Raw genomic sequence first — 115,343 nt, 5'->3', positions numbered from 1 at the left:
AGTAAAGAAAACCACAGACTTCTTAGACAAAAGTACTTGGGCATTAGCCACTTTATTATTAGCACTTATTCTATTATCTAACGTAGATTTAATGGGTGGTAATGTTGGTCAAGATCCAACGGTTGACACTAATGATGTAGAAGTGATTCAGGATACACCTGACACACCAGTGATAGATGACACACCAGAAGACTAATATAGTCAATGAACTTACAATAAAATGCCGACTTGTCAGACAGTCGGCATTTTTTGTTTCAATTTGTCAGTATCAAGCTGCTGGCATAATTTCTGAAATAAATAGCATCGAATAATTTCGTTTTAATTTTAAAATATAAAACTAATCATAATGGGAGTAAATATTAAACCTCTTTCAGATCGTGTGGTAATTGAGCCACTTCCAGCGGAAACGCAAACGGCATCAGGATTATACATCCCTGATTCAGCACAAGAAAAGCAACAAAAAGGTAAAGTAGCTGCTGTGGGTAGCGGTAAAAAAGATCACGAAATGACTGTGAAAGTTGGTGATACTGTACTTTATGGAAAGTATTCAGGTACTGAATTAAAATTAGATGGTAAAGACTATTTAATTATGCGTGAGGACGATATCCTTGCAATCGTTTAACAAATCAATCAAAACACAAATCAAACTTTCAATATCCTTATCCAAATACTTTGGATAAGATGAAGTTTAAAATTTAAAATATTATGGCAAAAGACATAAAATTTGACATAGAAGCACGTGACGGTATTAAACGTGGTGTGGATGCATTAGCCAATGCAGTAAAAGTAACTTTAGGACCTAAAGGTCGTAATGTAATTATCAGCAAATCTTTTGGAGCACCAACGGTAACTAAAGATGGTGTTTCTGTAGCAAAAGAAGTAGAGTTAGAAGATGCTCTTGAAAATATGGGAGCACAAATGGTAAAAGAAGTTGCTTCTAAAACAAACGATCTTGCTGGTGACGGTACTACTACTGCAACTGTTTTAGCACAAGCAATCGTAAAAGAAGGATTGAAAAATGTAGCTGCAGGTGCAAATCCAATGGATCTTAAAAGAGGAATTGACAAAGCTGTAGAAGCGATCACTAAAGATCTTGAAAAGCAGATGAAAGAAGTAGGAAGCTCTTCTGATAAAATCAAGCAAGTTGCTGCTATATCTGCTAATAATGACGAAACAATAGGTGATCTTATCGCTCAAGCTTTTGGTAAAGTTGGAAAAGAAGGAGTAATTACCGTAGAAGAAGCTAAAGGTACTGATACATATGTTGATGTAGTGGAAGGAATGCAGTTTGATAGAGGATATCTTTCTCCATATTTCGTTACTAATAGCGAAAAAATGACTACTGAGTTAGAAAGCCCATATATCTTATTATTTGATAAGAAAATTTCTGCAATGAAAGATTTATTACCAATTCTTGAGCCAGTAGCTCAAACAGGTAAGCCTCTTTTAATTATTGCTGAAGATGTAGACGGAGAAGCGCTTGCTACATTAGTTGTAAACAAACTTCGTGGTGCTTTAAAAATTGCTGCTGTAAAAGCTCCAGGATTTGGAGATAGACGTAAAGCAATGCTAGAAGATATTGCAATCTTAACAGGAGGAACTGTGATTTCTGAAGAGCGTGGATTTACTTTGGAAAATACTACAATTGAGCATTTAGGTACTGCTGAAAAAGTAGCAATTGATAAAGATAACACTACTGTTGTAAATGGTGCTGGTGCAGAAGATTTAATTAAGAACAGAGTAAATCAGATCAAATCACAGATCGAAACTACTACTTCTGATTATGATAGAGAAAAATTACAGGAACGTCTAGCTAAATTAGCTGGTGGTGTTGCTGTATTATATGTTGGTGCTGCTTCTGAAGTAGAAATGAAAGAGAAGAAAGATCGTGTAGACGATGCACTTCACGCTACTCGTGCAGCTGTAGAAGAAGGTATTGTTGCTGGTGGTGGTGTTGCATTAGTAAGAGCTAAATCAGTTCTTGATGGTGTAAAAACTGAAAACGCTGACGAAGCAACCGGAGTACAAATCGTAAACCGTGCTATCGAAGCGCCATTAAGAACAATCGTAGAAAATGCTGGTGGAGAAGGTTCTGTTGTGATTTCTAAAGTTCTTGAAGGAAAAGATGATTTCGGATACGATGCGAAATCTGAGGAATATGTAGACATGCTAAAAGCTGGAATTATCGATCCTAAAAAAGTAACTCGTGTTGCTTTAGAAAATGCAGCTTCTGTTTCTGGAATGATCCTTACTACTGAATGTGCATTAACAGACATTAAAGAAGATGCTCCTGCTGCTGGAGGAATGCCTCCAATGGGTGGTGGTATGCCAGGAATGATGTAGCGGCGAGCCACCGCAGGCTAAATTTAGTTAGCTTGTGAATTGGCACAACGATAGCGAAAATAATTTAGTGATTTTGGTATATAAATTACCAGTTACTAAAAAATATACAATCCCTGTTTCAAAAGTATTTGAAACAGGGATTGTTTTTTATAAAACAGTATCTTTGGGTATTTACAACAGTAATTAACCAATAGTAACTTTCAAAACTATATGTCGAGCTTATATGATGATTTGTTTGAAGAAGACGGAAAGGACAACAAACCCAAACCTAAAAGTCCTAAACCTTCTTATTTAGACGATGATCGTTTCCAGGCATCTACCACAGAATCTCTGGATGAAATTTTGGCATTAACCAAACGATTTAATCTTAAAGCAGAACCCTTTTCTCAATTACTTACCAAAACAAGAGCAATAGATCATGAAGTTGAGAAAGGAGTATTGGACTTTTTCTTAGTAGCAAAAGATCCATATGATCAAGGAAGTTTAGCTAGAGAACGAAAATATTATGCACTTCTTCAATCAAAATTTGAAGCAGTAATTGTTCCCATGCGAGAATTAGCAAGTATTCACTTAGAAACAATCAAACAATTTAACAGCGATATAGACAAGGATTATTATTCGGTAGAAAAAACAGATAAACAGGTAAAATCTGATAAAGAAATTGCAATTGATCAGATAAATACGCAACGAAAAATTCTTGCCGATGCTGCCACCAGTTTATCTATACTAGAAGACGCTTTAATCGCTACGGAAAAAAGACTACGTAATTATATTGATGCTGGAGGAATCAACAATATTTCACGTTCTGAATGCGAAATATTAGCTCAAAAACGTGAGAATTTAACTAGCGGAACATCTCATAATTTTGATTATACATTTTTCAAAATGAATATAGTAGATAAAGCTGCAATTGCAATGGGTATTTATTTGAAAGAAACTACTGCTCAATATTTGGACAAATTAAATAACGTATTTATCAAATAATACATTAAAAACCTACTGTTTAACAAACTCCTGTAGTTTCTCAACTATGGTTTCAGAGCAATCTTCTTGTAAAAAATGAGATCCCTTAGTTTGTGTGACTTTTTCAATCCCAAGAGCATCTTTAATCGGAACACCATATTTTTCGTAGGTAAGTCCTTTATCATTCATCCCCCAAATGAGTTGTTTAGGAACATCAAGATTTTTTAAGGATGATATATACAAGTTCTCCTTTTCCGCAGTAGGTTCAAAACCTCTCATTATTTTTAGAAAAGATCTAGCTTTATCTTTCCCTTTTAAAAATTGTAGGTATGCTTTAGCTACTTCAATTCCAAAAACTTCTTTTTCATGAATCCCTCTAAGATGCATCAACTTTTGTAATAAGAAAGGAGTTGTTGTTGCAACAAATAACTCACCAATCCCTCGTAAGGGAAAGAATCCCATTGGGAAAGGCTTCCTAAATTGAGGTAAGTTCACCAGAAGTGTATTCAAGATAGTTACTGATAAAATTCGGTCTTGCATTTTAGAGATCACTTCGCAGCCAACAGGACCACCAATATCATGAAGCACTACATGAAATTTCTTTAAATCTAGCTTTTCAATAACTTCTACCGACCAATTACCGAGACCGGTCCAACTGTAATCATAATCAGTTGGTCTTTCAGACAAACCCATTCCTATTAGATCAAAACAAATGCCTCTTACTCCTCTTGTCGAGATAGTATTGATAATTTTTCTATACAAAAAAGATGAAGCAGGAACTCCATGAAAGAAAACAATGGGAACACCTTCTCCTTTGTCAAAAACAAAAGCTTTTGTATCGGATAGTTGTATGTATCTACCTTGTTTCTTATGTTGTTCAAAGAGAGAATTACTCATATTCTGTTAATGATAAGATTAAGAATACTCTTTAACAATATCCGCTACTAATTGAGAAGTTCTTCTAAATCTTTCTTTTGACAACAAGCGTTTTGGAGGTGCTTTTCTTACTTCACAATCGGCAATAGAACAGGATTCGCAAGTAACTCCTACTTTTACTTTTGGTATTTTAGAATCATTTACAAAACTGATCTTCTTTTCTAAAGCATTAGAGATTAAAAATCCTATTCCTATACTACGATAGTAGTCTTGTCTAAACGGATCTTTGGTAGCCGAAGTAAACACTAAGTATTGTTGATCTGTATCAGCATAATCCGAGATTTGTATATCAAAAGAATATGCTAAATCATTAGTAGCAGTTCGTTGTAGTGTTTTAATTGCCATCCATCTCCGACAATAATGCTCATTAATCTCATTAGCGTGTGGTTGCTGTTGATGGGTAATATGTAGTTCTTTTACCAAATTAAATCGTTCGACACCTTTTTTATGCGTAAATCTTAAAAAGAACACGTTTTGCATCCCAAAATCCTTTGGCAAAACATTGGTTAAACGTTGATAAAAAGATTCTGGAGAAGCATTATACAACTTCATTATTTTATGAAAAGCCTTTTCAGAAAATTGCTTTTTACTAAACAATTCTTTTAAATGATCTTTTAAATGATTTCTAGGAATAATAAGAGCTCCTGCAAAATATGATGCATAAAAATTATGTAATACCTCTTCAAAATTATCATACCGTATCCATGAAAATGTATAAGGTCTTTCAGTAATATTCATATACTGATAGCCTAATTCTTTTGCATAGATAAATGTTTTTTGAGGCTCATCTACTCTATCTGATAACAACAAGGTTTTTGTAGAAGGAACAAACACAGATCGCAAGTTATCCAACTCTTCTTGCTTTGGTATTCCTTTGGTATTGATAGTATATCCATATTCTTCTATCAATATCTCTTCCAATTCTGCTGCGCTAATTTTACCRGATAAATCTAATTGATAAGAGTTTGCAAAACGTACTGCCGAATCTTCGAGATCTTTGAAAAAGTTATTATGCGCTTCTTGATAAGAGCGTAGAGAAGCCAAATAAAAACCTTCTCTACTCATGTTATAGTGCTGCGCTATTTCTATAATGGTACTGATAAATGCATTTACTTTAGAAGGTGCATTTGCTATAATATCAATCAGGTCACTTTGCTGAATTCCAAATAACTCTAATGGAATCTCATCCAGAATTCCTGATTGTAAAATTTCACCAATAGGCGCAAGATTTTTATCTAATTTAAGAGAAACCAAACTATCATAAGGAACCTCTAAGGTTTCTGCCAACTTAATGATTTTATCCGTTTTTGGATATTTTTTTCCTTTTTCAATTTCATTCAAATACGACTTAGATAATCCACTTAGTTTAGATAACCCAAAAAGAGATAAGTCTTTATCAGTTCGTATCTGCTTGATTTTCAGACCAAAAATAAGTCTGATGTATTCTTCTGCTATTGCCATAAATTCAAAAGTAGGGATTTCTGCGAAAATTTTCAAAAACAAAAAATTCACATTTAGCGAACGTTCGCTTGTTTTATAAAAAACTTTTTTTTAATATTGTTCACTCAAACGATATAGTATGGAAACTCAAACAAACCTAAGTCAGAAAATAAGCTTTACGAAAGAGGTAAAAAATTATCATCCAGAGATTCTTACGGATGGAGCTTTAGCTTTTCTAGAAGCTTTGCACAATCGTTTTGACGAAAGACGATTAGAACTTTTAAGAAACAGAGAACAGCAACAACAGTTGTTTGATTTGGAAACCTATCCAGCTTTTCCGGAAAACACGAAAGAGATTCGTAATAGTGAGTGGTGTGCTGCTCCTATTCCCGCAGATCTTCTGGATCGTAGGGTCGAAATTACTGGTCCAGTGGATAGAAAAATGGTCATTAATGCTTTAAATTCTGGTGCCAAAACATTCATGGCAGATTTTGAAGATAGTAATGCTCCATTATGGGAGAACTGTTTGCAAGGTCAAAAAAACCTTATGGACGCCGTCAATAAAACTATTTCGTTTTACAATCCTAAAAAGGACAAAACCTATCAACTTAATGAAGAAGTTGCTACATTAATTGTACGCCCTAGAGGTTTACATCTTAATGAAAAGCACTTATTAATTGAAGGTAAAGAAATTAGTGGATCTATTTTTGATTTCGCATTATATGCATTCCACAATAACGAACAATTAAAAGAAAATGGAACCGCACCATATTATTACATTCCGAAATTGGAGCATTTTACAGAAGCAATTTGGTGGAATGATGTGATTGATTTTACAGAAGAATACTTAGGACTAGAGCACGCAACCATTAAGGTAACAGTGTTAGTAGAAACTATTACTGCTAGTTTTCAATTAGATGAAATCATCTATGCCTTAAAAGAACATATTGTAGGGCTTAACTGTGGTAGATGGGATTATATATTTAGTTATATTAAAAAACTAAGAAACCATAAAGGTTTTGTAGTACCAGATAGAGCTCAGGTTACTATGACCAGCCCATTTATGGATGCCTACAGTAAAAGAGTGATCCAAAGATGTCATAAAAGAAATATCCTTGCTATTGGTGGTATGGCAGCTCAAATCCCAATTAAAAATGATGAGGAACGAAATAAGCAAGCTTTCGCGAAGGTAAAAGCTGATAAAGAGCGTGAAGTAAAGAATGGTCATGATGGAACATGGGTAGCACATCCAGGATTAGTACCATTAGCAATGCAAGTTTTTGATATGCATATGCAAGAAGCTAACCAATTGGATGTAAAAAGAAATGATGTCGTAGTAACCGAAGAAGATCTTTTGGAAATTCCTCAAGGTACTATTACCGAAAAAGGAATTCGGGAAAACATCAATGTTGGAATTCATTATATCGCTACCTGGCTAGGCGGAAATGGAGCCGTAGCACTTTATGACCTAATGGAAGATGCTGCAACTGCTGAAATCAGTAGAACTCAAATCTGGCAATGGCTTAAAAATGAAGTTAAATTAGATAATGGTTTACGATTAAACTCAAATATGTTTCATATGCTTTTTGAGGATGAATTAAAAACTGTAGAGAAACAAGCAGGAACAAATTTGTTTAATAGCAAAAATTATCAAAATGCTGTTCAGATTTTTCATAAACTAGTTACATCTGATAGATTTGAAGAATTTTTAACAACACAAGCTTACAAATACTTGTAGATAGATATGTTTCTGATTGTAAAATTAATTCTAAATGTTATTTAGACAAAAGTTAGCTAACAAATACAGAAACTAAGCAATTTTAATTTTTTCCGATTTTATAATTGTGCTCTTGCGACATCCGCTTCTGGCGGATGTTGTTTTTCTAGAAACATCAGTCTTTAGCTACATTTCCATTTAAAATCAGCAATTTTAAACTTTTTACTTTTAAAGTTATAATGCCACCATTCAGTTCTTATGGTAGAAAAACCATTTTTTTCCATAATTTCTCTGAGCAATTTGCGATTGGCCAATATCTCATCAGAAAAAGCTCTATAAGAATGATGTGCTTCTTTACCAAAATGATCAAATTTAGTTCCCATATCCACTTGATTACCTTGTAAATCCGTTAAGGTAATATCCACAGCAGCACCTTTATTATGAATAGATCCACCTTTAGGGTCTGCTACATAACCAGGATTTGGAAATATTTTCCACATTTTTTTCTGAACACTATGAGGGCGATAGCAATCGAACAATTTGATTCTATACCCTTTTTCCATAAAATCTTTATTTGCTTTGATCAAGGCTTTTGCCACTACGCCTCTTATATAACATTTTGCACAAGAATATACCGCCTCTTTAAGGAAGTTATGCTTAGTAGCATATTTCATATCTAACACAAAATAGTTGGAAAGCTCTTCAATATTTACAAATTCATCATCCTTGAATGTTTTTTTCGTTTGTTCCTGCTGGTCATAACGATCTAGAGAGTCTTGCCAAACTTTCATATGCTGTTCGACTTTCTCTGCACGTAACTGAATCGCTTTTGATTTTTCTAACAACGCTAGTGTACTTGCACTCGTAGTGGTTGTTATCGGAGTTTCCTTACAAGAAAAAAGTAAGGTTATAGATGTAACAAAAAGTAGTTTTTTTATCATATTCCCAATCTTTTTTGATCACATTTATTCATATAAATGACATGCAACAATCACGGTATGTTATGTATATTTTTTTGAAAAAAACATAACATACAGCAACCATAACTGTAATCTTCTAAAAAACGTAATCCAATATTTCCCTGAAATAAAGATACGTTGTTTTGTTTTACCAGTAAAATAATTTATTAGTAATTTACAAATCACAGCGTTAAATAGAGCAATTATAGGTAGCTTATAATTTCTCTAAAGTACTAATTACACTGCCACAAGCAAGCATTTCATCTCCAAAATAAGGGTTTTTGATTTCTTTTTCCTTACTTAACCAAATAGCTCCATTATTATCATCTGCCATAGGGCATTTCTGTATATAGATAGTTTCAGAGGCATTACCTATCTCTCTTATAATTGCCTCTAAATTTTCATTTAGACTTTTAAAATGTATTCGCTGATTGATCAAATCTTCTCTACTAGAAATTCCCTCTAAATTTTGAATAGTTTTTTGAACATATGCTATCTCTCTTTCTTGCAATTCTTTTGCATTATAAGTTTGTAAATATGTCAACATTTTTTTTGATGAGACCACTGCCAATTTAGAATCACTTGCCACTAAGGCATCTTTTAAATCAAAATATACTGGTAGAATATCATTAAAAACACGTTTAAAATCGATTGACGCTTTTGTGTTTTTAAATTGTTGATTGTTTGGAGAAGAGCTCTGATGGTTAGCTAATTTCATCATGGATTTCTTTCCTTGTAATTGAGCCGCTGCATCAACCGTAAAAGTTCCATTAGTTACAATTTCCTCACCAGCGTTTAATCCAGACAAGATTTCATAGGAGTTATTATTTGAATTTCCTAAAGTAACTTCTCTCATCTCAAAAATTGGTGTTGACGCTTTTTCTTTTACATACACAACTGAGCGTTTACCTGTCCAAAGTACAGCACTCTTAGGCACCATAATTGTTTTCTTTTCTGGATCCTTATCCGCAATTGAAATTGTACCTTCTACAAACATTCCAGGTTTAAACAATGAACCCTTATTCATTAATTCAGCTCTTGCTCTAGCAATTCTTGAAGTAGCATTAAGAATAGGGTCTACAAATGAAATTTTTGCTGCTATCTTATTATCAGGATACGCATTGGTTACTATACTAATTTCCTGCCCTTTACGAATTGACGAAATTTGATTTTCATATACATCAAATTGAGCCCAAACTGTTTTCAAATCTGATATTTTATATAAAATCTGTCCTCTTTCTATATGATTTCCTTCTTCTACCATTTTTTCAGAAACTATTCCCGAAACATGTGAGTGTATTGGAAAAGTTTCCATTATCGTACCAGAAGACTCTATTTGATTGATTTGATTTTCTGATAATTTCCTGATTTTTAATTTATTTCTAACAGCGTTATATAGATCTGGTTGCTGTTTTTTAACTTTTGAAGCTGTTAATAGTTCTTGCTGTGCAGCAACTAATTCTGGTGAGTAAATTAGTGCTATTGTTTGACCTTTAGAGATTTTCTCTCCTACCGAATTTACCAAAAGTCTTTCGATTCTACCCTTAAAATGTGTTACTTGAACAGTTGTAGTCTCTTCGTTTTCTTCAATTTTACCAGTAAGTTTTATTTCCTCAGTATCAAAACCTATATCACCAACTATTGATGTCTGAACATTAGCTAATGCCATGGCATTTTCTGTCATTTTGAATTGATCTGTTTCCAAATCATTTGTAAGATCTGTTGAAGCAATTAAGTCCATTCCGCAAATAGGACAATCACCAGGTTCTGAAAGCCTAATATGAGGATGCATAGAGCAGGTCCAAACTTCTTCGGATTGTTCAAGATCTTTTACATGGGAATGATCAGACTCTTTACGAATTGTTTCTCCAAATAGAAAATATCCAATTCCAATTCCAGCGAGCAAAGCTATTACTATATAGGCTGCACTTTTCTTCTTCATGATTATTTTTTTATAATTTTCCTTACCGTTGCAGAAGAAATGTACCACAATACAAATCCACTTAATACGGTTATCAATCCAAGTAAAGAGAATACTCTTAGTACCATTGTATTAAAATCATCTCTCCCTTCATAATCCATTGTATGCGTCATCCATAAAAAATCAAACCATCTCCAAGATCGATGTCTTACCCTTTGAAAAGTTCCATCAAAAGCAGTAATATATGCCTTTACATTTTCTGGATGATCATAATGAATCACATATGCTGGTAGTGGTCTTCCTCTATATTCGTGGTGTTTATCTACTTCGGTGATAAAATCAACTGATTTTACCTCTAAATCTTCGCTCATGTAATCTTCAGCTACTTTCAACGCTTCTTCTTTAGAAATTTTGGATTTTATCAGTCCAGATTCGGCATTCATTAACACATTCTCATTTATCCAATAGTAGGGTTGATTCGCTATTGTTTTTAATTCCAAAGATGAAATCTCCATTTCAGAATCAATATTAGACAACCCTTTTAAATTCTTATGCGCTATGGGTATTCTTTCTTTTTTGAATTGATCTCCATGTATTTCATCAATATCTGTCCAGCTAAAATACAGTCCGCTTATCGTCCACATCAGAAATTGAATTCCAAGGAACAACCCTAAATAGCGATGTGCTTTTCTAATCCAAATTGCCGTTTTTCTTTTAACCATTTATATACATTTTTAAAAGCATCAAAATTGCCATTCCAAGCATTATTGCATTTTCTATAAAAGTAGCCTTCGTCATTGGAAGTTTTAATGCTGTTCCTAAACATGCACATTGAATACTTCTTTTATCTAGTAATACTTTTGTGACTCCAAATGTGGTGATATTCAAAACCACTATGGTAACTATTAGTGCAATATGGATATTAAACCTCATCAAAAACATAAGCCCTAGTATTATTTCGATAAAAGGATATATTCTGGCATAAAATGAGATCTTGCTCGCAAGTGGATCATACATAGCAAAGGATTTAGAAAATCCTGATATATCTAAGAGCTTAAAAAAGCTAAATACTATGTAGAATAATCCCATAAAATCCATCATAAAACTTTCTCCATTCCATGGATTATAATTCAATAAAACAGCTGCAATAGTTATATATCCCAAAATCAAAAAAAGAGGAAATAGTTGCTGAACCTTTTTTTTCTCTTTTGTAGAATGATTAATGCTATTCTGAGTATTAAACTGTTTTTCTGTTATTATATATTTCTGAGGAATTTCTTTTCTAAGCTTATCTAAATCTAAAGGCTGTTCTACTATTAGAGATGCTTCTTTATTTTCAAGATTCACTTCTGCTTGCTTTACCTCTGGTATAGCATTAAGTATTTGCTCTACTTGTGTTCTACAACCGTTACAAGTCATTCCTTCTATGTGATACTTCGCTTTCATTTGATTGTTTCATTCACACTACCACATTTTAGCATTTGGTTACCATAATAAGGGTTTCGTATTTCTTTAGAATTAGATAACCAATATCCTCCGTTGCCATCAAAAGCCATTGGACAAAACTGCTTATAAACTTCTCCAGATGTAATAGCGCTCTTATTTATCAATTTTTCAGTTTCAGAAGTGAGTGTCACAAAAAAATCTCTCTGCTTTTTAATCTCTTTAGTTAGTGAAATAAGTTTAACCGTTGCATTTAGTTGTTTATTCTCTTCAGAATCTCCTAACAACTCCTCCATTTTTTTAGCTTCTTGTTGTACCAATTTGGCATTAGAATTCACTAATCCTTTTTTGATCATCAAATATTGAGCATATACTTTATCAACTACCTCATTATCAAAGATCACTTCACTTTTTGATTCAGTAATATCTAAATCCTTATCTCCATCAATATGTACTTCTTCCGTTGCTGGTAGATTTTTTCTTGATTCTTGCTTTTCTTTCTTTTCTTTTGCGCAGGAAGCTACAAGAACAGCTGCAATAATGACTAATGTTCTTAATAAAATTCTTTTCATCCTTATATTTTTATTAATTATACTTCTTAATTATCTCAGGTAATTTAAAATTGCGGTTTGTTTAAAATATTGAGCAATTGCTTCAATTTTTTTGTTTTCGAAACGCAGCAACATCTGTTGTATATCTAATACTTCTTCAAAATCTAATTGCGTATTTTGATATGCGGACATCACGATCTGTTCGGCTTGTTTTGTTTGTTCAATATTTTTTTGTTGGGTATCATAATTAATACGAGCTGTAATTCTATTATTAATTGCCTTTTCCATCATATTTTCCAAACTATTTTGCGAAGCTTCTCTTTTTTGATATACTTCTTCTTTTTGCAGTTCATATTGTTTAGCTCTAGATGAATGTTTCTTAGAAAAAATAGGTATTGACAATGATAATGAAGGCATTACGATATCTTTACCATTATCAGAAAAGTCGATGTTTGGACGTTCTTCGACGATCACATAATCCAAACCAACACCAATTGAAGGCAATGCTTCTTTGGTATTGACATTCTCCTTTTTCTCCAACAAATCATTAAGGTGATCGTATGTAATTAATTCTGGGTGATATGTAATATCATCTAACATCATTGTGGGTTCTTCTTCTGGAATAAATAAATTATCAGGAACCACAAGTGGATCGAAACCGTCTCTATGCAACAATTGGTTCATTGCTGTTTCAGAAGTAAGTATTTCTCCCTTCAAAATTTCCTTTTCATTCTGAAGATTATTTTTGGCAATATTTAATTTCAGAACATCCACAGCAGAAGCTCTATTGTTTTCAACCTCTTTCAAAGCTATTTCTATATAGGTGTCTAGTAGCTTTTCTTGTTTGTCTAATATTCTTTGCCTTGCTTTTAGCTCGTACAGATGATAATAGGTTTGTTCTACTTGTAGTGTAACCTTTCTAATTGCGATCTCTAATTCGTTCTTAGAAACTTCAGTCTCGATCGTAGCTGTTTCTTTTCTTGCTTTGTTCGTACCAAACCAAGGAATCTGTTGCTGAGCGCTAAATCTAGCTTTTTGAGCTCCAGTTCTGGTTTCGGGTTCGTTAACAAAATACCCAGTTCCAATAGTTGTATTTGGCAATCCTCCTACTTCATTTACTCTTTCTTCTGTAACTTCTAGCGCATTCTGAAAAGCTTTTAATTCAGGATTATTCTCCTTCGCTTCCTTTATATATTCTTGCAAGGTTTGTCCACTTATTAAGTGAAAAGTAAAAAGTGAAAAGGTACACCAAATTAGAGTCTTCAAACTAAAATCGGAATTCCATCCTATATCTATTCTATTCTTTTTATACATTTTTCTTACTTCTATAATCTTTTTTTAATAAAAACTCTTGTTTCCAACTATATAATATTGGTACCACAAATAACGTAATTAAAGCTATAATCATACCTCCAAAACTTGGAATTGCCATAGGTATCATAATATCACTTCCTCTACCTGTTGATGTAAGTATGGGAAGTAATGCTAAAATGGTAGTTGCAGTGGTCATTAAGCAAGGGCGTATTCGTTTTTCACCTGCCTGTATTACGGCTTCCTGTATTGCACTAATTGTAGTTGGTTTATTCTTCTTAAAAGTTTGATTTAAATAGGTTGCCATAATCACTCCATCATCAGTAGCAATTCCAAATAAAGCAATAAAACCAACCCACACCGCTACACTTAGATTAATTTTATGTACTTGCAATAAGTCTCTTAAATTTTCACCAAACAAATTAATATCTAAAAACCAACCTTGACCATATAACCAAATCATTAAAAAACCTCCAGCAAACGATACTATAACACCTACAAAAACCATTAGAGAAGTGGCTATAGATTTAAATTGAAAATATAATATCAAAAAGATACTAAGCAAAGTCAACGGAACAATTATAGAAAGTGATTTTTCTGAACGTAATTGGTTTTCATAAGTTCCAGCAAACTGATAGTTAACTCCTTTTGGTTTTTCTAGTTCTCCTTTCTCTATTTTTTGATCAAGTAGTTCTTTCGCATTTCGTACAACATCTACCTCAGCGTATTCATCTGTTTTGTCAAATAAAACATAACTCACTAAAAAAGAATCTTCACTTTTTATTGTTTGCGGACCTTGTTCATATCTGATACTTACCAATTCACTTAATGGAATCTGATTTCCGTTCTCTATTGGAATATATATGTTCTTAATATCATCAGGATTTGATCGCAATTCTCTAGGATACCGAACTCTGATATCATACCGTTCTCTACCCTCAACAGTTTGAGTGATTTTCTTGCCTCCTAAAGCCACTTCTAATTCTCTAAGAACTTTTTCTATAGTAATTCCATATCGTGCAATTCGATCCCTATCCAAATCAATTAACAGATAGGGTTTCCCCACTACCCTTTCTGAAAAAACAGTTTCTTTTTTAACTCCTTCAACTTGTTTTAACATACTCTCTAATTGTAATCCAAACGCTTCAATTGATTTTTGATCTTGTCCTTTTACTTTTATACCCATCGTAGCTCTCATTCCTGTTTGTAGCATGACCAACCTAGTTTCTATAGGTTGTAATTTGGGGGCTGATGTAACACCAGGTAATGTAGTTGCTTTTACAATCTCTTGCCATATATCATCAGAAGACTTAATATACGGCCTCCAGTTTCGAAAATATTCTCCATTCTCATCAATGATCAATTGTTTTTTAATTGCATTTGGACTAGATACAAAACTCCCATTTTTTAGCTCAAATAGCCCTTGATCGTCTACCTTAAAACGCTGAGGTTTACCTTCATTATCTAAAATGTATTCAGGCTTATATGTGATAATATTTTCATACATTGATAAAGGAGCTGGATCTAGTGCAGAGGCTGCTCTTCCCGCTTTGCCAACTACCGTTTCTATTTCAGGAATATTAGCCACTGCCATATCTAATTGTTGAAGTACTCTTTTGTTTTCTTCTGCCCCAGCATGTGGTAATGATGTTGGCATCAGCAGAAAAGTACCTTCATCAAGAGAAGGCATAAACTCTCTTCCTAAAGATTTAAAAATCATGACTCCGAAAATCACAATGATTATTGGTAGAGACATAAACAACAGCTTATTTTGAAGAGTCCATTTTAATATTCGAACATAATACTTTTGAAACAGGAAAAAACTTCCAAGCAATCCACCACATATCAACCCTACAAAAATTATATTCCAAAAAATATTTTTATTTAATCCCAAAGGTTTCCAATACTCTGTTAAAAAGAACATAACTGAAAGAATGGAAACAATAATATAGCTAATACCTTTTTGCTTTTTAGTGATTTTATTGCCTATATATAAAATTTGAATTACACCAAAAGCAATAAGGGTTATCCCTAAGTATAAACTATCAAAAACACCAACTAAACCTATTATAATCAAAGCGAACTGTATTATGTAGTCCACAATCTTTTTGATTGAACGCTTTTTAAATAAAAAAGCCGCAAAAGGAGGTATTAAAAACAATGCAATAATGATGGAGGCAATCAGTGCCATAGTTTTTGTAAAAGCTAAAGGTCTAAAAAGTTTTCCTTCTGCTCCTATCATCATGAAAACAGGTATAAAACTTATAACAGTTGTTAATATAGCAGTTAGAATAGCTCCTGAAACTTCTGAAGTTGCATTATAAACTACTGTATTGATTGGTAAGTTATTTTCATTTTCATCTAAATGTTTAATAATATTTTCCGAAAGAATAACTCCTACATCAACTATAGTTCCTATGGCGATAGCAATTCCAGACAAAGCAACAATATTAGCATCTATATTGAATATTTTCATCAATATAAACACCATTAAAACTGCAACCGGTAATAATGTTGAAATTAAAACAGAAGCGCGAATATTAAACAGCATAATAAGAACTACTAGTATAGTAATTAATACTTCTAGCATTAACGCTTCCTGAAGTGTTCCTAAGGTTTCTTTGATTAATATTGAACGGTCATAAAACGGTACAATTGTTAATTGAGATGTTCTCCCATCTTTTAATGTTTTTGAAGGAAGCCCAGCACTTAATTCTTTTATCTTGTCTTTTGCATTATTTATTACTTCCATTGGATTGGCACCATACCTTGCTATAACAACACCTCCTACCACTTCAGCACCTTCTTTATCCAAAATCCCACGTCTTGAAGCGGGTCCTAGCGAAACTTTTGCAACATCTTTAACCCGAATCGGAACATAATTTGTAGAATGGACGACCGCATTTTCCAAATCGGATATTGATTTTATATATCCCAATCCACGAACAAAATATTCAGCTTGATTGATCTCTAAGGTTTGTGCTCCGATATCTCGATTACTTTCTTTAACCGCATTTACAATGTCTTGTAACCCGACTTTATATTGTTTCAATAATTCAGGATCTACATCTACCTGATATTCCTGCACATGACCACCAATAGATGCTACCTCAGCAACTCCTGAAGATGAAGATAGCGCATACTTGACATAATAATCCTGTATGCTCCTCAATTCTTGCAAATCCCAACCGCCAGTTACGTTTCCATCTTTATCTCTACCTTCTAATGTATACCAAAAAATCTGCCCTAAACCTGTCGCGTCAGGTCCTAAAGAAGGTTGTACTCCAAAGGGTAATAGTCCATTAGGAAGAGAATTTAATTTTTCTAAAATTCTACTTCGACTCCAATAAAATTCAATATCGTCTTCAAATATGATGTATATGTAAGAAATCCCGAACATAGAAGAACTACGTATGGTTTTCACACCAGAAATCCCTTGCAATGAAGTTGTTAAAGGATATGTTATTTGATCCTCAATATCTTGAGGAGATCTTCCTTGCCATTCTGTAAAAACAATTTGTTGATTCTCTCCAATATCAGGAATAGCGTCAACTGGAATCGGGTTATTTGGTAAAATCTCAACACCTGACGTAAACGGTGAGTAAACAAACCCAAACCCTATAAATACTAGTAACAGTAATACCGCTATAAATTTGTTTTGTATAAAAAACTTAATGCATTTGTTAAGCATAGATAAACTATTTAGTCCATTATCAATGTTGTTTCTTGCTTAGTAGCAAAAAACTTAATCATCAGACAAAAAGAAATATGTCTGACGGTATTAATAATAGTCTAAATCAAATCAAAAAAGTCTCATACAAGATTTGTATATCTTGCACTCTTTCCGGTGGAGAATACTCTTTAGGGATAAGTTTCCTTTCCTCATCTAAAGAAAAAAGACTGCTTAACGAGTATAAATAGGAAACTAGAAATAACTGATTTGTATATTCGATAGGATCTAATGAATTTTTTAGTTCATTCTGACCTTCCACAACGATAATTTCATCTTTACAACATGACTTTTGAATTATCTCGCCTACCTGTTTTTCAGAATGGTTTAACATATCCATTCCACATTTTTTAGGTTTAGCATATACTGATACATCCACTAAAAAACGTCCGCAATAATGCTTTCCTACAGTAAAAGATAAAGTAGACATTAGCACTAGACAGGCTAATAAAAGAGATGATATTTTTTTAAAAATCTGTTTCACTTCTCAAACAAAAATACATAATATTTAAAGAATTCCTGTTTTTTTACATTTCGCTTAGAAACTTTTAACAAAACAATACCATCCTAAAAATCCGTCAATCTTATTTTTTTTAAATATTTTAGCCACAAAAATTGTAAGGAATGCCATTTGAAAAATTAAAACCAACAGTTACTGATATACTGAATAATTCTGAAAAAAATGTAACTGATAGACTTCATGAAGTTTGCCAACTATTGAGCGATAACATTGATTATTATGATTGGGTTGGATTTTATTTCAGAAATGGTGATAAGGAGGAATTAAAACTTCGCACTTATGTTGGTGAAGAAACAGATCATGAAATTATACCTTTTGGAAAAGGAATCTGTGGTCAGGTAGCTGTTTCTAATGAAAATTTTGTGGTTCCTGATGTGCAAGCTCAGGATAATTACATCGCTTGTAGTTTTACTGTGAAATCAGAAATCGTAATTCCACTATTTAAAGACGGAGAAAACATTGGCCAGATTGATATTGATTCTGAAACTCCTGATCCATTTACCGAAAAAGATGAAAGGTTTCTTGAATTTGTCAACCAAGAAGTAGCTAAAATCTTGTAAGAAAGACCTGCACAGCTTTTAGAAAAAACACATATTATCTTTTGGTTTTAGATTATGTTTATGTATTCAAAAGATGCTTTCTTAAAACCATGTTTGCAAACAAGATTTTGAATTCTACGAATTAATTTTAACTTTATAGGTATCAGATGATTTCCTAACTATGTCACCTTTACTTCAAAAAATATACGATCTACAGGACATCAATAGCTTATCAAAACATGAGCAGATCGTAAACGGAATTATTGATGCAATTGATTCCGGTATTTTAAAGGTAGGAGACAAACTTCCTTCCATTAATGAAATGGTAGCCGAAGTTGGATATGCAAGAAAGACATTTGTTAAGGCCTATACAGAATTGAAAGAACGTGGGCTCGTAGAATCAAAAAATCTAAAAGGATATTACATTATTAGTGAAGAAACTAATGTAACTTTAAAAGTTGCGTTGATTCTATTTGCTTTCCACAGTTTTCAAGAAGATTTTTATAATACATTTCGAAAAGAACTAGGTACAAAATATCATATTGATGTTTTCTTTCATCATAACAATCTAAGTTTATTCAAAACGATCTTGGATAATATATCTCGTAAATATGGAATGTATGTTATTGCTCCAATCCAGGAACAAGAAATCCCAAAGATGTTAAAACAAATTCCTTCGGATCGATTACTAATTGTGGATCGTTATTTAAAAATGCCCAAAGACTATTCCTATGTTTCTCAAGAATTCGAAGAAATTACATATCAAAAACTGGTGGAACTCACTCCTCAAATAAAAAAATACAATAGATTTATATTGTTCTTTAAGAAAAATTCGGATTTCCCACCAGAGATTTTATCAGCTTTTAACAAGTACATAGCAGATTATCAAATCAATGGAATTGTACTGGATAGTTATGAACCAAATACACTCAAAAAAAGTACTGCTTACTTTTCTATTAGTGATACTCAACTCTGGAAAGTCTTAAAGGATGCCCGAAAAATGGAATATAGAATTGGATCTGATATTGGTATCCTAGCGCATGATGATAATATTGTGAAGGAAATTGCTTTTGGAGGAATCACAACTATTTCAACAGACTTTACACAAATGGCTAAAAAAGCTGCTCTTTTTGTTAAAGAAGGGAATCCAATTCAAGAAATAATTACAACCTATCTAAGACAAAGAAACTCTTTGTAAGAAACTATCTTTTTACCATTATTTGTATTGGCAACATCTGCGTATTATACCATAAAAGCTATTGATTACAGTTGTTATCAATTTAACAAAAGACAAATCAACAATATCATATATTCTTAATTATTTAAACAATTAATTACATATAATTCAAAAAATTACATTACAAATTTTTGATATAAGAATAATTATTCTAATTTTGTATAGTAGCATAGAGTATCATAGCATAATATATTCTTTGCTTATCTCTTTCTAGGAGGAAAGAAAATAATTAACAAACACACAAATCATATGAGGCAAAAAATATGCAATCGTATTCTACTGTTGCTTATTGGATTAAGCACTACCCTAATCCATGCGCAGCAAACTGTTTCTGGAACAGTACGAGAACCTAATGGTCCTTTACCTGGAGCTAATATTTTGGTGAAAGGAACTACTAACGGAACCACAACAGATTTTGATGGGAAATACACTTTAGATAACGTAGCAGATGATGCGATATTGATATTCAGTTACGTAGGTTTTATAGCTCAAGAAATTCCTGTAAACGGTCAGATAACGGTGGATGCTTTACTACAAGAAGATGCTGCAGCATTAGACGAAGTAGTGATCGTGGGTTATGGATCACAATCCAAAAGAGACGTCACAGGCGCCATCTCTCAGATCAAATCCGAAGATATTAATCAAGTGGTTACAGCCAATCCAACCTCTGCTTTGCAAGGGAAACTTGCAGGTGTACAAGTAGAAACCGCAGGTGGTGCTCCCGGTAGCCCAGCTAACGTTTTTGTGCGTGGGGTAAGTTCTCTGACGAATTCTTTCCCTTTATATGTTGTGGATGGTACTATTACGGACAATATCAACTATTTGAATTCTAAAGACATTGTAAATCTTCAAGTATTAAAGGATGCCACCTCAGCAGCAATCTATGGTTCTAGAGCCGCAAATGGAGTTATCATTGTTACTACTAATCGAGGAAAACAAAATGCTACTCCTACTGTAAATATTGATGTAAGAAGTGGAATTAATACACAGTCCAAAAAATTAGATTTACTAAACGGTCCTGAATATATTGCTTTTTTGAATCAAAGAAGAATCAATGATGGGCTTCCAGGAGATATTCCTGATCCAGGAATAAATACGGATTTTCAGGATTTAACAATCAACACAGGAACCATTCAGGATTTTGGGTTTAATGTTTCAGGAGGAGGCGAGAACTCAAAATACTTTTTTAGTGCTAACTATTATGACGAAGAAGGGTTACTCATAAGCGAAGAATTCAATCGTAAAAATGTTCGTTTAAACAGTGAATTTAAGCTAGGAAAGCTAAAAATTGAAGAGTCTTTCGGGTTTTCAGAAAACCGTTTTACTCGAAATAATGCTTTTGGTAACCAAGGTGGTACCGTTCCTATTATCCGTCCTTTTGCTCCGGAAAATGATGGAGGTTTCGAAGCAATTAGCGATCCTATATTTGGTATTGGAGGAACGAATAAATTCGCAAACGCCCAATTGGTCAATGATCAAAATGTAGAACGTAATTTTTTAGGTAACATAAATATTTCTTACGAAATAATTGAAGGGCTTACCGCTAAGCTTAACTTCGGAACAGAGTATACAAGTTTTTACCGAAATACGTTTCAGCCCACTTTTTTTCAGAGTAATATAGATAGTGAAGTAAATGACAATCCACTTAATGATCTTACGGAAGTACGAGGAGAACGATATGCAACTAATGTTGAACCGACACTGAACTACAAAAAAAGTTTTGGAGATCACAACTTTGATCTTTTGGCTGGAGGCGCACGTCAGGATATCACAACGAATACCTTAGCCATTTATGCAGAAGGACTTCCTAGTAATAACATTACAAACATCGCTCAATTTACTGATAACATTATAAATTCAGGTGGTGGACGTTTTGACAATAAGTTATTCTCTGTTTTTGGACGTGTTAACTACAACTACAAGCAGAAGTACTTATTTACCGCAATAGTGCGTAGAGATGAAACTTCTTTATTCGCGGATGGTTTTAATACAGGTACATTCCCTTCTTTCTCAGCTGGATGGGTAGTTAGCGATGAAAATTTCTTTAATCAAGATGGACTTTTTAATTATTTAAAAGTTAGAGCTGGATATGGAGAGCTAGGATCTCAAAATGTAGATCCTTTTTCAAATCAATCGGTTGTAGAGCCTAATTCCCCAATAACCGTTGGTGGTGCTTCCGGACAAATACCTGGATTTGCAATTACCAGTTTGGTAGATCCAACTTTAAGTTTTGAAACGTCTACAACTATCAATTTTGGTGTAGACACGTCATTATTAGATAATTCGTTAAAATTAAGTCTAGATTACTTCAATAGAGATAATGAAGATGTTATACAGGCTGTTGCCATTCCAGATTCTAATGGATCTGTAAACCCAGTTTTTCAAAATGCTTCTTCCATCAACAATAAAGGTTTTGAATTTGAAGCCGCTTACAACTATGATACTGGAGGTGATCTTACCTTTAATGTTGGTTTTAATGTTTCTGCAATTCAAAATGAATTAACCGACTCTCCCAATCCTATTGTAGGCCCATCTTATAATGAAGAAGGATTACGAGCTAATCGTTTTGAGGTAGGACAACCTTTAGGATTTTTCTTCGGATTTAGAACCGATGGTATCTATAACAATCAGGCAGAAATTGACAACGATCCTTTTTTAGCTAACGATCCAGATCGAAGAGCTCTCCTTCAACCAGGAGATTTTAGAAGAGTAGATATTAATAATGATGGTATTATAAATGATGAAGATCAAACTTCTCTAGGTGATCCAACACCAGATTTTGCATATGGTATTAACTTTTCTGTAAATTATAAAAACTGGGATCTAGGAGCTTTCTTCAATGGTGTTCAAGGGAATGAAATTTATAACGTTACTAAATTCTTTGGATATTTCTTCCTTGATGACAATAAACTAGGGATCGTTAGAGGAGCATATACTCCAGAAAATCCAAATACTAATCTTCCTCGTGTAACCACACAAGACACGGCAGGAAATCAACTTCCATCAGATTTCTTCGTTGAAGATGGTTCTTTTTTCCGTCTTAAAACATTAGAAATTGGATATACTCTAACTGATCTTATTGGAAGAGAATGGATTTCTAATGCTAGAGCGTTTATTAATGTCCAAAATCTATTTACCATTACCAATTACTCTGGATATGATCCTGAAATAGGGTCTAATAATAGCGGATTAGGAACTAATAGAGGATTCTTTGGTTTTACTCCTTTAACAAGCGCTGACTCCGTTTTCGATAGAGGATTAGATGTTAGGGCACAACCAAGACCACGTACTTTTACATTTGGGTTACAAATGTCATTTTAAAATAAAAAAAGAATTTGTGATATGAAAACAGTTAAAAAAATACTCCCCATACTAATGTTGTCACTTTTTGTAGTGCTCTATTACAGTTGTGACGAAGAAGATCTTAATATTTCGAACCCGAATAATGTAGCCGAACCAGAGTTTTTTCAAACGGAAAATGACTTTAGGTTAGCTGTAAATGGAATGTACCATCCTATTACTGCGGTTTTATTTTGGGGGCGAGTAATACATACAGGTGCAATGCTTCGATCAGATGCATATAATGTGATTCCGTTTCAACAAAATACCACCATGTCTACTTTAGAAGGACAACCAGGAATCTCTAGATGGGCAGTAGATCTGTATCCACAATTATATCAATCCATATCTAGAGCTAATAAAATCATTGAAGAGGATGCTGCAAATAATGTGCTTTCAGGAGATGTTCAAAATGAAATTTTAGGGCAAGCTCATTTTCAACGTGCATTTTGTAATTGGTATTTATTAAACCTTTTTGGAACAGCACCGCTTGTAATGAAAACACCAGATCCACAAAATCCAGAAGAATTTTTTCCTCCTAATGCTACACCAGCAATGTTTAATGAAGCAATTATCGCAGATCTTACAGAAGCTATAAATAGACTTCCACAATCTTGGGGAGATACTGACGTAGGTAGACCAACCAGAGGAGCAGCATTGGCTTTGCGTGGTAAAACATATCTTTATATGGAGAATTGGACCAATGCAATTACAGATTTTACCGAAGTAACCACCTTAGGATACTCCTTACTACCATCCGCAAATTATGGGGATAATTTCTCATCAAATCCAACACTAGAAAATAATTCAGAATCAGTATATGAGCTTCAGTATGTGGCGCAAGACAATTTTGTCTGGGGAGCAGATGCTCCACTTACTGGATCTCAGTCTAATTGGCATATTGATTATTCTCCTCCACACGTAAGTTTAGACCAGGGTCATGTTATCAATCCTCATATTCTTCAGGTTTTCGAGGATAATGGTGATATTATCAGAAGAAATAGAACTATTGCTTTTGATTATCCAGGAGCTACTGGATATGGCGGTGCACCGTTTACAGATGATTTTGCACCAAGTATTGCGGTAGCACAAAACCTTGGTGTACCTGCATTGTTTTCCAGAAAATATGCTGGTATGGATGAAGGTTTATCCAGTGCGGAAATTCCTGGATTTGGACACACATTAGGAACTAATTGGAGAATCATACGATATGCCGATGTATTATTAATGTTAGCCGAAGCTCTTAATGAAGATGGAGCTACTCCAGCAGCCATACCTTTTATCAATCAAGTTAGAGAACGTGCACAAATTACATTGCTCCCTAATACACTATCCAAAGAAGAAGTAGAACAGGCCATCATTGATGAACGCATCATGGAATTAACAGGAGAAGGTCATCGTTTTTTTGACTTAGTTCGTTGGGAATTAGCAGATGATATTTTAGGTCCTGGTTCCACAGTTGCAGATGGTCGTCATCCTAAATCATTAGCTGGACCTGCAGCGGTGTTTACAACTGGACAGGATGAATTGTTATGGATTCCATTATCCGAAATACAAGCTAATCCTAATTTAGACCAAAACGATGGATACTAGACATCTATACGTAAAATTAATTGTTTGATTGTAATCTTTTATTGTTTTAGTTAACCAAGCAAACCTCACCCCTTACGTTTGCTTGGTTTTTAAAAAGTTAGGTAATTGTCCTTGAAAAAAATTCTTCTATATATCTATTCGATTGTTTTATTAGTTGGTTGTAAAAACAATACAACTAAAGATTATTTATTTGCATTAGTTCCAGCATCGAAAACAGCTATACAATTTCAAAATACGATAACTGAAGATGACCAGATAAACGCAATCGATTTTCAATATTGTTACAATGGTGGTGGTATTGGCATAGGTGATTTCAATAATGATGGATTATCTGACATTGTTTTTACAGGGAATCAAGTATCTAGTAAGGTGTACATAAACCTTGGAGAGATGAAGTTTCAAGATATTTCAGATGTATCTAATTTCAACACCACTTCGTGGGTAACTGGTGTTACTATAGTAGACATTAATTCTGACGGATGGGATGATATCTATTTAAATGTTGGAGGAGCTAATTGTACTAACGATTGCAATAATCTTTTATTTATTAATAAAGGTTTAAATAAAAAAGGAATTCCATTTTTTGAGGAGAAAGCTTCAATGTATGGATTAGACGACGGTAATTATAGTCAACAAACTATCTTTTTTGATTATGATCTGGATGGTGATCTAGATGCTTATATCGTACACAATGGAAACACAAAAAGAGATAGAAACACACCCGTTCCAAAAAAGTATCTCCCTGAACATTTATCCGATTATCTATTAGAAAACAAATTAGATCCTAACACAAATCAAATTTACTTCACTAATATTTCTGATAGTTTAGGAATTACTCATAAAGGATTTGGTCTTGGTGTCGCCATCAACGATTTTAACAACGACAATCTTCCGGATATTTATGTAAGTAATGATTTTATAACTAACGACCTACTCTACTTAAACAAAGGTTTGGATGAAAAAGGAATACATCTCGGGTTTGATGAAATAAGCCAAAAAGTTTTATCGAAACAAACATATAATGCAATGGGAGTTGATGTTGCAGATATCAATAATGACATTTTACCCGATATTCTAGTGGTTGATATGTTACCTAATGATTACGAAAGACAGAAAAAAATGTTAGCCGCTAATAACTATGATAAATATTTATTAGCACAAAGAAATGGGTACTCATCACAATACGTACATAACACACTGCAAATTCACAACGGAATTATTAATAATAAAATATTACCTACATCAGAAATTGGTTTTGCTTCGGGAATAGCAAGTACTGATTGGAGTTGGGCACCATTAGTTGCGGATTATAATAATGATGGAAATAAAGACATCTATATTACCAACGGGTATGTAAAAGACATCACTGATTTAGATTTCATAAACTATTCAGACAACAATAATATTTTTGGAACTCCTAAAGCTCGAAAAGAAAAGCTTAAAAAATTAGTAAATCAATTACCTGGAATTCACMTCCCAAATGTATTTTATCAAAATAAAGGAAATACATCATTTACAGATGTTTCTTCAAAATGGACTGAAAGCATAAATACATACTCTAATGGTTGTGCTTATGCTGATTTAGATAAGGATGGAGACTTAGATCTTATCGTAAACAATATCAATAGCAATGCCTCTATTTTAGAAAATAATTCTTCGGATAAAAATCAAAATTTTCTTAGGATACAGCTTAAAGGAACTTCTAAAAACAAAAATGGTATAGGATCAAAGGTTATACTTTGGCAAAAAGCACAACAACAAACACAGTATCAGTCAGTAGTCAAAGGGTACTTATCTTCTGWAGAACCTATAATTCACTTTGGAATTTCTTCAGAAAAAATAGATTCGATTCAAGTTATTTGGCCAGATAGAAGCTTACAAACCATAAGAGACATCCTCCCGAATCAAATTGTAACCATTCATTATCAAAAAAACACATATCACAAACCAGAGAATGAAAATTCTTTATTGTTTCAAAAAGATGATAACACTTTAACGTACACTCACAAAGAAAACTATATAAATGATTATTTGCAGCAACCGTTATTAAGCCATCAATTCAATGCATTCGGACCTTGCTTAGCATCAGCAAATATTGATTCACAAGAAGGTGATGAAATCTTTATTGGAGGAAGTAAAGGAACATCTGGTTTACTTTTTATAGAAGATCAGAAAGGAATATATCAACCGGTTCAAAAGTTTGATCATATTTATGAAGATACAGCAGTATTATTTTTAGATATTGATCACGATGGAGATAAAGATTTATACATAGGAAGTGGCGGTACCGATGTTGGAAATGACATAAACCTGCTTAAAGACAGAATATACCTTAATAATGGCAATGGATCATTTTCAGAAAAACAATATCCACTACTTTCTAAGATTAAAACAAATACAAGCTGCATTGCTGCTAACAATTTAGATAATGGATCACAACATATCTTTATAGGAGGAGGTGTACAACCAGGAAAATATCCATTATCGACCCCTAGTTATCTAGTAACAAATGAAAATGGCAACTTAGCAGTAAATAAGAGCATCACTTTCTCCAATACTGGAATTGTTACCGATGCATTTTGGGCAGACATCAACAATAATAATAGTAAAGAATTAATTGTAGCCGGACAATGGATGCCAATTCAAATTTATCATATAAGCAAAAATGGTGCGGAAGAAATTCCAATTCAATGGGAAGACTCTCATGGAGAAACTATAGAAATATCGGGTTGGTGGAATTCGGTTGTTCTTGAGGATTTTGATAATGATGGAGATCTAGATATACTAGCTGGGAATCAAGGAATAAACGGTTATATACAACCCACATTTGATCAACCTCTATACATCTATAAAAAAGATTTTGATCAAAATGGAAGCATAGATCCATTATTAGGACAGTACTTCAAAACCACCAATGGTGCTACTTTAAAACCTGTTCACACTCGAGATGACATTATGAAACAACTGGTGTCTTTAAAAAAACAATACCCTACATATCATGATTTTGCTAAGACTAGTTTTCAAGAACTATTAAATATTGACACTTTAGAAGATGAAACATTTAGCGCAAGATTGTTTCATTCTATCTATGCTGAAAACAAAGGAAACAACACATTTAGAGTGTCTTACTTACCTGAAGTATGTCAGCAATCACCTATTAATGATTTTCTGGTAGAAGATTTTAACCAAGATGGTTATAAAGATGCCTTAATCGTTGGAAATAATTATTCAGCAGAAGCTAATTATGGAAGACATGATGCTATGATAGGCATTTACTTAAAAGGCACCAAAGATGGACTTATTCCAATAGAAAACGCGAAAAGCGGATTTGTCATCCCTAAACAATCAAATCATATTGTTTCTATTCAAAATAAAAACAAAGAAAATTTAATTATTGCTACTCAGAATAATGATAGTGTAATAGTACATCGTCTGAAAAATCATAAAGTAAAGTTTTTGACAGCAAATTAGCAATAGTGAAGACATCAACGAAAGAAGACACATGAAAGAAGTAATTACTCATACTATAGAAATACTACAAAAATCCAAAGATTTTGAGGTTACTATTAGTTTACTTGAAGAACGAAATAATGTTTCTATCTACAATATCAACTTTTCTTCCGAAACTCCGTTTCAACCTCAGGAAGTAACTTTCAAATGGAAAATTCCTGCTGTAAATGCAAAAGGAGTATGGAAACCTACAACAGATTTTGCAAAAAGAATTATGGACGACTGGGAATTGGACCACATGGAATCGCGAATTTCTGTCGATTCACCAGTTATTTCATTATTTGGGCATGATGATACTAACACGATCACATTTGCTTGCTCTGACGCTATAAATACAAAAAAGTTAAACGCTTTATATCGAGAGGAAGACAATTGTATCTACTGTCATATTTCATTTTTTACAGAAAGACATCACTCCATTACCGATTATAACGCACAATTACGAATCGACCAAAGACATCAGCATTTTTCAGAATCTTTAAAGGATGTCGGAAAGTGGTGGGAAAGTTTCGAAAATCTAACACCAGCAAAAGTTCCAGAGCTTGCTAAAACTCCTGTTTATTCTACTTGGTATCAATTTCACCAAAAACTAGATACAGATTATCTTATTGAAGAATGTAAAATAGCTGCTACTCTAGGATACGAATTGATCATTTTGGATGATGGTTGGCAAACCAAAGATGAAAACAGAGGATATGATTATACCGGAGACTGGTATCCAGAGCGAATTCCGGAAATGAAAAACTTTATAGAAGATATCCATGAAACAGGTATGAAACTAGCATTGTGGTATTCAGTTCCATTTTGTGGTAAGAAATCAAAAGCCTATCAAAAATTCAAAGGTAAATTTTTGACCGAAGAACATCGTTGGGCGCCAGTTTTCGACCCTAGATATCCCGAAGTAAGAGCTTATCTAATTAGCTTATATGTAAATGCTCTCATTGAATGGAAAATTGACGGTTTTAAACTTGATTTTATAGACGAATTTAAGGTATATCCTAGTACTAAACTTACTAAAGAAGATGGGCGAGATTACTCTTCTGTAAATCTAGCCGTAGATCGGTTGATGACAGACATAATAGGTTCTTTGCATGCTATCAATCCGGAAGTTGTCGTTGAATTCCGTCAAAAATACACAGGTCCAGCCATGCGTAAATATGGGAATATGTTCAGAGCTTTTGATTGTCCTGGTGATTCAGTAATGAATAGAGTGAGAATTACTGACATCAAAATGCTATGCGGAGATACAGCTGTTCATAGTGATATGTTTACCTATCATAAAAAAGAACCTTTAGAGATCAAAGCTCTACAAATAGTAAATACTTTATTCGGAGTTCCTCAGCTTTCCATTTTACTTCAGGAAGCATCATCAGAAGAACTCTCTATGATAAATTTTTACACCCATTATTGGAGAAATCATTCAGAAATCTTTCTCAAAGGAAAATTTACTCCTCAACAGCCTTTAGCTAATTACCCTATCCTTAAATCATCTTCCGACACACATACTATTATTGGACTTTATAACAACTATGTCGTCGATTTTTCAGAAAAAACAGATAAAATTGATATTATCAATGGTCAGTTAGCCACAAAGATAGTTTTGAGTAGCGAAGAAAATTATGGTGCATACCTTTGTACGGTTTATGACTGTATGGGTAAAAAAATTAGTGAAAGCACTCTAATGATCTTAATCGGAGCGATACAAATAAAAGTTCCCGTTTGTGGACTAATTAGATTAGAAAAAAATCCAAAACTGTAGATATTACTATTCAAAAAAAACACAAAAGCGAGCAAAATGCTCCATAAAAAATAATACAAACGATTACATTTTTTTTAATTGATGATTATCTTTTCAATTGGCATAATAATTCAGATATTTATAATCAACCGATTAATATTCTATAGAATTATCAGTTTTTAAGATTTTTATCTATTAATCACTAATATAAAAATTCACACAAAAATAAGATAACTGTTGTCCAATGGATAAAAAATATATCATAGCTTTTGATCAAGGAACCACAAGTACGAGAGCAATCATTTTTGACACTAACGGAGCTATTTGTGGGATCTCTCAAAAAGAATTAACTCAATATTACCCGCAATCTGGATGGGTTGAACATGATCCACTAGAAATTTTCACGCATCAAAAGGAGGTATTTGAAGAAGTCTTATCCGAATCTAAAATAGCCATTGATCAAATTGCCGGAATCGGTATTACAAATCAGAGGGAAACTACCGTTGTCTGGGATAAAAATACAGGAGATCCAATTCATCGAGCCATTGTATGGTTGGACAAAAGAACTTCCAATATTTGTAAAAATCTTAAGGAATTAGGTCTAGAAGAATATGTTTCCAAAAATACTGGTTTAGTAATTGATTCCTATTTCTCTGGAACAAAATTAAAATGGATATTGGATAATGTTGAAGGTGCTAGAGATAAAGCGGAGAAAGGAGATTTATTATTTGGCACTATTGATACCTGGCTTATTTGGAAGTTCACAAATGGTAGAAGACACGTTACTGATCACTCTAATGCATCCAGAACGATGTTATACAATATTCTAAATTTAGAGTGGGATACAACCATGTTATCTAAATTAAATATTCCTCATACAATGCTTCCTGAAGTTTTGCATTCATCATCAGATTTCGGGAATATTGCTTATCAAGATAAAAACATTCCGATATATGGTGTTGCAGGAGATCAACAAGCTTCTCTTTTTGGACAAGGTGGATATAAGTCTGGAATTGCTAAAAATACTTATGGAACTGGTTGTTTTTTATTACTGAATACTGGAAAGAAACCATATCAATCTAAAAATGGTCTTCTAACCACTTTATGTTGTAGTCTTCCTGGTGATAATATAAAATATGCACTAGAAGGCAGTGTATTTGTAGGAGGTGCTTCTGTACAATGGTTGCGTGATAAATTGCAAGTAATCACAAAAGCATCCGAAACTGAAGAGATTTGCAAGTCCACCCCTTCCTCAAAGGATTTATACGTCGTTCCTGCATTTGCAGGTTTAGGAGCACCTCACTGGGATATGAATGCTAAAGGTGCAATTTATGGCCTAACACTTGACTCAGGCAAAAACGAGATTATAAAGGCAACTGTAGAAGCTTTGGCATATCAAACACGAGATGTCTTGGATGCTATGGTAGAGGACAGTGGAAAATTAATGAAAGAGCTTAAGGTAGATGGAGGTGCATCTGCCAATAATTATTTAATGCAATTTCAAGCGGACATTCTCAATGTAGATGTAGATCGTCCGGAAATGTTAGAAGTAACGGCACTTGGTGCTGCATTCCTGGCAGGAATAAAAGCTGGGGTTTGGACGAAAAAAGATATATCAAAAATTAGAATTGTGGATACTACGTTCAAACCCCAGATTACACAACACGAAAGAACCAGAAAATATACGGGCTGGAAAGATGCTGTGGAACGAACTAAATCTGCAAATGCTAAAATGCTCGCTGCTAAAGAACAAGGTGCAATTCGTTTTTCTATTCTTGATAGAAATAGGCAATTACTACAGGCTCAGACTGTTAAATATGATTTAATCATAATTGGCGGTGGAGTAACTGGAGCTGGAATTGCTTTGGACGCAGCATCAAGAGGATTGAAAGTATGTTTAGTAGAAAAAAATGACTTTGCATCAGGCACTAGTAATAAATCCACAAAACTGATTCATGGAGGATTACGATACCTAAAGCAAATGGAAATAGCTCTGGTCAAAGAATCTGGAAGTGAACGTGCTACAGTTCATAAACTCGCACCACATCTGGTAGTACCAGAAAAAATGTTACTCCCTTTAATAGAAGGAGGAACCTATGGTAAAATGATGACTGCAATTGGTTTAAAAGTATATGATTTTTTGGCGAATGTGGAAGGAGATGATAAACGAAAAATGTTAAGCATCGAAGAAACGATTGCAAAAGAACCTTTACTAAATAAAGAAGGACTTACTGGAGGAGGTTATTATGCAGAATACAGAACCGATGATGCAAGACTCACTATCGAACTCCTTAAAAAAGCAGCAACATACGGAGCTAATATTATCAATTATTGTGAAATGACAACTTTTAACTATGATGAGGAGGGGAAAATTAAAAGTTTAAAATGTTTAGATCATAATTCTGGAAAGAATTTCACCATAAAATCAAGAAATTATGTCTCTGCTGCTGGTCCTTGGGTTGATCTATTAAGAGAAAAGGATGATTCGATGAACAATAAACACCTTCACCTTACAAAAGGTGTTCATATTGTCTTTTCTAGAGAGAAATTTCCACTTACCCAATCTATATATTTTGATGTCCCAGATGGAAGAATGATTTTTGCTATCCCAAGAGGAAGAGCAACTTATGTAGGAACGACGGATACAAACTATAGTGCTAATCTAAATCGAGTTGTAGCCACCAACGAAGATGCGCTTTATTTGTTAGATGCTGTAAATAATATGTTTCCAACATTAGCTTTAACAATTGAAGATATAGAATCCAATTGGGCTGGATTACGACCATTAATTCATGAAGATGGAAAGGATCCTTCTGAACTGTCCAGAAAAGATGAGATCTTTATTTCTAAAACAGGATTGATATCTATAGCGGGAGGAAAACTTACCGGATATCGGAAAATGGCGCAACGTGTAATTGATGCTGTTTTAAAAACAATGAGCACTAAAAGAAGAGAACAATTCTCGAAATCATTTACACAAAATATTCAACTGACTAGTGATCCATTAGAAGATACCACTGAAGTTAATCAGTATCTTGAGGAAATTAATCAACAGTTGAAAGATAAAAGTCTTAAAGATGAATATTATGGTTGGTATCTAGCTACTACATATGGTAAACAGGCTACAATTATTATCGATAAGATCAATTATTTCTTAAACGATTCTATTGAAGAAAAATTAATTCGATCAGAGGTATGGTATGGAGTGCATCATGAAATGGTCAATGGCTTAGCTGACTTTTTTGTACGTAGAACTGGAAGACTATATTTCGATATAGATAGTGTAAGACACTATAGATCTATAGTCCAGGAAGATTTGATAAAATATTTGGGATGGGACGAAAAACGACTTGAAAGAGAAAATCAATATTTGGATTTACTACTAATGGATGCATCTACTTATTACGAACATGAAATTGTATAAATTTAGATAAAGAATACTTTGCTTTTTAAACTCTTTTTAAACTAAAACATATGGGAATACTTTCATTTATAGGATTTACATTATTAGTAGCGGTATACGCTTGGTGGAAAACCAGAAGTACGGATGAAAAATCCGCTGATGGATACTATCTAGGAGGAAGAAGCCTTGGTGCAATTACGATTGCTGGCTCCTTATTACTTACGAATCTATCTGCAGAACAAATTGTAGGCTTGAATGGACAAGCTTTTTCCGAAGGTATTCTTGTTATGGCTTGGGAAACACTTGCTGCAATTGCAATGGTTCTTACTGCTATATGGTTACTGCCAAAGTACATGAAAGGAGGTATTACTACAATTCCAGAGTTTATAGAAAAACGTTTTGATGAAAACACCAAAGCTATATTATCCGTTTTATTCCTAATTGCTTTCAGTATAGTATTATTACCTACCATACTCTATTCTGGATCATTAGCTTTTAGCACTATGTTTGATTTACCATCTTTATTAGGATGGTCCCAATCAGCTTCTATTTGGTTATGTGTGTGGAGTATTGGATTAATCGGAATTATTTATGCCATTTTTGGTGGCTTAAAAGCTGTAGCCGTATCAGATCTTATCAATGCGATTGGACTACTGATTGGTGGTTTGTTAATCCCTTATTTTGGATTAAAGTTAATTGGTGACGGAAACATGATGAATGGTATTAATACTCTTTGGACTGAAAATCAAGATAAATTTAACGTAACAGGAGGTGTTACTTCATCGATTCCAGTTGGAACTATTTTTACAGGAATGATGATTGCGCAAATGTATTATTGGGGTACAAATCAATCAATATTACAACGTGTTTTTGGAGCTAAGAGTTTAAAAGAAGGGCAAAAAGGAATGATGCTTGCTGCTTTTGTAAAATTTCTTATTCCCGTTATCGTAGTACTTCCAGGAATTATAGCTTGGAATGTATTTAATGGAGAACTTAGTTCTGCAGATCAAGCATATCCAGAACTTGTTCGCAAAGTGCTTCCTCCAACATTACTTGGTTTTTTTGCGGCAGTGCTTTTTGGAGCAGTACTAAGTTCTTTTAATAGCCTATTGAATAGTAGTGCTACGCTATTTGGATTTGACTTATATAAAAAGTTTTTTAACCGTAATGCTAGTGAGCTCCAAACCGTGAAAGCAGGTAAATTATTCGGTTTTATAGTAGCTATGATCTCTATGACGATTGCTCCCTTTATTGCAAATGCGCCAGCCGGTTTATTTTCATATATCCAACAGGCTTTAGGAAGTTTAAGTGTTCCTATTTTAGCAGTAGTTATTATTGGTATTCTAACCAAAAAAGTACCCGCAATTGGAGCTAAAATAGTATTGATTGCTGGAGTAATGATGTATTTAATAAGTTTACTGATTTTGGGACCTTATTTTACAAATAACGCTTTGTTAGAAGCTACTACTAATGGAATCACAGATCCGGATCAATTAGCAATTATAAAAGCTGAAGCTTATCCGCATTTCTTACATATTATGGGAATTTTGTTTGTAATTAATGTAGCTATTATGTTGATTGTTGGAATGCTGAAACCTAAAAAAGATGTATATACACCGATCACTACAGAAATCATAGATACAACCCCTTGGAAATATGCTTTAGTTACTGGAGGATTGATTACACTTCTTGTAATTAGTACTTATCTAATATTCTAACAATTACATAAACTTATTTGTCTTCTGTATTCGGTTATAAAGTGTATTGTATTAACTTTACAACTTGTTCTAATAAAAACTCTTGAAAACAAAAAAATGAAAATATTAGTAACCGGTGGATTAGGGTTTATCGGATCGCATACCGCGGTAGAACTACAAAACGAAGGATATGAGGTTGTTATTATAGATAACTGTTCCAATTCTTCTCCAGATGTTTTAAAAGGTATTGAAGCAATTACTGGAAAACAACCAATTTTTGAAAACTTTGACCTGAGAGAAAAAGATAAAGTCCAAGACTTTTTTAAACGTCATCATGATATTGAGGGAGTTATCCATTTTGCAGCTTCAAAAGCTGTAGGAGAAAGTGTAGAAAAACCTCTTTTATATTATGAAAATAATATTAGTGTTCTTGTATATATCCTTCAAGAATTACAGAAAAAAGATAAAACTAGTTTCATATTTAGTTCCTCATGCACGGTATATGGACAAGCTGATGAACTTCCTATAACCGAGAATGCACCGGTGAAAGTGGCGGAATCTCCTTATGGAAATACGAAACAAATTGGAGAAGAAATCATACGAGACACTTGTAAAGTACAACCTAATCTTAATGCAATTGCATTACGTTATTTCAATCCTATAGGAGCGCATCCTTCTGCTGAAATAGGAGAATTACCAATAGGTGTTCCACAAAACTTGGTTCCTTTTATAACGCAAACTGCCATTGGATTGAGAGAACAACTTTCTGTTTTTGGTGATGATTACCCAACAGAAGATGGTACTTGTATTAGAGATTATATTCATGTGGTTGATCTTGCCAAAGCACATGTTGTGGCATTACAACGTTTACTCAAAAACAATAATGTTTCTAATTATGAAGTGTTTAATGTGGGGACAGGAACTGGTAGCTCTGTACTAGAAGTTATACAATCTTTTGAAAAAGTTTCTGATCAAAAACTAAATTACAAAGTTGTAGACAGAAGAGAAGGTGATATTACATCTGCCTATGCAAATACTAATAAAGCGAACAACGAATTAGGATGGAAAGCTAAAAGTACATTAGATGAAGCCTTATCATCCGCCTGGAAATGGGAACAAAAGGTAAGAAATTAAGCAATTTTTAATATGTTATATCAAAAATCCTGAAGGTGTTCTTCAGGATTTTTTAATTACTATTGTTCCCACTCAAAGATAAATTCGTCACCTGCATCGTGTTCTGATTGAATAATTTTTAGGGTATCACCTTTTAAAAGTTCTTCAAATGATGCTAATTTTATCGCTTCAGAAAGGACCTCATGGTGATATTTTTCTAATGGTATATATAGAAACTCGTCATAATAATCTATATCAAAACCATTATCTGTATAACAATAATACGGTCTTTCCATTGGGTTTGCCTTAAGATCATCACCATATGAAAAATCCCACTCTATTCTAATTTCTCCAACGGGTGTTTCAGTGTCTTTCTTTATTCTTTGAAAAAGATCATCCAAAGCAGGAATCCATATTTTTTTGAAATCTGGAATTGAGTTTGAATATCCTTTATTAGTGTAGAATGAAATCTTTTCCTGAAAAAGCTTAAATAATTCAATACTTGAATCTACCTTTTCTTGAATAGCATTATAATTTTCTCCATCGAATATTATGATTTCCAATACATCAGAAGTACGTGTATATAAGGTAACATTAGCATTTTCGTGAACTAGATACTTATACAACACTTGAGTATCTATATAATTTATAAAAAGATCAAATAAAGGATTAGATCGTACTATATCAAAATCTGCATCCAGAAAAGATTCTTTTTTATATCCTTTAGAAACTGCTTGTAATCCATATTTAATGGTGTTTTCAACATCATCAGCTTTTGCATACATGCATGCTATATTGAAATCTAACAGCCCTTTTTTACTAATCTTTGTATTCTTAGCTTTATCTATAAAAGGCACAATAATATCTATAGCTTTTTGATGCTGCCCTATTCTATCATAAGCAACAATCATATGTGCTAAGATATTTGCTGCAGGATCTTTATCCGGTTGAAATGTATCCATATGTTCCTCCCAATACTCAACTACTTGTTGATCTAAACCAAAAATGATATAGTTGATGATTAGAGTATCCCATATATTATGATCAAACCCAAATTGCTCTATATATTTCTCTGTATATAAAACTGTATGCTCTTGATCACCTAATTTTCTATAGGCTGTACTTATGTGATTTAATGTATTTGAATATTCTATTGCATTTGTATCAATTTTAGCAGCCCATTCAATTACATCAGACCAATTAGATGTATACAATTGAAATGCAATCATTTTTTCAATGACTTTAGAACTATTAAATGGGTTTTCAATTCTATCTTTTAAAAGTTCTAAGATTTCCTCTGATCGATAATCTAATGCAAGTGTAATAGCAGTATCTCCATCTCTAGAAACATGATCTAAATCAATTCCTGATAATAACAAACCTTTTACAACTTCTTTATTTTGATTCTCAATAGCAAAAAACAAAGGCGTCCATCCATTATATCTTGAATCTTTATGATCCACCTCCTTATTTACATCAGCATCATACTCAACCCATATATTTAAATCGTTCATTGTTTTCATACTTGAACACGCTTTCATAAATGGGGTGATTCCTTTACGATTAGCTTGATTAGGATCGCATTTTTGCTCTAACAGAAACTTTGCTACTTTAGGATATTTCACCAATTCAAAAAGAACATTCTCTCCTTTTTCATTAAGCTTAAAAAAATCGCATCCTTTTTCATTAAATAGGTTTAGAATAGAGAGCATATGTTCGTCTTTATGGGCTACGCTTCTTTTAAAAGGAATATAGCGTTCTAATCGATGTAAAAAAGTGTTGTTCTTACTATCTATTGCATTAATATCTATACCAGGAAGATTGATTATTTTAGATATTTCTTCTTTAGTCTTTAATTCATCCAATAACAAAAACCAAATTGGAATTTCAATCACTCCCCACTCATCTATACGATTATTAATATCTAAACCTTGAGTCAATAATTTCTCAAGATGCGAAAAATCATTTTCACTTTTGAAATAGTCAATCGCATCTTCTATTATTGATTGATCGATAGAGAATCCTTCTTTTTCCATAGTAGTTTGTTTTACAAAAAGCGTTTCAAAATTAATAGGTAAATAAGGATAAAAACTACACCGAAAACAGTGGTTTTCAGTATTTCCTTAGAAAATAGAAATAAAAAAAGCTTCTGAAAAAATCAGAAGCTTTCAATTATATATAAAAATTAATTCTTTAGTAGAAATTAGCTCTTTTATCTTCGATTTCAGCAGCTTCTTTCAATGCATTAAAAACTCTAGAATTAACAGCATTTGCTTGTGTTTTAGACTCCTGTACCGAATAACTCATATAAGTATCTAAACCGCTAGCAGGTGTCTTTTTAGTCACTTCCACAACATATACACCATTATTACCAACAACCGGTCCAGAAATCTGACCACTTTCTAAAGCAAAAGCAGCTCCTACTACCTTTGGCTCTGTTCCAGCGCCACTGATAGTTGGTGTCTTCATATTCAATGCAGAAGCTGTTTTAACGGTTTGTGATTGATTTTTTGCAATATCATCTAAAGTACTACCAGAGATCTTCTTTTTCAACATCTCAGCCTTTTTCTCTTTAATAAGTATTGGTTTCACTGTTAAACTTGCATCTTCTACTTTTTGAACTCCTTTAGATGCTTTTCCAGTTAATTGAACAACAGCATATCCATCAGTAACTTCAAAACGTTTTACGTCTCCTACGTTCGTTTCCTCATTGAATGCCCATTGAACAATGGCTCTTTGTGCTCCTAATCCAGCAATATTTTCAGCCAATTCACTAATTTTATTTACCGGACGTACATCAAACTCACTTTCTTTTGCTTTTTCAGCAAAATCTCCATCTTTTGTAGCTATCTGGAATTTGGTAGTTTCGGTAAAAATATCATTGATTGTTTTTTCACTAGCTTCAATTTCCTTTGCTATCGTTCCTATCTTTACTGCTTTTTGCTCATTCTTCTTATCCTCAATTGTAATAATATGATATCCAAATTGTGTTTCTACAACACCCATATCACCTATATTATTATCAACAATATAATCGTTAAAGGCAGGTACCATTCTTCCTGGAGGAAAATATCCTAAATCTCCACCTTTATCTTTGTTAGAGTTATCCGCAGAAAAATCTTTGGCTAATGTTAAGAATTTAGCCTTATCCGTTTTCACTACAGCAAGTAAACTATCCGCTAATGTTTTAGCTTCTTCTTTTGTACGCTCAGTATCTCCCGCAGTACCTAATCCTTTCCAAGAAACTAAAATATGACTAGCTTTTAAAGAATCGTGTAATTGCTTATTTGCAATCACCTTTGATATCTTAATAAACTTACCATCTTTATAAGGACCATACACTTCTCCAACAGGTACATTATATAATGTATCTGCTACAGTAGCAGGTAAATCTTTCTTAAATAAGAAACGATCATCATATTTTAGCGCAGAACCTCTATCCACATTGATAAACTCCTCAATATTTTCTGCACTCTTAAGTGGCGCTACATCTTTAGTAACTTCTGCTATTAATTGATTTTCATCTTCCTGACTTGGTTCTTCTTTAAAAAACACATACCTCATATTTCTTGACGCATCTGCTTTATACAAATCCGCATGTTTATCAATATAAGATTGAATCTCTGCATCAGAAACAGTAACATCTGTATCAGGAATACTAGAAAATGGTAATTGTACATATTTAATATCTACTACATCATTTTCCATCTTGTAAGCTAATTCTCCTTCTTTAAGTGTTGCTCCAACTCCTGCCTTGATCATATTTAAATATGTTTGCTCTAAAGCTCCTTTACCTAAAGAACGCTTATAATCAATCCATTGTTGATACGCTGCAGGATTTGATTTGATACTTGCTACATATTCTTGCATTTTTGCTTTGTCAAAAACACCTGCTTCATTTTGAAACGTCGGATTATTTGCTAATCCTTCTTCTAACAATTGATTTACTTCATCCGCTCCTGCTCTAATACCTAGCTCTTCAAACTGTCCATCAAAAACTATTTGCCTTAATTCTTGATTCCAAACATAGTTTACAGTTTGTAAGTTAGAACCACCACCTCCAAAGTTTCTAGAAGCTGCTTCAACCTTTCTTGCAAAATCAGTTCTATCAATTTCTTTCCCATTAACGGTAGCAATTATATTTGCTGCTTTTTGAGAAATAGCTCCTCCATTTCGAATCAAATCCGCTAACACGAATGAGAAAAGCGCCAAAGCGATAATCACAATTAAGAAAACGGAACGTTGTCTGATTTTATTTAAAACTGCCATTTTAAGTTTAATTTATTGAAATATAGTGGGCGAAAATACCATTTTCTTAGAATATTACCAATTAAAGACAGAAAGTCTTTACAACTTTTTTTACTTTTTATTTTAGACAGTAATTTACCGTTCAAAAATACGGATAAACCGTACAGAAACAAACACCTACATAATTGATTTTAAGCAAATTAATAGACAAACCACTTCTAAGTATATTTTAGAATATGTTTATGAGAATTTATGTAAAAAAACAGACAGGTACTTTACTATGACTTTGCGCAATAAGATTAGCCTTCTTCTTGAGTCTTTAATTCTACAATTTCTATTTTGGTATTGGAAGTTTCAATAATATTAATAGTTACTGAATCTATTTTTACAACATCTCCTTGTTGAGGAATTTCTTCTGTATGATTTACAATCATTCCTCCTAATGTTTCGTAGTACTCACTTTCAGGAAGGTTTAATTTGTATGTTTCATTGATATAATCAACTTCCATTCTGGCCGAAAAACGATAATGACTCTCCTCTAACCTTTCCTCTATTAGGTCAACAGAATCATGTTCATCTTCGATTTCACCGAAAAGTTCTTCCACAATATCTTCTACGGTAATAATTCCGCTAGTACCTCCATATTCATCGATAACTACAGCTACACTCTTATGCTTTTTAGTTAGAAGATTCAAAACATCTTTTACATACATGGTTTCTGGCACAAAAACTACTGGAAGCAATATAGACCTAATTGACTTGGGTTTTTTAAACAGTTCGAATGAATGAATGTATCCAATAATATCATCGATAGTATTATGATACACCAATATTTTGGACAATCCAGTATCTATAAAAAGCTGACTAACTTCTTCGAGGGATTTAGATTTTTCTATAGCCACAATCTCTGTTCTCGGAATCATAACTTCTCTAGATTTTACATCTGAAAAATCTAAAGCATTTTGAAAAATCTGTATTTCACTATCGATTTCGTCATGTTCTTCTACCGTTTCCATTTGTTCGGTAATATAATCTCCTAGTTCTGTTTTTGTAAAAGCAAGCTGAACCTCATCTCCATCCGTTTTAAAGAATTTCTTCAACACAAAATCCGATATCCATATTACAAAAGAAGATATAAACCAGAAAAGTAAATAGAAAAAATACGCTGGTAAGGCAAATACTTTTAATAAAGTATTTGCATAAATCTGGAAAAATACTTTAGGTAAAAATTCGGCAGTAACTAATATAACAAAGGTTGATATAATCGTTTGCAATAGTAGATTGACACTTCCTGCCATATCAGGATAGTAACCCTGTATAAATTCCATCAGCAATTCACCCATATAAAATCCATATACTACAAGTGCTATGTTATTACCTACTAACATAGTTGCAATAAACTTTGAAGGTTTTTTTGTTAATCGAGCTAGTATTGTAGCTAGAAAACCTTCTTGTTTTTTTTCTATCTCTATATGAATTTTATTGGAAGACACGTAAGCAATCTCCATCCCAGAAAAAAAGGCAGAGAGAATAACAGAAAGTACAATTACAGCAATTTGTAGCTCCATTAGTTGTTATCCTTATTACTATTGGCATCAATTCTTTTTCGGAAATTTCTTTTAAAGAAAAACATAAAAACAGCTACTCCTGCAAAGCACAGGTACAAAATACTTCTGCTATCTTGTTTACCCCATTCTTCATATGCTTGATATAGAAAAAAACAAGTAATGGCGAGATAGGCTAATTCAAAAAATCTAAAAATTTTCATCATACAAATTTACTCTTCGATGAACATTGTTCCTTCATTGATGCGTGAATTCAAGATAGTAAAATCCTGATTAGCATCAAAACCATCCGCTTCATTAACATTGCCATCTGGAAGTATACTTTTATAAGGTTGATCCGTAAAGACCCAATTAATACTTTGATCCCAATATAATTGGCGAGCAGTTAAATGTGTACTATCTGCCGTTTTAATATCTACGTTTCCTCTCATATCAATAAGTCCAGTTTCTTCATAAAAAATGGCGTAATCAGACTTTACAACACTCACTTTACCATCTTTATCAATGATATCCAGAATGATACCTTCGGGAAACTCCCTATATGCAAAACCTTTGTTTGTATAATCTTTCATTTTAGGAGTTCTGAGAATTGCTGTTAATCTTCCTGAATCTGTATACTTCAAATTCACTTCAAATGCTTCTGCTATTGGCGCATCTTCATCAATGAGATAAGAACTAGTGTTTGAAGTTTTTGACTGACATGAAAAAAACAATGTCACAGCAAATGCTGTGACAAGGTTTATGAATGTATATATATTTTTTTTTTGCATTATAGCTTCGGCACTTTAACCGTTTCACCAATCCAACATCCTATTTTTACAGATGTAATCTCTGGATTATTAAAAATATCTGTTTTAGTAGGTGCTTTTGCTTTATAATTTGCTGCCAATCCATTAGCAGTTTTCTTTAAACTAGGATCAATTCTTCCTGCTTTTCTAGCATATCTTTCTGCTAACCAGTATACTGCTTGTTTTCTAAACTTATCAGCTCCACAAGCATTTGCACTAGATCCGATCATATTTGCAATTCTCAGGTAACAAATACCCATTGATGGTTTGTTAGCCAAAGCTTTTTTGTAGAAAGATCTTGCTTTTGATTTACTTCCTTGCTTCTTCATAACTTCTCCCATCTTGAAATAAACCTTAGCCTTATCACTAGCCTTAGTTTCTAATTGAGCAGATTGATTAAAGTACTCCATAGCTTTCGAAGTTTTCTTATCTTTTAAAGCAAGTAATCCTAAATAATATGCAGACTTTGCAGATGGTTCTGCTTTATGTAAAGCCTCCACTAACTTAAAGAATAATGGATCATCCGTACATTCTTTTGCAGACATTCTACCTGCAGCACCTTTAAGCCAAGCAACATCAGTCTTTTTACTTTCAAACTGACCTGTATACAAAGGAATTAAGTTTTTACAATCTGCAAGCTCTCCAAGCTTTTGATTTACTCCTGCTTTTACTTTACTGTAATTATTTAAGATTTTACCGTATGTTTTTAATCTTTTCTTTTCTTTACTCGTAAGTGCAGCTCCAGACTCTTCTTTTTCTGTTAATTCAGAAATTGTTTTTGCCTTTTTACTTTCTTCATCTTCAATCTTTTCGATGACACCATCATACAAATTGAATACATCTTGAAGTTCTTTCTTTCCAGCAGATTGAAGCTCTACCAATAAATAGAAGAATGTATACACCTTTTTAGGGCTAGAAAAATTCTTTTTATCTTCTGTCCAAGCTTTATTAAACTCTGCAAATTGGCTTTCTTTAGTACCAATTTTGTTATCGTACATAATCTGACCAATATCAGAATGCATGTCTCCTACTTTAGTTTTAGCTGGAAAGTACTGTAAACGTTCTTTCCATAGTGCGATCATATCATTACCTAAAGCTGTTTTTGCAGCACCAGTAGCTTTCTTATATTTAGCTTCTAATAATTTTTTTCCAAACTGAAAAGTAGCAACACTGTGTGTAGGGCATTCCTTTCTTACTTTCCATAAAGGCCCTTCAGCAGCCTCCCAATTTCTTACCTTAGCGTGCTCATAGGCAATAGAAGCCGTAGTTGCACAGTCTGTAGCCTGAGCACTTAAACTAGAAGTACTTAAAACTAATCCTGCCGCTATTGTAAATAAAACTTTAGTATTCATAGCTGTATAATTGTAGTTAATTAAATTTCACTTTTCTAAACCATCTATCATTTAAGGACAAACTTAATGATAAATTAAAGAACTCTTCTTTTACTAATCCTGCATTTGTGGTTCCGCGAGTTCCAAATTCAAAACCTATATTAGCATTGGAGAATAAATTACCAACTGGTAACCCTACTCCAAAAGATATGCCAAACTCATTTATAGCCTCTCCATTTATATTCAAACCAGTTTCTTCATATCGCAACCCTGTTCTATAAACAATTCTATTTAAATAACTTGTAAGAGAGTTATATTTAGGAATGTAATATCCTCCTAATTTAAATTTTGAAGCATTTTCATATACAACATTATCAGCAGTAAATGATCTATTCTCAAAATCATTTGCATTTAAATAGGTATATTCTGCTCCTACAAACCATTTTTTAGGTTCACCGATACCAGCTCCCAATTTAAACTCTGCAGGAAGATCAAGATCTCGGTCTGCTACTTCTACATCTTGTCGTTCAATTACCAATTCTGATCCATTTGCTAGCACTTGTACTGTAGCTAACTCGATAGAGTTCTCAGAAGATAATTTAAAGGAAGGAGTAGACACGATAGATGTTGTTAATTCTAATTTTTCAGTAAGCATGGTTTTATATGCTACACCAAATGACAAACTAACACCAGATAAATCAGAATTATCGATTTCTCTAGTGTCAAATTGTAATTCTGAACGTCTCAGAATTGCTTTATTTTCGATATTTCCAAAGTTATAATTTATATCTAAACCTACACTTAAATTCTCGTTAACTTTAAATCCTGCAGCGATAAACACTTTATTTAAACCTCCAGTTCCAAAAAATTGACTTTCAGAACCATCACTATTAAATGAATTAGTTTGATAACCTACGGAGCTTACCGGTAGTATTCCGAAACCAAATCCAAATTTTCCTGCAGGAATCCCAATCGCCAAATAATCTAAGGATGCATTATCTTTATAAGAATCCTCTCCAGCAGCATTATCCAGATTTAAACCATTATAATTTGCACCCAACGTATAGGTTGTTAATTTTAATTCTCCATAAGCCGCGGGATTCTGAAGATTTAAGTGAATACTATCTGCAAGTATACCCAATCCCCCCATCGATCTATTTTCTACTGTTCCTTTGAACTTCTGTAATCCTACTCCATAAAAAGAATAAGGTGAAGAAGTTCCCTCTTGAGCATTAGATAAGCTGGTAAATACTACCAGAATGACTACTAAAATCTTTTTTATCATTGACTATTATTAAAAGCTAAAATGTAATTTAGTCCCTCCAATAAAAAATTAGAGGTGGCAAATATGCTATTTTTTAATCTTTTAGACAAAAAATGTGCATCTCCACCGGTTAAAATAACTGTTAAATCAGGGTAAGTGTTGCAATATTCGTTGATTGCGCCATCAATTTCATACAAAATACCGTTAACAACTCCAGAATGAATTGATTGATTTGTACTATCTCCAATGTGATTTTTGGGTTCTTCCACATGTAATAAAGGTAATTTAGAAGTATAATTATGTAGGCTATTATATCGCAATTTAATTCCTGGAGCAATTGCTCCTCCCAGATAATGTTCTTCGTTATTTTTAAAATCATAGGTAATACAGGTTCCGGCATCTATGATTAAAGTATCTTTCTTTGGAAATTTATATACCGCTGCTGCTACCAAAGCCAATCGATCTACTCCTAATGTTGTTGGAGTAGCATATAAGTTCTGAAATGGCATTTTCAGTGTGTGATCTAATATGGTCGTTTCGAAAGTTTCTTTTAGAGTTTCTATTTCCTCTTCTTTGATATTCCCTACAGAAGAAAGTACTGCCCTATCTAAGCTTGGGTAGTTTTGATGTAACTTCAATATACATTTCTTGAAGTTTTCTAATTCCAAGGTTTCTTTATGTATAATGACATCTTTATCAAAAACACCGATTTTAATAGATGTATTACCTACATCAACAACTAAATTCATACATCTATTTTTACACTAATACGTAATCTGAAAAATGTTTTTACAGAAATTCATTTTTTTTATTTGAAAAACCATTGATCGCAACTTCTAGATTTCAATAGATTACGAGCTTTTATTCATAAGTTTGTAAAAGTACAAAACGATTTTTTTAATTTTTTCTTTTGAGTATTAAAAAAAGCGTTCTATATTTGCATCCGCTTACAGCAAGGTGCCTTAGCTCAGTTGGTAGAGCAAAGGACTGAAAATCCTTGTGTCCCTGGTATCGGGGCTGGAGGCACCACCTTGAAAACCCGAACAACTTTGTTCGGGTTTTTTGTTTTCAATAAGCTATGCATTATTTATACATTCTATATAGTCCAACTATTGACCGTTTTTATATCGGAGAAACTACCAACCTCCATCAAAGAGTAATTGACCACAATAATCATAAATATCAAAGAGGTTTCACGAAGGCAGCAAAAGATTGGTCCATTAAACTTTATAAAATATGTGAATCTAAACAACAAGCTATGTTCTTGGAAAAGTTCATAAAAAGAATGAAAAGTAAAAAATTCATACTGAAAGTAATTGAAAACCCAAGTATTCTAGATGATATCATTGATAAAAATAAAAAATAGCCCTTGGTTCCCCCGAAGTATCGGGGCTGGAGGCACCACCTTGAAAACCCGAACAAMWTTGTTCGGGTTTTTTGTTTTCAATAAGCTATGCATTATTTATACATTCTATATAGTCCAACTATTGACCGTTTTTATATCGGAGAAACTACCAACCTCCATCAAAGAATAATTGACCACAATAATCATAAATATCAAAGAGGTTTCACGAAGGCAGCAAAAGATTGGTCCATTAAACTTTATAAAATATGTGAATCTAAACAACAGGCTATGTTCTTGGAAAAGTTCATAAAAAGAATGAAAAGTAAAAAATTCATACTGAAAGTAATTGAAAACCCAAGTATTCTAGATGATATCATTGATGAAAATAAAAAATAGCTCCTGGTTCCCCCGAAGTATCGGGGCTGGAGGCACCACCTTGAAAACCCGAACAAAATTGTTCGGGTTTTTTGTTTTTGCTTTTATCGGTTACTTTATCTTAGTTTTTTGAGAGCAACTTTTTTGAAGCCAATTCTTTACCATTTACAATTAGCTTGCAAATGTAAATTTGAGATGCGGAATTCGTCGTATTGAAGATAACCTGATTCTGACTCATTATTTCTGCATATCGGCGTACTAAAAACCCCTTGGTATCATAAATATGAATTTCAGCATTAGAGGTATTAGCAGGCAATGTATATCTGATTGTTGTAGATCCGTTAAAAGGATTAGGAACATTAAAGAGAGATTTTTCTTTGTCTGAAGGAATTATATCTATTGAACTTCTTTGTGCCATCATTTCTGAAAGTAAAGATTTTATTTCCTGTAATTCCGCCTTGATTTCTTGATTTTCCTTTTTCAACCTTGCTATCTCTTTCGATTCTATATTTTCCTCTTCATTAGCATTCTTTGCATTTAAGGCTCTCCTACTACGAATCCTTCCGAAAACTGTAAGATCACCATGTATAACAACCCGTTTCGATGAAAAATCACCTTTTATCAAAGGTTTGGCTGTATTAGAATTTGAAATATATAATTTGTTTGATCCTTTTTCGTTTTTACCAGCCTCATGACCAATAAATACGCTACCGTTTCCTTGATTATTTGCACCAGCATTAGCACCGTAAAATGTATTTCTTTCTCCCTGATTTTGGATCGTACTGATACCATCTCCGATAAGGACATTGGTAGCATCTGTATCAATACTCTCATTCAACTCATTAATAACAGATGTATTTGAAGCAATAGCAGCCGTATTATCAGCGATATTTGAATTATTTATGCTGATAGTAGCCGTATTAGCTGATATATCAACTTTATTAGACTCGCTCACATTTAAAATATCTTCGATATTGGATGTATTACTGTTAATTAAAACTGTATGCGCATCAATAGTGTTATTACTATCGGCAATTAGAGAACCATTGGTATTGATAAGACTAGTATTATTAGTAATTTTGGCAGTATTATCTGTAATGTTTGCAATGCTATTTTGAAAGCTACTATTGGTAATATTACCCGTGATCTCAATGCTTCCATTAATCTTCAGTCTTGAGGTATTGAATTCTCCGTAGATCAATGGGTTATTTGTAGCGCTATTAGAAATATACAATCTATTGGACCCCGTTTCATTTTGCCCAGCTTGACGACCAATAAAAACATTTCTAGAACCGTTAGCTTTGGATCCAGCTAAAATCCCCACATAAGTATTTTCATTTCCCGAGCTATTCTGACCTCCAGCTCCTGAACCTAAGAATACATTATTGCTCCCAGTAGTATTAAATTGTCCTGATACTGAACCCATAAAAACGTTTTGGTTACCCGTTTTGTTTCTGAAACCTGAGAAAGCACCTATAAATGTATTTACAATACCACTAGTATTGTCTTTTCCCGCTCCAGCTCCTGTAAATGTATTACCATTACCAGTTGTATTGGAACTTCCTGCTTGATTACCACTAAATGTGTTGTTTTGACTGTGTGTTAATAATGAGAAAAAAGAAAAACTCATTAACATTAAAATTGATTTCATTTTCTAAGATTGTTTAGTATTACTAATATTTATCACCTCAAAGTAAAATCAACTATGGATTCTGTACCAATAAAAAAGGGCTAGGAAGAAAAAATAGCTATTGAAAAGGAAAAAATAGAATTGAATCTATCATTAAAAAACCTTCCTTATTCTATTAATATGGAATATAGTGAGCAATTGTATCTATTTTTTTTTTAACACCTCATTATATTTTCAAAATCATTCTCTAGAGTTAACCATTTCAAATAATACAAGTAACTATTAAAGCAGTAATGTAATAGTAGAAACTTTTGATCGTTTTTTGTATAACTTAGCAACTGCTGTTAATCCTTGATTCTTGAGTAAAACAAATAAATCCAATACCTCCAAAGAAGATAAGTTCTCTTATTTGTTTGATACGTATTATCAAAAACTGTACAACTACTCCTATAAAGTTATAAAAGAGATCAATCTTGCTGAGGAATTGGTTCAGGAAACCTTCATAAAACTTTGGGAAAATTTTGAACAGGTTAAAGATTCTGAACGTTCCATTGAATCCTTTTTGATCACCACGCTAAAAAATAAAATCATTGATGATTACAGAAAAAAACAAACTCGTGAAAAACACACCAACCTATATGCGCTAAATACTCCCATCGAAACCCAAATTAATAGAGAATGGGAACTAGCCCAACGCATTGAAGAAATTTATACTACTCTTGAACAAAAAACCAGTGATATTTTCAAATTATCTAGAGATAAAGGGCTTACTTATAAAGAAATTTCTGAGCAAAAAGAAATTTCAATTAAAACCGTAGAACTCCACATTTCAAAGGCTTTAAAGACATTCAAAAAAGGTTTAAAAGATTATTTTTAATAAAAATGAGACTTTTTAATAGGGTGTAACTACTTGGCATACGTCTTATAAGTAGTTAACACCTTTTAAGGATGGAAGATTTTAAAATTACAGAAAGTGAACTTTGGGAATATATCTCGAAAACTGCCAATAACATAACAATTAAAAAAGTAGAGCGGTGGATGCATTCTTCAGATTTTGATGAAGCTTTATTCAACAATATAAAAACGATTTATAACAACACCGCTACTCCAGCTCCATCTACAGAACTAGCGAAAGACCGATTTTTCAGGTCTGTTCAACCCAAAAACAAAAAAGTGGTCTGGAAAGATTACCTCAAGTACGCTGCTGTGTTAATTATATTAATTTCTGGAGCATACTTCTACAATATCATCTCTTCTAGCGAAAATCAACTCATAGTGCAAACAACCTTTGGAGAACAAAAAAGTATCCAGCTATCAGACGGATCGAAGGTTTGGCTAAATGCTTCAAGTAAATTGTCTTATGCCCCTGAATCTCCAAGAACATTGTTCCTACAGGGAGAGGCGTTCTTTGAAGTTGCTAAAGATTCTTTAAGACCTTTTACCGTTACTACACCAGATCATATTACGGTAACTGCATTAGGAACTAGTTTTAATGTCAAATCTTATACCGATAGCCAAACCACGGAAACAAGATTACTTACTGGAAAAGTTAAGGTTACTTCTGACAAACAGTTTTCCAAAAGCATATTCATGAATCCTGATGACAAAGTAATTTTCAATAAGGATACTCAAGAAATAACGAAATCTAAAATGGATATAACGGAGTCTAACATAGCCTGGATGGAAGGCAAAATACAATTTAAAAACAAGCCTTTTAGCGAAATAGCAATCGACTTAAAAGCACAATATGGTACAGAAATACGATTTAAAAATAAAGACGTTGCTGCTACTAGATTTACAGGTTCTTTTGATAATGCAACTCCGCTAGATGAAATTTTTGAAATATTAAAAATTTCAAAGGATTTTACATATAAACTAAATACCAAAGCTAATGAGTGGATAATCCAATAAAAAAGTGAGGAAACGGCAATTTCCTCACTATACATGCTAAAAAATTCTAATCGCGAAATCAGTATCAATTAACAATATTCAAATGTATGAAAATAAACCTTTTCGGGGTCATGACCTGGCCTGAAAATAGTTATAGGAACGCCTTTTTTTTAATGAAATTATCCTTCTTTTTTTACCTTATTTTTTGTTTTCAACTCTTGGGATTCCATGGGTTTTCTCAAAATAACATAACACTTGAGGAAGAAAATAGCTCATTAAAGTCAATCATTCAGAAAATCGAAGAACAGACATCTTATCGTTTTATTCTAAATAATGACGTAATAGATATTAATCAGGAGTTTAGTATTAAAGTTATAGAAAAAGATTTAGAAAAAACTTTAAAATTAATTTTCAAGAATTCTACAATTTCTTATAAAATCAAAAAGAAACATATTATCCTTTCTGAATCTAAAAGAAAATCGAACGATTTCACCATTAGTGGGATTGTTAAGGATTCGAGTACAGGTGAAACCCTTTTAGGAGCTAGTATCATTGTAACAGATACAAACCAAGGAATATTTACTAATGAATATGGTTTTTATTCTATAACCCTACAAAAAGGAGATTACTTTTTAGAAATTTCATATTTAGGTTATACCACCAAAAAACTAAAAATTCAATTACAAGAAGACACAAATTTCAACATCGAACTAGAACCAGTCCCTAGTGAGTTAGACGAAGTGATAATAGCTTCTAATCATAATAATAAAAGTCAGGTAAAACCCATTCTTGGTGGTACAAATATTTTGACTACTTCAGAAATCAAAAAAATACCATCTCTATTGGGAGAACCTGATATTACAAGAGCTGTTTTAACTCAAGCAGGAATTAATAGTATTGCTGAAGGAACTAGTGGTTTTAATGTTAGAGGTGGAAATGTAGACCAAAATCTAATTCTATTAGACGAAGCTCCCTTATATAACACCTCTCATTTATTCGGATTGTTTTCCATTTTTAATACCGATGCAATAAAGATACTAAAGCTATATAAAGGCGAAACTCCTGCGCGTTTTGGAGGTAGAGGATCTTCGGTACTAGAAATTCAGCAAAGAAATGGAAACTCGAAAAGAATCAAAGGAGAAGGTGGATTAGGATTACTGTTTTCTGGATTATCAATAGAAGGACCTATTAAGAAAGATAAATTAAGCTTCTTAGCTTCTGGTAGACGATCCTATTTTGATGTGTTTTTTCCATTATTCAAAGGAAATGAAGCTGTTGATAAGTTCCTTTTTTATGATTTAAACACAAAACTTACCTGGAACATTAATAAAAATAACACATTATATGCTTCAGGTATTTTTGCAGCAGACGTCATTAAATTCAATCAAGAAGAAGAAAATGGCGAAGGAGGATTTGATACAGATTTAGATCTTGGATGGACCAATACTACTGCTACCCTAAGATGGAATCATATCTTCTCAAACAAATTATTTTCAAATATTACCGGAATTTACAGTAAATATGATTTCTCGTTAGGGATTAGGGAAGATCTTGAAGGAGAAGATTTTGAAGAAACTAGCAATAGATTTGTTGAAAATTGGATTTTTAAACCCGATTTTACCTATTATCCGAATCCTACTACGCAAATGCGATTTGGACTCTACAATAATTTATACTTATTCGTTCCCAAACTAAATAATACAGAAGTCAACGAAGTTCTTGATAAAGAAAAAGCACTAGAACTAGCAACGTATTTCAGCATAGAAAAACAATGGAACAAATTATCCTTACAAACAGGATTGCGCTATTCGTGGTTTGCAAATTTTGGAGAAGAGCGTATTGCTATCTACGATCCTAATTTTCCTCAAACGCCAAGTAGTATAATTGGATATAGAGAAGTTAGTAATAATGAAATATCGAAAAGCTATTTTGGTTTAGAACCACGAATATCTTTAAAATATAATCTTAACAATAGAAAAGCTTTCAAAATCGGATACAATAGAATGTTTCAATACATTCATTCCATTACCGATCAAACCATACCTTTACCTAACAATATATGGAAACCTGCTGGTGAGCATATAGCTCCTTTAGAAGTGAATCAATTTTCTGCAGGATATGCGTACGACAGCAAGAATCAACACTATAACTTTTTGATAGAAGGTTATTACAAGGCGTTTAGCAATATTGTTGAATATAAAAACGGAGCGCAATCGGGAGCACTTGATAATCTGGAAACCGAACTAGTTCCTGCCCAAGGTTTTTCTTATGGGCTAGAAATATCTGCCTATAAAAATAAAGGGAAATTAACAGGAAACGCAAATTACACCTATTCTGTTTCTAAACGAAAAACAAAAAGTAATTTCTCTGCAGAACAGATTAATAACAACACTTATTTTCCTTCAAATTTTGACAGACCTCACATATTTAATGTTACGGCAAATTATAAATTATCTAAAAAATGGGAAATAGGAGCTTTTTTTACTTATCAAACGGGAAGACCTATCACACAACCTAATGGAAGATTTACTTTTGATGGAGATTCATTTATTACCTACTCCGATAGAAATGCATTTAGAGTTCCTGATACGCATAGAGCAGACATCTCGTTCACCTATACACCCACTGACAACACAAAAACCAATTGGAAAGGAAGTTGGAATTTTGGCGTATACAATGTATATGGGCGAAAAAATGCATTCTCTGTTAACTCTGTCTTTGACGGCAATCAATTAGAAACCTCTCAAATTTCTTTTATAGCCGCTCCAATTCCATTCATATCCTACAATTTTAAATTTTAGACTCATGAAAAAACTACATATATACATAACACTTATTGGATTATTTACATTGATTGGTTGTGTTGAGGATATTAATCCAAACTTTGAGTTTGAAGAACAAGTATTTATTTCAGGATTAATGACTCATGAAGATGGATTTGTTTCGATTCAGGTGCAAAAGACAGTTTCAGTTACGGATACAACTTTTAGTGCTGTCAATGATGCTCAAGTATCCTTATTTACAAAAGATGCATCCAACACCGTTTCCTTAGTTTCCAATTCTTTTGATATCGAAAATGGAACATACACTACTTCAGAAATGATCACTCCAATTATTGGAAATATCTATTGGATAGAAGTTATGTTACAGGATGAAACTGTATTTATCTCAGAAGAAGAAGTTTTGACACCACCAATTCCTATAATGGATATGGTAAAAAATGGAAACACCGTTACGCTTAGTATTACTGGACCTCTTGATGAACAAAACTTCTATTTATTTAGAATAGAAATTATTAGGGATGGCATATTATTTTCTGATGAAATAGGTGTTGGTCTTGATAGAATCATCAATGAAAATGAAGAAAAATTCCTTACTATCGGTGACATCAATGACGGCGATACTGTAAAGGCAAGTCTCTATAATATTAACTATTCTACTTTTCAGTTTTACAGCAATGTGGTCAGTAATTTGGGAAATGAGCCAGAAGTATCCGCTTTGTTTTTACCTATAAACCTTATTGGCAACATTAAGAATATAACCACCAATGAAGTAGCACTTGGTAATTTTGGCGTAGCAGGATTTAGCGTTATGACTCAGGATTTCTAAATCAAACATACAAATACCTTTTTATCAATTAGTCTTGGCACAGCATTGCCTTGACCTTACTCCACAATTTTTAACAATTCGCAAGCTCAAAACCATAACCACATAATAACAAGATGGTTATCCATTTTAAAACTTGCTCAATTCAATATTTATAAACTATAAAAACAATAACAAATGAAACATTATTTTAAGTACACAACAGCCCTTATTGTATCCTTATTTTTTATCAACTGCAATTCTGACGATCCAATTATAATAGATGAGCCTTTGGAGATATCGCAAGAAATTAAAGATCTAATTTATTTTAAAGGAAATGAAGAAGCCCCAACTGTGCTCATCAATGCGCAAAGTGGACCGGATACAGAGCTCAGCACAGGAGAAGTCGATGAAATTTTTCAAACATTTGACACATCCAACCTTCTAGTAGTCAATGTACATCAAACACAAACATTAGATTCGAGTCTAATTGAAAACAATGACATTACCTTTAATCAAGCAATTGATTTTGATACAGAAAGTATCGAGATATTTTCTAAAGTTGTACAATATTTCAAAGATCAAGGTAGAACGGTATATGTTTTAGGTATTTCTTTCGGTGCTTTTATAACACAAGAACTCATTGCAAAAAAAGGAATAGATGCTGCTGACAAATATTTGATTATGGTAGGAAGATTAGATCTGAATGAAGTTGTTTGGCAGGCCTTTTCTGAAGGAAGATTTGGGTATTTTGAAAACGGAGTTACTCCTGTTATCGAGCAAGAAATTGGAACAGATGTAATCAATAGAAATCTAGATAGACTAGCTGCAGGATTAGGGATGAATAGATATACTGAACTACTGAACACATTTGATGATTTATCCAAAATCACTTATATCTATGGAAAAACGGATGAAGCTGTTGGTAGACTTACGGATGTAGAAATAGATTTTTTAGAGTCTAAAAATGTTACAATAATTGGTGGTGAAGGAAATCATGATGAAACTATCAATGATTTTATAGTACAGGGATTCAGCGAAGCTTTTGGAATACAATTGCAATGATTTATATGTCAAAAAAATAATCGATTTTACTAAAAATCAATTTTTTAAAAACCCGAATAGATCATTCGGGTTTTTCATTTCAATTAAGGGTATTAAAAAAGCAATTTTCTATATTTCATTTTCTTTACCAATAAGTTCTTATTTTTGTTTATCAAACTAGTCTTATGAAACGTTTCAATATCTTATCCACTTTCTTATTGGTTTTTTTACTTTCTACAATTACATATGCTCAAGAAAAATTAGAAGATACCACAGAGAAAGATTCGATTCCTTCTACTGAAAAATCTTCTTTTGAAATGACTAGATGGCAAATGTTAAAATACGATGGTGTTTCTGCATTTGGAGGATTGAAACATGCCTATACACAACCATTTCGATGGAAAGGCAAAGACTGGGCAACTTTTGGAGGAATTGTGGCTGGAACTGCTCTGATTTATTTAATTGATGAACCTGCTAATGATTTTTTTACAGATCAAGAAGACGATATTCCTGGATTTGTTAAGGAAGCTGGTTTTCGATTTGGAAAACCCATTGTAAACTATGGATTAACTACTGGAATATATGCTTTCGGACTGATTACAAAAAATGAAAAGGTTAGAAAAACAGGAGTATTATTAATAGCTTCGGCTACCGCTGGAGGAATTATTCAAACTGTTAGTAAAACACTTGTAGGTCGTGCAAGACCTACCGCTGGGAAAGGTAAAGATGCTTTTAAGTTTTATAGTAGTGAAGCAGATTACCACTCTTTTCCTTCTGGTCATTCTATATTATCATTTACCACTGCTTATGCCATTGGAAAACAATTTGAAAACCCTTATGTACGAGGAGGTATTTATGCGCTTGGACTTGTATCTCCAGTGTCAAGATTATGGGCAGGAGCTCACTGGCTTACCGATGTGACATTAGGTATAGTTCTTAGTGTTGTTATTGTGGATGGTATTGATAATTACTTAAACAGAAATGAACGCTACGTATACGATAGTAAGAAATTCAAAATCAAATGGGATCTTACTGTTGGTGCAGGTCAATTAGGAGTCATCGGTAGATTCTAAATATCATCACTATTTCTTAGTAATTTTTACTTTAAAGGCATAAAAACTTCTGCTTTCCAGGTAGCTGCGTTTCCATCTTGCATTGGATTATTATAAAAAATTTCTAAAGGTTTATTTTTAATAAGAATGTCTCTTCTTTTAGCATATTCTAAAAGAGCAAACCAAGCTTGATCACTATTCCTATAATTCCCATAAAAAACAGCTTTTATAGCCTTTTTAGGTACTGTTTTATGATACTTTGTTGTAGCATCTATAGGTAATGAACCTGTGTGTTTTACAGGAAATCCAAACTCGAATTGAATTTTATCATCTACCTTGTTCCATTCCTTAATTTTAACAAATGGAGCTCCATTTACTTCTACATTATTTCTCATCATTTTTGGAAAAAAATCTGAATTTGCTTGCATCATCATCCCTGCTTTATTCGTTCGATTTGATGTAGAGCTAACATAAAGATATTCTAAAGCTGGTATTTCAGACTCTCCTTCAATTCTGATTTTAAAGGTTCTAGCAAAATAATTTAATCCTTTTCCGAATTTTTGAAATTCTTGTTTTAATGATCTCGTAAAAGTTGTTTCTCCGGTAAGTATTCGCAATCGGTTCATTAATGAATGACTTCCTGAATGCACACCTACCTTTATTTTAGATATAGAATCATTGACACTTGTTATGCTCCAATCTAAATTTAAAATAGTGTCTTGCAATGATACCTTTTGAGATACTTCCTTATACAAGGTTGTATCAATTGTAGTAATATTTTTGGTTCTCACATCTTTACCCCAAGATTCCCATCCAATAATTTGATGATAAACACTTCCTGGAGCACCTTTAGACATAAAAGTAACTTGGTAATCATATTTTTTGATGAAGAAATACCATACACCTAGTGCAACTAGTATTGCTAAAAAGAAAATGATCGCTTTTTTCATTCTAATTGGCACTTACAACTTCAGAATTTGGAGCACTCATTTTTAACTTACTAATCACAAAAGTTCCTAAAGAACGCCCTTGATCTAATCCTAAATCGATCGCTGCTCTGTAATGAATTCCGCCATATAATCTACTGATAGCAGCTTCATCCGCTGCTTTATTAAAAGATGTAAAAGAGCGCACAGGAAGACCATATTGTAGTTCTGTATCATCATCAAAAGCAAAATTATCTCCAAAAATATCCGTTAACACTGTTGAAGCAGCTCCAGATACTACAGAATGCCCACTAGTGTACTCAGGGAATGGAGGTGTCTGTAAAACCGGAGTCCAGTTCTCGTCTATATGCTGATTAATAAGTGTTTCTGGTCGAATCAGATTACTTCTATATTTCTCATCCCAACAACTAATAAAAGCATCTGCAATAGCTATGGATGTTTTGGTATATGCAAAAACAGTTTTAGCAAAATCAGAGTTTGTTTTCTTACAGGCAATTTTACAGATCCCAATCCAATGTGCTCCTGGAGTAATTTTTTTGGTGGCAAACATTAAATGTCCTTTATGGGTAGACACATAAGGGTTACAATCCCAAAACTGAGCAATTTCTAATTTTTCAGATTTTTCTCCTTCTTCCTTGATTTGGTTTCCTACTTCATATGTTTCCATTAATTCCTTGTAGAACGGAGTATCTTTTTCTAAAGAAAAGTCTGGATATCTGGCAGGTTTAAACTGGGAAGACGAATCTATAATAGAAGGTCTTATTTTTTTCCAATGTGGTTCTATCCCATCCATATAATCAGGAGGAGTAGGTTGCCATCTAGAAGGATCTTCAGTATTTACGGAAAATTTTGGCATCGTTCTGGTCTGAGCATAATTATCAGAACCGTACCATTCTTTTATATGTTCTGCAACCGCTAATCCGTAAGTTTTAGAATCGGTAAACATTTCTTCATTCTGCAATTTCCAAGAATTATATAAACTATCTCTGTATACTTCAACACGATCTTCAGAAAAAAGCAACGATTTTCCAACTTCAAGATACGCAACCAAAGCAGCAAGTTTATAGTTGATGTTTTTTGTGGTATCAACTACGGGAATAGATTTTAAATTATGCAATTGATTCGATAATGTTTTATAACTATTTCCTTCCTGACTGATTACTTCATAGGCTGCAATATTTGAATAATTGTAGATCCTACTAGCTACTGGTGGTGAAAAAATATCATGCACCATAACTTCAGTAATTTTATCAACTGCTTTGTGATAATCATCAGAAGTAATCTCAATTTCCTTAGCTTCTTTTTGGCAAGCACTCAAAAGCATTGCAAAAGAAACAAAAACAAGCAATTTCTTGCTCTTTATCAGATTTAATACTCTTTTAGATTCATCAAAGTATTTCATATAGCTCTGCTTTTTCATTGTTTATGGTGATTAGCAAATATTCCTTATTTGCAAAATTAATAATATTTAATCCTCTTACAGATTTTTGGCTTAGATTGATTCCTAATTCCGATGTATTAACAACAGTATTTCCTGTCTTCAATATCGCTCCAGCAAACCCATCAAATCTACCATGATATGGAATAACTCCAAAATAATTCCCAGCTAAGAATACTTCTTCTTTACCATCTTTATCAAAATCGTATTTCAACATAGACATTATCGGAGCTAACTGAAGTTTACTTTCAAAAGGAACAAATGAAAATATTCCATTCTCATTTTTCAAATAACCAGAGGCTAACTCATGTACTTGAAACAATCTAGCATTTTCTAATGCTTCCTTTTCAAAAATTTCTTCTATAGTCTTACCTGCAAAACTAGTATAATTCGTGAATTTCTTCTTTAGTAAATTTAACTGACTTGACAATTCATCTAAACCAAGTGTTGTGTAGTATTTTCCATCCTGAGGAATGGCTAAAATTGTTTCTGTCGTACGGTTGTTGTCAAAATCTGCATAATACATTTTTAAAGGAGTATCCGAGGAAGCTTTTAATTTTGTATTCAATCCGAAATTTCCAACAATATAATCTATATCTCCATCTTGATCGATATCGAAATCAATTATGGATTGCCAAAGGCCATTTAATCTTTGTTTTGAAATCTTATTCGTAACATCTATCAATTCTCCATTGTTATTCTTAAAAAAATGTGGTGACATCCATTCTCCCACTACGATTAAATCTTTCACTCCATCGCTATCAAAATCGCTCCAAATAGCATCCGTAATCATACCCACTTCTTGCAAACTTTTGTTTTGCTCTATTTCAAAATTTCCTTTCTCGTTGAGCAAGAGATAAGAATTTGGCATTTTACCAAAATCATTAGAAACTGAATATCCTCCAACAAATACATCTAAATCTCCGTCTCCATCTATATCATTTACTTTAATAACAGATTCATGTTCGTATAATTCTGGAAAATTCGATTTTGATAAACCAGCATCAGAATTAAGATATAATCTATCAATAAGTTCTTTGGATTTTCCATAAAATTCACCACCAGAAGAACCAACTAAAAGATCGTTTTTGGCATCGCCATTTAAATCTGCAATAATAGCTGTTACCTCTTCTTTCTTTTTATCTATTTCTAGAATTTCTAATTGCTGCTCTTCAAAACCAGTATCCTTTTGTATAAATATTTTTGAAGGTTCCAGTTTAGAACTCCCGAAGAAAACATCATCCTTTCCATCTCCATTTAAATCTCCAATTGCTGTTGCAGGTCCACGATCAGATATTTTATAAGGAATTAACTTTTGTCGATTAAAATCCGTGTAATTATTTTCTTTATGTGCATAATTTAATCCAGTAACCGAATCAATTTTTCGAAACCATTTTTCGGTAGTTGGAAATAAAGCATCATAATCTACTTCTTTTCTTTTGTACACCAGTTTTATGGTTAAACTTTGATTCGTATTGATATTCTCTGCTACCTGAATTGTATTATCAGGCCATATAATTTTCAAGGAATCTATCTTCGTAATGGAATCATACCCAAAATGAACGATGGGTTCTGAAGAGGATTGAAAACCTTTAGAAGTGAATAGCTGTTTATATTGAGTAATACCGTTATGATAAGATATTACTTTGGTTCCTAATCCAATTTTGTTTTTGTCTTTAAAGTTAAATTTCAGCTTTAAAAAAGTACGATTTTGATCCGTTTTATTTCGGTAAAAAGAAGCAGGAGCATTTATATTATTGGTAACAATATCTAAATCTCCATCATTATCAAAATCTGCATAAGCGCTTCCTGTAGAAGCAGTGTTTTCCTGAGGCAACCAACTGGAAGATGTATTTGTAAATCTGATTCCTCTATCTCCTTGAAATATATAATTTGGCACCTTTCCAGAAGGCATAATATCTAAAGCCTCATTATCTACTAACTTTGAACTATTGAGTTTTTCTTGAATTTTTTCATTAGAAATGTATTTGATATAGTCTAAATCATTCGGTCTTTTAGGAATACCATTGGATATAAATACATCTTGTTCTCCATCTTGATTATAATCTGCAAATAAGGCTGACCAACTCCAATCGGTAGCAGCGATTCCGCTTAACAAAGCAGTTTCTTCAAAATGACTTCCTTTATTAATTTGAAGCATATTTCGTGCATACTGATAATGATACCCTAACCTTTCAATTCGCATTTGAAGCATATCAACGGTTTCATCTCCAGCTGAAGCTTTTAATACCGTTTCTTCTTCTGGAGTCATATCTAAAGTGATGATATCTGTAAATCCATCATGATTGATATCTGCCACATCACTACCCATAGAAAATCGGCTTGTATGTCCAAAATTTTGCTTTAACGACTCAGTAAAAGTTCCATTTCCGTTATTCAAGTAATAGTAATCATCTTCATGAAAATCATTACTCACATATATATCGGTATATCCATCATTATTAAAATCTGCAGTTGCTACACCAAGGCCATATCCATTTCCTCCTCCGAAAATACCAGCTTCTTCACTTACATCCGTAAATACTTCTCCATCATTACGTAATAATTTATCTCCGCTACTAGTACTTCTTCTATTTCGAAGCTTAGCACTACCAAAAGAATTCTGAGTATGAACTGCATGATTCAACAAATACATATCTAGATCTCCATCATTATCATAATCAAAAAAAGCTGCTGATGTAGAATAGTTTTCAAAATCTAGTTTATAAGAAGCCGCTTTTTCTGTAAATGTATTATCTCCGTTATTGATATATAGTTCGTTTTTTCCTTTTAACCCTTGAAGACCTACCACTGCACAAACATAAATATCTAGATATCCATCTCCATTAACATCAGTCATTACGGTTCCTGTATTCCAATCAGAATTTCCTGCAACTCCAGCTTTATCAGTTATATCCTCGAACTGAAAATTTCCTTTATTGAGGTATAGTTTATTCTTTCCTTGATTTGAGGTAAAAAAAACATCGGGTAAATCATCTTTATTAATATCTCCAACAGCTACTCCTGCTCCATTATAATAATAGAGGTAATCTAAAATATTTAAGTCTTCGGTAGGTTGTAAAGTATTTTGAAATGTAACATTCGTAGTTTCAGAAGTTATTTTTTCAAATAGACTTCCTTGCTCCATCTGTTTTTTTTGACATCCAACTAAAAACAATAACCCTAATGATACTATGAGTGCTTTTTTATTCATCTTTTGAAATTCAAATCTAAGACTATTTTGCATTCATTTTAAAAATCTTGGGCATTTGGTCATTGATACCAACCAATAGATATTTATCCCCAGATTTATTTTTCATCCATCGCATTGCTCTTACTTCGTCTTCTACCAAAAAACCAGAATTTTTCTGATTCACAAATCCTCCTTTTTCGTTCCCTAGTAGTACATTTCCTCGACTCGCATCTAATCGAGAGAATTGTGGTTTGAAATTGTAATTATTACCTGCTACTATAACATCTAAATAACCATCATTATTTATATCTTCTGTTTCGATATCGCAAATGCAAGACAACTGCGTTTCTTTAGGAAGTTCCTTGATTTCAAAAGTTAAATCTCCATTATTATACGCTATCAAACTTGAGAAAGTATTCACTTCTTTAATAATAGTATTTTCTAAGATTTCCTTAGAAAAGAGCTCATCAATGGATTTGGTAGCATACTCTGAAAATTTAAGATTCTGTTTTTTCAATATATTGATTTGTGCTGTAATTTCCTTCTTCAAATGTATTGGAACATCCTTTCCATTAATCGTTTGTGTAACAATTTGTTCTACAGTTCCATTATTATCAAAGTCATTAATATACATTCTAGTTGGTTTTTCTTCATTACTTTGATAGATGGAATTTAAACCTCTATTTCCTAGGATAAAATCAATATCCCCATCTTTATCAATATCCGTTGCTTCTATAGTATTAAACCAACCCGAAACTTTATCTAAATTAGTAGTAGCTATCGTTAATTTCTGGCCGTCATTAATTAATATTTTAGGAGACATCCATTCTCCTACCAAAATCAAATCTTTTTTTCCGTCTTTATTAATATCTTGCCAGCTAGCATCAGTAATCATCCCTATTGACTTTATAGCTGTTGCCTTATTAACAGTAACATCTGCAAAATTACCTTTGCCATCATTTTCTAACAAATAACTATCTGGAGAAACTCCATATATACCTATGGTACTATGACTACCTGCAAAAATATCTATGTCCCCATCTTGATCATAATCATAGGCTGTCAACACAGATATATTGGTATTGGTTGGTTTTATTATATTTCCTCTAGAGAAATTACCTTTTCCATCATTTAGGTAGCTTCTAACACCTGTTCTAGCACCTCTAAAATTACCTCCAGACCCAATAACCAGATCTACATCTTTGTCTCCATCAATATCTTCAAAAATAGCTGTTACATCTTCAAAAAAATCTTCAGTTTCAAACTTGGTTACTTTCAATTTTCCTGAAGTATTTTGGGTATACAACTTTCCTTTTTGGCCATAAGCACCTCCTATAAAAACATCATCATTTCCATCATTATTAACATCGCCAATAGCAATCGCTGGGCCTTCTCTAGATTGCATTTTATAAATCAAACCTTCGTAATCGAAATCTATATAGGGATCTTCCTTATGTTCAGTAAGATTATGAGTTATTTCTGTAAAATATGTAGTACTTTTTCCAGTGACATACTCAAATTGTTGATTCGCATTCTTATGATCCAAATTGATTTGCTTATTCAAAGTCACTTTATCCAGCAATTGCGATTTTCCATCTGGGTAAATAACTCGTAGTGAATCTACCTTATTATTTTCTCCAATTCCGATAGTCATCACATACTCAATAGAAGATTGAAACCCTCTAGAAGGAATCAACTCTTGGCGAATCACCTGATCTTTTACATAAGCCTCAACTATACTACCAATAGCATATGTGTTTTTATCACTACCAGTGACTTTAATCTTTAGGTAATTGTTGCCTTTTTTCTGGCTATTATTTTGGTAAATACCAACTGGCATATTAAAATTATTCACTACTACATCTAAGTCTCCATCATTGTCAAGATCTCCATAAGCAGAACCGTTAGAAAAGGTAGGCTCATTAAAACCCCATTTTTCTGTAGTATCTGTAAAACTTAAATCTCCATTATTTTTAAAAGAATAATTAGGTATTGGTGTAGATGGCATCTTGTTAATAATAGAATCCACTTCTTCCTTTTTCCCTGTTAGGGTCATCTTTTGTATAATATCATTTGCAAAAAAGTTCATGAAATCTTGATCTGTAAGATCATGATAGATTCCGTTGCTTACATATATATCTCGATATCCATCATTATCCATATCGAACAATAGCGCTCCCCAACTCCAATCTGTTTTAGCTACCCCACTATAAAAAGCTATTTCAGAAAAAGTATTATCTCCATTATTAAGCTGAAGAGAGTTCTGCATATATTGATTATAGAAATCTCTGCTTTTCTTTAATTTGTATACATCATAACTTTCAAAAGAACTTGTTTCTTTAAGTCGTAGATCATCTTCAGGAAGCATATCCGTTACAAAAATTTCTGGGTATCCATCATTATTAATATCTGCCATATCAGCTCCCATAGAAGAAATACTAAGATGTTTAACCCAGTCTTTAATTTCTTCAGTGAATGTCCCATTGCCTTGATTTATATACAAATAGTCCCTTTCATAGAAATCATTCGACACATAAATATCTGGAAGTAAATCCTTATTCACATCACCAATAGTGACACCTAGTCCAAATCCTATAAGACTTCCAAATATTCCTGCTTCTTCACTTACATCTGTAAATACGCCATTATCATTCCTCAACAACTTATCTCCTCCACCTTTTAATATTTCAGGTATGTCCCAGTCTTTTGCTCTTAAATTTCTTTTGTTTACATATCCTAAACTACTTACAGGAATAAAACTATTATTAAGGATATAAACGTCTAGATCACCATCTCTGTCATAATCAAAAAAAGCTGCATGTGTAGTAAAACCGCTATCTGCAAGATTATATACTGATGCTTTCTCTGTAAATGTTAAATCACCATTATTGATAAAAAGTTCATTTTTTTGATCATCTCCTTCTACATTTCCAGCATTACAAACATAGATATCTAACAATCCATCTGCATTGATATCCACCATTACAACTCCGGTAGACCAAGCATTTTTCCCAATTGTCCCTGAAGATTTTGAGATATCTTCGAAAACAAAATTACCTTTGTTTAAGTATAATTTGTTCTCCTTTTTATTTGCTGTGAGATAAATATCTGGTAATCCGTCATTGTTAATATCTCCAATGGCAACTCCTCCTCCATTATAAAAATTTCGGTAAGTAAAAATATTGAAGTCCTTTTCGTTATTTACTTGATTAACAAAATCAATATTCGTTGTTTCTGGTGAGAGTTTAGCAAATAATGTCTCTTCGTTTACAACTACTTTATCCTGCTCTTCTTCTTCTTGCTCTTTACAAGAAAAAAACAAAACTATTATGAGTACACTAAATAAAAATTTATTCATTCTATTTTTTTATCTTTTTAACTAGCTGAATACTATCATTATTGATTCCAAATACTATATAATCCTCTCCTTTTACGTTGATCGATTTAATCGATCTTACAGCCCCATTAATTTTTAAACCAGAATCTTTACAGCTTTCAAAGCTACCTTTTTTAGTATTTATTAGAATTGTTCCGTAAGAACCGTCTAATCTACTTAATTGTGTACTTATCTCATAGCTATTACCTCCAAGAATTATATCAGGATACTGATCATCATTTACATCTTTAATCAAAATATCATGTATCGACGAAATTTGTGCTTCCCAAGGAAGTTCATTAGCTTCAAAACTAAGATTACCTTTATTCTCAAAATAGGTTGTCTTCAGTGTAAATACCCGTTTTTTTTCTGCCTGATCAATTTTTTCTTTTGAAAAATAGTCTGTAAAATTTGCTTCCGCAAAAGCTTTATATGATAAAAACTTCTTGTTTAGCATTGGAATTTGTTTGGTAAGCTCATCTTTAGTTGCTATTGGTGTTTCTCTTCCTTTATAAAAATAAGTTACAATAGGATCTATTTTTTGATTATTGTCAAAATCCGCAAGATATAACTGTATTGGCTCTTTTTCTGATGCCTTTAATCGGCTATTTAATCCCCAATTACCAGCGATAATATCCATATCACCATCATTATCCATATCCTCTATTGCAATGCAATTCCACCATCCATTGGTGTTCTTCAATGAAAGGCTCTCTTGTTTTTCTAGATTCCCATTTTGATTATTAATAAATATAGTTATTGGCATATAATGACCAGCAATCACTAAATCTTGGTAACCATCGTTGTTTATATCTACAAAATTTGCATCATATACTTGACCGATTGTTTCAATATCTGGAACTATTTTTAATGTACCATCGATAAAATTACCTGTACCATCATTCAAAAAAAGATAATTTTTTGGGGTTTCTCCATAAAAACCAGCAATACTATTACTTCCAATAAAAATATCTTGATCACCATCTTTATCAAAATCGGCTGTAATCACCACTGCGGCATTTATTTTGACATTTTCAAATGCCGTTGAACTTACTTCAAATATTCCATTATTGTTAAGAAATAGGACTGGAGTTGATTCATATCCATCATAATTTTCATTTCCTCCATATACGGTTATCAAATCTAAATCACCATCGGCATCAGCATCAAAAAAATGTTGATTCACGTCTTCATATTTTTTATACAATTCAATATCCGTTTGTTCCGTTTTTTGAAACTCTCCAGTTTTCTTCTGCATAAATAATGTCCCAGATCTAAATCTCCCTCCAGGAATAAAAATATCATCCAACTGATCATTATTTACATCAACAACGGATAGATGTGGACCTTCATTGGATATAGCATATGGTGCTAATGGCTCAATACTAAAATCTTTAGTTTCATAGTCTTGATGTTTAAATTTCAGCAAAGAAGAGTCTTTTTCAAAAATCTTTTGGCTTTTAAGAACATCAATAGAAGAAGTATTTATTTTTTTTTGATCTAAAAAATTTAAAGAATTTATATGTATATCTTTATGTACAGAAAAATTTCCATTAGGCCATTGTATCTGAATGGAATCTATTTTTGTACTATTTCCAAGTCCAAAATGTATAATAGGTGAAACTGATGATAAATAACCTCTTGTTGGGTTTATACTAGCCATTTGTAGCTCGTTATTACTATAAAGTGTTGCTGTTGCACCAATTGCCTGTGTATTTTGTTGTATGCCTTTTAATTTTAATCTAACATAATTATATTTCACTAAGGTATCTGAACGATTTTTATAAATAAAAGCATCATCATCTATATTATTGGTCACTATATCCAAATCTCCATCATTATCTAAATCTGCGTAAACTGCTCCATTACTATAAGATGGTAGATTTTCCGTCCATTTTGCAGACATATCTGTAAACGTTAAATCTCCTTTATTCGAATAAAAATAATTGGCTGTTTTCTTATTTGGAAGTTCATCTATTAATGCTAAATCATCTTTAGTCATTCCATCTTCAATACGTTTTTGAATATTCTCATTAGCTATAAAACTAATAAAGTCCATATCATTGGTCGCTCCTTTTATTCCATTGGAAATAAAAACATCTTTAAAACCATCGTTATTTAAATCTGCAATAAGCGGCGCCCAACTCCATTCAGTGGCAGCAATTCCAGAAAAGAATGCTATTTCACTAAAATTATCATTCCCTCTATTGAGTTGCAACGCATTTTGCATATACTGAGGATAATATCCATTTTTAAGATATTGGTTATATATGTTAAATCCATGTTCTGTTCCAGAAGATTTATAGGTGGTTAGATCTTCAGGCAGCATGTCCAATGACAAAACATCAGCTAAACCATCATTATTGATATCAGCAATATCAATACCCATAGAAAAATGGGATGTATGTTGAATTGTATTGTTTTCGGATGTAATTATTTCTTTGAATGTTCCATTTTTTTGATTGACATACAAGTAATCATTCTCAAAAAAATCATTCCCAACATAAATATCTGGATATCCATCATTTGTAACATCGTTGATACTGATACCTAATCCATATCCAATAGGACCTTGAAAAACACCCACTTCTGAGGAAACATTCTGATACTTTCCATTATCATTTCTATATAACCTATCTCCTGATAAAGAATCAATCTGTTTTCTCTTAGATCCTCTTCCATAAGAACGATTAGGGTGTACAGAGTGGTTTAAAAGATACATATCCAAATCCCCATCCAGATCATAATCAAAAAAACTAGCTTGTGTTGAGAAACTGGATATATCAAGATTATAATGAGCAGCTTGCTCTTTAAATACTGGTATACTATCACTATCCAAACCTTGATTTACGAACAACTTATTCTTTCCAGTCATCCCTCTATAGTTTCCAATTTTACATACATAAATATCCTGTAAACCATCACTATTTATGTCTACCACTGTTACTCCTGTTGACCAGCCATCCTGATCTTTTAAAAGCTCTGAAGTAATTTTTTCAAAATGAAAGTCTTTCCTATTTATGTAGAGTTCATTTTCTTTCTGATTAGAAATAAAATATAAATCTTCCCAACCATCATTATTAAAATCAGCAACTGCTACTCCCGCTCCATTGTAGAAATAAAGGTATCTCAGAATATTAAGTTCCGGAGTACTTTCTAGTCTATTTTGAAAAGTAATACCTGTTTCTTTTTTTGGCAGCAGCTCGAAAAAATACTTTTCGTTTTCTTCTTTTTTACATGAAATCAAAAGAATCACGAAAAGCACACTAAGTCTTATATTTTTTAGGTAATTAATCAACTATTTTGAATACGTTAAAATATAATAATTAGTAGAGCCCTTCAATTATTGAAGGGCTCTACTCTAACAAATCTTAGCAATTTAATATGTTAGTAACCAGGGTTTTGTGACAAATTAGGATTAGAGATAAGTGCTACCTGAGGGATAGGGAATAATACTCTAAATTCTTCGGTACTACTTTTAAGACCCCAAGTCTCTGTAAATTTACCAAAACGAATTTGGTCATTACGTCTCCAGAATTCTTTATACAACTCTCTTCCTCTTTCATCCAGAATATCTTGTTCTGTTAATGCTCCTAATGCATTGGAAGTATTTCTTATAGTTCTTAACTCATTTACCATTGCTAATGCATCATCTCCTGAAGCTCCACCTCTAAATATTGCTTCAGCTTTCATTAAATGAGCATCTGCATATCTAAATACAATTTCGTGGTTTGTAAAAGAACCATTATCTGGGTGATATTTGATAGTACGAATTCCTGTTCTTTCATCATTACCTAATAAACCTGGGAAATCTCTTGTAAATATAAGCGGTTGTCCTGGTCTATCTGTTAATGAAGCACCATTTTCATCGTACTGCTGTCCTACTAAGAAACCAAATCCAATACCTTGAAAAGATCCATCTGTAGGAACAAAACCTCTTCTTTCTTCTTGTCCACTACCTGGAACATTGGTGTTAGGATCACCCTCAAAAAGGTCATAAAATTCTGCTAAAGTAGACCAACCATTCCATCCACCTCCGTCATTACCTTCAGCGTTTTGATTATAGTGTAATCCATTCCATATTCTATTTCCAACACCTGTCTCTGCAAACCAAATAGTTTCGTTATCTACATCTTCCTTGAAAATATCAAAATATCCAGCTTGTAATGCAAAACCATCAGCGGCAATAGCATCAACTGCATTCACTACAGCTGTCATATCCGCTGCGTCTGGTGTACCTGATCCGTTATAAATATGTCTATTCAATAACACTTTTGCTAGTAAGTAATTCCCAGCTGCTCTAGAAGCTCTATTGGTAGAAGCACTAGGTCCCACAACTGGTAAATCAGGAATAGCCTCATTAAGGTCTGTAATCACGAAATCTAAAGCTTCTGCTCTTGTAAATACTCTTGGATCAATTTCTGGACCTTCATCTGGCTCCCTGAATGGTACTTGTCCGTACATATCCATAATCCAGAACATACTGAATGCTCTTAAAAATTTAGCCTGTGCTAATTGTGTAGCATCAGCACCACTTCTTGGATCAATAATCTCCGTAGTATTAAATACATTCGTATTTAGGTTATTCCAGTTATTCAATACAAATGGGTGAATCGAGCTCCAAGTGTGCTCATGTAGATTCCTCCATAATCCATTATCGCCCCAGTCAGTTCCTCTGGTAGGAACTAATAATTCATCAGAAGTTACTTCATTCAGAGCGTATAAATCTGCCTGATTTCCGATCTGACCATATAATGAATTATATACATTCGTAACTGCTGCATCTACATCTCCAACACCGGAAAATTCACCAGTTAGGTTTTCTATCACAGAATCTGTGGGTTCTATCTCCAAATCAGTACAGGAGACTAATAGCATTATTGAGAATAATGCCGATAATCCAAATTTAAATTTCTTTTCTTTCATAATCTTAATTTTTTTAAAAAGTTGCATTTAAACCAAATGTATAGGTTCTTGGTCTTGGAAAGGCTGTATAATCAATACCTGCAGTTGGTATACCATTTAATGGCGCACTTACACTAACTTCAGGATCTAACCCACTATAATCGGTAATAACGAAAAGGTTTTGTCCATTAGCAAAAAGTCGAAGACTTTTAAAAAGTCCATCTCCTGATAATGGCCAATTATATCCAATTGAAGCAGTTTGCAATCTTAAGAAATCTCCTTTTTCAAGGAAACGAGTAGAAACATCAGGAGCGTTAGCAGCAGATTCACCGTTTGTTAATACATCTACGGTAACATTTCTTCCTCCATTAATACTTCCTGCTGTAAAAAATGCATTGGCAGTATTGTTATAGATATAATGACCATACTGTCCTGCAAAATTTAATGCAGCATCCCAGTTTTTATAATTAAAACTAGTTGTAATACCAACGTTAAAATCAGGAAGTGCGCTTTTACCCACAAACTCTTGTATATCTCCATTAGGATAAATAGATTGTCCGTCTGCATCAAATCCTGCAAATTCTCTTAAGAAATAAGAAAACAATGGTTGATCTTCTGCCAATAACTGGGCAAATGCACCTGTAAGTCCCTGACCACTAATTTGTCCTGAAGGAATCTGATCATTAAAGTTTTGAAGTTCATTTTTATTGTAAGCAATATTAAATCCAAAATTCCAATTTAAATCTTCCTTTTGAATGATATCGTAATTTATAGCAAATTCCACCCCTTGGTTAATTACATTACCATCAATATTAGTAAAACTAAACGGTTGTGGCGTTGGTTGAGCATTTGCAGCACTTAACAATAAATCTTTGGTGTCTTTATGATAAAAATCTATTGTACCTGTTAAACGATCAGCAAAGAAACCAAAATCGATACCCACATTGGCCTGACTTGTTTCTTCCCATTTCAAATCATCATTAACAAAAGAAACCTGGCTTGTTCCAGGAGCGTTAATTACTCCATCTTGAGCAATACCACCTGGACTAAATCTACGTCTAATTGTGAAGTTACCAAATCCAAGTCCATCCTGATTTCCAGTAATACCATATCCAAGTCTTAATTTAAGAGTTGAGAATGCTTCTCCAACAAAATCTTCTTGATCTAACTTCCAAGCAAATGCTCCAGAAGGGAAATAACCATATTGATTATTAGGACCGAATCTAGAAGAACCATCCGCTCTAACTGTAGCCGTTATGATATATTTGTCTGCAATAGAGTAGATTCCTCTTACAAAATAAGATTGTAACTCATCTGTAAAATCAAATGTATCTCCTAATACTGAAGATACAGGAGTCAAAGGAGCAATTAATGCTTCTCCTTGTACTATATCTGGGAAAAGTCTATTAACAAAAGATCCATTAGGAGCTACTCCATATTGTTGGAATGACCCTTCTATGGAATTTTCAATCAAATCCGCGGAGATTTCAAGACTCTCTCCCATTCGATTTAAATCGGTTGTACCAAAACCAAAACCTTGAACAGTTCTACCTTTTCTTCCAAAATCTTGGTAAGAAAATCCTGCTAGTGCAGATAATTTAGAATTTCCAAACTCCTTTTCATAATTAATGGTGATTTCCATCAATCTATTCTCAACATCAATATCATTTAGTGTTCCTCGCCCATTACCAGGAGCACCATTATTGAAACCTGTTATATTTCCAGATAACACATTAATAGCCGTAGATTCGGAGTTATCATATCCTAAATTAACCTTTGCACTTAACTCTGGCGTAATTGCATATTCTGCAGAAAAATTAACAAGATATCTATTTGTTTTTGTCTCGTTTTGGCTAAAATTTAATAATGCTAAGGGATTAATAAAGGATCCACCAGGAACAAAGCCTGTAGATGCTGGCCATGTAGGATTTGCAGAATACGCTGCTCCTAATAAATCTCCCTGAAAACCAGCATTATTTGTAATTGGTGGCGCTTCATCATTTACTCTTGATAAGGTACCTTGAAGATTTAATTTTAATTTATTATTAAAAAATCTATGAGTAGCATTAATTCTTCCAGTAATTCTTTCTAAGGAACTTTTTTCAACAACACCAAATTGTTTCCCATACCCAAAAGAAGCTCTTACATTTCCATTTTGATAATTATGAGAATACGACAAACTATGGTTAGAAGAAGTCGCTTTTCTTGTTATTTCATCTTGCCAATCAGTATTCGCTCCAAAATCTTGTGCAGAAACATTTCCTCCAAACTGATCGATTGCTGCTAAATACTGTTGTCTATTTAATAAATCAAATTCTTCAGCAGGTTTAGCAATACTAATAGTTGAGGAATATTCAAATACACCTTTTGGCGCTCCTCTACCCGCTTTGGTTGTTATAATAACAACTCCATTTGCACCTCTTGATCCATATATTGCAGTAGCGGAAGCATCTTTAAGGATACTTACACTTTCTATATCATTTGGATTTAAGAAATTAAGAGGGTTTCTTGCAGAACTAGTTCCAATACCCAAATCACTACCTCCGGCGGCAGTATCATCTCCAGCTAATGGAACTCCATCAACCACAAATAATGGATTATTATTAGATCTAACAGATGTTGTACCTCTAATTCTTAATGCTACCCCTGCTCCAGGTTCACCACTAGYCTGAGTAATTTGCACCCCAGCAGTTTTACCTTGAATAAGTTGTTCTGGTGAAGCTATGGAACCAGCATTAAAATCCTCGGAAGTTACTACAGCTACAGAACCTGTTGCATCTTTTATGGATTGTGTTCCATAACCAATAACAACAACAGCTTCCAATTCTGCGGCATTTTCTTCCATGGTAACGTTAATAGTAGTTCTACCACTAACTTCGACGGCCTTCGTCTGGAAACCAACATAGCTAAAAATCAATGTTGCATCTTCAGGCACGTTGTTTAGTGTGTAGTTTCCATCAAAATCGGAAACTGCCCCATTTGAAGTCCCCCTAACAAGGACATTTACCCCAGGAACTGGACCATTTGCATCGGAAATCACCCCTGTAACCGTGATTTGTGCAAACATCAGATTCCCTGAAATAAATACTAAAAGAAACATGAGTTTTTTAAGTATCATACTTTTCATAATTTAGAGTTTGATTAAATTTAAATATTTAGTTGTTAATTATTACTACGTTTATCGTTAAAAAAATAAATTTTATTTAAAGTTTTAAGTAACAGGGGCATCTTAGTCTTACTAGAACAATCGACACTTAGCAACTAGAATTTATATCTAAATAAAAAGTTACAATATTAAAACGCCCCTATGTTACCTCTTATGAAGGAGTCGCTATCAGAAAAACTCCTTCGCTAACAAACAAAAACTAATTTCACTTTCTATTCGATTCATATTTGTTTAAAATTAAATTATCCAACATCAAGGATTAAACCTTGATATGGCTTAAGAATTACTTTATCCTCTTTGGTGGCAATATCATTATAGTTATTGACAAGAACTTTATATTCTTCAGTCATAGTTAAAGAACTAATTTCCTGATTTAATTCAGTGAAATTAAGAGCAACGATTATTGACTTTTTTGCTAAGCTCTTTTTGTAGATATATAAATTTTGATTATCAAACTCTATTTCTTCAAAATCCCCAAAAACAAATACATCGTATTGCTTTCTAATCTTTAATAGATTCCTATAAAAGTTTAAGATGGAATTCTCGTCTTTATCTTGATATTGCACATTTATTTTATCACTGTTAGGGTTCACCCTTAACCAAGGTTCTTTTATAGAAAAACCTCCATTTATTTCATCATTCCATTGCACTGGTGTTCTTGCATTATCCCTACCTTCCTTGTTAATCATTTCTAATGCAACCTCCTTGCTAAACTTTTGGTTCTCTAAATTTTCATTATAAAAATTTAAAGATTGAACATCTTTTACCTCATTAATGGTTTCTAAAGAAATATTTGTCATTCCGATTTCATCACCTTGATAAATATTTAAAGTACCATTTTGAGTTGACAACATTGTTATAAGCATCTTTGCTGACTCTACATGAAACTCTTTATCATTACCAAATCTGGAAACCATTCTAGCAAAATCATGATTCCCCATGGCGTTAGCAATCCATCCTGAATTATGAATTGCATCTCTCCACTTTTTAAAGATTCTTTTCATCTGCACTAGATCAAAAGGGGAAACTTCTTCAAATTTTCCATTTACAATTGTACATTCCAGAATATCAAAATGGTACAACATATCTAGTTCCTTTCTATCAGTATTTACATATAATCCTGCATTATCTTCATTAATTCCTACTCCTTCAGCTAAGGAAAAGGCATCATATTTACTGATTACCTTTTCTGTCATTTCTTTTAAATATTTATGCACCGTAGGACCATTGGCATATACCTGCTCTATAATTTTTCTAAAACCCACATTCGGAGCATTAGGATATCCAATAGGTTTCGATATCAATGGAATTACGTCCATTCTAAATCCATCAACTCCTTTATTCAACCAAAATCGCATCGCATCATAAATCTCCTCTCGAACTTTAGGATTTTCCCAATTCAAATCTGGTTGCTTCTTTGTAAAAAGATGCAAATAATACTCGCCAGTATTTTCGTCCAATTCCCATGCACTGCCTCCAAAAAAAGACATCCAATTATTAGGAGGCCCTCCATCTTTTGCTGGCTTATGCCAATGAAAGTAATCTCTAAAAGGGTTGTCTTTTGATTTTCTTGCTTCTTCAAACCATTTATGCTCATCAGAACAATGATTTGCAACAAGATCTAATATAAGTTTCATACCCCTATCATGAATGCCTTTCAGCAGCTCATCAAAATCATCCATTGAACCAAACTCTGGCATGATAGCGCAATAATCACTAATATCATATCCATTATCATCATTTGGCGAACTAAAAATTGGACTTAACCAGATTATATCAACATGCAAACTTTGTATGTAATCCAATTTTTCAATAATCCCTCTTAAGTCACCAATACCATCATTATTACTATCATTAAAACTTCGAGGGTATATCTGATAGATCGTTCCTTTTTTAAACCAAGTTAATTTCACCTAATTATTTTTTGTTTTTAAACAAGCTCTTTATATTACTTCAAATCATTTTGATTCTATACAACTGAAATCTTCAAAAACATACAAAACAACCAATTCGATAAAAAAACAGTTAAAATATATTAGTATTGATATTTATTACACCATTTGATTACCAAAACTACAATATTATTTATATAGAATTTCTAAAATCTAAATCTTTACATTACCTTAACAAACTAAACTTAACCATTTACAAAACATTATAATGACTTGTTTTTTAGATACTTAACCCACTTCATTAAATTATCAAATTCAATAATAAATAAAGAAATCAATCGATTAAGTATAGATTTTATATAGACAAAGGCTTAACAATTTTCTATACATTTAAGAAAAAATTACCAATAAACTTCTTATCAAACCTGTTTTGAATTTCTCTAAAAAATACATGCTTTAATTTTATTTATTATAAATTAGCGTAGGTAGTTCAAATACAAAATTTGTATGTTTATTTTGGGGAAGGTTGTATAAATCAAAAGTTTAAACATGTATTTATTTGAAAACTTTTGAATTTTATATATGAATACAAAGTACATAACAATTGATCTCCCGAGAAAGTAAATCTGTTATTAAAAATAATACAAACGTTTGTATTATTGTATTTTTAGCAAAATAAGAGATTTGTTGATAATTTTTTAATACTAATTTTAATGAGTTTTAAAAAAAGAAGGGTTAAACTTGAGGATATCGCAAGAAAACTTAATATTTCTATTGCAACCGTATCTCGAGCTCTTGATAAAAATCCTAGGGTCAAAAGAAGCACACAAGAAAAAGTTTTTATAACGGCAAAAGAGATGGGTTACATGCCTAATCAAATTGCAAAAAGCTTAAGTTCTGGGAAGACACATATTATTGGCGTTCTCATTCCTAGATATGATGAACCTTTTTTTATTGAGGTTTGCAGAGGAATTGACCAGTATGCTCGTAATCATAACTATAAAATATTGATAAGTTCTTCTAGAAATTCATATGAATTTGAAAAAGAAAACCTTATTTCATTTGAAAGAGGGCTTGTTGATGGTATTATATTATCACCAACACATGAAACCGAAAATGTTGCCCATTTAAAAGATCTAATTGGTAAAGGAATGCCTATGGTTCTGTTTGATAACATAAGAGAAGAAGTTTCTGGTGCGGATCATGTGATGATCGATGATGAGAAAGCTTCTTTTCAGGCAGTAGAGTTTTTAATTCAAAAAGGAAAGAGAAAAATTGCTTTTATAGGCGGTATTAAACAAAAAAAAGTATTTCAAGACAGGTTTAAAGGATATATAGCTGCTTTGGATCGACACAACATCATTTATGATGAACGACTAGTATTACATTGTAATTCTCTCGATAGAGAGTTCGAAGACAAAGAAATATTAAGTTTCTTTAAAAACTTAAAAATTAATCCTGATGCTGTTTTTACATGCACTGATAATTATGGATTATTAACCATGAAAACCCTATTAAAAACTGGAAAAAAAATCCCTCAAGAAGTTGCAGTAATAGGTTTTGGAGATTTAGGTCTTGGTGAAGTATTTGTACCTACATTAACTTGTGTTTCACAGCCCAGTTTTGAAATGGGACAAAAAGCTGCAGAACTCCTCATCAAACAGCTAAACGAACCTGAAGATAGTATTCACAAAAAAACTATTGTAAAGTTAAATACCCAATTAATTGAACGAGAAAGCACCTAAGAAAACAGTTTCAGTTACTACATAATTTTTATCAAATTCTTAATTTTTAACAAAAAAAGATAATACAAACGCTTACATTTCTTCAACATATTGTATTATTTCTATTTTAAAAATTTGTTTACTACCTTGTGTAAACTATCTATTATCAGACATCTACATTTTATTTCACAAAATCTCTTAATTATGTTATCAAAGAATATAAGTTCTTGGCTTTCATTATCTATGTGCTTTTTCACTATCATCACTGCACTAGCACAAAAAGATGGATGGACATTAACCACAACCAACAATCAAAACTATACAGGAGTGGTCTCTGCTAATGGAAGAATTGGTATTTTACCATCTTCTAATATATTAGAAACTGATAAAATCATACTGAATAACGTTTATGATAAAGAATCTCCTCTTGGAGTAAGCAGAATCTTGTTAGGAATGAATTTCGGAAATCTTGATCTGTTCATTGATGGCACCAAATTGGATAATAATAACATTAGCAATTGGAAACAAACCTTAAACATGAAGGAGGCTAGCTTTACGACCTCTTTCTCCTTTAAATCAATAGCCGAAATTTCTTACACGATCTATGCACTTAGAAATGTACCATACTCTGGGTACATAGATTTTGAGATCAAAGCAAACCAAAATATCGATCTTAAAGTAGTAGGAAAAATACAAACTCCAGAAGAATACTTACAACCATTAAGTACTTTTAGAGTTCTTAAAGATTTAGAAACTACAATGCCCATTTTACAAACCGTTGCAAAAAGCAGATTGGGTAGACATACAGTTGGTACATCGGCAACATTTATATGGCATGATATTAACTCTACAAGAGAAAATCAACGTCCCGAATTAATCCATAATAAGGTTTCCGAATACAACAATCATCTATCTTTTGAAAAAAAGGTTTCCAAAGGAGAAAATTACCAATTCGCCTGGACTGCAGCTCAATGCTCCACTCAAGATTTCTTCGACCCACAAAGTGAAAGCGAACGTTTCGTAATTTTTAATTTATTGACCCCAAGAAAAGATTTATTAAATCAGCATAAAAAATTATGGAGTGATTTATGGAAGGGAGACATCATCATCGAAGGAGATCTACAGTCTCAATTGGATGTTCGACTAGCTTTATATCATTTATATGCATTCTCCAGAGGTGATTCTGATCTTAGTATTGCACCTATGGGGTTAAGCTCTCAAAACTATAATGGACATATTTTCTGGGATACGGAATTATGGATGTATCCACCGCTGTTAGTTCTTAATCAAGACATTGCACGTTCTTTAGTTAACTATAGGTCTGATCGACTTGATGTTGCAAAAAGAAAAGCGATTAATTTTGGATATAAAGGAGCTATGTTTCCTTGGGAAAGTGATGATACTGGAGAGGAAGCTACCCCTGCATGGGCTTTGACAGGAACGTTTGAACATCATATAACTGCCGATATCGGAATAGCTTTCTGGAATTATTACAGGGTAACAAAGAATAAAAAATGGTTGCAGGAAAGAGGTTATCCATTATTAAAAGAAGTTGCAGATTATTGGGTTAGTAGATCTACTAAAAATTCCGATGGATCTTATTCTATTAAAAATGTAGTAGGTGCTAATGAGTTTGCCCCTAATGTAGATGATAACGCATTTACTAATGGATCTGCTATTACTTGCTTACAATATGCAACCCTAGCCGCAACCGAAATTGGTATCTCTCCAAATAAATCCTGGAATGAAGTAGCAGATAAAATCATCATTCATAAGTTTAAAGACGGAACTACAAAAGAACATCGTGATTACTCTGGAGATAGAATAAAACAAGCAGATGTTAACCTATTATCATATCCTCTAGATATTATTACTGACAAGGAGACAATTTTAAAAGATTTGGCGTATTACGAACCAAAACTTGCAAAAGAAGGTCCCGCTATGGCACAAAGTGTATTTGCAGTCATCTATGCACGTCTAGGTGATGCAGAAAATGCTTTTCGACTTTTTAAAAGAAGTTATGAACCAAATAAAAGACCTCCTTTTGGAGCACTTGCAGAAGCAGCTACAAGTAACAATCCTTATTTTGCTACAGGAGCAGGAGGAATGTTACAAACGGTAATCTTTGGTTTTGGCGGATTACATCTAACTGATAACGGTATCATTCAGAAAAAACCAATACTACCTTCTGCTTGGAAAAAACTTACAATTACTGGAGTTGGGACAGAAAATAAGACTTATGTAATCGAATAAATTTAATTTGTAGAATCTCTAAGTATTAATGAAGTTTTTACAATTTCTGTACTTGTCTTATAACTGGTTTCTTCGGTATTTGATAATCTATCTAATAGTATTCTTGCTGCCCTAGATCCCAAATCTTCCGCATGCTGAGAAACTGTCGTTAATTTAGGATAAGAATGCTTAGATAATATTCCATCAGTAAAACCAATTACCGAAATATCTTTTGGTATTTTGTATCCTAATTTATTTGCCATATTAATAGCAACCGCAGCAGCTGTTTCGTCTAGACCAAGCACTGCATCTATTTCATTATTCTTAAGAAAGGATTCTATATCCTTTTCTTCCAATTCTATATCTTTTATAGGCAATTCGATAAGAGACACCCCTTCATTTCTAGCCACTTCTTCGTGAGCTCCTTCCAACCTTAACCTCCCAACACTTAAATCAAAAATAGTAGAAATAATAGCTATTTTTCTGCAACCTGTTTTGATCAGATGTTGTACAGCAGTTTTCGAAGCATCCTTATCATCCACAATAACCTTATCACAATCCACTTCTGTACTTACACGATCAAACATAATAAGTGGCACATTATCTCTTTTTAAATCTTTGAGATGATCTAATTTATTAAGCATCTGAGTTTCCTTACTTAATGCTAAAATAAATCCATCAACACTACTATAATTGAGCATTTCTACGTATTCCACTTCTTTTTTATAAGACTCATTGGTGATACAAGTAACTATCTTATAACCATTTTGTGAAGCTTCTTGTTCAATCCCAAAAAGGACTTTAGCATAAAAATGATTAAGAATTTCTGGCAATAACACACCTATAGTATTTGTTTTATTGCTTTTTAAACTTACCGCAAGAGCGTTTGGTTTGTAATTGTAGAAGTTAGCTAATTCATGAACCCTATTAATCGTTTTTTGACTTATTTCGGAATCATTCTTCAATGACTTAGAAACAGTTGAAATGGATAGGTTCAATTCTTTTGCAAGCTGTTTTAGGGTAACCTTTTTCCTCATGACGGTGTGATTAGAAATTCCTTATTTAAGACTTATAAGAATATTAGTCAAATTATCTTTGGAATCTAAATTAAGCTTTTTTCTTAACCTATGCCTGCTTACATCGACACTTTGTGAACTTATTCCTAATAGCGGTGCAATTTCTTTGGAGGAGAGATTCATTTTTAGATATGCACATAACCTTAAATCCTTAGAAGTAAGATTGGGATAATTTTTCGAAAGTTTTTCGTAAAATTCTTGATGAGACTTATCAAAATTAATCTCGAATAGTTTGCTCTCTTTATCCGTAATATAATAATCTACCAATCTTACCAATTCATTATAGCTATTAGTAGGTAACTTTTGGTCAGAAGAATCTTGTACCTTTACTATCTTATCTCTGATCTTTTTAAGAATTTTATTTTTATTGAGATTCACATAGGCAATTTGAGTAAGTTCTCTACTTTTAGCCTTGATCTCGTCTTGTAGTTTTGAATTATTCAATTCAATGATCTTATGTTCCTGTTCAAGCTTTTGGGCTCTATGCTCTTCTTCCTGCTTTTTTAGTCTTCTTGCCTTTTCTTCAAGCAAAATTCTTTCTTGTTTTTTCATCTTATATCGATTAATCCCTCTTACAGAAATAATCAATACCAAAAACAAAAGAAGATATATCATGTATGCCCAATGCGTTCTATATATTGGAGGTTTTATACTAAAATTAAATGTTCCTTCTCTATACTCTCCATTGTATTTTGCTCTTACTTTAAATGTATAATCTCCTTCTTTGAGGTTATATAATGTTTGTTTAGTAGTCGTAGTTTCATTACTCCATTCACCATCATTTAGACTGGTTTGATATTCTATTTCTTGTCCGTAAATGGGTAATGCATAATTAATTCTAAGATCATTATCGGAAAATGCTATTTTAGCTCCAGAATCATATGAATTTCCATTATTTACAGAAACGAAGTTCCTAATTAAAATATCACTCTTAATACTTTCCGTAATGGTATTCTTATTTTTAGAATACATTGCAAAACCGTTAAAAACAGGAATCACCTTATTTGAATCACTTAAAGAAAAAACATTTAAAACATCTGGTACTAATTGATCTTTTAGCTCATGCAGTACCATCAAATTCTGTGAGTTTTCTACCGCGATTTTATCATTGCTGACGTACCAAGTCTCATCTCCTTTTTTGAAAATTTTAGGAGCATACCCTTGATTTGTTCCAATTTCTTCTTTTGTAAAAGAACTGGTACTATTAGAATATGTATAAGCATGATAATTTGAGGTTATAACAATATTACCATTAATCATTGAAAGAGATATTCTATCTCCATCAAATTCGGTTACCGAATAGAATGCTAGTTTTTTTAGCTTTTTTTCGACATAGTCTAATTCAAACTTAAATACTCCATTACTATGAAGCGCAACCCAAATATGATTTTCTTTATCTACTTCTAAATATCTTCCAGACTTTTCAAAACCAGCAAGTTTATATCCTTCCCATTGCCCTTCTTTCTTTTGGTACAATGATATTCCATTATAATTTCCGGATACTATCGCATTTTCACCTTCTGAAAGCCTATATTTTCTAAAATTCCAAGCTCCTAAGTCCTCTCCCATTCGAGTCAACTCTTTACCTTGCAATTCATAAGCACCTTTATCATGACCAACATAAACATCTCCATTTACTTTTTCTATATTCCAAACCTGACCGTTCAATAATAATTCAAAATCATTATTAGAATCTGAAACATCAGCATTACCTACGTAAAGTCCTTGATTTGTTCCAAGGTATGATAGGTTTTGATCTTTAACTACGGCATACGTTGTACCTAATTCCCCAAAATAATCGTAGTAATAGGTAAGCGGTGAGTTTAATTTCACATGATCTACTCCATAATCAAGTGCCAACCATAGATTATCTTCATAATCCTGATAAATAGACAATATAGTGTTGTTTTGCAGTCCGTTTCTTTTATTGATATTACGGGTTTCTCCTGTATTAAGATCTAAAATATACAATCCATTAGAAACTGTACCTAGAGCAATTCTATCATCATTAAGCTTAAGAAAAGAGAATATTTGTGCTTTTTGGACTTCTTCAGACACTGTAAAATTAATCGGAAAAAGTTTACCTTCTACAACTTTATAAAGTCCTTTAGTATCCGTTATAACGATTAAATCATCCTCTATTTTAGTTACACCAACGATATTTTCATTTAAGTTCGGATCACTTATTACAGGTATTAAATTTGTTTCTTGAAGTTTAAAAACCCCATATTTTAAATCGTTTACATATATATCATTATCAATACTATAACTCCATTTGAAGCGATATGGAGCTGGAATTTTAGTTATAATATTCCCTTGATTTACGTATAAATTTCTAAAAGTTTGAAAAACGATCTCATTGTTGATAAAATGCGTTCTCCAATATTCCTCAATATCAGCTGCTACATCTTTTTTATTGTTTCTTAATGGCTGAACTTTATAGCCCTCATAGCCATTTTTAATTAACATCCCATGATGTTCATCTGCACCAAAGTAAATTGTATCTTTATTCTTAACAAAAAGACTTCTATTTACCATTTCTGGATTTGTATCCACAGATGTCCAATCAGTACCATCAAAAATTAAAACTTGATTCCCATTTGCTATATACACAAGTCCATTCTCATCTTGCTTAACATCCCAAGATTGCGCATTAAACCCCATGTTTTTAGTATCATAATGGGTTATTTTGGGTAGTGTTTTACTCTTTATCGATTGAGAAAAAACCGAGAATGATAAAAAATAAAATATAATAAAAAGACGATACATTGGATGAGTTTTTACATAAGTAGGCTTATCAAATATACCATTAAAATCTTAACATACCTTATTTACTCTTTGTTTATAAGATATCAATAAGGTATGCTATACTTTCATATCATTAAAATACGGATAATGATTATTTATATTATTTAAGCCTAATTTTTTTCTTTAGATCACCAATAGTAATTTCAAAATCTCCTGGTTCGGCAATTGTCTCTAGTGCATCGTTTACAAAAGATAATTCTTCTTTTGTAATTTTAAATGAGACTACTTTAGACTCTCCTTCATTCAATTCAATTTTCTCATATCCTTTTAAAGCTCTAACTTCTGGAGTTATACTAGCATATAGGTCACTGATAAAAAGTAATACAGCCTCTTTTCCTTTTCTATTTCCAGTATTGGCGACTTTCACAGAAACATCAATAGAACCATCTTGTGTCATTTCATCAGCGCTTATAGATAAGTCGCTATACTCAAAGCTTGTATAAGATAGTCCATCACCGAATTCATACTGCTGGTCATAATCTGCATCATAGTAATTAGGAATTGAAATATTATCTGAATGCTTATGATTATAATTCACTAATGCATGCGGATGTTTAGGATAATTTATAGGCAACCTTCCTGAAGGATTTTCTATACCAAACAATAAGTCACCTAAAGCATCTGCTCCATGATTACCAGGCAAATACCCCATAAAAACAGCATCTACCAAAGGCTCTATTTCATTAAAAATTATTGGTCTTCCTTCTAGCAATACAAGTATAATCTTTTTACCAGTTTTTGCTAAAGCTTTGGTTAATTCAATTTGATCTTTTGGTAATACAATGGAATTCGTATTACCTGGAGTTTCTGTATATGAATTCTCTCCTAAGCATAACAAAATCACATCAGATTGTTTTGCCGCTTTTACCGCGGCATCAATATTCTTTTTATCTTCAAAAACAACTTCTTTTAGCGTACTACTATCAACACTGTTGTTTTCTTTAAACGAAACTCCTTGAACAAAAGTGGCATTTCCCATACCTACTAATGCTTCAGCAATTGTATTTTTATCTTTGGCATAATTATCGGCTTCACTACCTTGCCAATTATAAGACCAACCTCCATTTAATGATCTCATTGTATTCGCAGTAGGTCCTGTCACCAAGATTTTTGTCCCTTTTTCAAGTGGTAAAATATTACTCGTGTTTTTCAGCAACGTAAAAGATTCTAAGGCAGCTTTTTTACTTACAGCTGCAAATTTATCAGATCCAAAATCTGGGTAATTTTTAGGATCTGTAACTGGATTTTCGAACAATCCTAATTGCATCTTTACTCTTAATATTCTAGTAACTGCGCTATTAATTCTTTCTTCAGAGACACTACCTTCATTTACTAGTTCTACCAAAAGTTCTGCAAATTCAAAATCATGTGGTACCATGCTCATATCTATACCCGCATTTACCGACATTCTAATTGCATCTTTGATAGTTTCTGCAACTTTATGTCTTGTGTGCAGATAATTAATATCGGCCCAATCAGTTACTGCTAGACCTTTAAATCCGAGTTCACCTCGAAGCACATCAGTTAATAGAAATTTACTGGCATGTACTGGAACTCCATTTATTTCTCCAGAATTAATCATTAACGTCACCGATCCTGCATCTACTGCCGCTTTAAATGCCGGTAAAAAATATTGTCTTAATTCCCTTTCTGGAATCCAAGCAGGTGTACGATCTTTACCAGATAATGGAACACTATATCCTAAATAATGTTTCATACAAGAAGCTACGGTATAAGGATCTCCGAGATTTCCTTGATAACCTTCTACCATTGCCACACCCATCGTTTTGCCTAAATACACATCCTCACCAAAAGTTTCCCATAACCTTGGCCATAGAGGGTTTCTACCCAATCCTAACACTGGTGAAAAATTCCAAGGAATAGAGGAAGCTCGTGTTTCATAAGCAGAAATTTTAGCTACTTCTTTTACTAAATCTTTATTAAACGTGGCAGCAAGTGCAATCTGCTGAGGAAATAACGTTGCTCCTGTAGTATAATTAACTCCATGAATAGCATCTATACCGTAGATAATAGGAATTTGCCTTGGAGTCTTAGCAGCCTCATCTTGAAATATTTTAATAGTTTTATACCAATCTTGTCTTGATAAAGGAACTCCTGGTGTATTAAGTATAGAACCTACTTTATAAGTGTGAATCGCCTTATGAACTAACACAGAATCTAATTCATAAGGCTGAGCTGAGCTATATTGATTATCTCCTTTAGTAACTACATCTAAAGTAATCTGAGTCATTTGCCCTACTTTCTCTTCCAATGTCATTTCTGAAAGCAATTTGGAAACTTTTTTATCTATTTCTGTATTCATAGAAGGTTCTTCAGTGATTACTTTATTACTTTCTTCTTCAGGTGATTTAGAATTACAACTTACTACTAAAACAACAAGTGCTATTATATATATTTTACGCATCATTTATTTTTTAAAAGAAAAACTACTTTCTAATTCAGTTTTTGAACTACCCCCAACAAAAACTTTAAAATCTCCTGGTTCTGCTTCCCACTTCTTATTTGCAGTATAAAAGTGAATTGTTTTTTCGTCAATTGTAAAAGTTACTGTCTTACTTTCTTGTGGATTTAATTCTATCATTTGAAATCCTTTCAATTCTTTTACAGGACGTGTTAAACTACCAATAAGATCTCTGGTATATAATTGCACCACTTCTTTTCCTTTCACCTTACCATCATTTTTCACTGTAACTGAAACCGTTATCTTGCCTCCAGAACTAAATGTTGGAGCACTCAGCTTCAAATCTTTATATGTAAAATTAGTATAGCTTAGACCATGTCCAAAAGGAAATAAAGCATCGTTCTTTTCATCGGTATAATGAGACCAAAACACCATTCCATCTTGATTTACGGGTCTTCCAGTATTTTTTATATTGTAATACAATGGCACTTGACCACCATGTCTCGGAAACGATACTGGTAATTTACCGGAAGGATTATAATCCCCAAATAACACATCGGCAATAGCACTTCCTGAAGCTGATCCCAGATGCCAAGTTTCTAGAATTGCAGGAGCTTTTTCAGCAACATCAGAAATAGCCATCGGACGACCATTCATTAATACAACTACAATATTTTTGTTCACAGCATATATGGCATCGAATAGTTTTTGTTGAGGCGCTGTCAACTCAATACTTACTTGACTTCTAGCTTCACCAGATTGAAAAGCTTCTTCTCCTAAAGCCAAAACCACAACTTCTGCATCTTTAGCTACATTAACTGCATTTTCAATACCATCGAAATTATCTCTGTTTACCTTCAGACTTCTTACAAAACTGCGTTCTCCCACTCCGATTTCAACACCCTTTGCATGGGAAACTTTTACAGAACTCGCCACAGCTGACTTAATACCTTCTAATAATGACACTGCAGAATTAGGTGTTGCCATTCCTCTCCAACTTCCAATTGGAGTATCTTTATCATCAGCAAGAGACCCTATAACTGCAATACTTTTTACGTTTTTCTGTAATGGTAATATGTTTTTATCATTCTTTAATAATACGATTGACTTTTTAGCAACATCCCTAGCAACTTCTAAATGTTCTTTAGTATAGATATCCTTCTTCTCTCTTTCCTCATTACTATATCTAAAAGGATCATCAAATAAACCTAATTCAAATTTCACTTTTAAAATACGTCTAGCAGCATCTTCAATAAGTTTTTCGTCTACTTTTCCTTCTTTTACTAATTTTTCTAAACCTACCTCATATGCTCTTCCTTCCATATCCATATCGTTTCCTGCATGGATTGCTATATCCGCTGCATGCGTTCTATCTTTTGCATATCCGTGAAAAATCATTTCAGCAATTGACGCCCAATCAGAAACTATAAAACCATCCCAGTTCCATGTATTTTTCAAAATATCTCTTTGTAAACCTTTATGACCTGTTGCTGGTATTCCATCAATTTCATTGAAAGAACTCATCATGGATGCTACACCAGCGTCAACTGCCGCTTTAAAGGGAGGCAACACCGTATTATGTAATTCATATTCTCCGATACTTACTGTATTATAATCTCTTCCTCCTTCAGCAAAACCATATGCAGCAAAATGCTTAGCACACGCTGCTAACGTATTTTCTTTAGACAAATCATCTCCCTGAAAGCCTTGAATTCTTGCTACAGCAATTTTTGAAGCTAAAAACGGGTCTTCTCCAGCTCCTTCCATTACTCTTCCCCATCGAGCATCTCTAGAAATATCCATCATTGGACCAAAAGCCCAATTAATACCAGATGCAGTGGCTTCTTTAGCAGCAATAGCAGATGATTTTTTGATAGCCTCTAAATCCCAACTGGCACTTTCTCCGAGCGGAATAGGGAAAATTGTTTTAAAACCATGAATTACATCATATCCGAACAACAATGGAATTTTTAATCTTGAGTTTTCCATTACTGTTTTTTGCAATTCTTTAGTACCCGCTACAGAAGTAGCGTTTAACATAGCACCAACTTCTCCATTTCTTAATTTTTCATATTTTTCTTTGTTGCCCACATCAGAAGGTGGTCCTGTCACATCCCAACTACCATTGTATAATACTAATTGACCTATTTTTTCCTTTAATGTCATTAAGGATATAACAGAATCAACTTTCTTCTCAATATTTTTACTTTGAGAAAAACCTTGTATTGGAGCACTTAGTATTAAACCCAATAGAATTATGGTGCAAATACTATTTTTACTATATTCATTTATAAATCTCACCTATCTTATTTTTTAGTTACAACAAATAAATTTACCTTACTTACTTTCTTAATCTTTATCAGTCTTATTTTTTTAAAATTAGTAAATAAACACTTTAGATTTTTAGTTAGAAATATTGATAAAGCTACAACATTACATTCTAATTTGTGCTAATTAAGCTATCTTAACATTATCAATACATTTGAAATTAATAATTTCAAAAACACTCATATAAATCAAAAAAAACCACTGTTAATCAACAAATTGACATGTTAAATTGTTAAAATAATAGAAAGTTATCAGGAGTCAAAAACAAAAGCTAATAAAGATTAAATAAATATATTACAACAAATTGGTTTAGCTATTATAATTAACAATGCAACATTAGTTTTAGCTATAAAAAACATTTTTTATCTTAACATTTGTGATAAAACTTGTTTATACACTGAAAACCATAATGAAATTTAATACCGTATATTTTTTCTGTATTTTGCAATTGAAATAAGGTATAGTTTTGATAAAAAAACTTAAATAATTAACATTCATTTTTATTTTATCTCCATATTGCTGATTTTAGTCATTATTAATAATTTATAAATTTATTGTAAGTTTTAATCTTTGCATTACGACCAACAATAACATTTGTTTTAAAACAACTCTTATATGTCTAAAACATATTATGATCCTTCGGATCTCAGAAAATTTGGAAAAATAACCGAATGGAGTGAAGAACTTGGAACCAAATTCTTTGATTATTACGGAAAAGTTTTTGAAGATGGTGCTCTAAGTGCTAGAGAAAAATCTTTAATAGCGCTTGCTGTTTCTCACGTAGTAAAATGTCCTTACTGTATTGATGCTTATACAAAAGATGGTCTCCAAAAAGGAATTACAAAAGAGGAAATGATGGAAGCTGTTCACGCTGGTGCAGCTATAGAAAGTGGTGCTACATTGGTACATGGAGTACAAATGATGAATAAATACGAAAAATTGTCGATGTAATTTAATGCAAAGCTATAGCGACAATTTTAATACATATATTTTATGGCTACTAAGTCACTGAAAAAAAGAAATAACGAATTAGCAGATTCACACAGGCAATTAGAAATACTGAACAACGGTATTTTTGCTAATGGAGAATTACCCAAATTTGCAGATAAAATTGCAGAAATTGGTAAAAATCCTTTGCGCCCTAATAAGCTTGAAATACTACAGATCAATGTAGGGTATATGTGTAACCAAGTTTGTGAGCATTGTCATGTAGATGCAGGTCCTGATCGTAAAGAGATTATGACTAAGGAAACAATGATGCAATGCTTAGATGTGATTAGAAAGACAGGAGCGCATACTTTAGATCTGACTGGTGGTGCTCCAGAAATGAATCCTAATTTTAGATGGTTTGTTGAAGAAGCCAGTAAAGCTGGAATTAAGGATTTTATAGTACGCAGTAATTTAACCATCATTAGAGCAAACAAAAAGTACTATGATTTGCCAGATTTTTTCAAAAAGCATAATGTTCACGTGGTTTCCTCAATGCCACACTGGACAAGAGGAAAAACAGACAAACAACGTGGAGATGGAGTTTTTGATAAATCAATAAAAGCACTTCAAGAGTTAAACGAGCGAGGATATGGAATGCCTGATAGCGACTTACGATTGGACTTGGTATATAATCCTTCTGGTGCTTTTTTACCAGGTGATCAAGCCTCTATGGAAAAAGATTTTAAAAAAGCATTACTAGAAGATTTTGGAATTCACTTTCATAATTTGTTTGCAATTACTAATTTACCGATTAGTAGATTTTTGGATTACTTAATTGCTTCTGAGAATTATGAGGATTATATGTATGCTTTGGTAGAAGCATACAATCCTGCAGCTGTAGAGAATGTAATGTGCACAAACACCATTTCTATAAGCTGGGATGGATGGCTTTATGATTGCGATTTTAATCAAATGTTAGATCTTAAAGTAGCAAGTAAAGTGAAACACATTAGTGAATACAATGAAGAATTACTTCAAAATCGAAATATTATAATTTCCCAACATTGTTATGGTTGTACTGCTGGTGCAGGAAGTAGCTGTCAGGGAACTGTTGCGTAAATCAAAATGAAGTTAAAAACTGCCATACTAGTTTTTGCGAACTCCTCAAAACAGGAGGTTCTTAATAAACCTATTTTTGGTGGTGACAGACTTTTTTCGGCACTTAACAAAGCTACTCTTAAGGTTGTAAAAAGCACCGGAATTCCATTTTTTGTTTATACCGAAAAAGACCAAATTGGAAATAGTTTTGGTGAACGTTTTGTAAATGCTCTTCAAGCTACGTATGATCAAGGATTTGAAAATGTAATCACCATAGGTAATGATACTCCACATCTAAGAAAACAACACTTAATAGAAAGTGTAAAGCAACTCGAAAACAAAAACTTTGTCTTAGGTCCATCTGCTGATGGTGGGTTTTACTTAATGGGATTACACAAATCTCAATTCAATAGAAATACGTTTCTGAAACTCCCTTGGCAATCTAAAAACCTAGCTAAGAGCGTTTCACTGCTAATTAAAACTTCAAAAATTGAAGTTGCACAGCTTGAAACTTTATTTGATATCGATACCCTTGAAGATTTACATGTTATTGCTAAGTTGAGTAATAACATTTCTATGCTTCTTAGGAAAATTATCCAAAGTATACTAAGTATCCGTGTTGATATATCCAAACATAGGGGTATTATCAAAAACACATATCAACAAAATTCCTTCTACAATAAAGGTTCTCCTCTTCTTATAGAAAATATTGAGTGCTAATCTACTCATACCATACCATTCTCATTTAAACATTCAGAATAAAACTATTTTTAAAAAAGTAGTTAATTATCAGCAACTATTTTGGTTGAGATGAATCAATCCTTTTTGATATCCCTATAAATTAGGTTAATTATCATTATATGAAGAAAGCAATTTTCAAACTTATTGTTATACTTTTTCCTTTTATTGGAATCGGTCAAGATTCCCTAAATGAATTATTGGAACAGTATAATACTGAAAGTATTCCTTACATCACTGTAAAGGAATTAGAGCCTATCAAAAATGATATTATTCTATTTGATGCTCGAGAACTTGTAGAATATCAAACCAGTCATTTAAAAGGTGCTCTTCATGTAGGGTATGATCATTTTGATGTCAATAAAATAGTTGAACAGAATATCCCAAAAGAATCAAAAATCGTAGTTTACTGTAGTTTGGGCATACGTTCCGAAGATATTTCTGAAAAGCTAAAAGAGATAGGTTATACAAACGTATACAATCTGTATGGTGGAATTTTCGAATGGAAAAATGAAGACAATGAAGTAGTAGATACTAACGACAAAGAAACAAATAAAGTACATGCATTTTCCAAAGAATGGGGAAAATGGTTACTTAAAGGAAAAAAAGTATATAAAAAGTGAAAGAAAAAAGTCTACTAATGATTTTTACCCGAAATCCTGAATTGGGTAAATGTAAAACAAGATTAGCAGCTACCATTGGTAATCAAGCTGCCCTAGAAGTCTATCAAATCCTGTTAGACCACACAGTGAGTATTACGAAAAACTTGACCATRGCAAAAGAAGTACACTACTCCGTACAAGTTAGAGAAAATGATATTTGGGATAATGATATCTATCATAAAAGGTTACAAAATGGTGAAGATCTTGGTTATCGAATGAAAAATGCCTTTCAAGATGGCTTTAATAATGGATATACTAATATTATCATTATAGGAAGCGACATGTATGATCTAAACCAAGAAGACATTGAAAATGCTTTTAGAGCACTCAAAGATCATGACTATGTTATAGGACCTGCAACTGATGGCGGATACTACTTACTAGGAATGAAAGCTATGAACTCTAAAGTTTTCCAAAACAAAAATTGGGGAACTAACACTGTACTTAAAAATACATTAAACGATTTACAACAAACCAATATAAAATTACTGGAAGAACGAAACGATGTTGACTATTATGAAGATATAAAAGACATCTCGGCCTTTCAACACCTATTAAGTTATCAAAATGATTAAATACATCAAGGAAACAACAGAGTACTTACAAGAAAAAGGATTTGAAAACCCAGAAATAGGGATCATCTTAGGAACAGGATTAGGGCAACTACTTAATGAAATTGAAGTGCTAAAAGAAGTAAGCTATAATCATATCCCAAATTTTCCAACAGCTACAGTAGAATTCCATAAAGGGAAATTAATTTATGGAAACCTAGAAGGTAAAAAGGTGGTTGTTATGCAAGGACGTTTTCATTTATATGAAGGATATTCTCTTCAGGATGTTACCTATCCTGTTCGAATTATGCAGAAACTAGGTATCAAAACCTTATTGGTTTCTAACGCTTCTGGTGCCATCAATTTAGATTTCAAAAAAGGAGAATTAATGCTAATTGATGACCATATTAATCTTCAAGGTGGATCCCCACTTGCTTTTAAAGGAGTAGAACAGTTAGGAACCCGTTTTACCGATATGAGTGCTCCTTATGATGTAGATCTTAATCATCAATTGGAAGCCATTGCAAAGGAAAATAATATCACTTTGCATAAAGGTGTATATGCTTCAGTAGTTGGACCACAACTAGAAACACGTGCAGAATATAGATACCTTAAGATAATCGGCGCAGATGCTGTTGGAATGAGCACTGTTCCTGAAATTATTGTAGCCAATCACTTAAATCTAAAAGTAGCAGCAGTTTCTGTACTTACTGATGAATGTGATCCTGATAATTTGCAACCTGTGGATATAGATGAAATTATTGCTATGGCAGGAAAAGCAGAACCAGAAATGATTCTATTGTTTAAAGAACTAATAAAATCTTTATAACAGAATAAGATAAACCCCATTTAATAGTAAAACGAAAGTATAAAATATGAGTTATTTAGAAACCACACACGATGTATATAAAGAGGCAGCATTAACACCAGATGTTGGATTATGTTGTACCACCAACCCTATTTGGGAATTACCAGGACTAAAAATTCCAAAAATAATGCAGGAAATGAATTATGGATGTGGAAGTACGGTAAATGCCAGAGATCTTACCAATAATCCAAAGATTCTATATGTTGGTGTTGGTGGAGGAATGGAATTATTGCAATTTTCCTATTTCTCACGTCAAAAAAATGGTGTTATAGGTGTAGATGTAGTTCAAGAAATGCTAGAAGCCTCTCACAAAAATTTCAAAGAAGCAGAAGAGCAAAATGATTGGTTCAAAAGTGAATTTGTGGATCTTCGATTTGGTGATGCGCTAAACCTTCCTGTTGAGGACAATAGTATCGATGTTGCGGCTCAAAATTGTCTATTCAATATTTTTAAAGAAGAAGATCTTAAGAAAGCTATTGAAGAAATGTACCGAGTTTTAAAACCTCATGGAAGATTGGTAATGAGTGATCCTACTTGTGAACAACCTATGAATGAAACGCTTAGAAATGACGAACGATTAAGAGCTTTATGTTTAAGTGGTAGTCTTCCGATTGCGGATTATGTAAAAGCACTTACTGATGTTGGTTTTGGAACAATTGAGATTAGAGCTCGTAAACCCTATCGTATTTTGGACCCAAAAAATTATGAAACAGACGAATTAATCTATATAGAATCCATTGAAGTTGCAGCTATCAAAGATCCAATGCCAGAAGATGGTCCTTGTATATTTACTGGTAAAGCTGCAATTTATTTTGGAGATGAAGATTACTTTGATGACAAAAAAGGACATGTTTTACTAAAAAATCAACCATTAGCTGTATGTGATAAAACCGCAGCAGCTTTGGGAGATCTAGGAAGAGATGATATCTACATAAGCGAATCCACCTTCCATTATGATGGCGGCGGATGTTGCTAAATTTATTAAGTATGTAAGCATTCATATCCCTAGAACACTATTTAGTTTTGGGGATATGTTTTTTAGAACTTCTTTGCTATGGCCTTTCTAAACTCATACATGATTAAAAACGTAGAACACCATAGTGGGCTCATATTAGTTTTCAATCCTTTTCCTTTCGAAAACCTTATAATTTGTCTTGCGTAAAAACCTCCTTCTGCTGCATCCTCAAATTGTTTGAATCCAGTACGTAAAATCAAGTTTTCTAATCGAGGTAACTTCCCCTTTAGAAAATCCGATATTTGATCTCTATTGGTAATAAAAGGTCGCGCCATTCCAATCAAATCTACTTCTCCATCAGTTAATACTTCATTGCAAAAATCATATGACCTAAAACCACCAGTAATCATGAGTGGGATCGTACTAATCGCTCTTATCTTCTTCGCAAAATCTATAAAATACGCTTCTCTACGTTTTGTACTCTCCTTTAATCCTGAATTTTCTTCATTCATAGTAAAAAAAGCGAGCTTTTCATACGTCCCTCCAGATATTTCTAACAAATCGATCTTTTCCTTATCTAACATTCGAACCACTTCTAATGATTCTTCTTCTGTAAAACCTCCCCTTTGAAAGTCTGCTGAATTTAATTTTACAGCAATTGGAAAATCAGCACCTACTACTTTTCGAACTTCTTTGATAATAGTTAATAATAACCGACTTCTATTTTCTATACTACCTCCCCAACCGTCTTCTCTAATATTGGTAAGTGGAGATAAAAATTGGCTCAATAAATATCCGTGAGCGGCATGGATCTGAACTCCTGTAAAACCTGATTCTTTAGCTAACTTCGCAGCCTTAACAAATCCCTGAATCACCTCTAAAATATCTTGCTCTGTCATAGCTTTTGGCTTCCCAAAAAGTCCTAGCTTTTTTAATTGAACTTCAGAAGGTGCCAAAGGCCTACTTGTTCCAAATTTATTCGTTTGTCTTCCTGAATGTGAAATCTGTACCCAAATATGATTACCATATTTTTTACCTGCTTGCGCCCAAGATTTTAATTTTGGTAACATTTTTTCATCGTCAAAACATACATTCCCAGCTGATTCTAAATGTTTCCGATCTATAACCACATTCCCTGTTATTAACAAACCTGCACCTGTAGAAGACCAATCTTCATATAAGCGTTCATGCCCTTTAACCGGTTCAAAATTAGTATTACTAATACGTTCGGTCATAGCAGATTTCACTAATCTGTTTTTCAATACTGCTCCACAAGGGAGTGTTAAAACTGTACTAATCATATAAAAATAGTTCGATTACAATATTACATATTCGAATGCTAACTTGCAATAAACAATCCACAGGTCGAAAAATAATATCTGTAAGGAATGGCATAGACTTTGGACTAACATCGAGAATTAAACGAATATCTTTATAAAGATTTCGTTATATGGAAAACAATAAATAAATTAAGTGTCAAACCTAACCATTTGGAATAAAACAATAAAAAAATGAAGACCCCAAAACTATTTGTATTTGCAATTATTGCATTCATATCATTACAAACTAATGCTCAACAAAAATTAGATCATGCCATCTGGGATCAGATACTATTAATTAACGTATCTGAAGATGGAAAAGTAGACTATAAAGGATTTATGAGAGATAGCGCTGAGTTATATAAGTACTTCACATATCTTTCTGACAATCCACCAGCAGAAAACTGGAGTAAAGAAGAAAAGTTGGCTTACTGGATCAATGCTTATAATGCTTATACCATAAAACTTATCATTGACAATTACCCATTAAAGAGCATTAAAGACATTAAAAATCCATGGGATAGACAGTTCTTTAAAATTAATGGAGTACTACACAGTTTAAATGAATTGGAACACAAAATTCTTAGAAAACTTGGAGAACCTAGAATTCATTTTGCTATCAATTGTGCTTCCTTTTCTTGTCCAATAGTATGGAATAGAGCATTTACTGCAACCAACGTTAATGATTCCTTAGAAAACTTGACTCGAAACTTTATCAATGATCCTAAAAGAAATACGATCACCGAAGAAGTAGTAGAAGTTTCAAAAATATTTAGTTGGTTTAAAAAAGATTTCAAGATAGATGGTGAAGACGCTAAATCTTTTATTAATAAATACTCTAAAGTTAAAATTGATAAACAAAAAAAGAAAGGGTATAAAAAATATGATTGGAGTTTAAATGAGTAACTTTATACCCTAAATAATAGTTGACCTTTTGAAAATTTCTATCGTCATTCCTATTCTTAATGAAGCGGCTTCTATTTGTAAGCTGCTTTCGCATTTGATAAAAGTTGCACGTTCAAAACATAGCATCAGTGAAATTATTGTTGTCGATGGTGGCAGCATAGACACATCCAAAAAAACGGTCCTTGAATATGCTAAGAATCAAAATACACCAATCAAAGTAGTAGATTCCGAAAAAGGTCGTGCTAAGCAAATGAATACAGGAGCATCGGTTGCGACAGGTGATGTTCTTTATTTTCTTCACGCAGATTCGTTTCCTCCTAAATACTATGATCAAGATATCATAACCGAAATACAGAAAGGTAATGAAGCTGGATGTTTTAGGATGAAGTTTGATTCAAATCATTGGTGGTTACGGTTTTTAGGATGGCTTACAAAGTTTGAAAGTAAACGCTGTCGTGGTGGTGACCAGAGTCAATTTATTACCGCTTCATTATTCAAAGAAATAGAAGGATATGACGAAAATTATATCGTTTATGAGGATAATGACCTGGTAGATCGTCTTTTTGCAATTAACAAATTTGTAATTATCCCAAAATATGTGATTACTTCTGCCAGACGTTATCGAGAAGTTGGAGTTTGGCGACTACAATACCATTTTTTAAATATTCATATGAGACGATGGCTAGGTGCCTCATCCGAAGATTTATATAGGTATTATAAGAAAAAAGTTGTTTCTTAAATCTACTTCTTTATCTTTAGGGAAGTGGAAGCAATACCAATACTTTTAATTGTATTACTCCTTATTGGAGCTATTCAGGGAATCATATTTGGAACCATACTTTGGCAAAAAAAGGGTATACACTATATCTCTAATAGGTTTCTAGCAACCATTTTATTCTTCTTTTCCTATCGACTTATTGTTGAAACATTAAATATTTTCGGTTTAGGCCGCTATGATTTTTGGTATCATATTTTATTAGAATACAATTGGATTTATGGAACCCTTATCTACTTTTTTGTAAAAAGTTATGTGAATCCAAAATTTGAATTAAAACGAAGTGATTGGATTCATTTTCTACCTGTATTAATTGAGTTTGCGTGGAGCTTTTTTATTAAAGCTCAAAACTTTTATTGGGATGGAACTAGAGAAAGTCTTACTTGGTTAGGATATTGGGGATATGTGGTATGGATGCATTACCCTACCATGTTTGTCATTTCTGGAGCACTTATTATTTTCTACAGTATCAAAGCTCAAAAATTGCTTAGTGATATGACTACTGTAGAAGGATACAAGATGATTCCTGGAAAACTTGATTGGATTAAAAGAGTTATTTTGGTCATGAAAATATTTTCTATTATTTATGTTCTTGGTATTTTAATAGACTTTTTCTTTTTCAATTTTGCCAGTAATTTCTTCTATGGTCATCCTGTATTTATAGGTATGGCAATTATTACATATTGGTTAGGTCTCGAAGGGTTTTCAAGAAGAAAAGAAAGTGCTTTCAAACCCATAGCTACCGTTTCTGGTAAAGAAAAAGAACAGCTAGATGTCATCAGTAATGCGCTAAAGCTCAAAATGCTAGAAGAGCAATTATTCAAAGACCCTGAACTTACATTGGCTTCTCTATCCAAACAACTTGACGTAAAACCCTATTTGGTAACCAAATGTCTGAATACGATCTACCAGAAAAAATTTAATGACTATATCAACGAACTTCGTATTGAAGAAGTAAAAAGGCTATTAAACGACCCAAAAAATGACAACTTTACTCTTTTAGCTTTAGCTTATGAAGCTGGTTTTAATTCTAAAGCTTCTTTTAACCGAGCAGTTAAGAAAATTACTGGAAATCCTCCTAGTGCTTTAAAATCAAATGATTAACCAGTCTCAATTAAAAAATTGAGCCCTTTACTTTCTTTAAAATCAGTCTCATTTAGCAAATTGAAACGACTTTTGCCATGAAATGATCAATATTTGTCTCGAACAATTTTAAAATCATAAAAACATGAGACAATCAATCACATTTACAGTATTAGTATTATTAACATCTTTCTTTAGTTTTTCGCAAGAAGACACTAAAGATCTACAACAATTAGTTGGTGAATGGAAACTCGATATGAGCCCGCAGGATAGCACAGATTCTAATTTTGCTATGATGCGTATCGATAAGATTACTCCCAAATCTGTAGAAGGAACATTTTATAGGGAAGGTGTAAAAATGAGAGAAGGAAGAGTAAACACTCAATTAGATGTGATTTATGTAGCCCTTATCTCAGGTGATAATAGTGGTGATTATAATACCACATTTTATTATAAGAATGGAAAACTTTATGGATCAACACATTCCATAAAAAAGGACTTTCTAGCCGTTTGGATCGCAGAAAAAATAAAATAATCATGCAAAAGGTACTTCTATTTTTAGCTGTAATGTATACGTTCATACTACCAGCACAAGTAAAATATGGCACTCCTATCAATGATAAGTTACCGGAAAAACTAAACCAGTTACGAAGAGCAATTTCTGTTAATAATTTTCCAAAATCCATTGATCCTATCAAAATTGATGATCGATATTATTGGAAACATAATACAGGGATACTATGCAAAGAAAGCGAAATAACAATTATAGAATACGGCGCATATCTATTCTATAATAATACCTGGAATTTAAGAAAGTCATATCCTTTAAAAGAATTAAACAAAAACTTCAAAACAAAAAAGGAGGTAATGAAGCAATCTCAACCCTATACTTGGACAAACAACTGGCGTACTGATGATACTCTTTTTGGAGGATGGGCGATGTGGTACTTCATTGGTATTACGAAAGACGGAGAAACCGTCTGCGGATATGAAAAAATAGAGACAACGGATAAACTTTTAAATTAATCAATTATGCAAACATTAAAATATATCCTAATCATCAGTCTAATTATGATTGGGGTACAAAAAATACAAGCGCAAGATCACACCTTAAGAATAAAAAAATCTGAATTATCTTGGACAGGAAAGGCTGCTTTTAATTCGTACTCCCTTACCGGAACCATAACACCGAAAGAAGGAATTGCTACAATTACCAACAACATACTATCTTCTTTACAGCTTGTTATTAATATGAAAAGTATTGATCATGAAAACAATGACTTAAAAAGCCATCTTAAAAATGAAGATTTCTTTGAAGTAAAGAAATTTCCAACAGCTATATTCAATGTAAAAAATCCGGTATCATTTAAGGATGCAACTACTATTTTAAAAGGTAATTTAACGATCAAGGGAAAGACAAATACCGAAAATATTCCTGTGAATATAGAAACTACAGCATCTGGTATACTAATTACTTTTAAATACTCGATAGATAGAACCAAATATGGGGTAAATCATAACTCGCCTAGCATTTTCAAAAGAATGAAGGAGAATGCAATAGCAGATGAGTTTATCTTAGAAGGAAAATTATTATTTGAAGCGAAATAAACTTTTGACCGAAAATCGTTATTTTTATAAAACAACGGTATTTAAACCAACAAATTCTTACCATTTTTGTTTGTTATGAAAGTAGTTCCACAAGCATTCTATCAACATCCTAAGATTGAAAAAGTCTTAGTAAATGGTCTTTCGTGTGTCATTCTAAAAAGCGTACAACATGTAGATCTTCAAAATGAGCGTTATTTAGCTTCACATGCTTTGACATTAGTTTTAAACGGTGGATTGCGAATAGAAACTAAAGAAGGAGATCTTTCGATTGTGAATAAAAATCAAATGATACTGCTTCCTAGAGGTTTATACATGATATCTGATATCATTCCTAAAAATGAATCTTTTGAAGCTATTGTGTTCTTTTTTGATGAAGAAATTACAGATGAGTTTTTACGTAACTTCGAAATATCAGATACTGAAAATTCATCAAGCAGTATCATTTTAGAATATGATCAAAATATTAGACTATTTACTGATACACTCATTACACTATATAGAAATAAAAATCAGCATCAATTCACTAAGCCCAAGTTATTAGAACTTTTACATTTAATAAGTATTTCTAGTAAAGGGGAAGCCTTTGTCAATACACTACAACAGCATAAAAGAAGAGCTAAAAAAGACATTAAAACTTTTATGGGAGATAATTATGACAAACCTTTAGATATAGAAGATTATGCCTATTTAACTGGTCGAAGTATCTCAACCTTTCGAAGGGATTTTAAATCCAAATTTGGAGTGTCTCCAAAAAAATGGCTTGTTCAAAGACGTATGGAAAAAGCAGCTCTTCTATTAAAAGATACTCCTAATTCGGTAACAGCTATTGCTCATCAAGTTGGCTATGAGAATACCTCACATTTCATAAAAGTATTTCAAAATAAGTTTAGTCTTTCACCTAAACAATTTCAAATCAAATATCGAAAAGATATACTTTTATAAATTTTTGACCGAAAAACACTATTTTTTGTTTTTTGGAAAATTTAGCTCTTTTATTTTCCTAGAAATTTGTACCAAACAAATATGTACAAATGAAAAAAATAGGATTTATAGGACTTGGTATCATGGGCAGTAGAATGGCCAACAATCTCCAAAACAACGGTTATGACCTCATTGTATATAACCGAACCAAAGAAAAAGCAAAAAATTTATTGGAAAACGGTGCAGAATGGGCTGCTTCGCCCAAAGAAGTAGGTAAAAAAGCTGATATCCTTATTACCATGCTTTCTACTCCAGAAATAGTAAAAGAAATAGCTATTGGAGAACAAGGTTTTCTTACTTCACTCAAGGACAATAGTATATGGCTGAACTGTAGTACTGTAAACCCGTCCTTTACTAAAGAAATGGATAGTGTCTCCAAACAATTCAGAGTTCGGTATTTAGACGCTCCCGTAGCTGGAACAAAAGCTCCAGCAGCAAAAGGCGAATTACTTTTCCTGGTTGGAGGAGATAAATCTTCCGTAAATGAAATAACACCACTACTTAACATCATGGGTAAAAAGACACTCCATCTAGGAAAAGTAGGGAAAGGTGCTTCAATGAAAATGTTGATCAATCAATTATTAGGACAATCAATGGTTGCTTTTGCAGAAGCAATGGTTATGGGAGAAGCTATGGCACTCGAAAAAGAAACACTTTTTAATGTGCTTCTAAACACACCTGTTGTAGCTCCTGTGATATCGAACCTCCGTGATAAACTGGAACATGATAATTATGAAGCTAATTTCCCTTTAAAATGGATACAAAAAGATCTACACTTATCCAGTATTTCTGCATATGAAAATAGTGTTGCTACACCAAATCTAAATAGTACTAAAGAGCTATTTGCCCAAGCAAAGCAACAAGGATATGGAGACTTGGATTTTAGTGCGATATATAAATTTTTAAACTCTAAAAAATAAAAAAATGAAGTTATTAAGAATCGATGCTAGTTCTAGAATTGAGAATTCAGATAGCAGAAAAATAGCAGATTTATTTCAAAAACATTGGGAACAAAAAAATACCGAAAACTCTGTAATTATAAGAGATATTATTCATACTCCTATACCTCATATCCAACAAAAAACAATTGAAGGTTTTTATACACCAACAGATCAGCTTAATGATGAATTACAAAATGCGATTGAATTATCAAATACCCTAATCGCCGAGCTAAAGGAAGTAGATATATTATTAATCAGCACACCAATGTACAATTTCAGCATTCCATCTGCACTAAAAGCTTGGATTGATCATATTGTTAGGATCAATAGTACTTTTGGGGTCAATGAAGAAGGTGGTTTTTATGGCATGATTGAAGGTGTTAAAGCCTACATTATTACTTCTGCAGGAGCTGTATATGACTCTCAGGAAATGAAAGCTTTAGATTTTCTACAACCTTATTTACAAACCGTTCTAGGACTCATCGGAATTACGGATGTAACATTTCTACCTCTAGAAGGAACAACTATGAATGAAGAAGTTTTTTTAAAAACAAAAGAAAATGCCAAAGACATTATAAATAATATTTAAAAAGTAATAAATTCCCCGTTTTCACGTTCTGAATTTTACAGACATACCCCTCAAATGTCTCAAAATGTTTGGGGAAATATTATTCTTAAAACCTTAATTATGTTAAAGAGCATTTTAAATTTAAAAGACACTCAGGCCCTTAGTAAAGAGGCACAAAGATCTATAAATGGTGGAACCATTAACGGAGCGAAATGCCCTATTTATTCTCCACAAGAATGTCAAAAATGTGGAGGATATCCACTACCTAATGGTTGTTGTTTAGGAACAAGAGAAACACATATGTGTCTTACAGGTGTATTTGAATAATAAACAAACAAGGATCTAGTTTTAATTACTAGATCCTTGTTCTTTTAAAAACTATTATTTATAAAACCTTATTTAAAAATGCTCTCATTTTATTGATAATGGATTCGCTCTCTTCTTCTAAAGCAAAATGTCCAGTATCATAAATATTATAATCAATATTTTTTACGTCCTTTTTATATGCTTTAGCTCCACTTTCAGGAAAAAAAGCATCATTTTTACCCCAAACAATTAATAATGGAGGCTGATTATCTCTAAGATACTTTTGCCACTTTGGATATAACTTGATATTATTTTGATAATCATAAAACAAATCTAAATTAACTTTATGCGCATTCGGTCTTGATAATCGTAAGTAATCCAAATGCCAAGTGTCTGGGTTTACATTTTCGGGATTTCTGGTTCCATGAGTATATTGCCATTTCAACCCTTCTAATGAAAATACTGGTAGTAAAGCCTCTTCAGTTGCTGAATTTCTATTAGCCCAAAAGGCTTTAACATCTTTCCAAGCTTCTCCTAAGCCTTCGTCATAAGCATTACCATTTTGATTAATAATTGCTGTAACTCTTTTAGGGTGTTTGGTTGCTATCCTAAACCCTATCGGAGCTCCATAATCCTGAATCATTAATGCATACGATGTAATTTCTAACTTTTCTAGAAAAGTATTAATAGTATTTGCTATGTTATCAAATGTATATTCATAATCTCTTTCACTAGGGAAATCGCTATTACCAAATCCAGGATAATCAGGTGCTATCAAATAGAACTCATCTGATAATTGGTTTAATACCTTTCGATACTGATGAGAAGAAGCAGGAAAACCATGTAATAATACCACTGCTGGATTTTTTGGATTACCCGCTTCTCGATAGGCTACTTGTACTCCATCTACAGTAACTTTTTTATATTTCACACTATTAGATTCAATTACCGTGTAATTAGTATCGACATAGGTTAGATCGAATGCTAGTACACTACTACTAATGGCGATCATTAGCATTAAAACTAGATGTTTTGTTATTTGATTTTTCATTTTGTGTATTTATTTAAATTAGATTATAGTTTTCTTTCAGATGCTGTTATTTCTAGATCATTGATGCTAGCGTATCTCTTTTTCATAAAACCATTTTCATCAAATTCCCAATTTTCATTACCGTAAGCTCGAAACCACTGCTCTTGATCATTTTTATACTCATATTCGAATCGTACAGCAATCCTATTCTCTGTAAAAGCCCACAACTCTTTTTTTAATTTGTATTCCTGTTCTTTTTCCCATTTATCGGTTAGAAAATCTTGTACTTCTTTTCTTCCATTAATAAATTGATTACGATTTCTCCACTTGGTATCTTCGCTATACGCTTTAGATATTTTAATTGGGTCTTTTGAGTTCCAGGCGTCTTCTGCCATTTGTACTTTCTGTTTTGCTGTCTCCTCTGTAAAAGGAGGTAAGGGATACTTCTTTTCCATGATGATTTTTATTTATTACCGAACGTTCGGTATAATGATTATTTAAAAAAATATGTTAGTCCATATAGTATTTTCTTATTTCTTCTAAAGTATCTAAAAACAATGAATTATCAGACATTGCATTAGAAACCACTAAACTTCCTTGAACACTAATAAGGCCCTGCTTTGCAATTTTTAAAGATATTTTCTCATCTAGCCCAAATTCTAAACCAAAATCCGTAAAATGTTGAATCCAAGACTTCATTTCGGACTTTATCTTTTCTCCAAAAATTTCCATTCCGCCCTCCATCGACAATGATCTTAGTACACAGGTTTCTTTTCCTTCATCATACAATTCACTAATTTTTTGCAATACTATTTCCAATCTTTCTTTTGGTCCTTTCGATCTATCTAAAAGTACCGTATAAAGATTATTAGTTAACCAATCTGAAGAATATGATAAAACGGCTAAACCAATTTGTTTCTTCCCTTCAGGGAATCGGTGATACAAACTTGCTTTCTTTAAACCCGCACCTTCTGCTAATTCATTTAAACTAGCACCTTCATATCCTTTTGTCCTAAATACTTGATTAAGGCCTTCAATTAACTGTTGATCATCTACTTTTACTGGTCTCATAACAGCACAAAAATAATTCATTTAAGTTTTTTACCAAACGTTCGGTTTAAAATTAACGTGTATTTAACATCATATAGTTTATTCTTCTAGAAATATTGACCTATTCCGAATACGAAACCATTAGTAGCTTCTTCTGTAACTCCATATCCATAATCGATTCTAAAAATTGCATTAAAAATTCGCTTATGAATAAAACGTAATCCAACACCAGGATATACTCTAAAGTTTTGGGTATCGCCAAAATCTCCAAAGTCTCCTCCTGGATTTCGCCAGCTTCCTCCATCAACAAATACATTACTTTGTAGTACAAACCAGTCTTTATCCACTAATGTGTGTCTGTACTCAGTATTCAGAACTATTACTCCTGTACCTCTATCGATGGTATTCCCAACTCCTCTAATATTCAAATTATTATCTACCGCAAATGGAGCAAAAGGAGATTCATCATTGCTAGCCAATCCTACGCGTAATCTCGACGCCCAATTTCCTTTTTTTCCAATTCTGTGGTAGTACATAAAATCATTCCAACCTATTAAAAAATCAGGCAGCACATCTTCTGTACTAATCACATATTGGAAATTTGCAATGCTTCTAAATCCAGATACGTATTGAAAATAAAAATCCAAGTTATTATATTCATAAATACCTTTAAACAACAATTTATTCACATCAAAATCCAAAGGAACATCTGGTGCAGTGGCTCCTGTTCGATATGTATAATCTTCATTAAAATAGTTGACACCTAATTCTATTCTATTTTGAAAATTAAACTGGTATAATCCTAATAGTTCATATGAAGTATTGTTGTATTTATAATCTGCAGTACCGTTATCTAAAAAAACTGGTTCTTGAGTAGTAAGACTTTGATAATTAAACGCTAATCCAAACTTTTTACTAAATAAAAAGGGGGCTCTTATATTCACCCCAAAAGAACTATAAATATCATCTTGATAAAATCCTCCTAACGCTACATTTTGACCAAATAAATTGAATTCATACAATCCTACTCTAAACGCAAACTCATCGTTGTTAGTTGTATATACATTAGCACTCGGGATGATCGTAAAATTCTCTTCTACTCCATAAACAACCTTGTAACCGTTTTCTTGTTTATGCACCTGATAATAAGCGTGTGCAATACTTGGCAAACGTTTTAATCGTTTGATATCTTCTTCTATTTGAATTGAATCCAATACATCACCTTCTCGAATCGAATTCAATTTTGCAATGGCTCTTGTTTTCGTTTTTTTATTTCCCTGAATAACAATTTCAGAAATCACATTTTCTTGAGCGTAGCCTAAACAACAAAAACAAAAGGTTATGAAGACAGTGGTAAGTCTTATTCGCATTTAGTTGTAACTATTTGAAGCAATTTTCTAACAAAGGTACGTCTTATTACACTGCAAATCAAAAATATTGACCAATTCCAAAGGTAATTCCATTGGTTGCATCATTTCCAATTCCGTAACCGTAATCCAATCTAAAAACTGCGTTAAAAATTCTTTTATGTATGAGTCTTATTCCTGCACCAGGATAAAATCGTAATGTACTACCATCTACCAGTTCTACAAGTTCTCCTCCTGGATTTCTCCAAGTTCCAGTATCAATAAAAACATTACTTTGCACTACAAACCAACCTTTTTCATATAAGGTATGTCTATATTCTGTATTCAATACCATAGCTGCAGTTCCTCTATCAATAGTATTTCCTGCTCCTCTAATGTTTAGTTGGTTATCTACTGCAAATGGGGCAAATGGGGTATCATCATTAGATGCATATGCCAATCTTAAACGACTCGCCCAGTTTCCGCGTTTACCAACTCTTTTAAAATATTCAAAGTCATTTCTTCCTATAAAAAAGTCATCCAGCAAACCTTCTCCACCAGTTACAAATCGAAAATCCAACAAGCTTCTAAAACCTGAAACGTATTGATAATCGATATCAATATCATTATATTCGTACTCTCCGCGATATGCTATTTTATTAGCTGAAAGACTTGTAGGTATTTCAGAAGGCAAATCTCCTTCTATAAAGTCATATTCTTCTTTGGAAATATTTACTCCAACCTCAGCTCGGTTATGAAAGTCAAACTCATACAAAAAGTTCAATTCAAAAGCTCTAGTATCGAATTTATAATTAATCGTATTATTATTTTCCAGAAAAATTGGTTCTTGAGACACTAGATTTTTATAGTTAATACCAATCCCAAATTTATTGGTAAATAGATAAGGTGCTTCCCAATAACCTCCATAGGAATCAAAAACATCACGCTGATAAAACCCTCCGAATATCTGATTTCTTCCAAATAAGTTAAATTCAAACAATGAAACTCGATAAGCAAATTCTCCATTGTTATCGGTGGCAATACTTAAACCAGGAATAATGGTAAAATTTTCCTCAATGGCATAGGTAATTTGATAGCCTGAATCTTGTTTTTTTTCTACTATAACTTCAGCATTTGCCACTCCTGGAAGTCTCTTTAGTCTCTCGATATCCGTTGCTACTCTTAAAGAATCATAGGCCGCTCCTGGTTTTACTTTTACCAGTTTTCTAATAAAAGATTCTTTGGTCCTTTTTAGACCCGTAATTTGTAATTCGGATACAATGGTTTCTTGAGAAAAACTTCCACAATACGCAAAGAAAATCAGTGCTATTAAGATGTTCTTCATAACATTTTTTATCAGCGTAGACGCAAAATATGCTATGATCTTACAAGAATATCTAAAATAAATTAAGGTTGAAACTCTTTTTGAATCAATAGGTTCACCCAATTGTCCTCACTAACTCCCATAAGTGTAAAGTTATATGAACTCATTGTATCCAATTGTGGTGGTATTCCCATGGTAATATTCAATACTACATTTTCGGTTTTGTAATACTGAAATTGTTTCTCAAAGGTATAAGTTCCCGATAACAATTCATTATCAATATCTGAAACTACTTGAAAGTAGATTGCATTATCATCAAACATTCCATCTTGCCAAGTAAAAACAGGCATATTTGCAGTTGTAAAATCAATATTTACCTGATCGGTAAATTCTGTGGGGCTTGTTTTATGCTTTAATCGAATTGGATTGGATAAATGCAACTTTCCTTCTTCAAAAAAGGTGATGATCACCCATTTCTCTTCATCGACATTTCTGGTAAATTTTCGAAGATATCCATTAAAAAAATCAGTTGACTCTATGAGTATCCTCTGATAACTGTTATAATCGTTTTTATCTACATCGATACCAGACGTTTCATAATATCTAATATCAGTTGCTCCAGGTCTTGGATATACATATGCAATAATAACATCATCATCAGAGGCTGATCCAGAGGCACATGCAATAACATTGTCTATTTCTATTTCATTGGAGTCTACTAATTCGGATAAAGAGCTATTCAATTCTATCGTATTTTCATCACTGTTGCAGCCGCATAATATGCAACATAGAACACATACGATATAATTGACTTTACTCATCTTTATATAACTCTTGAATTAATTTTTCTGATGGTTTGTTTTGTATGGTAAATCTGTTATTCTCTTCACCTCCAACTTTTTCATGATTGTGATACCATTTCCATAAAAAACCTCCAGCAAACCAAGGTTCTTTCCAAAACTCTTCATACAATGCTGTCAATGCATTATTCTGACCCTGTAGATCTACATTTCCTTGTACTCTATTAGAATCCCAAGGCTCTTTCCCTGTATAGTATACACTTCTATATCCATACTCTGTAAATAATACAGGTTTTTCTACCGTAGCTTGTATATTTCCTATCTTCTTTTTGTGAACCTGCCAACCTTTTCTTAGTTCTTCTATAGTTGGTGTTTTACTTTCAGAAACAGGAAAATATGCATCTATTCCAATATAATCCAATTGATTCCAAAAAGGTACTTTAGCAAACTGATCCCAATTCTCAGCATAAGTCAACTTTCCAGTATATTCCTTTTTTATTTTTTGAATCAATTGATTCCAATACTCTGGTCTTTTTTGAACGAAACTGTGCAATTCAGTTCCAATACATAATACAGGAACTTGAAGCTCTTCTGCTAGTTTAGCATATAGCATGATAAACTCTTCATAGGATTTCTGCAATGTTTTCCAGTCTTCTTCAGAATCCATAGCAATATTACCTGTAAACTCTCCTCTCCATACCCAAATCTGAGGTTTTAGCATTACTTTAATTCCTCGTTGATTTAGTAATTCAATAGTACGTTTTGCACCATCTGCTCTTTCTCCCCACCATTGTCGTTCTATATTAAAAACTACTGTTGGTTCTTTTAAATTTTTTACAAATCCAAAGGGCATCACCGCTGCCCAATTTGCATTTACATTTACTACAGGAGTAATATGTGTTTCATCAATTTGATCAGGTGAGGCTACAAAGCTAATTCCATTAATCTTTGGCTGCTGTCCAGAACAACTACAAAAAAAAACGAAAATCAACGGTATAAAAAGATGCTTCATATCTATTTTTTATACCGCTGAAAATACAATATTATCTTAGAAAACAGCTCTTAATCCAATGTTAAAAGTTTCTCCTAATCCTGTTCTATCTCCTCGAACAAAGTTTGTATATAAAGCTTCTATATTCAATTCTTTTGTTAATTGATATTTAGCACCACCACCTAAAGCAGTAAAGTTCTGATCAAAATCATTCCCTAAATCGATCAACTCTGAATGTTGTGCCAATGCTAACACTGTAAATTTAGAACTTGGGAAATAACTAAAAAATATTCCTGGTGTCAAACGTAAACTATCGTTTGCAAAACTATCTTCTTCATCTCCAAAATTTAGTTCGGAATTTAACTCTCCGAAAATCTGAAATTTGTTTCCAGGAAATGTATAATCATAAAAGAAACGATTTTGCCAAATAAATCCATTCTGATCAAGAAAAACACCATCTTCCGTTTCATTATCAACTAGTGGAATGAAAAATGAACTTTGAATAGAAAAGTTATTTACATTTTTAAATGGTACAAATTTTACAGACGGAGCGATAGAAGTCAATCCTGATCTTGCAGAACCTCTTTCACCATCAAACTTAAAAACATCTAAAGCATCTCTTCCTCCAACGGCATTAGATCTAAACTCTAAAATCGCTCCAATATTCCATCTTTTATTATTTCCAATTCCTGTATATGCTTCTAAAGTACTTGTAAAGAAAGTATTTCTAGGAATATCTCTTTCATCTCCATTAGGTCCAAAAAGATCTTTTGTTTCTGTATATAAGTTATTAAACCATTTAATATCGTATTGACCTTTTCCAATTAATTTAGAAGGTGTTAATGTTTGAATAACTGAACCTTGATCATCATCATCTTGTGCAAAAGCAAAAGAAACAGTTAGTAAAAGGCAAAAAGCAGTTATAATGTTTTTAGTAAATTTCATGATTACAATAGGTTATTAAAAATTAGTTTAGGTTATTATTAGATGTTAACCTTTATATTATGATTTGTTATTTAATGATGTTCAAAGACCAGTTATAAGGATAATAAGAGATTCTTGCATTCGAAGGAATTTTTTCTTTTCTGAACTGATTCACATAATCGATTTCAGATCCATTTTGCGTAAAATCACCTTTATACCATTCAAAAATTTGAGAAAGCTGTACTTTTTTTCCTTTTACTTTTATAAAGTTCGGATTGTTTAATGCTATCGTAGTCTGACGTTGTAATTGTTTATCTAATAAAGCTGGTGTATACGCTTCTGATATTATTGGAGGACAACCTAATCCAGCACAAACTAATGCAAAATGGAAACGTGCTTCTTTTGGAAAATTCTTACGTAGTATTTTATTCTCTAAGTCATTTAGCGTGGTTTCCTTACCAGCTAATTTATATTTGGTTTTATCAAAGAATCCCTTAATCTTTAATGGAGACTTTGTTGGAAAATTATTTACAATCCCTTTGATAACGGAAAGGTTATACCCATTTATATAAAATGCTTGAAAAGTTTTAGCATTACTTTTGGATACACTAATTGTAGCTGCCATATCAAGCAACTTGTTTAATGTTTCAGGATTGTTTTTAATGGTTTTATAATCAACTCTACCGTTAGATACGTGTTTCTTAAAAAAAGCATCGGATTGCTTAAAAAAATCTGCTGTACTTTGTGAAAAACCAAAAGCTACAGTTAAGAATGTTAGTACATATATTATTTTTTTCATGACTTTTTATTTTTACTCCTCAAAGACGAAGTGGTGTTTTACATTTAAGTTTTAGTTTACCTTGGTAACGGGCATTGAGTCGAAGCGCTTAACAGCTACTTACAAATTATTTTGAAATTGTTTTTCAGGAAAACTTCAATGGATTAGTTAAAGAATGACTGTTCGAATTTCTATTTATAACTTACAAATTCATGGTTTTTTAGATTAATTCTAAATTATTGAAGCTCTTTAAGTTCTTATATTTATAAACGACTTACGCACAGAAGCTTCATTTTAAGAACTAAAATTGAAAATCAACTAACATAAAACTCTATGGAACATATTGCAATAATCGGCAACGGAATTTCTGGGGTAACCGCTGCAAGGCATATCCGAAAAATATCCGATAAAAAGATTACCCTTATCTCTGGCGAAACTGATTATTTTTTTTCCCGTACAGCCCTTATGTATATATACATGGGACATATGAAATTCGAACATACCCAACCTTATGAAAATTGGTTCTGGAAAAAAAACAGAATAGAGCTAAAGAAAGGATTCGTTTCGAAAGTAGATCATGAAAAAAATCAATTAATTTTTGAAAACGGAGAAAATCTGCAATACGATAAGCTTATCATAGCCACAGGCTCCAAACCAAATAAATTTGGATGGCCTGGTCAAGATCTAGATGGCGTTATGGGAATGTATCATAAACAAGATCTTGAAAACCTCGAAAAATATGCTCCTAATAAAAAAGTTTGTAAACGAGCTGTTATAGTTGGTGGAGGACTTATTGGGATCGAATTAGCAGAAATGTTGAATTCAAGAGGTATTCCTGTGACATTTTTAGTTAGAGAAGATAGTTTTTGGAATGGTGTACTTCCCGCTGGAGAAAGTGGAATGATCAACCGACATATTAAGAATCATCATATCGACCTTCGTTTAGGAGTAAATCTAAAAGAGATTAAAGCAGATGATAACGGAAAAGTAAAATCCATTGTAATACAAGAAACTGGAGAGGAAATTGAATGTGATGTGGTAGGTCTAACCGCTGGTGTATCTCCAAACATTGACTTTCTAAAAGATTCTGGTATAGAATTAGGCAGAGGTGTAAAAGTGAATCGTTTTCTAGAAACCAGTGTTCCTAACGTATATGCGATAGGAGATTGTGCAGAACAACATGAAGCAATTGGAAACAGAAGACCTATCGAAGCTGTATGGTATACAGGTAGAATGATGGGAGAAACCGTTGCTCAAACCATATGTGGTAATAAATTAGAATATAAACCAGGACACTGGTTTAACAGCGCAAAATTTTTAGATATCGAGTATCAGACCTACGGTTGGGTATTTGGTAGACCTAAAGATTATGAAGCACAATTTCACTGGATACACGAAGATGATACCAAATGCGTAACTGTATCTTACCATAAAGAAACAAGAGAATTTTTAGGAATTAACACTTTTGGTATTAGAATGCGCCATGAAGTATTTGATCGATGGCTAACAGAAAAACAGGATGTAGACTATGTAATGAAACACCTTCCTGAGGCAAATTTTGACCCTGAATTTTATAAGCATTTCGAAAAAGAAATTTTAACCGCTTTTCAACAACAACAAACCGTAAACGCATAAATCATGGCAGTAGAAAGAAATATGGCATTAACAGGACAACCTCCTAAAAGCCTAAATACAATACAAAAGATAGGTGTTCTTATCGGAATGTCTGGACTTCTAATTTTATTATTAGCAACATTCAACGTTAATCTTCCAAATCAAGCATTATGGTTAACAGTATCATTAGTTGCTCTAACAACAGGGATTATTGTTTTTTCCAAAGGAGCTTATGATAAAAAATTGGAAGGAATAAAAAATGATGGTGTATGGTTTAAATCCATGTCCTCTCGTGGTGTTCTAGCTTGGATTGCTGGAGTATTCTTAACTGGCTTTTATATAGTACTATACTTTTATGCAGAACTTTTGGGTCTCGGACAAGGTGTCGATGGCGCCAATACAGGATTGATTGGTTTATTTGACCCTTTAAGTTACGCATTAAAGAATGATAAAGCGAGTGAATGGTTTGTATATGGAACATTATACACGATTGCCATCATTGCCTTTGGCATCAAATTTATGATGAAATACAAGCACAATCGCTACGAACAATTACGTACAGTTAGTGTTATGTTTTTCCAAACAGCTTTCGCTTTTGTAATACCAGAATTAATGGCTCGTTTAAATTCTGATGATTTCTCCTTACCCTATAATGACATAAAATTAATGTGGCCATTAAATTATTATGCCTTTGATCAATGGAGAGTGGATCAGTTTATTAATGCACAAACTATCGGACTGTTCTTTTTAATACTTGCCATTCTAATGGTTTTTGTAATTTCTCCATGGCTTACGTACAAATACGGAAAAAGATGGTATTGTTCCTGGGTTTGTGGTTGTGGTGGATTGGCAGAAACTGCTGGTGATGCGTTTCGTCAACTATCTGATAAAAGTGTTAAGGCTTGGAAAATTGAACGTTGGTTAATTAATGCCGTACTTGTATTTGCAGTGATTTTTACAACGGCTGTAATCTCTACATATCTTGGATATGATAGTACTAAATATTGGTTTACAAAAAACACCTTTCTTATATCATCTGGAGCTTTCTTAGTTATCGTATTTGCTGTAGTAGCATACTGGAAGCGAGATCAATTAAAAAGCGACGCATTTATTGGAGCGACAGCATCATTGGTTATTACATTAGGGTTCTTTGTATTATTAGCTTTTGTGGATATCAATAACATAAAAATTAACGCAAGTTATTTGTCTTTTGGCCTAAACACTAAAGAATATGGACTTGCTGATGGTTTACGAAGTTTCTATGGTTTTGGTATTGGATCTATTTTCTCTGGCGTTATCGGAACAGGTTTTTATCCAATTCTGGGTAATAGAATATGGTGTCGTATGGGATGCCCTATGGCAGGGATTATGGGAATTCAACAACGTCTCTTTTCTAAATTTAGAATCACTACTAATGGTGGTCAATGTATTTCTTGTGGAAACTGTTCAACCTATTGTGAACAAGGAATAGATGTTCGTGCGTATGCTCAGAAAGGTGAAAACATTGTTCGATCTAGTTGTGTAGGATGTGGAATTTGTTCTGCAGTATGTCCACGAGGAGTATTAAAACTTGAAAATGATAGCTTAGAAGGACGTATCAACTCTAATGATGTCTTATTAGGAAATGATGTTGATCTAATGAATTATGTAAATAATAAAAATTAAAACTATTTCATTTAAAGGATAAACAAACCCTATTATTTCTATGCTTATTAGAAATAATAGGGCTTTCTTATTGTATACATCCAAAATTTTATATACTTCTCAAATCAATTTTATTTGATTCGGTTTCGTTATCTACTTACTTGGTAAAGAACATTATTTAATTGATTTTCAAAAAATTGAAAAGACTTTGAACAAACTAAAAATTTGAAAATTCCCCTTAACACATACAGGTATCCCCTATAGTTTTTACTGTTTCTGTATAAGTTCAAATAAATTATCAACACGAAAACGTTTGAGTTATTATATATGTAAAATATGAATTCATTTATTATTTATTTTGTAATCGAAAACGTTTGAGTTTTGTTTTTTTCGTAATGATAGTTTTGAAAATGATGTTTGATATCCAGCTCGAGCACTTTATCTATTGTAACCAATATTTTAAATATGTCATACAATGAAAAAAGTCACACACACTTACTTATTATTGCTTTTGATCTTATTCTTATTTTCTTGTCAAAAAGAAGAATTGGATACTTTTCCAGATCAGAATTCGATTACATCTGAAACTAATTTTAATACAAAGTCTTCTTTACCCAATAGCGCAGAACAAGGTGCAATGTTACATGCGCATACTTGGCCCTTTCGTGGCATAGAAAATGCTATTCCTGATATTGCCGCAGCAGGATTTAATTCTGTTCAGGTCTCACCAGTGAATAAAACCAAAGGAAGTTCTCCATGGTGGATATTATATCAACCATGCGATTTAAACATAGGGAATATCGTTTTAGGTTCTGAAGCTGATTTTAGAAGCTTGTGTCAAACAGCCGAAAACCACGGTGTAAAAATTATTGTTGACGCAGTTTTGAACCATGTTGGCGATAATGGCACGCCTAACAATTGGGCTGATGAATTAGATCCTGCTCTAAAACGAGGTGAATATTACCATTGGAAAGGAACTATTAACAATTATCAAAATCGTTGGCAATTGACCCAACAAGATCTTTTAGGACTTCCTGATTGGAATACTCAAAGCCATGAAGTTCAGCAATTACATGTTAATTTTTTGAATAAATGTATCAACGCAGGTGCTGATGGCTTCCGTTTTGACGCCGCTAAGCATATGGAAACAAGTGGAGGAGAAGATGGAAATTGGCGAGGAAACTATTGGGAAAATGTTTTAGGACAATTACATAACTCTGGTAATTTATATCTTTTTGGAGAAGTGCTTCCTGACCAGGCGGATAATGATGAATATTATATGAGATACTATGACATCACGGCACATGGATATGGTAGAACTTTACGCAGTGCGGTACGAAATTATGATGTCACTAATATTCAAAACATTTGGCATGGTGATCATACTATAAGCCCTGATAGAGCATTAGTTTATGTTGAAAACCATGATGATTTCGAACATAATGATGATGGCGCAAGATCCTTAAATCCATGGCAACGAAAAATGGGATATGCTATTGCCGCAGCAAGAGCTGGAGTAACTCCTCGTTTACTAGATAGACCAGGTTCTGAGGATGTATGGAGAGATCCTGATATTTCCACGATTAATCATTTTCATAATGCCATGGTCGGCCAAGGAGAATACCTAAGGTATCCAAGAAAAGAAACACTCATAGTCGATAGGGGAAATAAAGGTTCTGCTATAATCAACTTGGGTGGTGATTACTATGTTGACAGTCCAACAAATTTAAGCTCCGGTAATTATGGTTCTTTTAATGTTTCTGGAGGAAGACTTACCGGAAATGTACAAGGAGGAGCCATTGTTGCCTTATATAACGGTAATAGTGACGGAGGTGATGGTGATGGTGGAGGAGATGGCACTCCTACTGGAAATACCAAAATATATGTTCATTATAATGTAGGCTGGGGCAACTCGATGTTTATACG

The 115,343-nt window shown here is 32.8% G+C and carries 85 protein-coding genes and 1 tRNA gene (1 of these 86 running past the window's edge); 45 read left to right on the top strand and 41 right to left on the bottom strand.

Going from position 1 to position 115,343, the window contains the following annotated elements; genetic code table 11:
• From secG to GBO31_RS08345, 4 genes are all read left to right on the top strand, one after another.
• A protein-coding gene (secG, locus tag GBO31_RS08360; protein WP_219007874.1) for a preprotein translocase subunit SecG crosses the window boundary here: on the top strand, nucleotides 1–196 show its 3' portion. It extends 137 nt beyond the left edge of the window; the window shows 196 of its 333 coding nt (coding positions 138–333); the start codon falls outside the window, past its left edge; the stop codon is at nucleotides 194–196.
• Between the two features lie 150 nt (nucleotides 197–346).
• Entirely contained in the window at nucleotides 347–622 is a 276-nt protein-coding gene (locus GBO31_RS08355; protein WP_219007873.1) for a co-chaperone GroES, read from the top strand.
• An 83-nt stretch (nucleotides 623–705) separates the two neighbouring features.
• Complete coding sequence (gene groL / locus GBO31_RS08350; protein WP_219007872.1) at nucleotides 706–2,343, top strand: chaperonin GroEL; 1,638 nt, start codon at nucleotides 706–708, stop codon at nucleotides 2,341–2,343.
• 210 nt (nucleotides 2,344–2,553) lie between these two features.
• Nucleotides 2,554–3,327, top strand: coding sequence for a hypothetical protein (locus GBO31_RS08345; protein ID WP_219007871.1), 774 nt, complete (start codon nucleotides 2,554–2,556; stop codon nucleotides 3,325–3,327).
• Between the two features lie 12 nt (nucleotides 3,328–3,339).
• On the opposite strand, the gene GBO31_RS08340 is transcribed toward GBO31_RS08345, so the two are convergent.
• Nucleotides 3,340–4,203: an alpha/beta fold hydrolase gene (locus GBO31_RS08340; protein ID WP_219007870.1), complete on the bottom strand. Its 864-nt coding sequence runs from the start codon at nucleotides 4,201–4,203 to the stop codon at nucleotides 3,340–3,342.
• Nucleotides 4,204–4,221: 18 nt separating this feature from the next.
• Nucleotides 4,222–5,703, bottom strand: a complete 1,482-nt coding sequence (locus GBO31_RS08335) for a helix-turn-helix domain-containing protein (RefSeq protein ID WP_246615814.1) — start codon at nucleotides 5,701–5,703, stop codon at nucleotides 4,222–4,224.
• Nucleotides 5,704–5,821: 118 nt separating this feature from the next.
• Between GBO31_RS08335 and aceB the strand changes: the two genes are divergently transcribed.
• On the top strand, nucleotides 5,822–7,420 hold the full coding sequence (aceB, locus tag GBO31_RS08330) for a malate synthase A (RefSeq protein ID WP_219007869.1): 1,599 nt from the start codon (nucleotides 5,822–5,824) through the stop codon (nucleotides 7,418–7,420).
• A 161-nt stretch (nucleotides 7,421–7,581) separates the two neighbouring features.
• On the opposite strand, the gene GBO31_RS08325 is transcribed toward aceB, so the two are convergent.
• The 8 genes from GBO31_RS08325 to GBO31_RS08290 all read right to left on the bottom strand — a co-directional run bounded on the left by GBO31_RS08325 (nucleotide 7,582) and on the right by GBO31_RS08290 (nucleotide 17,798).
• Nucleotides 7,582–8,340, bottom strand: a complete 759-nt coding sequence (locus tag GBO31_RS08325) for a M15 family metallopeptidase (protein WP_219007868.1) — start codon at nucleotides 8,338–8,340, stop codon at nucleotides 7,582–7,584.
• A 232-nt stretch (nucleotides 8,341–8,572) separates the two neighbouring features.
• Nucleotides 8,573–10,300, bottom strand: a complete 1,728-nt coding sequence (locus GBO31_RS08320) for an efflux RND transporter periplasmic adaptor subunit (RefSeq protein ID WP_219007867.1) — start codon at nucleotides 10,298–10,300, stop codon at nucleotides 8,573–8,575.
• Nucleotides 10,301–10,302: 2 nt separating this feature from the next.
• Nucleotides 10,303–11,001: a PepSY domain-containing protein gene (locus GBO31_RS08315; protein WP_219007866.1), complete on the bottom strand. Its 699-nt coding sequence runs from the start codon at nucleotides 10,999–11,001 to the stop codon at nucleotides 10,303–10,305.
• Nucleotides 10,994–11,725 (bottom strand): heavy-metal-associated domain-containing protein, encoded by a 732-nt coding sequence (locus tag GBO31_RS08310; RefSeq protein ID WP_219007865.1) that lies wholly within the window; start codon nucleotides 11,723–11,725, stop codon nucleotides 10,994–10,996. Before GBO31_RS08310 ends, GBO31_RS08315 begins: the two co-directional genes overlap by 8 nt.
• Nucleotides 11,722–12,294 carry a DUF3347 domain-containing protein gene (locus GBO31_RS08305; protein ID WP_219007864.1) on the bottom strand — a complete coding sequence of 191 codons (573 nt, stop codon included), beginning with the start codon at nucleotides 12,292–12,294 and terminating at the stop codon, nucleotides 11,722–11,724. Before GBO31_RS08305 ends, GBO31_RS08310 begins: the two co-directional genes overlap by 4 nt.
• A 30-nt stretch (nucleotides 12,295–12,324) precedes the next feature.
• Entirely contained in the window at nucleotides 12,325–13,587 is a 1,263-nt protein-coding gene (locus GBO31_RS08300) for a TolC family protein (protein WP_219007863.1), read from the bottom strand.
• The gene (locus tag GBO31_RS08295) at nucleotides 13,580–17,275 is read right to left on the bottom strand and encodes an efflux RND transporter permease subunit (protein ID WP_219007862.1); all 3,696 of its coding nucleotides are present in this window, start codon (nucleotides 17,273–17,275) and stop codon (nucleotides 13,580–13,582) included. Before GBO31_RS08295 ends, GBO31_RS08300 begins: the two co-directional genes overlap by 8 nt.
• Nucleotides 17,276–17,381: 106 nt before the next feature.
• Nucleotides 17,382–17,798: an HYC_CC_PP family protein gene (locus tag GBO31_RS08290; RefSeq protein WP_429725717.1), complete on the bottom strand. Its 417-nt coding sequence runs from the start codon at nucleotides 17,796–17,798 to the stop codon at nucleotides 17,382–17,384.
• Between the two features lie 140 nt (nucleotides 17,799–17,938).
• Here GBO31_RS08290 and GBO31_RS08285 point away from each other — a divergent pair, with 140 nt between their 5' ends.
• The 9 genes from GBO31_RS08285 to galE all read left to right on the top strand — a co-directional run bounded on the left by GBO31_RS08285 (nucleotide 17,939) and on the right by galE (nucleotide 36,024).
• Nucleotides 17,939–18,394 carry a GAF domain-containing protein gene (locus GBO31_RS08285; protein WP_219007860.1) on the top strand — a complete coding sequence of 152 codons (456 nt, stop codon included), beginning with the start codon at nucleotides 17,939–17,941 and terminating at the stop codon, nucleotides 18,392–18,394.
• A 160-nt stretch (nucleotides 18,395–18,554) separates the two neighbouring features.
• On the top strand, nucleotides 18,555–19,571 hold the full coding sequence (locus GBO31_RS08280) for a GntR family transcriptional regulator (protein ID WP_219007859.1): 1,017 nt from the start codon (nucleotides 18,555–18,557) through the stop codon (nucleotides 19,569–19,571).
• Nucleotides 19,572–19,859: 288 nt separating this feature from the next.
• Nucleotides 19,860–22,931, top strand: coding sequence for a SusC/RagA family TonB-linked outer membrane protein (locus GBO31_RS08275; protein WP_219007858.1), 3,072 nt, complete (start codon nucleotides 19,860–19,862; stop codon nucleotides 22,929–22,931).
• Between the two features lie 21 nt (nucleotides 22,932–22,952).
• A complete protein-coding gene (locus tag GBO31_RS08270; protein ID WP_219007857.1) occupies nucleotides 22,953–24,542 on the top strand; it encodes a RagB/SusD family nutrient uptake outer membrane protein in 1,590 nt (529 codons plus the stop codon).
• A 105-nt stretch (nucleotides 24,543–24,647) separates the two neighbouring features.
• Nucleotides 24,648–28,013 carry a VCBS repeat-containing protein gene (locus GBO31_RS08265; protein WP_246615807.1) on the top strand — a complete coding sequence of 1,122 codons (3,366 nt, stop codon included), beginning with the start codon at nucleotides 24,648–24,650 and terminating at the stop codon, nucleotides 28,011–28,013.
• 31 nt (nucleotides 28,014–28,044) lie between these two features.
• Complete coding sequence (locus tag GBO31_RS08260) at nucleotides 28,045–29,811, top strand: glycoside hydrolase family 36 protein (RefSeq protein WP_219007856.1); 1,767 nt, start codon at nucleotides 28,045–28,047, stop codon at nucleotides 29,809–29,811.
• 223 nt (nucleotides 29,812–30,034) lie between these two features.
• Nucleotides 30,035–33,214, top strand: coding sequence for a glycerol kinase GlpK (gene glpK, locus GBO31_RS08255; protein ID WP_219007855.1), 3,180 nt, complete (start codon nucleotides 30,035–30,037; stop codon nucleotides 33,212–33,214).
• A gap of 50 nt (nucleotides 33,215–33,264) precedes the next feature.
• Nucleotides 33,265–34,911 (top strand): solute:sodium symporter family transporter, encoded by a 1,647-nt coding sequence (locus GBO31_RS08250; protein ID WP_219007854.1) that lies wholly within the window; start codon nucleotides 33,265–33,267, stop codon nucleotides 34,909–34,911.
• 96 nt (nucleotides 34,912–35,007) lie between these two features.
• Entirely contained in the window at nucleotides 35,008–36,024 is a 1,017-nt protein-coding gene (gene galE, locus GBO31_RS08245) for a UDP-glucose 4-epimerase GalE (protein ID WP_219007853.1), read from the top strand.
• 59 nt (nucleotides 36,025–36,083) lie between these two features.
• Here the strand turns inward: galE and GBO31_RS08240 are convergent, their stop codons facing one another.
• The 8 genes from GBO31_RS08240 to GBO31_RS08205 all read right to left on the bottom strand — a co-directional run bounded on the left by GBO31_RS08240 (nucleotide 36,084) and on the right by GBO31_RS08205 (nucleotide 45,948).
• Nucleotides 36,084–38,039, bottom strand: a complete 1,956-nt coding sequence (locus GBO31_RS08240) for an ankyrin repeat domain-containing protein (RefSeq protein ID WP_219007852.1) — start codon at nucleotides 38,037–38,039, stop codon at nucleotides 36,084–36,086.
• 157 nt (nucleotides 38,040–38,196) lie between these two features.
• A complete protein-coding gene (locus GBO31_RS08235) occupies nucleotides 38,197–40,272 on the bottom strand; it encodes a peptidylprolyl isomerase (RefSeq protein WP_219007851.1) in 2,076 nt (691 codons plus the stop codon).
• 278 nt (nucleotides 40,273–40,550) lie between these two features.
• A complete protein-coding gene (locus tag GBO31_RS08230; RefSeq protein WP_219007850.1) occupies nucleotides 40,551–41,819 on the bottom strand; it encodes a hemolysin family protein in 1,269 nt (422 codons plus the stop codon).
• Complete coding sequence (locus GBO31_RS08225; RefSeq protein WP_219007849.1) at nucleotides 41,819–42,022, bottom strand: hypothetical protein; 204 nt, start codon at nucleotides 42,020–42,022, stop codon at nucleotides 41,819–41,821. The genes GBO31_RS08230 and GBO31_RS08225 overlap by 1 nt, the downstream gene beginning before the upstream one ends.
• Before the next feature lie 6 nt (nucleotides 42,023–42,028).
• Nucleotides 42,029–42,586 carry an LPS export ABC transporter periplasmic protein LptC gene (lptC, locus tag GBO31_RS08220; protein ID WP_219007848.1) on the bottom strand — a complete coding sequence of 186 codons (558 nt, stop codon included), beginning with the start codon at nucleotides 42,584–42,586 and terminating at the stop codon, nucleotides 42,029–42,031.
• Entirely contained in the window at nucleotides 42,586–43,956 is a 1,371-nt protein-coding gene (locus GBO31_RS08215; protein ID WP_219007847.1) for a tetratricopeptide repeat protein, read from the bottom strand. Before GBO31_RS08215 ends, lptC begins: the two co-directional genes overlap by 1 nt.
• Before the next feature lie 16 nt (nucleotides 43,957–43,972).
• On the bottom strand, nucleotides 43,973–45,220 hold the full coding sequence (locus GBO31_RS08210) for a hypothetical protein (protein ID WP_219007846.1): 1,248 nt from the start codon (nucleotides 45,218–45,220) through the stop codon (nucleotides 43,973–43,975).
• Nucleotides 45,217–45,948, bottom strand: coding sequence for a type III pantothenate kinase (locus GBO31_RS08205; protein ID WP_219007845.1), 732 nt, complete (start codon nucleotides 45,946–45,948; stop codon nucleotides 45,217–45,219). The genes GBO31_RS08210 and GBO31_RS08205 overlap by 4 nt, the downstream gene beginning before the upstream one ends.
• Nucleotides 45,949–46,155: 207 nt before the next feature.
• On the opposite strand from GBO31_RS08205, the gene GBO31_RS08200 reads away from it, so the two are divergent.
• From GBO31_RS08200 to GBO31_RS08190, 3 genes are all read left to right on the top strand, one after another.
• Nucleotides 46,156–46,228: transfer RNA gene (locus tag GBO31_RS08200), tRNA-Phe, on the top strand.
• Between the two features lie 49 nt (nucleotides 46,229–46,277).
• Nucleotides 46,278–46,565, top strand: coding sequence for a GIY-YIG nuclease family protein (locus tag GBO31_RS08195; RefSeq protein WP_219007844.1), 288 nt, complete (start codon nucleotides 46,278–46,280; stop codon nucleotides 46,563–46,565).
• 87 nt (nucleotides 46,566–46,652) lie between these two features.
• Nucleotides 46,653–46,940, top strand: a complete 288-nt coding sequence (locus GBO31_RS08190) for a GIY-YIG nuclease family protein (protein ID WP_219007843.1) — start codon at nucleotides 46,653–46,655, stop codon at nucleotides 46,938–46,940.
• A 100-nt stretch (nucleotides 46,941–47,040) separates the two neighbouring features.
• Here GBO31_RS08190 and GBO31_RS08185 read toward each other — a convergent pair whose 3' ends face one another.
• Complete coding sequence (locus GBO31_RS08185; RefSeq protein ID WP_219007842.1) at nucleotides 47,041–48,570, bottom strand: T9SS type A sorting domain-containing protein; 1,530 nt, start codon at nucleotides 48,568–48,570, stop codon at nucleotides 47,041–47,043.
• Between the two features lie 337 nt (nucleotides 48,571–48,907).
• On the opposite strand from GBO31_RS08185, the gene GBO31_RS08180 reads away from it, so the two are divergent.
• From GBO31_RS08180 to GBO31_RS08155, 6 genes are all read left to right on the top strand, one after another.
• Nucleotides 48,908–49,426, top strand: a complete 519-nt coding sequence (locus GBO31_RS08180; RefSeq protein WP_219007841.1) for an RNA polymerase sigma factor — start codon at nucleotides 48,908–48,910, stop codon at nucleotides 49,424–49,426.
• A gap of 71 nt (nucleotides 49,427–49,497) precedes the next feature.
• Nucleotides 49,498–50,460 carry a FecR family protein gene (locus GBO31_RS08175; RefSeq protein WP_219007840.1) on the top strand — a complete coding sequence of 321 codons (963 nt, stop codon included), beginning with the start codon at nucleotides 49,498–49,500 and terminating at the stop codon, nucleotides 50,458–50,460.
• A 197-nt stretch (nucleotides 50,461–50,657) separates the two neighbouring features.
• A complete protein-coding gene (locus GBO31_RS08170) occupies nucleotides 50,658–53,240 on the top strand; it encodes a TonB-dependent receptor (RefSeq protein ID WP_219007839.1) in 2,583 nt (860 codons plus the stop codon).
• A 4-nt stretch (nucleotides 53,241–53,244) separates the two neighbouring features.
• Nucleotides 53,245–54,048 (top strand): DUF4249 family protein, encoded by an 804-nt coding sequence (locus tag GBO31_RS08165; RefSeq protein ID WP_219007838.1) that lies wholly within the window; start codon nucleotides 53,245–53,247, stop codon nucleotides 54,046–54,048.
• A gap of 174 nt (nucleotides 54,049–54,222) precedes the next feature.
• Entirely contained in the window at nucleotides 54,223–55,089 is an 867-nt protein-coding gene (locus GBO31_RS08160) for a hypothetical protein (protein ID WP_219007837.1), read from the top strand.
• Nucleotides 55,090–55,253: 164 nt separating this feature from the next.
• The gene (locus GBO31_RS08155; protein WP_219007836.1) at nucleotides 55,254–56,141 is read left to right on the top strand and encodes a phosphatase PAP2 family protein; all 888 of its coding nucleotides are present in this window, start codon (nucleotides 55,254–55,256) and stop codon (nucleotides 56,139–56,141) included.
• Nucleotides 56,142–56,167: 26 nt separating this feature from the next.
• On the opposite strand, the gene GBO31_RS08150 is transcribed toward GBO31_RS08155, so the two are convergent.
• The 8 genes from GBO31_RS08150 to GBO31_RS08115 form a co-directional block, all read right to left on the bottom strand.
• Entirely contained in the window at nucleotides 56,168–57,070 is a 903-nt protein-coding gene (locus GBO31_RS08150) for a GyrI-like domain-containing protein (RefSeq protein WP_219007835.1), read from the bottom strand.
• 1 nt (nucleotide 57,071) lies between these two features.
• Nucleotides 57,072–58,469, bottom strand: a complete 1,398-nt coding sequence (locus GBO31_RS08145) for a vanadium-dependent haloperoxidase (RefSeq protein WP_219007895.1) — start codon at nucleotides 58,467–58,469, stop codon at nucleotides 57,072–57,074.
• On the bottom strand, nucleotides 58,456–61,719 hold the full coding sequence (locus GBO31_RS08140) for a VCBS repeat-containing protein (protein WP_219007834.1): 3,264 nt from the start codon (nucleotides 61,717–61,719) through the stop codon (nucleotides 58,456–58,458). The genes GBO31_RS08145 and GBO31_RS08140 overlap by 14 nt, the downstream gene beginning before the upstream one ends.
• 22 nt (nucleotides 61,720–61,741) lie before the next feature.
• Nucleotides 61,742–65,056, bottom strand: coding sequence for a VCBS repeat-containing protein (locus GBO31_RS08135; RefSeq protein ID WP_219007833.1), 3,315 nt, complete (start codon nucleotides 65,054–65,056; stop codon nucleotides 61,742–61,744).
• 1 nt (nucleotide 65,057) lies between these two features.
• Nucleotides 65,058–68,339 (bottom strand): VCBS repeat-containing protein, encoded by a 3,282-nt coding sequence (locus tag GBO31_RS08130; RefSeq protein ID WP_343211293.1) that lies wholly within the window; start codon nucleotides 68,337–68,339, stop codon nucleotides 65,058–65,060.
• Between the two features lie 122 nt (nucleotides 68,340–68,461).
• Nucleotides 68,462–70,000 carry a RagB/SusD family nutrient uptake outer membrane protein gene (locus GBO31_RS08125; protein WP_219007832.1) on the bottom strand — a complete coding sequence of 513 codons (1,539 nt, stop codon included), beginning with the start codon at nucleotides 69,998–70,000 and terminating at the stop codon, nucleotides 68,462–68,464.
• Nucleotides 70,001–70,013: 13 nt separating this feature from the next.
• A complete protein-coding gene (locus GBO31_RS08120; RefSeq protein ID WP_219007831.1) occupies nucleotides 70,014–73,106 on the bottom strand; it encodes a SusC/RagA family TonB-linked outer membrane protein in 3,093 nt (1,030 codons plus the stop codon).
• Between the two features lie 281 nt (nucleotides 73,107–73,387).
• Nucleotides 73,388–75,058 (bottom strand): alpha-glucosidase, encoded by a 1,671-nt coding sequence (locus tag GBO31_RS08115; RefSeq protein ID WP_219007830.1) that lies wholly within the window; start codon nucleotides 75,056–75,058, stop codon nucleotides 73,388–73,390.
• Between the two features lie 692 nt (nucleotides 75,059–75,750).
• On the opposite strand from GBO31_RS08115, the gene GBO31_RS08110 reads away from it, so the two are divergent.
• Both GBO31_RS08110 and GBO31_RS08105 read left to right on the top strand, forming a co-directional pair.
• Complete coding sequence (locus GBO31_RS08110; protein WP_219007829.1) at nucleotides 75,751–76,782, top strand: LacI family DNA-binding transcriptional regulator; 1,032 nt, start codon at nucleotides 75,751–75,753, stop codon at nucleotides 76,780–76,782.
• A gap of 183 nt (nucleotides 76,783–76,965) precedes the next feature.
• The gene (locus GBO31_RS08105; RefSeq protein ID WP_219007828.1) at nucleotides 76,966–79,014 is read left to right on the top strand and encodes a glycoside hydrolase family 65 protein; all 2,049 of its coding nucleotides are present in this window, start codon (nucleotides 76,966–76,968) and stop codon (nucleotides 79,012–79,014) included.
• A gap of 2 nt (nucleotides 79,015–79,016) precedes the next feature.
• Here GBO31_RS08105 and GBO31_RS08100 read toward each other — a convergent pair whose 3' ends face one another.
• The 4 genes from GBO31_RS08100 to bglX form a co-directional block, all read right to left on the bottom strand.
• Entirely contained in the window at nucleotides 79,017–80,030 is a 1,014-nt protein-coding gene (locus tag GBO31_RS08100) for a LacI family DNA-binding transcriptional regulator (RefSeq protein ID WP_219007827.1), read from the bottom strand.
• 21 nt (nucleotides 80,031–80,051) lie between these two features.
• Nucleotides 80,052–82,733, bottom strand: a complete 2,682-nt coding sequence (locus GBO31_RS08095; protein WP_219007826.1) for a two-component regulator propeller domain-containing protein — start codon at nucleotides 82,731–82,733, stop codon at nucleotides 80,052–80,054.
• A 244-nt stretch (nucleotides 82,734–82,977) separates the two neighbouring features.
• Nucleotides 82,978–85,305, bottom strand: a complete 2,328-nt coding sequence (locus GBO31_RS08090; RefSeq protein ID WP_219007825.1) for a glycoside hydrolase family 3 N-terminal domain-containing protein — start codon at nucleotides 85,303–85,305, stop codon at nucleotides 82,978–82,980.
• Complete coding sequence (gene bglX / locus GBO31_RS08085; protein WP_343211292.1) at nucleotides 85,306–87,600, bottom strand: beta-glucosidase BglX; 2,295 nt, start codon at nucleotides 87,598–87,600, stop codon at nucleotides 85,306–85,308.
• Nucleotides 87,601–88,242: 642 nt separating this feature from the next.
• On the opposite strand from bglX, the gene GBO31_RS08080 reads away from it, so the two are divergent.
• From GBO31_RS08080 to arsM, 7 genes are all read left to right on the top strand, one after another.
• Nucleotides 88,243–88,578, top strand: coding sequence for an arsenosugar biosynthesis-associated peroxidase-like protein (locus GBO31_RS08080; RefSeq protein WP_219007824.1), 336 nt, complete (start codon nucleotides 88,243–88,245; stop codon nucleotides 88,576–88,578).
• Between the two features lie 42 nt (nucleotides 88,579–88,620).
• Entirely contained in the window at nucleotides 88,621–89,676 is a 1,056-nt protein-coding gene (gene arsS, locus GBO31_RS08075; RefSeq protein ID WP_219007823.1) for an arsenosugar biosynthesis radical SAM (seleno)protein ArsS, read from the top strand.
• A 6-nt stretch (nucleotides 89,677–89,682) separates the two neighbouring features.
• The gene (locus GBO31_RS08070) at nucleotides 89,683–90,375 is read left to right on the top strand and encodes a TIGR04282 family arsenosugar biosynthesis glycosyltransferase (protein WP_219007822.1); all 693 of its coding nucleotides are present in this window, start codon (nucleotides 89,683–89,685) and stop codon (nucleotides 90,373–90,375) included.
• 140 nt (nucleotides 90,376–90,515) lie between these two features.
• Nucleotides 90,516–91,016 (top strand): rhodanese-like domain-containing protein, encoded by a 501-nt coding sequence (locus GBO31_RS08065; protein WP_219007821.1) that lies wholly within the window; start codon nucleotides 90,516–90,518, stop codon nucleotides 91,014–91,016.
• 17 nt (nucleotides 91,017–91,033) lie between these two features.
• Entirely contained in the window at nucleotides 91,034–91,630 is a 597-nt protein-coding gene (locus tag GBO31_RS08060; protein WP_219007820.1) for a TIGR04282 family arsenosugar biosynthesis glycosyltransferase, read from the top strand.
• The gene (locus GBO31_RS08055) at nucleotides 91,623–92,435 is read left to right on the top strand and encodes a purine-nucleoside phosphorylase (protein ID WP_219007819.1); all 813 of its coding nucleotides are present in this window, start codon (nucleotides 91,623–91,625) and stop codon (nucleotides 92,433–92,435) included. The genes GBO31_RS08060 and GBO31_RS08055 overlap by 8 nt, the downstream gene beginning before the upstream one ends.
• Before the next feature lie 46 nt (nucleotides 92,436–92,481).
• Nucleotides 92,482–93,450, top strand: coding sequence for an arsenosugar biosynthesis arsenite methyltransferase ArsM (arsM, locus tag GBO31_RS08050; RefSeq protein ID WP_219007818.1), 969 nt, complete (start codon nucleotides 92,482–92,484; stop codon nucleotides 93,448–93,450).
• 62 nt (nucleotides 93,451–93,512) lie between these two features.
• Here arsM and GBO31_RS08045 read toward each other — a convergent pair whose 3' ends face one another.
• Nucleotides 93,513–94,730: an NADH:flavin oxidoreductase/NADH oxidase family protein gene (locus tag GBO31_RS08045; protein WP_219007817.1), complete on the bottom strand. Its 1,218-nt coding sequence runs from the start codon at nucleotides 94,728–94,730 to the stop codon at nucleotides 93,513–93,515.
• 210 nt (nucleotides 94,731–94,940) lie between these two features.
• Here GBO31_RS08045 and GBO31_RS08040 point away from each other — a divergent pair, with 210 nt between their 5' ends.
• From GBO31_RS08040 to GBO31_RS07995, 10 genes are all read left to right on the top strand, one after another.
• Complete coding sequence (locus tag GBO31_RS08040) at nucleotides 94,941–95,654, top strand: DUF547 domain-containing protein (protein ID WP_219007816.1); 714 nt, start codon at nucleotides 94,941–94,943, stop codon at nucleotides 95,652–95,654.
• Nucleotides 95,655–95,682: 28 nt separating this feature from the next.
• Complete coding sequence (locus tag GBO31_RS08035; RefSeq protein WP_219007815.1) at nucleotides 95,683–96,393, top strand: TIGR04283 family arsenosugar biosynthesis glycosyltransferase; 711 nt, start codon at nucleotides 95,683–95,685, stop codon at nucleotides 96,391–96,393.
• 24 nt (nucleotides 96,394–96,417) lie between these two features.
• The gene (locus tag GBO31_RS27300) at nucleotides 96,418–97,533 is read left to right on the top strand and encodes a helix-turn-helix domain-containing protein (protein WP_219007814.1); all 1,116 of its coding nucleotides are present in this window, start codon (nucleotides 96,418–96,420) and stop codon (nucleotides 97,531–97,533) included.
• A 124-nt stretch (nucleotides 97,534–97,657) separates the two neighbouring features.
• The gene (locus GBO31_RS08025; protein ID WP_219007813.1) at nucleotides 97,658–98,047 is read left to right on the top strand and encodes a hypothetical protein; all 390 of its coding nucleotides are present in this window, start codon (nucleotides 97,658–97,660) and stop codon (nucleotides 98,045–98,047) included.
• A gap of 2 nt (nucleotides 98,048–98,049) precedes the next feature.
• Nucleotides 98,050–98,538: a hypothetical protein gene (locus tag GBO31_RS08020; protein WP_219007812.1), complete on the top strand. Its 489-nt coding sequence runs from the start codon at nucleotides 98,050–98,052 to the stop codon at nucleotides 98,536–98,538.
• 6 nt (nucleotides 98,539–98,544) lie between these two features.
• Complete coding sequence (locus tag GBO31_RS08015; protein WP_219007811.1) at nucleotides 98,545–99,120, top strand: YceI family protein; 576 nt, start codon at nucleotides 98,545–98,547, stop codon at nucleotides 99,118–99,120.
• Between the two features lie 75 nt (nucleotides 99,121–99,195).
• Nucleotides 99,196–100,062: a helix-turn-helix transcriptional regulator gene (locus GBO31_RS08010; RefSeq protein WP_219007810.1), complete on the top strand. Its 867-nt coding sequence runs from the start codon at nucleotides 99,196–99,198 to the stop codon at nucleotides 100,060–100,062.
• 89 nt (nucleotides 100,063–100,151) lie between these two features.
• Nucleotides 100,152–101,021, top strand: coding sequence for an NAD(P)-dependent oxidoreductase (locus tag GBO31_RS08005; protein WP_219007809.1), 870 nt, complete (start codon nucleotides 100,152–100,154; stop codon nucleotides 101,019–101,021).
• 4 nt (nucleotides 101,022–101,025) lie between these two features.
• A complete protein-coding gene (locus GBO31_RS08000) occupies nucleotides 101,026–101,631 on the top strand; it encodes an FMN-dependent NADH-azoreductase (protein ID WP_219007808.1) in 606 nt (201 codons plus the stop codon).
• A gap of 99 nt (nucleotides 101,632–101,730) precedes the next feature.
• Entirely contained in the window at nucleotides 101,731–101,937 is a 207-nt protein-coding gene (locus tag GBO31_RS07995; RefSeq protein WP_219007807.1) for a hypothetical protein, read from the top strand.
• 58 nt (nucleotides 101,938–101,995) lie between these two features.
• Here GBO31_RS07995 and GBO31_RS07990 read toward each other — a convergent pair whose 3' ends face one another.
• The 9 genes from GBO31_RS07990 to GBO31_RS07950 all read right to left on the bottom strand — a co-directional run bounded on the left by GBO31_RS07990 (nucleotide 101,996) and on the right by GBO31_RS07950 (nucleotide 110,180).
• Nucleotides 101,996–102,967 carry an alpha/beta fold hydrolase gene (locus tag GBO31_RS07990; RefSeq protein ID WP_246615806.1) on the bottom strand — a complete coding sequence of 324 codons (972 nt, stop codon included), beginning with the start codon at nucleotides 102,965–102,967 and terminating at the stop codon, nucleotides 101,996–101,998.
• 23 nt (nucleotides 102,968–102,990) lie between these two features.
• Nucleotides 102,991–103,401, bottom strand: coding sequence for a nuclear transport factor 2 family protein (locus GBO31_RS07985; RefSeq protein ID WP_219007806.1), 411 nt, complete (start codon nucleotides 103,399–103,401; stop codon nucleotides 102,991–102,993).
• A 55-nt stretch (nucleotides 103,402–103,456) separates the two neighbouring features.
• Nucleotides 103,457–104,038 (bottom strand): TetR/AcrR family transcriptional regulator, encoded by a 582-nt coding sequence (locus tag GBO31_RS07980; protein WP_219007805.1) that lies wholly within the window; start codon nucleotides 104,036–104,038, stop codon nucleotides 103,457–103,459.
• A gap of 65 nt (nucleotides 104,039–104,103) precedes the next feature.
• Nucleotides 104,104–105,366, bottom strand: a complete 1,263-nt coding sequence (locus GBO31_RS07975) for a POTRA domain-containing protein (protein WP_219007804.1) — start codon at nucleotides 105,364–105,366, stop codon at nucleotides 104,104–104,106.
• Nucleotides 105,367–105,424: 58 nt separating this feature from the next.
• Nucleotides 105,425–106,687, bottom strand: coding sequence for a POTRA domain-containing protein (locus GBO31_RS07970; protein ID WP_219007803.1), 1,263 nt, complete (start codon nucleotides 106,685–106,687; stop codon nucleotides 105,425–105,427).
• 62 nt (nucleotides 106,688–106,749) lie between these two features.
• Entirely contained in the window at nucleotides 106,750–107,487 is a 738-nt protein-coding gene (locus GBO31_RS07965; RefSeq protein WP_246615805.1) for a hypothetical protein, read from the bottom strand.
• Nucleotides 107,480–108,478 carry a glycoside hydrolase family 113 gene (locus tag GBO31_RS07960; protein ID WP_219007802.1) on the bottom strand — a complete coding sequence of 333 codons (999 nt, stop codon included), beginning with the start codon at nucleotides 108,476–108,478 and terminating at the stop codon, nucleotides 107,480–107,482. Before GBO31_RS07960 ends, GBO31_RS07965 begins: the two co-directional genes overlap by 8 nt.
• Before the next feature lie 36 nt (nucleotides 108,479–108,514).
• Entirely contained in the window at nucleotides 108,515–109,402 is an 888-nt protein-coding gene (locus tag GBO31_RS07955) for a hypothetical protein (protein WP_219007801.1), read from the bottom strand.
• Nucleotides 109,403–109,469: 67 nt separating this feature from the next.
• Nucleotides 109,470–110,180 (bottom strand): DUF547 domain-containing protein, encoded by a 711-nt coding sequence (locus GBO31_RS07950; RefSeq protein WP_219007800.1) that lies wholly within the window; start codon nucleotides 110,178–110,180, stop codon nucleotides 109,470–109,472.
• Nucleotides 110,181–110,492: 312 nt separating this feature from the next.
• On the opposite strand from GBO31_RS07950, the gene GBO31_RS07945 reads away from it, so the two are divergent.
• The 3 genes from GBO31_RS07945 to GBO31_RS07935 all read left to right on the top strand — a co-directional run.
• Complete coding sequence (locus GBO31_RS07945; RefSeq protein ID WP_219007799.1) at nucleotides 110,493–111,794, top strand: NAD(P)/FAD-dependent oxidoreductase; 1,302 nt, start codon at nucleotides 110,493–110,495, stop codon at nucleotides 111,792–111,794.
• A gap of 3 nt (nucleotides 111,795–111,797) precedes the next feature.
• Complete coding sequence (locus tag GBO31_RS07940) at nucleotides 111,798–113,438, top strand: 4Fe-4S binding protein (protein ID WP_219007798.1); 1,641 nt, start codon at nucleotides 111,798–111,800, stop codon at nucleotides 113,436–113,438.
• A 454-nt stretch (nucleotides 113,439–113,892) separates the two neighbouring features.
• Nucleotides 113,893–115,343, top strand: a 1,451-nt coding sequence (locus GBO31_RS07935; RefSeq protein ID WP_246615804.1) for an alpha-amylase family glycosyl hydrolase, incomplete at its 3' end; no start/stop codon positions are given.

Origin of the sequence: Aquimarina litoralis (genome assembly GCF_019295435.1) — a bacterium.
Lineage (GTDB): Bacteria > Bacteroidota > Bacteroidia > Flavobacteriales > Flavobacteriaceae > Aquimarina > Aquimarina litoralis_A.
Note: the sequence above shows the minus strand (reverse complement) of the source record. Positions and strands in the feature narration are given on the sequence as shown.

Bases quoted from the DNA above. Each gene is read 5' to 3' on its own strand.
- GBO31_RS08305 (WP_219007864.1), bottom strand. From the start codon at position 12,294: ATGAAAAGAATTTTATTAAGAACATTAGTCATTATTGCAGCTGTTCTT.
- GBO31_RS07945 (WP_219007799.1), top strand. From the start codon at position 110,493: ATGGAACATATTGCAATAATCGGCAACGGAATTTCTGGGGTAACCGCT.
- GBO31_RS08185 (WP_219007842.1), bottom strand. From the start codon at position 48,570: ATGAAATCAATTTTAATGTTAATGAGTTTTTCTTTTTTCTCATTATTA.
- GBO31_RS08045 (WP_219007817.1), bottom strand. From the start codon at position 94,730: ATGATTAGTACAGTTTTAACACTCCCTTGTGGAGCAGTATTGAAAAAC.
- GBO31_RS07990 (WP_246615806.1), bottom strand. From the start codon at position 102,967: ATGAAAAATCAAATAACAAAACATCTAGTTTTAATGCTAATGATCGCC.
- GBO31_RS08175 (WP_219007840.1), top strand. From the start codon at position 49,498: ATGGAAGATTTTAAAATTACAGAAAGTGAACTTTGGGAATATATCTCG.
- GBO31_RS07975 (WP_219007804.1), bottom strand. From the start codon at position 105,366: ATGCGAATAAGACTTACCACTGTCTTCATAACCTTTTGTTTTTGTTGT.
- GBO31_RS07960 (WP_219007802.1), bottom strand. From the start codon at position 108,478: ATGAAGCATCTTTTTATACCGTTGATTTTCGTTTTTTTTTGTAGTTGT.
- GBO31_RS08150 (WP_219007835.1), bottom strand. From the start codon at position 57,070: ATGAAAAAAGCGATCATTTTCTTTTTAGCAATACTAGTTGCACTAGGT.
- GBO31_RS08010 (WP_219007810.1), top strand. From the start codon at position 99,196: ATGAAAGTAGTTCCACAAGCATTCTATCAACATCCTAAGATTGAAAAA.
- GBO31_RS08235 (WP_219007851.1), bottom strand. From the start codon at position 40,272: ATGGCAGTTTTAAATAAAATCAGACAACGTTCCGTTTTCTTAATTGTG.
- GBO31_RS08155 (WP_219007836.1), top strand. From the start codon at position 55,254: ATGAAACGTTTCAATATCTTATCCACTTTCTTATTGGTTTTTTTACTT.
- GBO31_RS08280 (WP_219007859.1), top strand. From the start codon at position 18,555: ATGTCACCTTTACTTCAAAAAATATACGATCTACAGGACATCAATAGC.
- GBO31_RS08285 (WP_219007860.1), top strand. From the start codon at position 17,939: ATGCCATTTGAAAAATTAAAACCAACAGTTACTGATATACTGAATAAT.
- GBO31_RS08215 (WP_219007847.1), bottom strand. From the start codon at position 43,956: ATGAATACTAAAGTTTTATTTACAATAGCGGCAGGATTAGTTTTAAGT.
- GBO31_RS08250 (WP_219007854.1), top strand. From the start codon at position 33,265: ATGGGAATACTTTCATTTATAGGATTTACATTATTAGTAGCGGTATAC.
- GBO31_RS08065 (WP_219007821.1), top strand. From the start codon at position 90,516: ATGAAGAAAGCAATTTTCAAACTTATTGTTATACTTTTTCCTTTTATT.
- GBO31_RS08160 (WP_219007837.1), top strand. From the start codon at position 54,223: ATGAAACATTATTTTAAGTACACAACAGCCCTTATTGTATCCTTATTT.
- GBO31_RS08315 (WP_219007866.1), bottom strand. From the start codon at position 11,001: ATGGTTAAAAGAAAAACGGCAATTTGGATTAGAAAAGCACATCGCTAT.
- GBO31_RS08000 (WP_219007808.1), top strand. From the start codon at position 101,026: ATGAAGTTATTAAGAATCGATGCTAGTTCTAGAATTGAGAATTCAGAT.
- GBO31_RS08190 (WP_219007843.1), top strand. From the start codon at position 46,653: ATGCATTATTTATACATTCTATATAGTCCAACTATTGACCGTTTTTAT.
- GBO31_RS07985 (WP_219007806.1), bottom strand. From the start codon at position 103,401: ATGGAAAAGAAGTATCCCTTACCTCCTTTTACAGAGGAGACAGCAAAA.
- GBO31_RS08240 (WP_219007852.1), bottom strand. From the start codon at position 38,039: ATGGAAAAAGAAGGATTCTCTATCGATCAATCAATAATAGAAGATGCG.
- GBO31_RS08070 (WP_219007822.1), top strand. From the start codon at position 89,683: ATGAAGTTAAAAACTGCCATACTAGTTTTTGCGAACTCCTCAAAACAG.
- GBO31_RS08025 (WP_219007813.1), top strand. From the start codon at position 97,658: ATGAGACAATCAATCACATTTACAGTATTAGTATTATTAACATCTTTC.
- GBO31_RS08275 (WP_219007858.1), top strand. From the start codon at position 19,860: ATGAGGCAAAAAATATGCAATCGTATTCTACTGTTGCTTATTGGATTA.
- GBO31_RS08145 (WP_219007895.1), bottom strand. From the start codon at position 58,469: ATGAAATACTTTGATGAATCTAAAAGAGTATTAAATCTGATAAAGAGC.
- galE (WP_219007853.1), top strand. From the start codon at position 35,008: ATGAAAATATTAGTAACCGGTGGATTAGGGTTTATCGGATCGCATACC.
- GBO31_RS08355 (WP_219007873.1), top strand. From the start codon at position 347: ATGGGAGTAAATATTAAACCTCTTTCAGATCGTGTGGTAATTGAGCCA.
- GBO31_RS08110 (WP_219007829.1), top strand. From the start codon at position 75,751: ATGAGTTTTAAAAAAAGAAGGGTTAAACTTGAGGATATCGCAAGAAAA.
- GBO31_RS08125 (WP_219007832.1), bottom strand. From the start codon at position 70,000: ATGAAAGAAAAGAAATTTAAATTTGGATTATCGGCATTATTCTCAATA.
- GBO31_RS08140 (WP_219007834.1), bottom strand. From the start codon at position 61,719: ATGAATAAAAAAGCACTCATAGTATCATTAGGGTTATTGTTTTTAGTT.
- GBO31_RS08295 (WP_219007862.1), bottom strand. From the start codon at position 17,275: ATGCTTAACAAATGCATTAAGTTTTTTATACAAAACAAATTTATAGCG.
- GBO31_RS08260 (WP_219007856.1), top strand. From the start codon at position 28,045: ATGAAAGAAGTAATTACTCATACTATAGAAATACTACAAAAATCCAAA.
- GBO31_RS08135 (WP_219007833.1), bottom strand. From the start codon at position 65,056: ATGAATAAATTTTTATTTAGTGTACTCATAATAGTTTTGTTTTTTTCT.
- GBO31_RS08095 (WP_219007826.1), bottom strand. From the start codon at position 82,733: ATGGGGTTTAATGCGCAATCTTGGGATGTTAAGCAAGATGAGAATGGA.
- GBO31_RS07940 (WP_219007798.1), top strand. From the start codon at position 111,798: ATGGCAGTAGAAAGAAATATGGCATTAACAGGACAACCTCCTAAAAGC.
- groL (WP_219007872.1), top strand. From the start codon at position 706: ATGGCAAAAGACATAAAATTTGACATAGAAGCACGTGACGGTATTAAA.
- GBO31_RS08270 (WP_219007857.1), top strand. From the start codon at position 22,953: ATGAAAACAGTTAAAAAAATACTCCCCATACTAATGTTGTCACTTTTT.
- aceB (WP_219007869.1), top strand. From the start codon at position 5,822: ATGGAAACTCAAACAAACCTAAGTCAGAAAATAAGCTTTACGAAAGAG.
- GBO31_RS08205 (WP_219007845.1), bottom strand. From the start codon at position 45,948: ATGAATTTAGTTGTTGATGTAGGTAATACATCTATTAAAATCGGTGTT.
- GBO31_RS08040 (WP_219007816.1), top strand. From the start codon at position 94,941: ATGAAGACCCCAAAACTATTTGTATTTGCAATTATTGCATTCATATCA.
- GBO31_RS07965 (WP_246615805.1), bottom strand. From the start codon at position 107,487: ATGAGTAAAGTCAATTATATCGTATGTGTTCTATGTTGCATATTATGC.
- GBO31_RS08210 (WP_219007846.1), bottom strand. From the start codon at position 45,220: ATGATAAAAAAGATTTTAGTAGTCATTCTGGTAGTATTTACCAGCTTA.
- GBO31_RS08345 (WP_219007871.1), top strand. From the start codon at position 2,554: ATGTCGAGCTTATATGATGATTTGTTTGAAGAAGACGGAAAGGACAAC.
- GBO31_RS08100 (WP_219007827.1), bottom strand. From the start codon at position 80,030: ATGAGGAAAAAGGTTACCCTAAAACAGCTTGCAAAAGAATTGAACCTA.
- GBO31_RS08325 (WP_219007868.1), bottom strand. From the start codon at position 8,340: ATGATAAAAAAACTACTTTTTGTTACATCTATAACCTTACTTTTTTCT.
- arsM (WP_219007818.1), top strand. From the start codon at position 92,482: ATGAGTTATTTAGAAACCACACACGATGTATATAAAGAGGCAGCATTA.
- GBO31_RS08090 (WP_219007825.1), bottom strand. From the start codon at position 85,305: ATGATGCGTAAAATATATATAATAGCACTTGTTGTTTTAGTAGTAAGT.
- GBO31_RS08230 (WP_219007850.1), bottom strand. From the start codon at position 41,819: ATGGAGCTACAAATTGCTGTAATTGTACTTTCTGTTATTCTCTCTGCC.
- GBO31_RS08055 (WP_219007819.1), top strand. From the start codon at position 91,623: ATGATTAAATACATCAAGGAAACAACAGAGTACTTACAAGAAAAAGGA.
- GBO31_RS08300 (WP_219007863.1), bottom strand. From the start codon at position 13,587: ATGTATAAAAAGAATAGAATAGATATAGGATGGAATTCCGATTTTAGT.
- GBO31_RS08195 (WP_219007844.1), top strand. From the start codon at position 46,278: ATGCATTATTTATACATTCTATATAGTCCAACTATTGACCGTTTTTAT.
- GBO31_RS08310 (WP_219007865.1), bottom strand. From the start codon at position 11,725: ATGAAAGCGAAGTATCACATAGAAGGAATGACTTGTAACGGTTGTAGA.
- lptC (WP_219007848.1), bottom strand. From the start codon at position 42,586: ATGCAAAAAAAAAATATATATACATTCATAAACCTTGTCACAGCATTT.
- GBO31_RS08080 (WP_219007824.1), top strand. From the start codon at position 88,243: ATGTCTAAAACATATTATGATCCTTCGGATCTCAGAAAATTTGGAAAA.
- GBO31_RS08105 (WP_219007828.1), top strand. From the start codon at position 76,966: ATGTTATCAAAGAATATAAGTTCTTGGCTTTCATTATCTATGTGCTTT.
- GBO31_RS08225 (WP_219007849.1), bottom strand. From the start codon at position 42,022: ATGATGAAAATTTTTAGATTTTTTGAATTAGCCTATCTCGCCATTACT.
- GBO31_RS08015 (WP_219007811.1), top strand. From the start codon at position 98,545: ATGCAAACATTAAAATATATCCTAATCATCAGTCTAATTATGATTGGG.
- GBO31_RS07980 (WP_219007805.1), bottom strand. From the start codon at position 104,038: ATGAATTATTTTTGTGCTGTTATGAGACCAGTAAAAGTAGATGATCAA.
- glpK (WP_219007855.1), top strand. From the start codon at position 30,035: ATGGATAAAAAATATATCATAGCTTTTGATCAAGGAACCACAAGTACG.
- GBO31_RS08320 (WP_219007867.1), bottom strand. From the start codon at position 10,300: ATGAAGAAGAAAAGTGCAGCCTATATAGTAATAGCTTTGCTCGCTGGA.
- GBO31_RS07970 (WP_219007803.1), bottom strand. From the start codon at position 106,687: ATGAAGAACATCTTAATAGCACTGATTTTCTTTGCGTATTGTGGAAGT.
- GBO31_RS08005 (WP_219007809.1), top strand. From the start codon at position 100,152: ATGAAAAAAATAGGATTTATAGGACTTGGTATCATGGGCAGTAGAATG.
- GBO31_RS07955 (WP_219007801.1), bottom strand. From the start codon at position 109,402: ATGAAATTTACTAAAAACATTATAACTGCTTTTTGCCTTTTACTAACT.
- GBO31_RS08340 (WP_219007870.1), bottom strand. From the start codon at position 4,203: ATGAGTAATTCTCTCTTTGAACAACATAAGAAACAAGGTAGATACATA.
- GBO31_RS07950 (WP_219007800.1), bottom strand. From the start codon at position 110,180: ATGAAAAAAATAATATATGTACTAACATTCTTAACTGTAGCTTTTGGT.
- arsS (WP_219007823.1), top strand. From the start codon at position 88,621: ATGGCTACTAAGTCACTGAAAAAAAGAAATAACGAATTAGCAGATTCA.
- GBO31_RS07995 (WP_219007807.1), top strand. From the start codon at position 101,731: ATGTTAAAGAGCATTTTAAATTTAAAAGACACTCAGGCCCTTAGTAAA.
- GBO31_RS08020 (WP_219007812.1), top strand. From the start codon at position 98,050: ATGCAAAAGGTACTTCTATTTTTAGCTGTAATGTATACGTTCATACTA.
- GBO31_RS08165 (WP_219007838.1), top strand. From the start codon at position 53,245: ATGAAAAAACTACATATATACATAACACTTATTGGATTATTTACATTG.